Annotated in this window: 104 protein-coding genes (1 of these 104 running past the window's edge); 62 read left to right on the top strand and 42 right to left on the bottom strand. The window is 73.5% G+C overall.

Annotated elements, in window-relative coordinates; genetic code table 11:
- The 5 genes in view from LPC08_RS19780 to LPC08_RS19760 are tightly spaced (at most 24 nt apart) and all read right to left on the bottom strand, a layout consistent with a single transcriptional unit that may run on beyond the window.
- Positions 1–178, bottom strand: the 5' end (the start) of a protein-coding gene (locus LPC08_RS19780) for an SIS domain-containing protein (RefSeq protein ID WP_230449949.1). Its footprint begins 830 nt before the window's first position; 178 of the gene's 1,008 nt are visible here — the first part of the coding sequence; its start codon is at positions 176–178; its stop codon lies beyond the left edge, outside the window.
- Positions 179–202: 24 nt separating this feature from the next.
- Positions 203–1,294, bottom strand: a complete 1,092-nt coding sequence (locus LPC08_RS19775) for an ABC transporter ATP-binding protein (RefSeq protein ID WP_230449948.1) — start codon at positions 1,292–1,294, stop codon at positions 203–205.
- Positions 1,295–1,298: 4 nt separating this feature from the next.
- Positions 1,299–2,807, bottom strand: a complete 1,509-nt coding sequence (locus LPC08_RS19770) for a M81 family metallopeptidase (protein WP_230449947.1) — start codon at positions 2,805–2,807, stop codon at positions 1,299–1,301.
- 22 nt (positions 2,808–2,829) lie between these two features.
- The gene (locus LPC08_RS19765) at positions 2,830–4,068 is read right to left on the bottom strand and encodes an ROK family transcriptional regulator (RefSeq protein ID WP_230449946.1); all 1,239 of its coding nucleotides are present in this window, start codon (positions 4,066–4,068) and stop codon (positions 2,830–2,832) included.
- A 3-nt stretch (positions 4,069–4,071) separates the two neighbouring features.
- Entirely contained in the window at positions 4,072–5,601 is a 1,530-nt protein-coding gene (locus LPC08_RS19760) for a M81 family metallopeptidase (protein WP_230449945.1), read from the bottom strand.
- A 210-nt stretch (positions 5,602–5,811) separates the two neighbouring features.
- On the opposite strand from LPC08_RS19760, the gene LPC08_RS19755 reads away from it, so the two are divergent.
- Genes LPC08_RS19755 through LPC08_RS19740 form a run of 4 tightly spaced genes read left to right on the top strand, consistent with a single transcriptional unit; the run spans position 5,812 to position 10,322 of the window.
- Positions 5,812–7,101 carry an ABC transporter substrate-binding protein gene (locus LPC08_RS19755; protein ID WP_230449944.1) on the top strand — a complete coding sequence of 430 codons (1,290 nt, stop codon included), beginning with the start codon at positions 5,812–5,814 and terminating at the stop codon, positions 7,099–7,101.
- Between the two features lie 10 nt (positions 7,102–7,111).
- Positions 7,112–8,029: a carbohydrate ABC transporter permease gene (locus LPC08_RS19750; RefSeq protein ID WP_230449943.1), complete on the top strand. Its 918-nt coding sequence runs from the start codon at positions 7,112–7,114 to the stop codon at positions 8,027–8,029.
- The gene (locus LPC08_RS19745; protein ID WP_230449942.1) at positions 8,026–8,880 is read left to right on the top strand and encodes a carbohydrate ABC transporter permease; all 855 of its coding nucleotides are present in this window, start codon (positions 8,026–8,028) and stop codon (positions 8,878–8,880) included. The genes LPC08_RS19750 and LPC08_RS19745 overlap by 4 nt, the downstream gene beginning before the upstream one ends.
- Positions 8,877–10,322, top strand: a complete 1,446-nt coding sequence (locus tag LPC08_RS19740; RefSeq protein ID WP_230449941.1) for an amidohydrolase — start codon at positions 8,877–8,879, stop codon at positions 10,320–10,322. The genes LPC08_RS19745 and LPC08_RS19740 overlap by 4 nt, the downstream gene beginning before the upstream one ends.
- 338 nt (positions 10,323–10,660) lie before the next feature.
- Here LPC08_RS19740 and LPC08_RS19735 read toward each other — a convergent pair whose 3' ends face one another.
- The gene (locus LPC08_RS19735; protein WP_230449940.1) at positions 10,661–11,791 is read right to left on the bottom strand and encodes a M20/M25/M40 family metallo-hydrolase; all 1,131 of its coding nucleotides are present in this window, start codon (positions 11,789–11,791) and stop codon (positions 10,661–10,663) included.
- Positions 11,792–12,009: 218 nt separating this feature from the next.
- On the opposite strand from LPC08_RS19735, the gene LPC08_RS19730 reads away from it, so the two are divergent.
- The 16 genes from LPC08_RS19730 (at position 12,010) to LPC08_RS19655 (ending at position 30,633) form a co-directional block, all read left to right on the top strand.
- Positions 12,010–12,570: an ANTAR domain-containing response regulator gene (locus LPC08_RS19730; protein ID WP_230449939.1), complete on the top strand. Its 561-nt coding sequence runs from the start codon at positions 12,010–12,012 to the stop codon at positions 12,568–12,570.
- A gap of 227 nt (positions 12,571–12,797) precedes the next feature.
- On the top strand, positions 12,798–13,895 hold the full coding sequence (locus LPC08_RS19725; RefSeq protein ID WP_230449938.1) for a CmpA/NrtA family ABC transporter substrate-binding protein: 1,098 nt from the start codon (positions 12,798–12,800) through the stop codon (positions 13,893–13,895).
- A complete protein-coding gene (locus LPC08_RS19720; RefSeq protein ID WP_255702288.1) occupies positions 13,892–15,172 on the top strand; it encodes a CmpA/NrtA family ABC transporter substrate-binding protein in 1,281 nt (426 codons plus the stop codon). Before LPC08_RS19725 ends, LPC08_RS19720 begins: the two co-directional genes overlap by 4 nt.
- Positions 15,173–15,176: 4 nt before the next feature.
- A complete protein-coding gene (gene ntrB / locus LPC08_RS19715) occupies positions 15,177–16,046 on the top strand; it encodes a nitrate ABC transporter permease (protein WP_230449937.1) in 870 nt (289 codons plus the stop codon).
- 14 nt (positions 16,047–16,060) lie between these two features.
- Positions 16,061–16,858 (top strand): ABC transporter ATP-binding protein, encoded by a 798-nt coding sequence (locus LPC08_RS19710; RefSeq protein WP_230449936.1) that lies wholly within the window; start codon positions 16,061–16,063, stop codon positions 16,856–16,858.
- A gap of 15 nt (positions 16,859–16,873) precedes the next feature.
- On the top strand, positions 16,874–18,073 hold the full coding sequence (locus LPC08_RS19705) for an NAD(P)/FAD-dependent oxidoreductase (RefSeq protein WP_230449935.1): 1,200 nt from the start codon (positions 16,874–16,876) through the stop codon (positions 18,071–18,073).
- Positions 18,070–19,788 carry a NirA family protein gene (locus LPC08_RS19700; RefSeq protein ID WP_230449934.1) on the top strand — a complete coding sequence of 573 codons (1,719 nt, stop codon included), beginning with the start codon at positions 18,070–18,072 and terminating at the stop codon, positions 19,786–19,788. Before LPC08_RS19705 ends, LPC08_RS19700 begins: the two co-directional genes overlap by 4 nt.
- Positions 19,785–21,410 (top strand): sulfite reductase subunit alpha, encoded by a 1,626-nt coding sequence (locus LPC08_RS19695; protein WP_230449933.1) that lies wholly within the window; start codon positions 19,785–19,787, stop codon positions 21,408–21,410. Before LPC08_RS19700 ends, LPC08_RS19695 begins: the two co-directional genes overlap by 4 nt.
- A gap of 1 nt (position 21,411) precedes the next feature.
- On the top strand, positions 21,412–24,069 hold the full coding sequence (locus LPC08_RS19690) for a nitrate reductase (RefSeq protein WP_230449932.1): 2,658 nt from the start codon (positions 21,412–21,414) through the stop codon (positions 24,067–24,069).
- Positions 24,069–25,400: a siroheme synthase CysG gene (gene cysG / locus LPC08_RS19685; protein ID WP_230449931.1), complete on the top strand. Its 1,332-nt coding sequence runs from the start codon at positions 24,069–24,071 to the stop codon at positions 25,398–25,400. Before LPC08_RS19690 ends, cysG begins: the two co-directional genes overlap by 1 nt.
- A gap of 139 nt (positions 25,401–25,539) precedes the next feature.
- Entirely contained in the window at positions 25,540–26,142 is a 603-nt protein-coding gene (locus tag LPC08_RS19680; RefSeq protein WP_230449930.1) for a TetR/AcrR family transcriptional regulator, read from the top strand.
- Positions 26,143–26,156: 14 nt separating this feature from the next.
- A complete protein-coding gene (locus LPC08_RS19675) occupies positions 26,157–26,444 on the top strand; it encodes a YciI family protein (RefSeq protein WP_230449929.1) in 288 nt (95 codons plus the stop codon).
- 3 nt (positions 26,445–26,447) lie between these two features.
- Positions 26,448–27,050, top strand: coding sequence for a DNA-3-methyladenine glycosylase I (locus tag LPC08_RS19670; RefSeq protein WP_255702287.1), 603 nt, complete (start codon positions 26,448–26,450; stop codon positions 27,048–27,050).
- A gap of 570 nt (positions 27,051–27,620) precedes the next feature.
- Complete coding sequence (locus LPC08_RS19665; protein ID WP_230449928.1) at positions 27,621–28,865, top strand: mandelate racemase/muconate lactonizing enzyme family protein; 1,245 nt, start codon at positions 27,621–27,623, stop codon at positions 28,863–28,865.
- 5 nt (positions 28,866–28,870) lie between these two features.
- Entirely contained in the window at positions 28,871–29,635 is a 765-nt protein-coding gene (locus tag LPC08_RS19660) for an SDR family oxidoreductase (protein WP_230449927.1), read from the top strand.
- A 41-nt stretch (positions 29,636–29,676) separates the two neighbouring features.
- Positions 29,677–30,633 carry a tripartite tricarboxylate transporter substrate binding protein gene (locus tag LPC08_RS19655; RefSeq protein ID WP_230449926.1) on the top strand — a complete coding sequence of 319 codons (957 nt, stop codon included), beginning with the start codon at positions 29,677–29,679 and terminating at the stop codon, positions 30,631–30,633.
- A 478-nt stretch (positions 30,634–31,111) separates the two neighbouring features.
- Here LPC08_RS19655 and LPC08_RS19650 read toward each other — a convergent pair whose 3' ends face one another.
- The 4 genes from LPC08_RS19650 to LPC08_RS19635 form a co-directional block, all read right to left on the bottom strand.
- Entirely contained in the window at positions 31,112–32,116 is a 1,005-nt protein-coding gene (locus tag LPC08_RS19650) for a 2-hydroxyacid dehydrogenase (RefSeq protein ID WP_230449925.1), read from the bottom strand.
- A gap of 162 nt (positions 32,117–32,278) precedes the next feature.
- Positions 32,279–34,579: a DUF3141 domain-containing protein gene (locus LPC08_RS19645; protein WP_230449924.1), complete on the bottom strand. Its 2,301-nt coding sequence runs from the start codon at positions 34,577–34,579 to the stop codon at positions 32,279–32,281.
- 123 nt (positions 34,580–34,702) lie between these two features.
- The gene (locus tag LPC08_RS19640) at positions 34,703–35,599 is read right to left on the bottom strand and encodes a tyrosine recombinase (protein WP_230449923.1); all 897 of its coding nucleotides are present in this window, start codon (positions 35,597–35,599) and stop codon (positions 34,703–34,705) included.
- A gap of 16 nt (positions 35,600–35,615) precedes the next feature.
- Positions 35,616–35,762, bottom strand: coding sequence for a hypothetical protein (locus tag LPC08_RS19635; protein ID WP_230449922.1), 147 nt, complete (start codon positions 35,760–35,762; stop codon positions 35,616–35,618).
- A gap of 53 nt (positions 35,763–35,815) precedes the next feature.
- Between LPC08_RS19635 and aroB the strand changes: the two genes are divergently transcribed.
- Positions 35,816–37,576 (top strand): 3-dehydroquinate synthase, encoded by a 1,761-nt coding sequence (aroB, locus tag LPC08_RS19630; protein ID WP_230449921.1) that lies wholly within the window; start codon positions 35,816–35,818, stop codon positions 37,574–37,576.
- Between the two features lie 74 nt (positions 37,577–37,650).
- The gene (locus LPC08_RS19625) at positions 37,651–38,283 is read left to right on the top strand and encodes a DUF2889 domain-containing protein (protein WP_230449920.1); all 633 of its coding nucleotides are present in this window, start codon (positions 37,651–37,653) and stop codon (positions 38,281–38,283) included.
- 490 nt (positions 38,284–38,773) lie between these two features.
- On the opposite strand, the gene LPC08_RS19620 is transcribed toward LPC08_RS19625, so the two are convergent.
- Positions 38,774–39,052 (bottom strand): BolA family protein, encoded by a 279-nt coding sequence (locus tag LPC08_RS19620; RefSeq protein ID WP_230449919.1) that lies wholly within the window; start codon positions 39,050–39,052, stop codon positions 38,774–38,776.
- A gap of 90 nt (positions 39,053–39,142) precedes the next feature.
- On the opposite strand from LPC08_RS19620, the gene LPC08_RS19615 reads away from it, so the two are divergent.
- From LPC08_RS19615 to LPC08_RS19575, 9 genes are all read left to right on the top strand, one after another.
- Positions 39,143–39,736, top strand: a complete 594-nt coding sequence (locus tag LPC08_RS19615; RefSeq protein ID WP_230449918.1) for a J domain-containing protein — start codon at positions 39,143–39,145, stop codon at positions 39,734–39,736.
- 31 nt (positions 39,737–39,767) lie between these two features.
- Positions 39,768–40,760, top strand: a complete 993-nt coding sequence (cobS, locus tag LPC08_RS19610) for a cobaltochelatase subunit CobS (RefSeq protein WP_230449917.1) — start codon at positions 39,768–39,770, stop codon at positions 40,758–40,760.
- A gap of 7 nt (positions 40,761–40,767) precedes the next feature.
- Entirely contained in the window at positions 40,768–41,403 is a 636-nt protein-coding gene (locus tag LPC08_RS19605) for a glutathione S-transferase family protein (RefSeq protein ID WP_230449916.1), read from the top strand.
- Positions 41,400–43,271 carry a cobaltochelatase subunit CobT gene (gene cobT, locus LPC08_RS19600; RefSeq protein ID WP_230449915.1) on the top strand — a complete coding sequence of 624 codons (1,872 nt, stop codon included), beginning with the start codon at positions 41,400–41,402 and terminating at the stop codon, positions 43,269–43,271. The genes LPC08_RS19605 and cobT overlap by 4 nt, the downstream gene beginning before the upstream one ends.
- A 345-nt stretch (positions 43,272–43,616) precedes the next feature.
- Entirely contained in the window at positions 43,617–44,582 is a 966-nt protein-coding gene (locus LPC08_RS19595; protein ID WP_230449914.1) for an esterase-like activity of phytase family protein, read from the top strand.
- 90 nt (positions 44,583–44,672) lie between these two features.
- Positions 44,673–45,506, top strand: coding sequence for an N-formylglutamate amidohydrolase (locus LPC08_RS19590; RefSeq protein WP_370643259.1), 834 nt, complete (start codon positions 44,673–44,675; stop codon positions 45,504–45,506).
- 333 nt (positions 45,507–45,839) lie between these two features.
- On the top strand, positions 45,840–46,619 hold the full coding sequence (locus LPC08_RS19585; protein ID WP_230449912.1) for a transglycosylase SLT domain-containing protein: 780 nt from the start codon (positions 45,840–45,842) through the stop codon (positions 46,617–46,619).
- 147 nt (positions 46,620–46,766) lie between these two features.
- A complete protein-coding gene (locus LPC08_RS19580; protein WP_230453117.1) occupies positions 46,767–47,282 on the top strand; it encodes an adenine phosphoribosyltransferase in 516 nt (171 codons plus the stop codon).
- Between the two features lie 146 nt (positions 47,283–47,428).
- Entirely contained in the window at positions 47,429–48,412 is a 984-nt protein-coding gene (locus tag LPC08_RS19575) for a hypothetical protein (protein WP_230449911.1), read from the top strand.
- Positions 48,413–48,422: 10 nt separating this feature from the next.
- Here the strand turns inward: LPC08_RS19575 and LPC08_RS19570 are convergent, their stop codons facing one another.
- The 5 genes from LPC08_RS19570 to rph all read right to left on the bottom strand — a co-directional run bounded on the left by LPC08_RS19570 (position 48,423) and on the right by rph (position 51,613).
- Complete coding sequence (locus LPC08_RS19570) at positions 48,423–48,815, bottom strand: winged helix-turn-helix domain-containing protein (RefSeq protein ID WP_230449910.1); 393 nt, start codon at positions 48,813–48,815, stop codon at positions 48,423–48,425.
- Between the two features lie 103 nt (positions 48,816–48,918).
- Positions 48,919–49,686: an aspartate/glutamate racemase family protein gene (locus tag LPC08_RS19565; RefSeq protein ID WP_304622034.1), complete on the bottom strand. Its 768-nt coding sequence runs from the start codon at positions 49,684–49,686 to the stop codon at positions 48,919–48,921.
- A 41-nt stretch (positions 49,687–49,727) separates the two neighbouring features.
- Positions 49,728–49,994, bottom strand: a complete 267-nt coding sequence (locus LPC08_RS19560) for a hypothetical protein (protein WP_230449909.1) — start codon at positions 49,992–49,994, stop codon at positions 49,728–49,730.
- A gap of 276 nt (positions 49,995–50,270) precedes the next feature.
- Complete coding sequence (locus LPC08_RS19555; RefSeq protein ID WP_230449908.1) at positions 50,271–50,894, bottom strand: non-canonical purine NTP pyrophosphatase; 624 nt, start codon at positions 50,892–50,894, stop codon at positions 50,271–50,273.
- Positions 50,891–51,613, bottom strand: a complete 723-nt coding sequence (rph, locus tag LPC08_RS19550) for a ribonuclease PH (protein ID WP_230449907.1) — start codon at positions 51,611–51,613, stop codon at positions 50,891–50,893. The genes LPC08_RS19555 and rph overlap by 4 nt, the downstream gene beginning before the upstream one ends.
- 304 nt (positions 51,614–51,917) lie before the next feature.
- Here rph and hrcA point away from each other — a divergent pair, with 304 nt between their 5' ends.
- Entirely contained in the window at positions 51,918–52,976 is a 1,059-nt protein-coding gene (hrcA, locus tag LPC08_RS19545; RefSeq protein WP_370643360.1) for a heat-inducible transcriptional repressor HrcA, read from the top strand.
- A gap of 80 nt (positions 52,977–53,056) precedes the next feature.
- Here hrcA and LPC08_RS19540 read toward each other — a convergent pair whose 3' ends face one another.
- From LPC08_RS19540 to LPC08_RS19450, 19 genes are all read right to left on the bottom strand, one after another.
- On the bottom strand, positions 53,057–53,443 hold the full coding sequence (locus LPC08_RS19540) for a hypothetical protein (protein ID WP_230449906.1): 387 nt from the start codon (positions 53,441–53,443) through the stop codon (positions 53,057–53,059).
- 32 nt (positions 53,444–53,475) lie between these two features.
- Positions 53,476–53,868, bottom strand: coding sequence for a RidA family protein (locus tag LPC08_RS19535; protein ID WP_230449905.1), 393 nt, complete (start codon positions 53,866–53,868; stop codon positions 53,476–53,478).
- Positions 53,865–54,947 carry an aromatic ring-hydroxylating dioxygenase subunit alpha gene (locus tag LPC08_RS19530; RefSeq protein ID WP_230449904.1) on the bottom strand — a complete coding sequence of 361 codons (1,083 nt, stop codon included), beginning with the start codon at positions 54,945–54,947 and terminating at the stop codon, positions 53,865–53,867. Before LPC08_RS19530 ends, LPC08_RS19535 begins: the two co-directional genes overlap by 4 nt.
- A gap of 4 nt (positions 54,948–54,951) precedes the next feature.
- Positions 54,952–55,182: a recombinase-like helix-turn-helix domain-containing protein gene (locus tag LPC08_RS19525; RefSeq protein ID WP_230449903.1), complete on the bottom strand. Its 231-nt coding sequence runs from the start codon at positions 55,180–55,182 to the stop codon at positions 54,952–54,954.
- The gene (locus LPC08_RS19520; protein ID WP_230449902.1) at positions 55,179–55,511 is read right to left on the bottom strand and encodes a hypothetical protein; all 333 of its coding nucleotides are present in this window, start codon (positions 55,509–55,511) and stop codon (positions 55,179–55,181) included. The genes LPC08_RS19525 and LPC08_RS19520 overlap by 4 nt, the downstream gene beginning before the upstream one ends.
- Positions 55,508–56,491 carry a PDR/VanB family oxidoreductase gene (locus LPC08_RS19515; RefSeq protein WP_230449901.1) on the bottom strand — a complete coding sequence of 328 codons (984 nt, stop codon included), beginning with the start codon at positions 56,489–56,491 and terminating at the stop codon, positions 55,508–55,510. The genes LPC08_RS19520 and LPC08_RS19515 overlap by 4 nt, the downstream gene beginning before the upstream one ends.
- Positions 56,488–57,996, bottom strand: coding sequence for an aldehyde dehydrogenase (locus tag LPC08_RS19510; protein ID WP_230449900.1), 1,509 nt, complete (start codon positions 57,994–57,996; stop codon positions 56,488–56,490). Before LPC08_RS19510 ends, LPC08_RS19515 begins: the two co-directional genes overlap by 4 nt.
- Before the next feature lie 3 nt (positions 57,997–57,999).
- The gene (locus LPC08_RS19505) at positions 58,000–58,815 is read right to left on the bottom strand and encodes an aspartate dehydrogenase (RefSeq protein ID WP_230449899.1); all 816 of its coding nucleotides are present in this window, start codon (positions 58,813–58,815) and stop codon (positions 58,000–58,002) included.
- Complete coding sequence (locus tag LPC08_RS19500) at positions 58,815–60,500, bottom strand: thiamine pyrophosphate-binding protein (RefSeq protein ID WP_230449898.1); 1,686 nt, start codon at positions 60,498–60,500, stop codon at positions 58,815–58,817. Before LPC08_RS19500 ends, LPC08_RS19505 begins: the two co-directional genes overlap by 1 nt.
- 22 nt (positions 60,501–60,522) lie before the next feature.
- Positions 60,523–61,308: an SDR family oxidoreductase gene (locus LPC08_RS19495; protein ID WP_230449897.1), complete on the bottom strand. Its 786-nt coding sequence runs from the start codon at positions 61,306–61,308 to the stop codon at positions 60,523–60,525.
- Positions 61,309–61,312: 4 nt separating this feature from the next.
- Positions 61,313–62,242 (bottom strand): VOC family protein, encoded by a 930-nt coding sequence (locus LPC08_RS19490; RefSeq protein WP_230449896.1) that lies wholly within the window; start codon positions 62,240–62,242, stop codon positions 61,313–61,315.
- Positions 62,239–63,102: an IclR family transcriptional regulator gene (locus LPC08_RS19485; protein WP_230449895.1), complete on the bottom strand. Its 864-nt coding sequence runs from the start codon at positions 63,100–63,102 to the stop codon at positions 62,239–62,241. The genes LPC08_RS19490 and LPC08_RS19485 overlap by 4 nt, the downstream gene beginning before the upstream one ends.
- On the bottom strand, positions 63,095–63,907 hold the full coding sequence (locus LPC08_RS19480; RefSeq protein WP_230449894.1) for an alpha/beta fold hydrolase: 813 nt from the start codon (positions 63,905–63,907) through the stop codon (positions 63,095–63,097). The genes LPC08_RS19485 and LPC08_RS19480 overlap by 8 nt, the downstream gene beginning before the upstream one ends.
- Positions 63,908–63,909: 2 nt before the next feature.
- The gene (locus tag LPC08_RS19475) at positions 63,910–64,737 is read right to left on the bottom strand and encodes an ABC transporter permease (protein WP_230449893.1); all 828 of its coding nucleotides are present in this window, start codon (positions 64,735–64,737) and stop codon (positions 63,910–63,912) included.
- The gene (locus LPC08_RS19470) at positions 64,737–65,768 is read right to left on the bottom strand and encodes an ABC transporter substrate-binding protein (RefSeq protein WP_230449892.1); all 1,032 of its coding nucleotides are present in this window, start codon (positions 65,766–65,768) and stop codon (positions 64,737–64,739) included. The genes LPC08_RS19475 and LPC08_RS19470 overlap by 1 nt, the downstream gene beginning before the upstream one ends.
- A 13-nt stretch (positions 65,769–65,781) precedes the next feature.
- Positions 65,782–66,630 carry an ABC transporter ATP-binding protein gene (locus LPC08_RS19465; protein ID WP_230449891.1) on the bottom strand — a complete coding sequence of 283 codons (849 nt, stop codon included), beginning with the start codon at positions 66,628–66,630 and terminating at the stop codon, positions 65,782–65,784.
- 663 nt (positions 66,631–67,293) lie between these two features.
- Positions 67,294–68,508 (bottom strand): ABC transporter substrate-binding protein, encoded by a 1,215-nt coding sequence (locus LPC08_RS19460; RefSeq protein ID WP_230449890.1) that lies wholly within the window; start codon positions 68,506–68,508, stop codon positions 67,294–67,296.
- 166 nt (positions 68,509–68,674) lie between these two features.
- The gene (locus LPC08_RS19455) at positions 68,675–69,589 is read right to left on the bottom strand and encodes a LysR substrate-binding domain-containing protein (protein WP_230449889.1); all 915 of its coding nucleotides are present in this window, start codon (positions 69,587–69,589) and stop codon (positions 68,675–68,677) included.
- Positions 69,556–70,374 (bottom strand): RidA family protein, encoded by an 819-nt coding sequence (locus LPC08_RS19450; RefSeq protein WP_230449888.1) that lies wholly within the window; start codon positions 70,372–70,374, stop codon positions 69,556–69,558. Before LPC08_RS19450 ends, LPC08_RS19455 begins: the two co-directional genes overlap by 34 nt.
- A gap of 215 nt (positions 70,375–70,589) precedes the next feature.
- Here LPC08_RS19450 and LPC08_RS19445 point away from each other — a divergent pair, with 215 nt between their 5' ends.
- Positions 70,590–71,495: a Bug family tripartite tricarboxylate transporter substrate binding protein gene (locus LPC08_RS19445; RefSeq protein ID WP_230449887.1), complete on the top strand. Its 906-nt coding sequence runs from the start codon at positions 70,590–70,592 to the stop codon at positions 71,493–71,495.
- 105 nt (positions 71,496–71,600) lie between these two features.
- Here the strand turns inward: LPC08_RS19445 and rho are convergent, their stop codons facing one another.
- Positions 71,601–72,884 carry a transcription termination factor Rho gene (rho, locus tag LPC08_RS19440; protein ID WP_230449886.1) on the bottom strand — a complete coding sequence of 428 codons (1,284 nt, stop codon included), beginning with the start codon at positions 72,882–72,884 and terminating at the stop codon, positions 71,601–71,603.
- 354 nt (positions 72,885–73,238) lie between these two features.
- Here rho and LPC08_RS19435 point away from each other — a divergent pair, with 354 nt between their 5' ends.
- Positions 73,239–73,664, top strand: coding sequence for a helix-turn-helix domain-containing protein (locus LPC08_RS19435; RefSeq protein ID WP_230449885.1), 426 nt, complete (start codon positions 73,239–73,241; stop codon positions 73,662–73,664).
- Positions 73,665–74,062: 398 nt separating this feature from the next.
- Complete coding sequence (locus LPC08_RS19430) at positions 74,063–74,362, top strand: hypothetical protein (RefSeq protein WP_230449884.1); 300 nt, start codon at positions 74,063–74,065, stop codon at positions 74,360–74,362.
- Between the two features lie 58 nt (positions 74,363–74,420).
- Here LPC08_RS19430 and LPC08_RS19425 read toward each other — a convergent pair whose 3' ends face one another.
- The 4 genes from LPC08_RS19425 to LPC08_RS19410 form a co-directional block, all read right to left on the bottom strand.
- The gene (locus tag LPC08_RS19425; protein ID WP_230449883.1) at positions 74,421–74,789 is read right to left on the bottom strand and encodes a helix-turn-helix domain-containing protein; all 369 of its coding nucleotides are present in this window, start codon (positions 74,787–74,789) and stop codon (positions 74,421–74,423) included.
- A gap of 163 nt (positions 74,790–74,952) precedes the next feature.
- Positions 74,953–75,519, bottom strand: a complete 567-nt coding sequence (locus LPC08_RS19420) for a Smr/MutS family protein (protein WP_230449882.1) — start codon at positions 75,517–75,519, stop codon at positions 74,953–74,955.
- 152 nt (positions 75,520–75,671) lie between these two features.
- Entirely contained in the window at positions 75,672–77,213 is a 1,542-nt protein-coding gene (mltA, locus tag LPC08_RS19415) for a murein transglycosylase A (RefSeq protein ID WP_230449881.1), read from the bottom strand.
- A gap of 182 nt (positions 77,214–77,395) precedes the next feature.
- Entirely contained in the window at positions 77,396–77,737 is a 342-nt protein-coding gene (locus tag LPC08_RS19410) for a four-helix bundle copper-binding protein (protein WP_230449880.1), read from the bottom strand.
- A gap of 380 nt (positions 77,738–78,117) precedes the next feature.
- Between LPC08_RS19410 and dnaK the strand changes: the two genes are divergently transcribed.
- The 16 genes from dnaK (at position 78,118) to LPC08_RS19330 (ending at position 96,531) form a co-directional block, all read left to right on the top strand.
- Positions 78,118–80,058: a molecular chaperone DnaK gene (gene dnaK, locus LPC08_RS19405; RefSeq protein WP_230449879.1), complete on the top strand. Its 1,941-nt coding sequence runs from the start codon at positions 78,118–78,120 to the stop codon at positions 80,056–80,058.
- A gap of 167 nt (positions 80,059–80,225) precedes the next feature.
- Positions 80,226–81,377: a molecular chaperone DnaJ gene (dnaJ, locus tag LPC08_RS19400; RefSeq protein WP_441295846.1), complete on the top strand. Its 1,152-nt coding sequence runs from the start codon at positions 80,226–80,228 to the stop codon at positions 81,375–81,377.
- 234 nt (positions 81,378–81,611) lie between these two features.
- Entirely contained in the window at positions 81,612–82,445 is an 834-nt protein-coding gene (locus LPC08_RS19395) for a metallophosphoesterase family protein (RefSeq protein WP_230449877.1), read from the top strand.
- Between the two features lie 15 nt (positions 82,446–82,460).
- Positions 82,461–83,630: an ABC transporter ATP-binding protein gene (locus tag LPC08_RS19390; RefSeq protein ID WP_230449876.1), complete on the top strand. Its 1,170-nt coding sequence runs from the start codon at positions 82,461–82,463 to the stop codon at positions 83,628–83,630.
- Positions 83,627–84,529: a carbohydrate ABC transporter permease gene (locus tag LPC08_RS19385; protein ID WP_230449875.1), complete on the top strand. Its 903-nt coding sequence runs from the start codon at positions 83,627–83,629 to the stop codon at positions 84,527–84,529. The genes LPC08_RS19390 and LPC08_RS19385 overlap by 4 nt, the downstream gene beginning before the upstream one ends.
- Positions 84,529–85,362 carry a carbohydrate ABC transporter permease gene (locus LPC08_RS19380; RefSeq protein ID WP_230449874.1) on the top strand — a complete coding sequence of 278 codons (834 nt, stop codon included), beginning with the start codon at positions 84,529–84,531 and terminating at the stop codon, positions 85,360–85,362. Before LPC08_RS19385 ends, LPC08_RS19380 begins: the two co-directional genes overlap by 1 nt.
- 18 nt (positions 85,363–85,380) lie before the next feature.
- Entirely contained in the window at positions 85,381–86,676 is a 1,296-nt protein-coding gene (locus LPC08_RS19375; protein WP_230449873.1) for an ABC transporter substrate-binding protein, read from the top strand.
- The gene (locus LPC08_RS19370; RefSeq protein ID WP_230449872.1) at positions 86,673–87,473 is read left to right on the top strand and encodes an inositol monophosphatase family protein; all 801 of its coding nucleotides are present in this window, start codon (positions 86,673–86,675) and stop codon (positions 87,471–87,473) included. The genes LPC08_RS19375 and LPC08_RS19370 overlap by 4 nt, the downstream gene beginning before the upstream one ends.
- Before the next feature lie 218 nt (positions 87,474–87,691).
- Complete coding sequence (locus tag LPC08_RS19365) at positions 87,692–88,720, top strand: ketopantoate reductase family protein (RefSeq protein WP_230449871.1); 1,029 nt, start codon at positions 87,692–87,694, stop codon at positions 88,718–88,720.
- A 205-nt stretch (positions 88,721–88,925) separates the two neighbouring features.
- Positions 88,926–90,506 (top strand): ABC transporter substrate-binding protein, encoded by a 1,581-nt coding sequence (locus LPC08_RS19360; protein ID WP_230449870.1) that lies wholly within the window; start codon positions 88,926–88,928, stop codon positions 90,504–90,506.
- A 23-nt stretch (positions 90,507–90,529) separates the two neighbouring features.
- Entirely contained in the window at positions 90,530–91,495 is a 966-nt protein-coding gene (locus tag LPC08_RS19355; RefSeq protein ID WP_230449869.1) for an ABC transporter permease, read from the top strand.
- A gap of 325 nt (positions 91,496–91,820) precedes the next feature.
- Complete coding sequence (locus tag LPC08_RS19350; RefSeq protein WP_230449868.1) at positions 91,821–92,693, top strand: ABC transporter permease; 873 nt, start codon at positions 91,821–91,823, stop codon at positions 92,691–92,693.
- Between the two features lie 5 nt (positions 92,694–92,698).
- On the top strand, positions 92,699–93,691 hold the full coding sequence (locus LPC08_RS19345) for an ABC transporter ATP-binding protein (protein WP_230449867.1): 993 nt from the start codon (positions 92,699–92,701) through the stop codon (positions 93,689–93,691).
- The gene (locus LPC08_RS19340; protein WP_230449866.1) at positions 93,688–94,701 is read left to right on the top strand and encodes an ABC transporter ATP-binding protein; all 1,014 of its coding nucleotides are present in this window, start codon (positions 93,688–93,690) and stop codon (positions 94,699–94,701) included. Before LPC08_RS19345 ends, LPC08_RS19340 begins: the two co-directional genes overlap by 4 nt.
- A gap of 8 nt (positions 94,702–94,709) precedes the next feature.
- Positions 94,710–95,531 (top strand): urease accessory protein UreD, encoded by an 822-nt coding sequence (locus LPC08_RS19335; protein ID WP_230449865.1) that lies wholly within the window; start codon positions 94,710–94,712, stop codon positions 95,529–95,531.
- 46 nt (positions 95,532–95,577) lie between these two features.
- Complete coding sequence (locus LPC08_RS19330; RefSeq protein WP_230449864.1) at positions 95,578–96,531, top strand: hypothetical protein; 954 nt, start codon at positions 95,578–95,580, stop codon at positions 96,529–96,531.
- On the opposite strand, the gene rsmI is transcribed toward LPC08_RS19330, so the two are convergent.
- The gene (gene rsmI, locus LPC08_RS19325; protein ID WP_230453115.1) at positions 96,495–97,346 is read right to left on the bottom strand and encodes a 16S rRNA (cytidine(1402)-2'-O)-methyltransferase; all 852 of its coding nucleotides are present in this window, start codon (positions 97,344–97,346) and stop codon (positions 96,495–96,497) included. The two genes, LPC08_RS19330 and rsmI, sit on opposite strands and share 37 nt — an antisense overlap.
- 209 nt (positions 97,347–97,555) lie before the next feature.
- On the opposite strand from rsmI, the gene LPC08_RS19320 reads away from it, so the two are divergent.
- The 9 genes from LPC08_RS19320 to hisD all read left to right on the top strand — a co-directional run bounded on the left by LPC08_RS19320 (position 97,556) and on the right by hisD (position 110,286).
- Positions 97,556–98,683, top strand: coding sequence for a penicillin-binding protein activator (locus tag LPC08_RS19320; protein ID WP_230449863.1), 1,128 nt, complete (start codon positions 97,556–97,558; stop codon positions 98,681–98,683).
- A gap of 137 nt (positions 98,684–98,820) precedes the next feature.
- A complete protein-coding gene (locus LPC08_RS19315; RefSeq protein ID WP_230449862.1) occupies positions 98,821–100,137 on the top strand; it encodes an ATP-binding protein in 1,317 nt (438 codons plus the stop codon).
- Positions 100,138–100,731: 594 nt separating this feature from the next.
- Positions 100,732–101,889 (top strand): LPS export ABC transporter permease LptF, encoded by a 1,158-nt coding sequence (gene lptF / locus LPC08_RS19310; RefSeq protein WP_230449861.1) that lies wholly within the window; start codon positions 100,732–100,734, stop codon positions 101,887–101,889.
- Positions 101,890–101,935: 46 nt separating this feature from the next.
- Complete coding sequence (lptG, locus tag LPC08_RS19305; RefSeq protein ID WP_230449860.1) at positions 101,936–103,060, top strand: LPS export ABC transporter permease LptG; 1,125 nt, start codon at positions 101,936–101,938, stop codon at positions 103,058–103,060.
- Between the two features lie 29 nt (positions 103,061–103,089).
- Positions 103,090–105,486, top strand: a complete 2,397-nt coding sequence (locus LPC08_RS19300) for an LPS-assembly protein LptD (RefSeq protein ID WP_230449859.1) — start codon at positions 103,090–103,092, stop codon at positions 105,484–105,486.
- A gap of 62 nt (positions 105,487–105,548) precedes the next feature.
- Positions 105,549–106,889: a peptidylprolyl isomerase gene (locus LPC08_RS19295; RefSeq protein WP_230449858.1), complete on the top strand. Its 1,341-nt coding sequence runs from the start codon at positions 105,549–105,551 to the stop codon at positions 106,887–106,889.
- Positions 106,890–107,297: 408 nt separating this feature from the next.
- Complete coding sequence (gene rsmA / locus LPC08_RS19290; RefSeq protein WP_230449857.1) at positions 107,298–108,128, top strand: 16S rRNA (adenine(1518)-N(6)/adenine(1519)-N(6))-dimethyltransferase RsmA; 831 nt, start codon at positions 107,298–107,300, stop codon at positions 108,126–108,128.
- A 170-nt stretch (positions 108,129–108,298) separates the two neighbouring features.
- The gene (hisG, locus tag LPC08_RS19285) at positions 108,299–108,997 is read left to right on the top strand and encodes an ATP phosphoribosyltransferase (RefSeq protein ID WP_230449856.1); all 699 of its coding nucleotides are present in this window, start codon (positions 108,299–108,301) and stop codon (positions 108,995–108,997) included.
- Positions 108,994–110,286, top strand: coding sequence for a histidinol dehydrogenase (hisD, locus tag LPC08_RS19280; RefSeq protein ID WP_230449855.1), 1,293 nt, complete (start codon positions 108,994–108,996; stop codon positions 110,284–110,286). Before hisG ends, hisD begins: the two co-directional genes overlap by 4 nt.
- Before the next feature lie 152 nt (positions 110,287–110,438).
- Here hisD and LPC08_RS19275 read toward each other — a convergent pair whose 3' ends face one another.
- Positions 110,439–110,684 carry a hypothetical protein gene (locus tag LPC08_RS19275; protein ID WP_230449854.1) on the bottom strand — a complete coding sequence of 82 codons (246 nt, stop codon included), beginning with the start codon at positions 110,682–110,684 and terminating at the stop codon, positions 110,439–110,441.
- 285 nt (positions 110,685–110,969) lie between these two features.
- On the opposite strand from LPC08_RS19275, the gene infA reads away from it, so the two are divergent.
- A complete protein-coding gene (gene infA, locus LPC08_RS19270) occupies positions 110,970–111,188 on the top strand; it encodes a translation initiation factor IF-1 (protein ID WP_188967046.1) in 219 nt (72 codons plus the stop codon).
- On the top strand, positions 111,185–111,802 hold the full coding sequence (locus tag LPC08_RS19265) for a Maf family protein (RefSeq protein WP_230449853.1): 618 nt from the start codon (positions 111,185–111,187) through the stop codon (positions 111,800–111,802). The genes infA and LPC08_RS19265 overlap by 4 nt, the downstream gene beginning before the upstream one ends.
- Positions 111,803–112,013 lie beyond the last annotated feature (211 nt).

The following is a 112,013-nucleotide window of genomic DNA, read 5'->3' as shown; positions in this document are numbered from 1 at the left end:
CCGCGCGGTTGACGTAGTGCGAGCCGCCGATGCCGTAGAGCACCACCCGCCCGGCGGCGCGCATCGCCGCCGCCGCCGCCCGCGCCGCCGCGCCGCTGCCGTCCATCGAGGCGAGCGCGTCGCCGCACTGGCGCGCCATCTCCGCCTGCATCAGGCGCAGGCCCTCATGCTCTTCCATACGTGTCTCCATCGGGGCCGCGCCCTACACCACCCGGTCGGTGGCGGGGTCGATCAGGTGCATCCGGTCCATCTGCGCGGCGAGGTCGAGGCGCTGCCCCGGCTGCACCGGCACGTCCGGGTCGAAGCGGGCGCAGAGGCGCTGGCCGCCGGCCGTGACGTGCACCAGCGTCTCCACGCCCAGGGGCTCCGCCACCTCCACCGTCGCGGGCAGCGGCGCGGCGCCGGGGCGGCTGCGCGGCTCGGTCAGGTGCTCCGGCCGCAGCCCCAGCAGCATCTCGCGCCCGGCGAAGCGCCCGTAGCGGGCGGCACGGTCCGGCGGCACCGGCAGGGAGACGCCGTCGGCGAGCCGCAGGGCCAGCCCGTCGCCCTCGCCCTCCAGCCGCGCGGGCAGGAAGTTCATCGCGGGGCTGCCGATGAAGCCCGCGACGAAGCGGCTGGCCGGGGTGTGGTAGAGCGCCTGCGGCGGCCCGACCTGCTCGATCAGCCCCTTGTTCATCACCACCACCCGGTCGGCCAGCGTCATCGCCTCGATCTGGTCGTGGGTGACGTAGACCGTGGTGGTGGGGATGGTCTGGTGCAGCAGCTTGATCTCGGTGCGCATCTGCACGCGCAGCTTGGCGTCGAGGTTGGAGAGCGGCTCGTCGAACAGGAAGACGTCCGGCTCGCGCACGATGGCCCGGCCCATGGCGACGCGCTGGCGCTGGCCGCCGGAAAGGGCGCGCGGCCTGCGCTTCAGCAGCGGCCCGATCTCCAGCACGCGCGCCGCCTCGGCCACGCGGCGGGCGATCTCCGAACGCGGCGTGCGTCGCTGCTTCAGCCCGAAGGCGATGTTCTCGGCGACGGACATGTGCGGGTAGAGGGCGTAGTTCTGGAACACCATGGCGATGTTGCGGTCGCCCGGCGCCAGGTCGTTCACCACCTTGCCGCCGATGCGGATCTCTCCGGCGGAGATCTCCTCCAGCCCCGCGATCATGCGCAGCGTGGTGGACTTGCCGCAGCCGGAGGGGCCGACCAGCACCAGGAACTCGTGGTCGGCCAGGTCGAGGTCGATCCCGTGCACGACGGTGAGCGGCCCGTAGGATTTCGTCACGCCGCGGAGGCTGAGCTGCGCCATCCGGTCAGGTCCCCTCATCCGTGTACAGGCCCCGTTCCGGCGACCATTCCATCCCCGCGTCGAAGGGCAGGGCGGGCCGCCCGATCCGCGTATAGGGCAGCCGGGTGAGGTCGAGGTTGGAGGTGCCGTCGCTGAGCAGCAGGATGTGGCGGGCGCCGACATCCTCCAGCTCCGGATGCAGGTAGCCGACCTTGAACACGAAGACGCCCGGCGCACGCGGGTCGATCCCCATCGCCTCCAGCAAATGGGGCGTCGTGATCTGCATGCGCCGGGCGTGGAAGGTCGCGGTGACATGGCCGAAGCGCACCCGCGCCCAGGGGGAGCTGACGGCGCGCAGGTGCGGCGCGGAGGTGGGGTTCAGCGCCTCGCCCAGCGCCTCCACCACGCCGGTCGCGGGCACCGGCACGGCCGGGCGCGAGAGATGCTCCGCCCCCAGGGCGAGCGTCACCGTCGCGCCGAGGCCCGCCGCGTGGCACTGCGCCACCGTCTCCGGCGCGATGATGTTGCAGACGACAATGGGGCCGATCTCCGGCCGGGCGAGCGCCGCCTGCAACACCAGGGTCAGGTCGCCATAGGCCCCGGCGGTGACATTGTCGCCAGCATCGCTGACATAGACGGGCCCGTCCTGTGCCAGGCGGCCGGCCTCCAGCAGCCCTTCCGTCACCTCGCGCGCCGGCATCTGCAGGCGGAACTCGTCGCGCCGGGCCCAGAGCGCCGCCGCCATCTCCAGCGCCGTCGCGCGCGCCAGCGCCGGATCGCCTTCCGTGGTGACCAGGGCGGCCATGCCGATCCAGGGCCGGTCGTTCCAGGCGAAGCCCACCATGTAGTCCGCGCCCAGGATGCCGGGGCGGCGGTCGATCTCCGGCAGGGCGGCGTAGAGCGAGCGCATCGGCTCGTAAGCCGTCATCGCCATCTCGCCGGGCACGAGGAGGGGGATGTGGACGGCCGCGCGGCGCGGCGCCAGCCCCTCGCGCAGGATGCGCAGCAGCATCCGCGCCGCCCGGTATCCCGTGCCGTCGTCGTCGCGGTGCGGCGCGGTGCGGAAGACGGCGAAGGCCTGGGCGTCGCGCAGCAGCGGCGGCGGGACGTGGCCGTGCATGTCCAGCGCCATGGCGATGGGCAGGTCCGGCCCGACCTGCGCCCGGATGGCGCCGATCAGGTCGGTGTCGCCGGTGACGTCGAGGCCGTCCACCTCCATCGCGCCGTGATTGCCCGCGACCAGCCCGTCGAAGGGGCCGTTCGTCGCGATCAGGGACAGGATCTCCGCCTTGCAGGATTCGAAGAAATCGGGGGCGAAGGGGGCGCTGGCGCGGCAGCGCACCACCATCAGCGGCACGATCTCCACCGCCGGGTCCTCGCGCAGCGCGGCCACGATGCCGCGCACCACCCAGAGGTCGTTCTCCACCACCTCCCGCCCGCGCGAGACCAGCACGGTGCGCGGGTCGAGATGGCCGGGCGTGGCCAGCATCGCCTCCTGCGACATGCCGAAGACGCCGATGCGCAGCCGTTTCATCCCCGTCGCTCCCGATCAGAGGTCACCATGGCACCGTCTCGGCGGCGTCGAAGCGCGTGCAGCCTTCCAGCGCCAGCGCCACCCCGCCCCAGCAGCCGCTGCTGGCGGAGAGGGCGGCGAGGTCGATCCGGCAATCCTCGCGCGCGGCCACCAGGGACTCGCGCGCGATGGCCGTCTCCATGGCCGGGCGCATCCAGGGATACAGGCGGGACAGGCCGCCCCCCAGCACCACCAGCGGCGGGTTGAAGATGTTGATCACGTTGGCGAGCCCGGCGCCGAGGAAGTGCCCCGCCTCCGCCAGCACCTCCAGCACCGGCGCGTCGCCCATGCGGGCGCGCTCCTCCAGCGCGGCGAGGTCGGAATCCCCCCCCTGCTGGACCGGATGGCCGCGCCGGGCCAGGCGCTCGCGGATCGAATCCACCGAGACATAGGCGGAGAGGCAGCCCGAGGCGCCGCAGCGGCAGAGCCGGCCGCCCGGGACGATCTTGTGGTGCCCGATCTCGCCGCCGAAGCCGCTGGCGCCGCGGCACACCTCCCCGTCCAGGAAGATGCTGGCGCCGACCCCCGAGCCGCTTTCCAGGTAGACGAAGTCCGGGAAATCCACCGCCGAGCCGAACAGGTACTCGGCCAGGGCGGCGGCGTTGGCGTTGTTCTCCAGGAAGGTCGGGCGGGTGACGTCGCGCGCCAGGATGTCGCGCAGCGGCACGTCGCGCCAGCCCAGGTTGGGCGACTGCGCGAGATGCCCCGCGCGGCTGAGCAGGCCCGGCAGGGCGACGCCGACCGCCAGCACCTCCTCCATCCCGCGTCCCAGCTCCGCCACCACGGCCCTGGTCTCGGCCTGGATGGTCGCGCCCAGCCGCTCCGCCTCCGGCAGCGGCACCACCCGGTCCGCCAGCAGCGCGCCGTCCAGCCGCGCCGCGCCGAGATGCAGGCCGTGCGGCCGCAGGTTCACCCCCACCAGCAGCCCGCTGCGTTCGGAGAGGCGGATGCGCTCGCCCGGCCGACCGGGGCGGCCGCTGCCGCTGCCGCGCTCGCGCTCCACCAGGCCGCGCGCCTCGAACTGCTGCACGATGGTGGAGACGGTGGATTTGTCGAAGCCCGACTGCCGCACCAGCTCCCGCTGCGACAGCAGCGGGTTCAGCCGGATAACGTGGAAGATCCGCGAGGCGTGGATCTGCCGCACGATCGAGGGATGCATGCTGCGCGTGTCGCGCGTGACCCCGCGCGCGGCCGCGCCCAGCTGGTGGCGCCAACGGGGCACGGATCAGGCCGGGCCGAACAGGCCCTGGCCGGCGGACCATGCCATGTCGCCATCCATGGGGAAGGAGGGGCGCGCGATATGGGTGTAGGTCAGGCGCAGGAAGTCGAGATCGGCCACGCCGGGGCTGATCAGGCAGATGTGGCGGGCCGCCATGTCCTCCTGCTGCGGATGCAGGTAGCCGACCTTCACGACGGCGGTCTTGCGGGCCCGGGGGTCGATGCCGACCGCCTCCAGATGGCCCGGCCCGGTGAAGGAGACGCGGGCGGCGTGGAAGGTGGCCACCACGCCGTCGATCCGCACCCGCGCCCAGGCGCCATCGGAGCCGCGCAGGTTCTGGAAGCGGCGGACATCCACGCGATCGCCCAGCGCCTCCACCGTGGCGCGGACCGTGCGCGGCCACGGCTCGGCGGAGATGTGGCGGCCGATCTCCAGCGTGACATCTGCCCCCGCGCCGGCGGCCTGGCAGGCGGCGACGATCTCCGGGGCGAAGATGCCGGCGACCACGATGTCGTCCATGCCGAGGTCCAACGCCTCCTGCAGCACGAAGGTCAGGTCGCCGCCCGCCCCGGCCGTGGTGTTGTCGCCGGAATCGCTCAGCAGCACGGGACCGGTGGCGGCGTCGCGGGCGCGCAGCAGGCCGTCGCGGAGATCGGCCGTCTCCATCTCCAGCCCGAAGCGGTGGCGCTGCGCCCAGGCCTTCTCCGCGATCTCCAGGGCGAGGTCGCGGCCCAGCGCCTCGTCCGTCTCCGTCAGCACCACCGCCTTCATCCCGCACCAGGGCAGGTCGTTCCAGCCGAAGCCGACGAAGAGGTGCGCCTCCACCACGCCGGGGCGGGCGTCGTAGTCCGGCAGCATCCCGAACAGGCCGCGCGCCGGCTCGTAGGCGGTCATGGCCTTTTCGCCGGGCACGAAGATGGGGATGTTCACCGCCGCCTTGCGCGGGCGCACCCCGGTCCGCATCACGCGGAGGAGCTGGTCGGTGGCGCGGCGGCTGGTCTCGTAGTTGTCGCGATGGGGCGCGGTGCGCAGGCAGCTCATCACCGTCAGCGCCTCCAGCAGCGCCGGCGTCACCTGGCCGTGCATGTCGAAGGGGATGGCGATGGGCACCTCCGGCCCCACCGCCGCGCGGATCGCCACGACGTAGTCGGTATCGCCATGCACCCCCAGCCCGTCCACCTCGGCCGCGCCGTGGTTGAGCACCATGATGCCGTCGAAGGGGCCGTGCCGTCGCAGCAGCTCCAGCGACTCCCGCTTGATCGCCTCGTAGAAGCCGCGCTCGAAGGCGCCGCCCGGCAGGGTGCGGACCAGCAGCAGCGGCACCGCCTCCACCCCCGGCTCCTCCGCCAGCCGGTCGGTGACGCCGGTGATGGTGGTGAGGTCCTGCTCCAGGATCTCCGCGCCCCGCCAGATGTTCGAGGTGGCGGGGTCGGTGAGGAAGGGGCAGGCGATCATCGCCTCGTGCCGGAACCCCAGGATGGCGACGCGCTGCACGATGCTTCCTGCTCCTCGCGGATCGGGGACGGCGAGGGTCATTTATCCGATCCCTGGAAAAACTAGGCACCACGATCTTGGAGCGTCAAGCGCCCGGATGTCATGTTCAGCCGGCACGGCCGGTGGAAACGGCCTCTTCGGCGCCTGTCCGGCGCGCGCTTCCGCGAAAAGCGCTGCATCTCCGGAAATCCGCTTGACGGCCTGCCCGAATCCCCATCCCATTAATCCCGGCTTCGGACGAAAGAGGGTGCCATGGCGCAGGTGATGGGACGCAGGGCCGCCGGCATGCTGCTGGGCGCGATGGGCACGGCGGCCCTGGCCGCGCCCCGGGCCCAGGCCAGGCAGGTGCCGGAGTTCTGGCACTACCTCGGCGCCCCGGGCGAGATCGAGGCGGTCAAGGCACTGATGGCGGTCGCCAACGCCAAGTATCCCAACACCCCCATCACCGACCGCGTCATCCCCGGCAGCAGCGCCGGCGTGCGGCAGCAGGTGCAGGTCTCGCTGATGGGCGGGGTGCCGCCCACCTCCTTCCAGCTCAGCGCCGGCTACGAGCTGCGCAGCACCGCCGCCACCGGGCGGCTGGTCGAGGTCGCGGATGTCTGGAAGGACGTGCGCGGCGACGAGATCTTCTCCGAGGGGCTGCGCCGCGTCCTCTCCCTCAGCGGCAGCGCCTACGGCATTCCCTTCGGCGTCGGCATCATCAGCAACGTCTTCTACAACAAGGCGGTGTTCGAGCGGCTGAAGCTCTCCGTCCCCACCAGCTGGGACGAGTTCGGCGAGGTCTGCAAGGCGCTGAAGGCGGCCGACATCCATCCCCTGACCAGCGCCCAGGGCCCCTCCTGGACCACCTACCAGTTCTACGGCCCGCTGATCACCGTGCTGGGCGTGGAGGGCTGCTGGGAGTTCATCCGCGGCAACGTCGCCTTCAACGGGCCGGAGATGCTGCGCGCCTTCCGCCTGTTCAAGGAGCGCATGGCCTCGAACTTCGATCCGACCTGGACCGGCGCGAAGTGGTCGGACGGCGTGGACCAGATGATGCGCGGTCGCGTCGGCATGTACTGCGTCGGCGACTGGGCCTCGGCCTACATGAAGCAGCGCGGCTGGACCCCGGGGAAGGAGTACGACCTGTTCTACCTGCCGGGGCTGGAGAAGGTCAGCATCACCCAGACGGACGTGGCCGTGGTGCTGAAGGGCGAGATGACGGAGACGGGCAAGAACTTCCTGCGCGCCATCGCGACGCCGGAGGCGCAGGAGGCCTTCGCCAAGATCAAGGGCGGCACGGCGCCGAACAGCAAGACGTCGCCCGACATCTACGACGTCCTGGCCCGCCGCACCTTCGAGAAGCTGGGGCGCACCGGCGACGGCTACGTCACCATCCCCAATCCCTACCTGATGCTGCCGACCGGCTTCCACATCGAGTTCGGCACGGAGGTCGAGCGCTTCGCCGCGAAGCTGGACGAGCAGGCGCTGGTCGCCTCCCTGAACACGCTGGAGCAGAAGCGCCAGCAGCTGAAGCGCGAGGACAAGTTCGCCTCCTTCTGACGGAACGACGATGCCGCGCACGTCGCGCCCCGCCGGGCTCTCCCGCCGGCAGAGGGATGGCCTCACCTATGCCCTGTTCCTGGCGGGGCCGCTGCTGCTCTATGTCGGCGCCTTCGTCTGGCCGGTGCTGGAGACCATCGACCTCTCCCGCTACAGCTGGGACGGCTTCTCGCCCGAGCGGACCTATGTCGGCCTCGCCAACTACGTGAACCTGCTGGGCGAGCGGCGCTTCCTGGATGCGGCGCTCAACAACGGCAAGTGGCTGGTCTACTACCTGGTGGTGCCGACCGTGGTGGGGCTGGGCCTCGCCCTGCTGCTCGATTCCGACTTCCGCGGCGCCACGGTCTTCCGCACCGTCTTCTTCATCCCCTTCACCATCACCACCGTGGCCGTCGCCTCCACCTGGCGCTGGCTCTACGAGCCCAATGCCGGCGTCATCAACTCCGCCCTGCGTGCCATCGGCCTGGGCGGGCTGGCACAGAACTGGCTGGGCGACCCGCAGATCAACACCTATGCGATCATGCTCGCCTCGCTCTGGGCCTGGAGCGGCTTCACTTTCCTGATCTACTTCGGCGGGCTGCGGAACATCCCCACTGAGCTGGTCGAGGCGGCGCGGATCGACGGCGCCTCCGCCTGGACCATCCTGTGGCGCATCAAGCTGCCCATGCTGCTGCCCTCCACGGTGGTGGTGCTGGGCATCGCCGGGGTGGATTCCATGCGCGTCTTCGACCTGATCTGGGCGATGACCCAGGGCGGGCCGTTCCAGTCCTCCTCCGTGCTCGCGGTGGAGATGTACGAGACCTCCTTCGCGCGCTTCGAGCTGGGAACCGGCGCCGCGGTCGCCGTCTACCTGCTGGCGCTCTCCGCCTTCGTGGTGCTGCCCTACCTCTACGTCATCTCCAGCCGGACGGAGGAGCACCGGGAATGAGCCAGGCCCTGGCCCTTCCGCTGGCGCGCGCCCGGCGGAAGCCGCTGAACCCGGCGAAGGTCCTGCGGATCGCCGCGATCGTGCTGCTGGCGGCGCTCTACCTGACGCCGCTGGTGGTGGTGCTGCTCTCCTCGATCAAGAGCCCGGCCGAGCTGGCGGACGCCCTCACCCTGCCCGCCGGCATCCACACCCGGAACTATGTCCGCGCCTGGGAGCGGATCGGACCGGCCCTGTGGAACAGCGTGCTGATCACCGCGCCGTCCGTCGTGCTCTCCGTCCTGGTCGGCGCCATCGCCGCCTTCCCGCTGTCGCAGATCCGCTTCGTGGGCGGGCGGGTGATCTACTTCCTGCTGCTCGCCGGCATGCTGATCCCGCACCAGATCGTGCAGATCCCGCTCTTCCTCATCATGCGCGGCCTGGGGCTGTACAACACCATCCCCGGCATGTGGCTGGTGCACGTCGCCTACGGCATCCCCTTCTGCACCTTCTTCATGCGCAACTTCTTCACCACCATCCCGCGCTCGATGTTCGAGGCGGCGCAGATCGACGGCTGCGGCCCGGCCGGCTACTTCTTCAAGATCCTGATGCCCGCCTCGCTCTCCGGCCTCGCGACGCTGGCCATCATCCAGAGCCGCTCCGTCTGGAACGACCTGTTCTTCGCCCTGACCCTGACCAGCTCGCCCGACACCCAGCCCGTGCCGATGGCGCTCTACTCCTTCCTGGGCGGCATGGAGGTTGATGAGGGGCCGATCATGGCCGCCACCGTCCTGTCCATGCTGCCCATGCTGATCGTCTTCCTGGCCTTCCAGAAGGCCTTCACCCGCGGTCTGCTGGGAGGCAGCGGCAAATGACCCGAGACCGGAACGCCGCCGTGTGGCGGGCGGTGGAGGAGTGCGCCCCGCGCGCCCTCGCGCTCAGCGACGCGGTCTGGGGCGTGCCGGAGCTGGCCTATGGCGAGACCCGCTCCGCCGCCCTGCACCGCGCGGCGATGGCCGAGGCGGGATTCCGCCTGCACGAAAACCTCGCCGGCATCCCCACCGCGCTGATGGGCGAGGCAGGCGAGGGCGGGCCGGTGATCGCCTTCCTGGGCGAGTTCGACGCCCTGCCCGGGCTGAGCCAGGAGGCGGGCGTCTTCACCCCCAGCCCGCTGGAGCCCGGCGGCAACGGCCATGGCTGCGGCCACAACCTCCTCGGCGCCGGGTCGCTGCTCGCGGCCATGGGCCTCGCCCGCTGGCTGGAACGCGCCGGCCTGCCGGGGCGGGTGCGCACCTACGCCTGCCCCGCCGAGGAGGGCGGCGCCGGCAAGGTCTTCATGGTCCGCGCCGGGGCCTTCGCGGGCTGCGACGTCGCCCTCTCCTGGCACCCGGACGCCTTCGTGCTGGTGGACAAGGCGCGCTCCATCGCCAACCTGCGGGTGGACTACGCCTTCCACGGCCGCACCGCGCATGCCGCTGTGGCGCCGCACCTCGGGCGCAGCGCCATGGATGCGGTGGAGCTGACCAGCATCGGCGTGAACTACCTGCGCGAGCACATGCCCGTGGACGCGCGCATCCACAGCGCGCTGCAGGACAGCGGCACGCGCGCCACCAACGTCGTGCCCGCCTATGCCCGCGTGCGCTACCAGATCCGCTCCGCCACGGTGCAGGACATGCTGGCGCTGGCCGAGCGCGTCCACGACATCGCCCGCGGCGCCGCGCTGATGACCGGGACGCGGCTGGAGATCCTGCCGGAGAGCGGCACCGCCAACCTGCTCGGCAATGCCGTGCTGGAAGGCGCGATGCACGCGGTGATGCAGGCGCTGGGCCCCGTGCCCTTCGACGAGGCGGACCAGGCCATCGCCCGGCAGGTGCAGGCCAGCCTGACCGAGCAGGACATCCGCACCGACTTCGCGCGCTATGGCCTGCCCTACGAACCCGGCCTGGCGCTGTGGGACCGGGTGGCGCCGCTGGACAATCCGGGCGAGCTCTTCCCCGGTTCCACCGATCTCGGCGATGTCAGCTTCACCGTGCCCACGGTGCAGGCGCGCACCGCCACCTACGCCATCGGCACCCCCGGCCATTCCTGGCAGATGGTGGCGCAGGGCAAGTCCACGCTGGCGCACAAGGGCATGGTGCACGTGGCGCAGGTGATGGCCGCGACCGGCGCGGCGCTGATCGCCGAGCCCGCGCTGCTCCAGGCCGCCAGGGACGAGTTCGCCGCCCGGCTGGCGCGGACGCCCTACCTCTGCCCCATGCCGGACAGCGCGGTGCCGCCCGTGCGCGTGGGGCACGCCGAGGGTGGCGCGTTGGGCTGAGCGGGGCTCGCCGAGGGACGCCGCCGGGGGGAAGGCTCCGCCTTGCCCCGCGGACCCCCCATCCGCCAGGAGCAGAGCCCCTGGACCCCCGTTCGCAGACGCGTCGGCACGCCGGGGAGCGTTACCCCCCCCGGCGACTGCGGCCTTTGCTGCTGCTTCCGGCGCCCCGCCTGTCCACGTTTGCTCGGGTGCGGCCCGTCGGCTGACGCAGCCGCGCGAGCCAATCGCCAGCGGGGTCCGGGGCCAGCTTGTGGCCCCGGCGGAGGGGGTATCGGGGCGAGGCGGAGCCTCCCCCGGGGGGCCGCCGCGCAACGCGTAGGCCTCACCCACCGCAGCCGTTATTCCAGCGTGGCGAGGAGTCCCGCCATCAGCCGGGCGCGGGGCACCAGGCTGGCCACCTCGATGTTCTCCGATAGCTGGTGCGCATCGGCGCCGGCAGGGCCCAGCTCGTCGAGGGTGGGTATGCCCAGGGCCCCGGTGAAGTTCCCGTCCGAGCCGCCGAAGGCCGCGTCGTAAGTCAGGTCGAGCCCGATCGACCGCCCCAGCCGTTGTGCGTGTTCCCACAGGGCGATGTCCGCGGTGCTGCGGACCCAGAGCGGCCGCTGCGTCTTGATCCGCACCTCCAGCGCGCCGTCCGGGTCGGCATCGGCGATGGCGCGGATGCGGGCAATGGCCGCGTCCAGCACCTCCGCGGAGCGGGCGGTGCAGACCAGCTCGGCATAGCTCTCCACCGGCACGGTGGCGACGGTCAGGCCGGCGTGCAGGTAGGTGACGGTATAGGCGACGTCGCCGCCGTTCATCGCCTCGATCGCCAGGATGACCCGTGCCATGGCCGCGATGGCGGAACGCCCGGCCTCGCGCTGGATCAGCGCATGGCTCGGCCGGCCGCGTGTCCACAGCCGCAGCCGGCAGCTCGGGAAGCGGCCGGAGACCAGGCGGCCGGCGGATTGCGCGCCCTCGGGCACGAGGACGCAGCGCTGCCCGCGCGCTACGTCCTCGATCAGTGCGCGCGTGGTGGGGCTGCCGGATTCCTCATCCGAGGTGAAGAGGACGCGGACGGGCAGGCGCGTGCCCCATCCGGCGGCGCGAAGCTGGCGTAGCGCCTCCAGCGCCAGGAAGTTGCCGCTCTTCATGTCGAACAGGCCAGGGCCGTAGGCTCGCCCCTCCGCCTCTCGCCAGGGCATCGGGCCGGCCAGGCTGCCGATCGCGTGCACCGTGTCGAGATGGCCCAGGATCAGGATTCCGGGCGAGGCGTCGTCCGGCGCGAAATCCCCCAGCACGCAGTCGCCATGGCCGTCGCGGCCCGGGATGCCGCGGACCTGCGCGCCCATCTGCTGCAGCTCCGTGCCGGCCTGCGCCGTCATCCGGCTGACGGCGGCGCCATCCCAGGACGGGCTCTCGCATTCCACCCAGCGCCGCACGCCTTGCAGGATCGCCCGTTCGTCGAAGGGAAGTCGCTGGATGTCCACGATCGCTCTCCTGCGCCAGCCCCTCGCGAGGGCGACCCGTGTCGTGCGGGGCGCCCGGCCGGCGGCATGCGCATCATGGCCGGGGAGGGGACGGGCGTCAGCCATGGCAGGCCCCATGCCTTGCCCGGCCACCGGGGCGCTTCCGGCGGCACGGCGCGTGCCACAGGATACCACCGGGACGGAGACGCCGCGCCGGTCTGGGGAGAGCAAAACCGCGCGTGCGTGTGCTGCTGGTCGATGTAGAGGGGGATCGCGCCGCGGCCGTGGCTGCCGGGCTGCGGGCGGCCGGCTGCGAGGTCGTCGCCCTGGCCCCGGCGGTGGGCGACCTGACGCGCCAGGTGCGCGAGAGCGGCGCGGAGGTGATCGTCTGCGCGCTCGACGACCCCTCGCGCGACGAGCTGGAGAGCATGCGCGTCCTGCACCAGGACGAGCCGCGCCCCGTCGTGGTCTTCGCGGCACGGGCGGGCACCGACCAGATCGGCGCGGCGCTGGAGGCGGGGGTCGCCGCCTATGTGGTGGAGGGGCTGTCCCCCGACCGGGTGCGGCCGGTGATCGAGGTCGCGATCCTGCGCTTCCGGGCGCATCAGGCGCTGCGGCAGGAGCTGGCCGCGGCGCGTGCCAGCCTGGAGGAGGACCGGCTGGTCAGCGCCGCCAAGGCGCGGCTGATGGAGCGGCACCGGCTGACCGAGGCCGAGGCGCATCGCCGGTTGCGCCGCATGGCGATGGAGCGGCGCCTGCGGATGGCGGCGATGGCGGCCGAGATCATGCGCCTGGGTTAATGATCAAGAATTATGCTGTTTGGATGTTTTTTGTTCATATATATGGGTTAACGAAAATTCTGCCTTTCCGTGCAGCAAAACCCTTGCGCCCGACAGGGCGATAATGCTTTCTCCGCCCCGGGAGCGGTGCGCAACGGCGCGCACCATCCGGCCTCCCAATCCCGATCCTCGCGGTCCAACGGCGGCCCGCTGACCGCCCCTCTCCGGAGGGGCCTGGACAGCCCGTCTTGCCCGACGATCTCGCTCCGCCCCGTCCCGTCCTGCTGCGCGAACGCGGCACCGGCCTGCTGCGGATCGGCTACGTCCCGCTGACCGACGCCGCGCCGCTGGTGGTGGCGGAGGAGCTGGGCATCCTCGCCGCCGCCGGGCTGCGGGTCGCGCTCTCCGCCGAGACCTCCTGGGCCGCGCTGCGCGACAAGATCGCCTTCGGCGGGCTGGATGCGGCGCAGGTGCTGGGGCCGCTGCCGATCGCCCTGGCCTGCGGCCTGGGCGGCGTGCGGCGGCGGCTGAGCATCGGCGCCGGGATGGGGCTGAACGGCAACCGGCTGGTCCTGTCCAACGCGCTGACGGCGGCGCTCGCCCCGGCCGGCGCGCCCGTCACGCCCGCGGCCTTCGCCGCCCTGGCGCGGGCCCAGGCCGAGCCGCTGCGCCTCGCCGTCGTCTTCCCCTTCTCCTCGCACAACTACCTGCTGCGCCACTGGCTGGCGCTGGGCGGGCTCGACCCGGACCGCGACCTGCGCCTCGTTGTCGTGCCGCCCTCCCGCGCGGTGGAGGCGCTGGAGGCCGGGGCGGTGGACGGCTTCTGCGCCGGCGAGCCCTGGGGCAGCCATGCCGCGATCCGCGGCGCCGGTCGCGTGGTGCTGAGCAGCGGCGACATCTGGCCCGGCCATCCCGAGAAGATGCTGGCCTTCGCCGAGGGCTGGGCGGAGCGTGACCCCGACCGCGCCGTCGCCCTGACCGCCGCCGTCATCGCCGCCGCGCGCTGGCTGGACGAGCCCGCCAACCGCGCCGAGGCGGTGGCGATCCTGCACGAGCGCGTCCTGCCCGGCGTGCCGCGCGAGACCATCGCCCTCGCCTTCGCCGGGCTGCTGCCGGACGGCACCCCGCTGGCCGAGGGCGCGCGGCTGCGCTTCCGCCCCGCCACCCTGCCGCGCGCCGCGGCCGCCGCCTGGTGGCTCGGCCAGATGCGGCGCTGGCGCCACATGCCGGAACCCGTCCCGGCCGAGGCGCTCGCCCCCTACGACGACCGGCTGTGGCGCGCCGCCGCCGCCCGCCTCGCCGAAGCCGAACCCACCGAGACCTTCCTCACGGAGCCCCGCGCATGAGCCTCCCGACCCGACCCCTGACCCGCCGGGCCGCCCTCACCGCGACCGCCGCGCTGCTGGCCGCCGCCCGCGCCGCCGCCCCGCGCGGCGCCTTCGCCCAGGGCAGCACCGCGCCCGAGGTGAAGGGCGCGAAGCTCGGCTACATCGCCCTGACCGATGCCGCGCCGCTGATCGTGGCGAAGGAGAAGGGCTTCTTCGCCAAGCATGGCCTGCCCGATGTCGACGTCGCCAAGCAGGCCTCCTGGGGCGCCACGCGCGACAACATCGTGCTGGGCGGCGCCGCGGGCGGCATCGACGGGGCGCACATCCTCTCGCCCATGCCCTACCTGCTGCACACGGGGCGGATCACCCAGAACTCCACCCCCGTGCCGATGGCGATCCTGGCGCGGCTGAACACCAACGGCCAGGGCCTTTCCGTCGGCAACGCGCACAAGCCGCGCGGCGCGAAGCTCGACGCCTCGCCGCTCAAGGGCGTGCTGAACCAGAACAGCAAGGTCGCGATGACCTTCCGCGGCGGCACCCACGACCTGTGGATCCGCTACTGGCTAGCCGCCGCCGGCATCAACCCGGACACGGAGGTGCAGACCATCGTCGTGCCGCCGCCGCAGATGGTGGCGAACATGAAGGTCGGCACCATGGACGCCTTCTGCGTCGGCGAGCCGTGGAACGACCAGCTCGTCAACCAGACCATCGGCTACACCGCCGCCGTCACCGGCGAGCTCTGGAAGGACCATCCGGAGAAGGCGCTGGGGCTGCGTGCCGACTGGGTGGCGGCAAATCCGAAGGCGGCCGAGGCGCTGACGGCGGCGGTGATCGAGGCGCAGCGCTGGTGCGACGCGGACGCCAACAAGGCGGAGATGTGCGCCATCATCGGCAAGCGCGCCTGGTTCAACGTGCCGGTGGCCGACATCCTCAACCGCTCGCGCGGCAACATCGACTACGGCGACGGGCGCAAGGTCGAGGGCTCGCCGCTGCTGATGAAGTTCTGGCGCGACCACGCCTCCTACCCCTTCGCCAGCCACGACCTGTGGTTCCTGACCGAGGACATCCGCTGGGGCGTGCTGCCGGAGAACACCGATACCAGGGCCCTCGTCGCCCAGGTGAACCGCCAGGACATCTGGCGCGCCGCCGCCGAGCGCGCGGGCGTGCCGGCGGGTGAGACCCCGTCCGCCCCCAGCCGCGGCCGCGAGACCTTCTTCGACGGCAAGGTCTTCGATCCGGAGAACCCGGCCGCCTACCTCGCCTCCCAGGGCATCAAGAAGATCGCCGGAGCCTGATGCGATGAACCTCGCGAGCAAGCCCGTCGCGGCCCCGGCCACGGCAACCTCCGCCCCCGCCGTTCCCGCCCTGCCCGGCGCGGCCACGCTGCGGCTGCGCGCCGTCGCGCGCAACGTGGTGCCGCCGCTGGTCGTGCTGCTGGGCTTCCTGCTGGTCTGGCAGGTGCTGTGCAGCCAGCCCGGCGCCAGCCTGCCCAGCCCCACCAAGGTCTGGGCGGATGCGGGCGGGCTCATCACCGATCCGTTCTTCGACAATGGCGGGCTGGACAAGGGGCTGTTCTGGCACGTTCTGGCCAGCCTCTCGCGCGTGGCCATCGGCTTCACCCTCGCGGCCGTCGTCGGCATCGCGGTGGGGATGCTGATCGGCAGCTCGGACTTCGCGATGCGCGGGCTCGACCCGATCTTCCAGGTGCTGCGCACCGTCCCGCCGCTGGCCTGGCTGCCGCTCAGCCTCGCCGCCTTCCGCGAGGCGCAGCCTTCCGCGCTGTTCGTGATCTTCATCACCTCGATCTGGCCGATCATCATCAACACCGCCGTCGGCGTGCGCAACGTGCCGCAGGACTACCGCAACGTCGCCAAGGTGCTGCGGATGAGCCTGCCGGACTGGTTCCTGCGCATCGTCCTGCCCTCCGCCGCGCCCTACATCTTCACCGGGCTGCGCATCGGCGTCGGCCTCTCCTGGCTCGCCATCGTGGCGGCCGAGATGCTGATCGGCGGCGTGGGGATCGGCTTCTTCATCTGGGACGCTTGGAACTCCTCCAACCTCTCGGACATCATCGTGGCGCTGGTCTATGTCGGCCTGGTCGGCTTCGCGCTCGACCGACTGGTGGCCCTCCTCGGCCGCGCCGTCACCCGCGGCACCGCCGCGGCCTGAAGGAGCGCCCGACCATGACCATCACCCCCTTCCTGGAAATCACCCAGCTCTCCATCCGCTTCGGCAACGCCGTCCCCGTGCTGAACGGCGTGGACCTGCGCATCGCCAAGGGCGAGTACATCTCCGTCATCGGCCACTCCGGCTGCGGCAAGTCCACCCTGCTGAACGTGGTGGCCGGGCTGCTGCCGGCGAGCCTGGGCGGCGTGGTGCTGGAGGGCCGCGAGGTCACCCAGCCCGGCCCCGACCGCGCCGTGGTGTTCCAGAACCACAGCCTGCTGCCCTGGCTGACCTGCTACGAGAACGTCCGCCTCGCGGTGGACCGCACCGTGGGCCGGACGATGTCGCGCGCCGAGCGGCACGACTGGACGATGGAGAACATCGCCCTGGTCCGCATGACGCATGCGAAGGACCGCCGCCCGGCGGAGGTCTCGGGCGGCATGAAGCAGCGCATCGGCATCGCGCGCGCGCTGGCCATGAAGCCCTCCGTGCTGCTGCTGGACGAGCCCTTCGGCGCGCTGGACGCGCTGACCCGGGCGCACCTGCAGGACCAGGTGATGGACATCCACGCGCGGCTGGGCACCACGGTGATGATGATCACCCACGACGTGGACGAGGCGGTGCTGCTCTCCGACCGCATCGTGATGCTGACCAACGGCCCCAACGCCACGGTGGGCGAGGTGCTGGAGGTGGACCTGCCGCGCCCGCGCGACCGGCTGGCGCTCGCCTCCGACCCGACCTTCCTCGCGGCGCGCGAGGCGGTGCTGCGCTTCCTGCACGAGCGGCACTCCCTGCCGCAGCGCGACGCGGCGTAAGGGGAGCGCCGGGCCATGCGCGTCCTGGTGGTGGGGGCGGGCCCGGCGGGGGCCCGGGTGGCGGAGCGGGTGGCCGAGCGCGCCGCCGGTGCCGCCGTCACGCTGGTCGGCGAGGAGCCGGCGCTGCCCTATGACCGGGTCGCGCTGGGCCGCGCCCTCTCCGGCGAGGCCGAGGTCGAGGCGCTCATCACCCATCCCTGGGAGAAGCTGCGCGGCCTCGGCATCGCCTATCGCCCCTCCGTGCGGGTCGCGGCCATCGACCGCGCGGCGCGGCAGGCGCTGACGACCAAGGGCGAGGCGATCGGCTACGACCGCCTCGTCCTCGCCACCGGCTCGCGCGCCGTGCGCCTGCCGCTGCCGGGCGCCGACCTGCCGGGGGTGTTCCTCTACCGCACCCTGGCCGACGTGCAGGCGATGGCCCGCGCCGCCGCCGGGTCGCGCCGCGCCGTGGTGGTGGGCGGCGGGCTGCTGGGGCTGGAGGCGGCCGCCTGCCTGGCCAGGCGCGGGCTGCGCGTGACCGTGGTGCATCCGGTGGGCTGGCCCATGGAGCGGCAGCTCTGCCGGACCTCCGGCGGGCTCCTGGCGCGCTGGCTGGCGCGCGGCGGGATCGACTTCGCCATGCCCGCCGCCACCGCCGCCATCGAGGGGGAGGAGCGCGTCACCGGGCTGCGCCTCGTGGACGGGCGGGTGCTGCCGGCGGAGATCGTGGTGCTGGCGGTCGGCGTGCGTCCCGACGCCTCGCTGGCCGCCGCCGCCGGGCTGCCGGTGAACCGCGCCGCGGTGGTGGACGATGCGATGCGCACGGCGGACCCGGACATCCTGGCCGTGGGCGAATGCGCCGAGCACGCCGGCACCGTGGTCGGCCTCGTCGCCCCCGCGCTCGCCATGGCGGAGGCGGCCGCCTGGACCGTCGCGGGCGAGGCGCGCGGCTACGTGCCGAAGACCGACGCCGCGGCGCTGAAGGTCTCCGGCGTCGCCGTCTGGTCCGGCGGCGAGGTGGCGCCGAAGGATGCCGAGGAGCTGACCGCCCAGGACCCGGGCGCGGGGCATTTCCGCCGCTTCTGGCTGCGCGACGGCCGGCTGGTGGGCGCCGTGCTCTACGGCGATGCCGGGGATGCCGGCTTCTACCTCGACCTCATCGCGAGCGGGCGCGCCGTCGGCGCCGACCGCGCGGGGCTGGCACTCGGCCCCGACTACCTGGAGCAGGCGGCATGACCAATCCGTTCAGCGACGAGCAGCAGAACTACCTCAAGGGCTTCATGGCGGGCGTCGAGGCCCGGCGCGGCAGCCTGATCCCGGCGGGCGCGGGCGGCGCGGCCGGCGGCGCGCCGCCCGACGCGATGCGCGCGGCGCAGGACGCGGCCATCGCCAGGGGCGGCAAGCTGACGCCCGAGGAGAAGGCCAAGCGCGAGAAGCACCCGCTGGACCGCTGGGACGAGGTCGTGGCGCGCGCGGCGCAGGACAAGTTCCCGCACGGCGTCGACAACCTGCTGACCCGCTGGCACGGGCTGTTCTATGTCGGCCCGACGCAGGACGCCTTCATGTGCCGCCTGCGCATCCCCGGCGGCTACCTCACCACGCACCAGTCCCGCGGCATCGCGACCATCGCGGAGGAATGCGGCGGCGGCTACGCGGACGCCACCAACCGCTGCAACCTCCAGATCCGCCAGATCCCCGCCCGCAAGGGGCCGGAGGTGATCGAGCGGCTGGGCGAGATCGGCATCCTGCCCAAGGGCACGGGCGCGGACAACATCCGCAACATCTCGGCGACGCCCACGGCGGGGATCGACCCGCACGAGATCATCGACGTGCGCCCCGTGGTGCGGGCGCTGCACTTCCATATCCTGCACACGCGCGACCTGTTCGGCCTGCCGCGCAAGTTCAACATCTCCTTCGACGGCGGCGGGCGCATCCCCGTGCTGGAGGACACCGCCGACGTGGCCTTCACCGCCGTGCGGGTGGAAGGGGAGCCGATGTTCCGCCTGGCGCTCGGCGGCATCACCGGGCACCGGGACTTCGCCCGCGACACGGGCGTGGTGCTGCCGCCGGACGATGCGGTGAAGGTCTCCGACGCCATCCTGCGCGTGTTCCTGGCCCATGGCGACCGCACGGACCGCCGGAAGGCGCGGCTGAAATACGTGCTCGACGCCTGGGGCTTCGAGAAGTTCATCGCCGAGGTGGAGGCGTTGCTCGGCGCGCCCCTGCGCCGGGCGGAGAACATCGTGGACTTCTCGGCCCAGGAGAAGCACGGCCATCTGGGCGTGCACGACCAGAAGCAGGAGGGGTTGCAGTATATCGGCCTGACCCTGCCGATGGCGCGCATGACGGTGGAGCGGATGCGCGGCATCGCCGACCTCGCCGACCGCTTCGGCTCCGGCCACCTGCGCCTGACGCCCTGGCAGAACGTGCTGATCATCGACATCCCCCGCGAGCGGATGCCGGACGTGCAGGCGGGCATCGCCGCCCTCGGCCTGGGCTGGGAGGCGAGCCATGTCCGGGGCGGGCTCGTCGCCTGCACCGGCGCGGCCGGCTGCAAGTTCGCCGCCAGCCACACCAAGCAGCACGGCGCCGCGCTGACCGACTACCTGGACGAGCGCATCGTCGTCAGCCAGCCGGTGAACATCCACCTGACCGGCTGCCACAACTCCTGCGCCCAGCACTACATCGGCGATATCGGCCTGATCGGCGCCAAGGTGGAGCGCGGCGAGGAGGAGGTGGAGGGCTACGACCTCCACGTGGGCGGCGGCGCCGGGTCGCAGCAGCGCATCGGCCGGCTGATCCGCCCCAAGGTGGCCCATGACGAGCTGGGCCCGATGGTGCTGGCCCTGCTGCGCGCCTGGCAGGAGGAGGCCCCGGAGGCCTCCTTCCACGACTTCACCGCCCGCCACGACGAGGCGCATCTGCGCGCCATCGCGGAGTCCGCCGCATGAACGCCGTGATCCCCCAGGCCTTCGGCCAGCCCGCCCCCGTGCCGGTGATTCCGGAGACCGCGCCCTTCTCGGCCGAGCAGCGCGCCTGGCTGAACGGCTTCCTCGCCGGGCTCTACGGCGGCGCGGCGGGGGCGACCGACGCCATCTCCGTCGGCGCGACGCCGGTCGAGGAGGAGGAGGACTTCCCCTGGCACGACCCTGCGCTGGGGCTGGAGGAGCGGCTGACGCTCGCCGAGGGCAAGCCGCAGAAGCGGCGGCTGATGGCGGCGATGGCGCAGCTCGACTGCGGCCAGTGCGGCTATGTCTGCCAGACCTATTCCGAGGCGCTGGCGGCGGGGACGGAATCCTCGCTCTCCCTCTGCGTCCCCGGCGGCCGGGCGACGCAGAAGGCGCTGAAGGCCCTGATGGCGGAAGCCCCGGCCGCCGCCCCCAAGGCCCCGCCGAAGCCGACCGGCCCGGTGCTCACGCCGATCCGCCTGCTCGACGCGCGCCCCGTCTCCGGCGAGGGCTCGGCCAAGGACGTGCGCAACGTCGTGCTGGATCTGGGCGAGAGCGGGCTGCGCTACCTGCCCGGCGACAGCCTCGGCCTGCTGGCGCCCAACGATCCGGCGCTGGTCGCGGGTTGCCTCGCCGCGCTCGGCGCGACGGGCGAGGAGCCGGTGCCCTGCCCGGATGGCGAGGCGCGGCCGCTGCGCGAGGCCTTCCTCACCCACCTCGCCATCTCCCGCCCGCTGGACCGCACCTTCGACCTGCTGGCCGGGGCGGCGAAGGACGCGACGGAGGCCGCGGCGCTGCGCAAGCTGGCCGATGGCGACGACGATGCGGAGCCGCAGGATGCCGACCTGCTCGACCTGCTGGAGCACTTCCCCTCCGCGCGGCCGCCGCTGGTCGATCTCGCGGCCTCGCTGCCGGGCCTGAAGCCGCGGCTCTACTCCATCGCCTCCTCGCCGCTGGCGGTGCCGGGGCGGGTGGAGCTGTGCGTCTCCGTGGTGACGGCGGCGCGGCGCGGACGGGTGCGCCAGGGCGTGGCCTCCACCCATCTGGGCTTCCGCGCCCTCCCGCTGGGCGATTCCGGCACGCACACCCTGCCCGGCGACAAGGAGCGCGTGCTGCCCGACGGCGCCCTGCTCCCCGCCTACATGCAGGAGAGCCATTTCCGCCTGCCCGACGATCCCGCCACGCCCGTCATCATGTGCGGCCCGGGGACGGGCATCGCGCCCTTCCGCGCCTTCCTCCAGCACCGCGCGGCGCAGGGGATCAAGGGGCGCACCTGGCTGTTCTTCGGCGACCAGCGTTCGGCGACCGACTTCCTCTTCGCCGACGAGATCGAGGCGTGGCGTCAGGACGGCACGCTGGAGCGCCTCTCGCTCGCCTGGTCGCGCGACCAGGCGCGCAAGGTCTACGTGCAGGACCGGATGAAGGAGGAGGGCGCGGACCTGTGGCGCTGGCTGCAGGAGGGCGGGCGCTTCTACATCTGCGGCGACGCCTCGCGCATGGCGAAGGACGTGGACACGGCGCTGCGCGAGATCGCGATGCGCGAGGGCCGGATGGATGCCGACCAGGCGCGCGACTGGATCGTGGCGCTGGCCCGCCAGGGCCGCTACCAGCGCGACGTGTACTGAGATGGACGCCCTCTCCCCCGTGCCGCCCACCCGGACCACCTGTCCCTACTGCGGCGTGGGCTGCGGCGTGCTGGCGACGCCGGACGGCCGCCCCGTGGCGGGCGATGCGGCGCATCCGGCCAATGGCGGGCGGCTGTGCAGCAAGGGCGCCTCGCTCGCCGAGACGATCGGGCTGGAGGACCGGCTGCTGCACCCGGAGGTGAACGGCCGGCGCGCCTCCTGGGACGCCGCGCTGGACGCGGTGGCCGAGGGCTTTTCCCGCGCGAAGGAGACGCATGGCGCGGACGGGACGGCGCTCTACGTCTCGGGGCAGTTGCTGACCGAGGACTACTACGCCGCCAACAAGCTGGCGAAGGGCGTGCTGGGCACGGCCAACATCGACAGCAACTCGCGCCTGTGCATGGCGAGCGCGGTGGTCGCGCACACCCGCGCCTTCAGCGAGGACCTGGTCCCTGGCCTCTACGAGGATCTGGAGCTGGCCGATCTCGTCGTGCTGGTCGGCAGCAACCTCGCCTGGTGCCACCCGGTGCTGCACCAGCGGCTGCTGGCGGCGCAGGCGGCGCGCCCGGGGATGCGGGTGGCCGTGGTGGACCCCCGCCGCACCGCGAGCTGCGAGGGTGCGGCGCTGCACCTGCCGCTGCGCCCCGGCAGCGACGTCGCGCTCTTCGCCGGGCTGCTGGCGCATCTGGACGCGGCCGGCCACGCGGATGCGGGCTTCGTCGCCGGCCGCACCACGGGCGCGGCGGAGGCGTTGGCCGAGGCGCACCGCCTCGCCCCCGAGGTGCCGGCGCTGACCGGGCTCGACCCCGCGCTGCTCGAACGCTTCTACACGCTCTTCGCCGCCACCCCGCGCGTGGTCACGCTGTGGAGCCAGGGGGTCAACCAGTCCTCCGCCGGCACGGACAAGGCGAACGCGATCATCAACCTCCACCTCCTCACCGGCCGGATCGGCGCGCCGGGGACGGGGCCGTTCAGCATCACCGGCCAGCCCAACGCCATGGGCGGGCGCGAGGTCGGCGCGCTGTCCACCATGCTCGCCGCCCATCTGCGCTGGGACCGGCCGGAGGAGGTGGACCTCCTGCGCGGCTACTGGAACGCCCCCGCCCTGCCGGCGGGGCCGGGGCTCAAGGCCGTGGACCTGTTCGCGGCGCTGGGCGCGGGGCGCATCGGCGCGCTGTGGGTGATGGGCACCAACCCCGCCGTCTCCCTGCCGCGGGGCGACACCGTGCGGGCGGCGCTGCGGCACGCCCCTTTCCTCGTCGTCTCCGAGGTCTCGCGCCGGGCGGAGACGCTGGAATTCGCGCATGTCCGCCTCCCCGCCCTGGGCTGGGGCGAGAAGGACGGCACCGTCACCAACAGCGAACGCGTCATCTCCCGCCAGCGCCGCTTCCTGCCCTGGCCGGGCGAGGCGAAGCCGGACTGGTGGATCGTGGCCCAGGTCGCAAGGCGGCTCGGCCATGCCGGGGGCTTCGGCTGGTCCGGCCCGGCCGACATCTTCCGCGAGCACGCGGCGCTGTCCGGCCTGGGTCGCGGGAAGGGGGGCGATGCCGGGACGCGGCGCTTCGACATCTCCGCCCTCGCGGCGCTGGACGCGGCCGGCTACGACGCCCTGCCGCCGACCCGCTGGCCCTGCCCCGCCGCCGGTCCCGCCCCCGCCCGGCTGCTGGGCGCGGAGGACCCCGTCGCCGCCCGGCTGCGCTTCGTCCCCACCCCCTTCCGCGCCCCGGCCGAGGCGGTCTCGGACGCCTATCCGTTGCGGCTGCTGACCGGGCGGTTGCGTGACCAGTGGCACACCATGACCCGCACCGGCGGCGTGCCGCGCCTGATGGCGCAATCGCCCGAGCCGCTGCTGACGCTCCATCCCGGAGATGCCCCCGCCCCCGAGGGCGCGCTGGTGCGGGTGGAGAGCGCGCATGGCCGCGCCGTGCTGCGCCTGAAGCTGGACCCCGGAATGCAGCCCGGCTGCGCCTTCGCGCCGATGCACTGGACGGCGCATTTCGCCCCCGCCGCGCGGGTGAACGCGGCCATGGGCGGCACCCCCGACCCGCACAGCGGCCAGCCGGAGCTGAAGCACGTCCCCCTGCGCGTCGCCGCCTTCGGCACCCGGTGGCAGGGCTTCGTCATCGCCCGCGAGCGGCTGGGCGCCGACCTCGCCCCCTGGTGCGCCGTCGCGCCCGTCGAAGGCGGCTGGCGGCACGAGCTGGCGGGTGAGGACAGCCCGGCCGAGGCCTTCGCCCGCCTGCGCGCCCTGCTCCCCGGCGAGGACGAGGCGTGGCTGAGCCTGGAGGACGCGGCCGCCGGGCTGCACCGTGCCGTCCTGCTGGACGGCGACCGGCTGGTGGCGGCGCTCGCCGTGGGCACGGGCGAAGCCCTGCCGCCGCGCGACTGGCTGGCCTCGCTGCTCGGCGGCGGCGTGCCGGCGGGGCGGCGGCTGGCGGTGCTGGCCGGGCGGCCGGCGGGCGGGCCGCCGCCCTCGCCCACCATCTGCGTCTGCCACTCCGTCCGCGCCGCGACCATCGAGGCGGCCATCGCCGGGGGCTGCCGCAGCGTGGCCGCCGTGGGCGAGGCGACGAAGGCGGGCACCAATTGCGGCGCCTGCCGGCCGGAGATCGCGGCCATTCTTTCCGCCGTCCGCCCGCCCGTGCCAGAACCCGCCTGATGCGCCACTTCCCCGCCTTCCTCGACCTGTCGGGCCGGACCGTGCTGCTGCTCGGCGCGGGCGAGGCGCTGGAGGCCAAGGCGCGGCTGGTCGCCGCCGCCGGGGGCGTGGCACGGGAGGCAGGGCAGTTCTCGCCCGACCTGCTGGAAGGCTGCGCCGCCGCCTTCGCCGCCGGGGCGGAGGAGGCGGACCTCCTCGCCCTGTCGCGGGAGGCGCAGGCGCGCGGCGTGCCGGTGAACGTGGTGGACCGGCCGGAGCTGTCCTCTTTCATCACCCCCGCCATCGTGGAGCGCGGGCCGGTGACGGTCGGCATCTCCACCGGCGGCGCCGCGCCCGTGCTGGCGCGGCTGCTGCGCCAGCGGATCGAGGCGGTGCTGCCGCCCGGGATCGCCGCGCTGGGGGAGCTTGCCGAACGCTTCCGGCACGCCGTCCGCCGCGCCCTGCCGGAGACGGGCGCCCGCCGCCGCTTCCTGGAGCGGGTGCTGGCCGGGCCGGTGGCGGAACTGGCCGTCGCGGGCCGCGTGGCGGAGGCCGAAGCCGGCTTCGCCCGGGCCCTCGCCGACCACGACGGCGGGGCGGCGGGCTTCGTGCACCTGGTCGGCGCCGGGCCGGGAGCGGCCGACCTGCTGACGCTCCGCGCCCTGCGCGTGCTGGGGGAGGCGGACGTGGTGGTGCACGACCGGCTGGTGCCCCAGGAGGTGCTGGACCTGGCCCGCCGCGATGCCCGCCGCATCTTCGTCGGCAAGGCCCGGGCCAACCACTGCGTGCCGCAGGAGGGGATCAACGCGCTGCTGGTCGATCTTGGCCGGCAGGGGTTGCGCGTCGTGCGGCTGAAGGGCGGCGACCCCTTCGTCTTCGGCCGTGGCGGCGAGGAGGCGGAGGCGCTGGCCGAGGCGGGCATCCCCTTCGAGGTGATCCCCGGCGTCACCGCTGCCCTGGCCTGTGGCGCCGCCACGGGCATACCGCTGACCCACCGCGACTGCGCCCAGGCGCTGGTGCTGGCCACCGGGCACACGCGCAACGGCGAGGTCGGGCTGGACTTCGCCGCCCTCGCCCGGCCGGGCCACACGCTGGCGGTCTACATGGGCGTCTCGACGCTGGGCCGGGTGCGCGACGGGCTGGTGGAGGCGGGGCTCGACCCCGCCACCCCGGCGGCGCTGGTGGAGAATGGCGGCATGGCCAGCCAGCGCCTGCTGACCGGCACCCTGACCGAGGTTGCCGCCCGGGGGCCCGGCTGGAGCGCGGGCGGCCCCGCCCTGCTGCTGGTGGGGGAGGCGGTGGCGCGCCGGGCCGGCCGCGTCCCGGCCATGGAACTGGCCCGCACGGCCTGAGGCCAGCGCGGCGATCCGTCGCCGGATGGCCGTTGGCCCATCGGGTGGCGAACCGGGCGGGACGCGGGATTGCACTTCGAGGTCAGTTGTCCTAGAAGCTTTTTAGGACAAATGCCCCAGGAGGGGCGGACGGACGGGCATGGGCGCCGCGGCAACCCGCCAGCAGATCGTGGATGCGGCCGACCGGCTCTTCTACACGCGCGGCTTCGACGCGACCTCCTTCGCCGACATCGCGGCCGAGGTCGGTCTGTCGCGCGGCAATTTCTATTACCATTTCAGGACGAAAGACGAGATCCTGCGGGCGGTGATCGCCCAGCGCCTGTCGCGGACCCGGGAGATGCTCGAGTCCTGGGACGCCGCGGCGGAGGCACCGCAGGACAGGCTGCGCCGCTTCATCGGCATCCTGTCGATGAACCGGGCGGCGATCCTGGCCCATGGCTGCCCCATCGGGACGCTGTGCGCCGAGCTCGCCAAGCTCGACCACCTGGCCCGCCCCGACGCCGCCGCGCTGTTCGCTCTGTTCCGGGACTGGATGACGCGGCAGTTCACGGCGCTGGGGTGCGGCGAGGCGGCGGAGGCCCTCTCCCTGCACCTGCTGATGCGCAGCCAGGGCATCGCGGCCCTGGCCCTCGCCTTCGGCGACGAGGAGTTCCTCCGTCGCGAGACGCTGGCGATGGAGCGCTGGCTGGAGGCGCAAGGCCCCGGGCCGCGGACGCCATCCGAAACCCCGCATCCGCATTGAGAGAGGGCCGGCCGATGTTCGTCGTCACGCTCCGCTTCGCCGCCAACCGGGCGAAGGCACCGCCATTGCTGGAGGGGCACCAGGCCTGGCTCCGCCAGGGCTTCGAGGACGGCGTGTTCCTGCTGGCCGGCAGCCTCCCCCCCGCCGCCGGCGGCGCCATCCTGGCGCACGGCCTCTCCCGGCCAGAGCTGGAGGCAAGGCTGCGGCAGGACCCCTTCGTCGCGGAGGGCGTCGTCGGCACCGAGATTCTCGAGATCGCGCCCGGCCGCACGGATGCGCGCCTCGCCTTCCTCCAGGCCTGAGCCGTGAGCGCCACGCTCCCCGGCCCGGACGGCCGCCCGCGCTGCCGCTGGTGCGCGGCGACGGCCGACTACATCGCCTATCACGACACGGAATGGGGCTTCCCCGTCGCCGACGACCGCCGGCTCTTCGAGAAGCTCTGCCTCGAGGGATTCCAGTCCGGGCTGAGCTGGCGCACCATCCTGGCCAAGCGGGAGAACTTCCGCGCCGCCTTCCACGGCTTCGAGATCGACCGGGTCGCGCGCTTCGGCGAGGCAGATGTGGAGCGGCTGCTGCAGGATGCGGGGATCGTGCGCCACCGCGGCAAGATCGCCTCGGTGGTCAACAATGCCCGGCGGGCGCAGGAGCTGATCGCGCGGGAGGGCTCCCTCGCCGCCTATGTCTGGCGCTTCGAGCCGGAAGCGCGCCAGGCCCCCTGGGGCGCCGCGACCTCCACCGCCTCGGTGGCCATGTCGAGGGACCTCAAGAAGCGCGGCTGGAGCTTCGTCGGCCCGACCACGGTGCACGCCTTCCTCCAGGCCATGGGCCTCATCAACGACCATGCCGAGGACTGCGTCATCCGCGCGGAAGCCGCCCAGGCGCGAGCCGCCTTCCGTCCCCCGAACTGATACGGGCATCGTCCGGCTGTTCCGGCGCTGGACCGGGAGGGGAGGCCGGCCTGCGGCATCGACGCCGTGCGTCGATCCCCGTCCCAGACCCTCCCCTGCCGGGCCACAAGCGGGCCCCGGTCCCCGCTGGGAGATGGCTCTACGCGGTGGGCGTCAGCCCGCAGGCTCAACCCTGACGGGGTGCGGACAGGCGGAACTCTGAAAGAAGCATCAGAGGGCGTCCGCGAATGCTGCGGCCGGTCCCGTCGAGGAGCATGGCTCCTCGGCGCTGTGACACCGTATCCGGCTGTCCCGCGGCAGCGCTGATCGGGTCCAGGGCCCGCAGGGTCCTGGCGGAGTGGGGGGTACGGGGGCGAGGCAGCGCCTTGCCCCCGGGGAACGGGTACCACGCCGGCTCGGACCAAGGAGCATCCCGCCGCCGGGATAGCTCATATCGTTATATTCCGAATTCGCAACAAAAAAGCGTAACGCGCCCTGGCGATCACACATGCCCCTCGGAAGAGCACGGCATGGGGCAGCACTAGAGTATATTGTGATATTTCAGAACCCGCCTTAGGCTGACGGTTGATCATGAACGATGCCCTGCGGAACGGCGTGGGCGGCGGGGAGGGCATGGTGCGGATCACCAAAATCGAGACGCTGCGGACGGAGGAGTTCGCCAACGTCCTGTGGGTGCGGGTCCACACGGATGCCGGGGTGGTCGGCCTGGGCGAGACCTTCTACGGCGCGGGCGCCGTCTCCGCCCATATCCACGACACGCTGGCGGGTCGGCTGCTGGGCAAGGACCCGCTGCGGATCGAGGCGCTGCACCGCGAGATGCTGAACCTGCCGATGGCGCAGTCCAGCACGGGGGTGGAGTACCGCGCGGCCTCCGCCATCGACATCGCGCTGTGGGACCTGTTCGGCAAGGTCTGCGGCCAGCCGGTGCACCAGATGCTGGGTGGGCTCTGCCGCGACAGGCAGCGCATCTACAACACCTGCGCCGGCTATCGCTACGTCCGTTCGCAGAACATCAAGCCCGTCTCCACCTGGAACCGCGATGCCGCGGCCGGTCCCTACGAGGACCTGGACGGCTTCATGAACCGCGCCGACGCGGTGGCGGAGAGCCTGCTGGAATCCGGCATCTCAGCGATGAAGATCTGGCCCTTCGACCCGGCCGCGATCGAGAATGACGGTCTCTTCATCTCCGCCGCGCAGATGAAGGCGGCGCTGGAGCCCTTCGAGAAGATCCGCAAGGCCGTGGGCGACCGCATGGAGATCATGCTGGAGATGCACTGCCTGTGGAACCTGCCGACGGCGATGCAGATCGCGCGCGCGGTGGAGCCCTACGGGCCGACCTGGTACGAGGACCCGATCCGCATGAACTCGCCCCAGGCGCTGGCGGAGTTCGCGCGCTCCACCGATGTCTGGGTCTGCGCCAGCGAGACGCTCGGCTCGCGCTACGCCTACAAGGACTACCTCGACCGCGATGCCACGCATGTGGTGATGGCCGACCTGTGCTGGACGGGCGGCCTGACGGAGGGGCGCAAGATCGCCGCCATGGCCGAGACCTACCACCGTCCCTTCGCGCCGCACGACTGCGTCGGCCCGGTCGGCTTCGTCGCCGGCATCCACGCCTCCTTCAGCCAGCCCAACACGCTGATCCAGGAATCGGTGCGCGCCTTCTACACCGGCTGGTACAAGGAGCTCGTCACGGAGATGCCGGTCATCAGGGACGGCTACGTCTATCCGATGGAGGCGCCGGGCCTCGGGCTCGACCTGCTGCCCGCCGTCTACGAGCGGCCCGACCTGACCATGCGCGTGTCGGAGGCCTGATCGCCATGCCCGGGCTCTTCGACCTCGCCGGCCGCACCGCCCTCGTCACCGGCTCCACCCGCGGCCTCGGCCGCGCCATGGCGGAGGGGCTGGCGACGGCCGGCGCCCGCGTGATCCTGAACGGCACCGATGCCGGGCGGCTGGCCGCGGCCGCCGCGGAGATGCGTGCCGCCGGCCACGACGTGCTGGAGGCGCCCTTCGACGTGACGGACGAGGCGGCCATCGTCGCCACCTTCGCGCGGCTCGACACGCAGGGCGTGGCGGTGGACATCCTGCTCAACAACGCCGGCATCCAGTTCCGCCGCCCGATGGTGGAGCTGGAGACCGCCGACTGGCGCCGGGTGATCGAGGTGAACCTGACCGCCGCCTTCGTCATCGGGCGCGAGGCCGGCAAGCGCATGGTCGCGCGCCAGCGCGGCAAGGTCATCAACATCGGCTCGCTGACCAGCGAGCTGGCCCGCGCCACGGTCGCGCCCTACACGGTGGCCAAGGGCGGCATCAAGATGCTGACCCGCGCCATGGCGGCGGAGTGGGGCCAGCACGGCGTGCAGGCCAATGCCATCGGCCCCGGCTACATGCTGACGGACATGAACGAGGCGCTGGTCAACGATCCCGCCTTCAACGGCTGGGTGGTCGGCCGCACCCCGGCGCGCCGCTGGGGCCGGCCGGAGGAGCTGGTCGGCACGGCGGTCTACCTCGCCTCCGCGGCCTCGGACTACGTGTCCGGCCAGATCATCTACGTGGACGGGGGCATGCTCTCCGTCCTCTGAGCCCCCGCTGCTCGACACCATACCTCCCGAGGATCGTCCCGATGACCAACGAACGCCTGTCCCGCCGCGCCACCCTGATGGCAGCCGCCGCCCTCGCCACGCCGGCCGCCGCCGCCGACTACCCCTCGCGCCCCGTGGAACTGGTCGTGCCGTCCTCCGCCGGCGGCGGCACGGACATCGTCGCCCGCGCCTTCGCCGACGTGGCCCGGAAGTACTTCCCGCAGCCCGTCATCGTGCTGAACCGCCCCGGGGCCAGCGGCGCCATCGGCATGGGCGAGGTGATGAACGCCCGTCCCGACGGCTACAAGCTGGGGATGCTGATCGTGGAGCTGCAGATCCTCCAGCTCATCGGTCAGGCACGCTTCGGCACGGACGACTTCCGCCTGATCGCCAAGCTGAACGGCGACCCGGCCGCCCTGCTGGTCCCGGTGAACGCGCCCTGGGCCACGATCGAGGAGTTCATCGCCGACGCGAAGAAGCGCCCGGGCAAGATCAGCGTGGGCAATTCCGGCGTCGGCTCGATCTGGCACCTCGGCGCCGCCGCGCTGGAGGAGAAGACGGGCACCGAGTTCCTGCACGTCCCCTATGCCGGCTCCGCCCCCGGGCTGCTGGCGCTGATCGGCGGGCATGTGGACTCGATGGTTGTCAGCCCCGGCGAGGCGACGGCCCATGTCCAGGGCGGCAAGCTGAGGATCCTGGCGGTGATGGCCGACCAGCGCCAGGCGGCCTTCCCCGACGCGCCGACCCTGAAGGAGCGCGGCATCGACCTCTCGCTCAGCAACTGGCGCGCAGTCGCCCTGCCCAAGGCCACGCCGCAGCCGGTGGTCGAGGCCGTCGCGGAGCTGACCCGCAAGGTCGCCGCTGACCCGGCCTTCCGCGAGGCGATCGGCCGCAGCAACCTCGGCTTCAGCTACATGGAGCCCGCGGAGTTCCAGGCGGCCATCCTGCAGGAGCGCGAGTTCTTCCGGCAGATCACGCGGAACCTGCAGCTGAACTGATACCGCCGGTGGGATGACCTGACCCGTGGTGCTGTGGTGTTCGGGCGTCGGCACTGGAAGGGGACGCCGGCCTGCGGCATCGACGCCGTGCGTCGATCCCCGTCCCGGACCCTCCCCTGACGGTGCGCGGACAGGCGGGACCCTAAAAAAGCTTAGAAGGCGTCAGCGAGAACGGACACCGTACCCGCCGAGGAGCATGGCTCCTCGGCGCTGTGACCCCGTATCAGGCTGTCCCGCGGCAGCGCCAAATGGGTCCAGGGCCCGCAGGGTCCTGGCGGAGTGGGGGTACGGGGGCGAGGCAGAGCCTTGCCCCCGGGCCACGGACGCACCCCGCGTCGGCACGGATCGAGGCATCCCGCCGTCCGTATGACCCTGCGCACCCGGTTGGCCCCCTGGCGGCTGCGGCATCGGCGCGCCCGGCCTCGGCGGAGGTGGCTGCGGGGGAGGCATCCTCCCCGGGGGGCGCACCCGCCGGCCGTCACCCGCGCAACGGCCGGATCTCGTCGCGCAGCGGCCGGCCGTCCTCGAAGTCGGAGAGGCTGCGAAGGGTCAGCGTGGCGATGTCACGCAGGGCCTCGCGGGTGAAGAAGGCCTGGTGCGAGGTGACGACGACGTTGGGGAAGGTCATCAGCCGCGCCAGCACCTCGTCGCTGATGATTTCGTTCGACAGGTCCTCGTAGAAGAAGTCGGCTTCCTGCTCGTAGACGTCGAGGGCGGCGCCGCCGATCCGTCCGGACTTCAGGCCACGGATCAAGGCCCGCGTGTCCACCAGCGCGCCGCGGCTGGTGTTGACGACCAGCACGCCGGGCTTGGCCTGGGCGATGGTCTCGGCATTGATGATGTGCCGCGTCTCGGGCGTCAGCGGGCAGTGCAGGGAGATCACGTCGCTGCGCGCCGCCAGCTCCGCCATGTCCACGTAGTGGACCCCGATCTCCTGCAGCGCGGCCTGGGGCTGGACGTCGCGGGCCAGCACCTCGCAGCCGAAGCCCAGCCGCATGATGCGGGCGAAGAGGGAGCCGATCTTGCCGGTCCCCACCACGCCGATGGTGCGGCCATGCATGTCGAAGCCGAGCAGCCCGTCCAGCGAGAAATTGCCGTCCCGCGTGCGCGAGTAGGCGCGGGGAAGGTGGCGGTTCAGCGCCATCAGCGTCGCGACGGCGAACTCCGCGACCGAATGGGGGGAGTAGGTGGTGGCGCGCACCACCGGCATGCCCAGCGCGGCCGCGGCGGCCAGGTCCACGTTGTTGAAGCCCGTGGAGCGCAGGGCGACGATCCGGGTGCCGGCGCGGTGCAGCGCCTCCAGCACCGGCCGGTCCAGCGTGTCGTTGACGAAGGCGCAGACGGCGGGGAAGCCCTCGGCCAGCCGGGTCGTCTCCAGGGTCAGGCGTGGCTCCAGGAAGGTCAGCTCATGCCCGAAGCCGGCATTGTGCTCCGTGAAGGAGCGGCGGTCGTAGGGCTTGGTGCTGAAGAAGGCGACGCGCATCCGGAAGCTCCTGTGCCGGGATGGGCTGGTCCTGTCGCGATGCCTGCCGGACCCTGCCGGTTGACGATCGGGCCGCCGCCATGCCCGGGCACCGCCGCGCGGAGGGCGGCCGAGCCGCCGAAGGCCCGGCTCTGCGGCGCCCCGGTCATGCGGCGCCAGGCATCAGCGTGCGGCGCGGCGGCGCGGGCGGGCCGGGGCGGGGGAGTCCGTCTCCGGGTCCGGCGCGGTGGCCGCGACCTCCGCCGCCGCTTCCTGCGCGGCCCGGGCGGGGCTCCCCGCCTCCGCCCGCCGGGCCGCGGCGGCGAAGATCTCCTCCACCGCCTGCAGGCGCGCCGCCGCGGCCTCCGTCAGCGGGCCGCCGGCCACCGCGACCTGGTGCATCCGGCGGGAGGTGGCGCGGATCACCTGGGCATCGGCGCCGTCCAGCAGGTGCGGCAGCGCGGCCAGCGCCGCCTCGGGATCCAGCAGGACCATGAAGAACTGCTCGCGCAGCCGCTCCTTCAGGTCCTCCAGCGAGAGGTTTTCGCCGGCGTTGCTGCGGATGCGCTTGAGCAGGCTGAAGCTGCGCTCGTCCGCCACCCGCTCCGCCAGGCCGATGTAGATGTAGGCGCGCAGCGCCGCCTCGCGCAGCCCGCCCTCGGCCAGCCGCGTGCGCAGCTCCGTCGCGCGCCGCTCCACGAAGTGCCGGTGGCCGGGGTCCTGGCCGGGCTTGGGCCGGGGCGTGGAATCATCGGCCGACAGCCCCATCAGCGCCTGCAGCAGCGGGTTGCCGTAGGTCTGCTTGAACACGGCCTCGGCCATGCCGTCGCGCACGTCGCGGTAGTGGTCCAGCGCCTCGACGATCTGCCGGGAGATCCTGCCCTGGATCTGCAGGAAGGGATTGTCCGGCCCGACCGGCTGGCGGTTCTCCCGCACCTGCTCCGCCACCTGCGCGACCACGCGCAGGAAGGGGTTGTGGTCGGAGAACATCTCGAAGCTGATGCGCAGCGGGTGCATCCGGCGCAGCCACTCCGCCGTGGCCTCGTTGCTCCAGGCCAGGACGGCCGGCTGCAGGAAGGTGCGGTAGAGGCCCAGGTTGGCGCGCGACACCTGGGCGACGGTGGCGAAGCGGCGCTCGTCCTCCGGGTCCTCGGCGATGATGGCGCGGACGTCGTCCAGGTCGCGGGCGGCGAAGCGGGAGATGTGGTCGCCGGTCACCAGGTCGGCGCGCGGCATCTCCGGATCGGTGTTGCGGATCTCCGCCTCGTAGAGGCCGGGCGGCAGCACGTCGATCAGGTCGATGTTGGTCGCGAACTGCTCGTGCTCCTTCCGCGCCACGGCGGCGGAGACGAAGATGCCCAGGTGGCCGATGCTGTCGTGCACGGCGTAGACGATGGTCTGGCCGGTGGCGCGGATGTCGTCGACGCTGCCGTAGAGGTCGGTGATCCAGCCCAGCGCCTGCGGCGGCGGGGTGATGTTGTCGCCGCGCGAGCAGAACACGATGATCGGCGAGCGGATGTTGCGCAGGTCGATGCGCGTGCCGTCCGACATGGTGAGCTCGGCCGTCGAGAGCCGGTTGCCGACGAAGAGGTTGTCGACGATGTACTGCATCTCCGCGGCGTTGAGCAGCACGTGGCTGCCCCACCACTTCTCGAAGCCGAGGTAGCGCGGGCCTTCGGTGTCGATCCGCGAGTAGAGGTTGTACTGCTTCGTCCACCAGGTGTTGGCGGGGTCGAGGCCCTCGAAGTTCTCGACCAGGTAGGCGCCGTCGAACAGCCCGTGGCCGAGGTCCCCGGCCAGCGCGGTCATCCAGCTGCCGCCCAGCAGGCCGCCGCTGTAGCGCATGGGATTGCGCCCGGACCAGCCGGCCCAGTAGGAGAGGGGGGCGCCGGCGATCAGGATCGGGCCGAACACCTCCGGCCGGATGGCCGCGGCCATCATGATCTGCCAGCCGGCCTGGCAGTTGCCGATCACCACGGGCTTGCCGTCCGCGTCGTCGTGCTGCCGGCACACATGCTCGACGAAGCGCGTCTCGGCGACGACCACGTCCTCGACGGTCTGCCCCGGCACGGGATAGGGCAGGAAGCCGATGAAGTAGCAGGGATGGCCGGCGCGCAGGGCGACGCCGATCTCGCTGTCCGCCTTGAAGCCGCCGATGCCGGGGCCGTGCCCGGCGCGCGGGTCGACCACGATGAAGGGGCGCTTCAGCGGGTCCACCTCCACCCCCGCCGGCGGGGTGATGCGCAGCAGGCCGTAATTGACCGGGCGCTCGAACTGCCGCCCGTCCAGCACCACCTCGCTGCCGAAGCTCAGGACGTTGGGCGCCTGCTTGGCCATGTGCTCGTGGTACTGGTTGCCGCGCTGGCGCATCACGTCGAGGGTGAGGATCCCCCGCTGCCAGGCATCGAGCGCATAGGAGACGCCCTGGCTCCAGGCCACGAAGCCCGGCCAGCCGAGCAGGCCGTGCTTCAGCGGATCAGTCATCTGCAAGACTCCGGTGCCGACAGGTCATGTTGCGATGCAACATAGGCGCGCTGCGCGCCGAGTCCACCAAAGAGGGTGTGACGGTGCCATCGCACCCAGCCTAGGCCCAGGCGGAAGCGGCCGTCACGCCTCGCCCGGGGCAGGGCGGGCGAGGGGGTGGTGGGCCTCCACCACCGCGCGCAGCCGCTCCTCCATGACCTTCGTGTAGATCTGGGTCGTTGCGATGTCGGCATGGCCGAGCAGGAGTTGCAGGCTGCGCAGGTCCGCCCCCCGGGCCAGCAAGTGCGAGGCGAAGGAATGCCGCAGCACATGGGGGGAAACCCGGCCCGGCTCCAGCCCGGCGGCCAGGGCGGCATCGTGCAGCATGGCGTTCAGCGCCTGGCGCGTCAGGTGCCCCGAGGCGCCGTGGGAGGGGAAGAGCCAGCGCGAGGCGCCCGGCTTCGCCTCCGTCCGCGCCGCCCGCAGCGCCGCCCGGGCGCGCGGCCCGATGGGGACCAGCCGCTCCTTGCCGCCCTTGCCGCGCACCACCACCAGCGGCGCCTGGTCGTTCAGCGCCGAGACGGGCAGGGTGACCAACTCGCTCGCCCGCAGCCCGGAACCGTAGAGCAGCTCGCAGATGGCGGCGGCCAGCGGGCCGCGGCGGGGCAGGGTGGCCGCCGACTCGATCAGCCGGGCCACCTCCTCCTCGCGCAGCGCCCTGGGCAGGGAGCGGGGCAGGCGCGGCGTGTCCAGCCCCTCCGAGGGGTCGTCGGCCCGCCGGCCCTCCCGCGCGAGGAAGCGGTAGTACTGGCGCAGCGCGGAGAGGCGCCGGGCCGCCGTGCGCGGGGAGAGGCCGGCGGCCGTCAGCCCGCCCAGGTAGCTGCGCAGCGTGGCCTCGCCCGCACCGGCGAGGGTCTCCCCGCGCGCGCGGGCATGGGCGGCCAGGTCCTCCAGGTCGGACTGGTAGGCGGCGAGGGTGTTGCGTGCCGCCCCCCGCTCGGCGGCGAGCATCTCCAGGAAGGCTTCCAGGCCGGCCTCCATGCCAGGCCTCCCGCGCTCAGCGCGTGCCGAAGCGCTCCGCGGGGATGGTGCGCTCGACCGGCTGCGGGGTCACCGAGGGCGGGAAGGCGCCGATCGCGAGCAGGCCCAGGAGGAGGAGGCCCACGACAACGGTCAGGATCAGCATCAGCGGGTGACGGAACATGGAGTGGCGCTGGGTCCTCGCGTGCAGGCGCGGCCGTGCTAGCCTTGCGCACCGTGTCACGCAACCTTGGCCTCCTCCTCGATCCCCAGCCCGCCCCGGCGCCCCCCGGCGCCGCCCCGGCCGGCGCCAGCCTGGTGCGCCCCGTCCCGGCGCGCCCGGCCCCGGCCCACGACCCCGACCAGCCCGGCGGCAGCGTGGTGCTGGTGGGCCTGCCGGGGGTGGGGAAATCCTCGATCGGCCGGCGCCTCGCCGCCCGGATGGGCCTGCCCTTCCTCGATGCCGATGCGGAGATCGAGGCGGCGGCGGGCATGCCGATCGCGGAAATCTTCGCCCGCTACGGCGAGGCACATTTCCGTGATGGCGAGCGCCGGGTGATCGCCCGCATCCTCTCGGGGCCCCCGGTGGTCCTGGCCACGGGCGGCGGCGCCTTCGTGGAGCCGCGGACCCGGCAGGCGATCCGCACCCTGGGCGCCACCTCCGTCTGGATGCGCTGCCGCCTGCCGGTGCTGGTCAAGCGCATCTCGGGCCGGGAGCACCGCCCCCTGTTCCATGGCCGCGACGTGATGGAGGTGCTGAACGACCTGTCCCGGCGCCGCAACCCGCTCTACGCCGAGGCGGACCTCGTCATCGACTGCACGGATGACAGCCCGGACGAGATGACCTCCCGGCTGGAGGACCTGCTCGCCGCCCACCACCCGCCGGCCCGCCTGAGGGTCGGGCTGGCCGAGCGGGCCTATGACGTGGTGATCGGCGACGGGCTGCTGCACCGGGCCGGCGGGCTGATCGCCGCCTCGCTGCCCTCCCGCCGGGTGGCGGTGGTCTCGGACGCGGCGGTGGCGGCGCTGCACGGCCCCTCCCTGCGCGCCGGGCTGGAGGAGGCGGGGTTCGACATCCGGGCGGAGATCGCCGTGCCGCCGGGAGAGGGCTCCAAGAGCCTCGCCTCGCTGGGGGACGTGCTGGACGGGCTGCTGGCCGGGGGCGCCGACCGGCGCATGGCGGTGCTCGCCCTGGGCGGCGGGGTGGTGGGCGACCTGGCAGGCTTCGCGGCCGCCGTGGCGCTGCGCGGCCTGCCCTTCGTGCAGGTGCCGACGACCCTGCTGGCCCAGGTGGACAGCTCGGTCGGCGGCAAGACGGGGATCAACCTCGCGGCCGGCAAGAACCTCGCCGGCGCCTTCCACCAGCCGCGCATCGTGCTGGCCGATACCGGCACCCTGGCCAGCCTGCCGCCGCGCGAGCTGCGGGCGGGCTGGGCGGAGGTCGCCAAGCACGGCCTCCTCCAGGGGCCGCTCTGGTCCTGGTGCGTGGCGAACGGCCCCGCCGCGGTCGCCGGCGACGCGGAGGCGCTGCGCCACGCCGTGCTGGAATCCTGCCGCCTGAAGGCCGGGGTGGTCGCGGCGGACGAGCGCGAGGAGGAGGCGGAGGGCGGCCGCGCCCTGCTGAACCTGGGCCACACCTTCGGCCATGCGCTGGAGGCCGAGTGCGGCTACGACGGCGTGCTGCTGCATGGCGAGGGGGTGGCGCTGGGGCTGGTGCTGGCCGCGAAGCTCTCCGCCCGGCTGGGCCATTGCGACCCGGCGCTGGCCGGGGAGGTCGCGGCGCACCTGGCCTCCGTCGGGCTGCCGGCGCGGATCGCCGATCTGGGCAGGAGCTTCTCGGCCGCCGCCCTGCTGGGGCGGATGCGCAAGGACAAGAAGGTGCGCGACGGCGCCCTGCGCTTCATCCTGCTGCGCGCCCCGGGCGAGGCCTTCACCGACGCCACCGTGCCGCCGGAGGTGGTGGAGATCCTGCTGCGCGAGGAGGGCTGCGCGCCCTGATGCGGCGGGGCGGGCTTCCCCTGCCCCGCTGACGGCCCCATATCTGCCGCACCGCAACAGGAGGCTGCCGCCCCATGCCCCTTCCGGCGCCCGCCGAACGGAGCCTGCTGCACCGCCGGGACATCGCGCTGCGCGGCTACCAGCGGTCGGACAGGCTGTTCGACATCGAGGCCCATCTCACCGACACCAAGACCTATGCCTTCGGCAACCTCGACCGCGGCACCATCGAGCCCGGCGAGCCGCTGCATGGCATGTGGATCCGCCTGACCGTGGACGAGGACATGGTGATCGTGGCCTGCGAGGCGGCGACCGACTTCTCGCCCTATTCCATCTGCCCCCAGGCGGCACCGAACTTCGCCCGGCTAGCCGGGGTGCGCATCGGGCCCGGCTTCAACCGGGCGGTGAAGGAACGGGTCGGCGGGGTGCTGGGCTGCACCCATCTGCGCGAGGTGCTGGCGCAGATGGCCACCGTCGCCTTCCAGACCCTCTACCCCGTCCGCCGGCAGCGGGAGCGCGAAGCAGCCGAGAACGGCCGGAACCTGCGCGAGGGCAACCCGATGATCGGCACCTGCTACGCCTATGCCCCGGACAGTCCCGTGGTGCGGATGCGCTGGCCGGAGCCGCGAACATTGGGGGAATCGGAGCTGGGAACGACCACGGCGGCAGAGCAGCAGGTGGTGGCGGAGGCCGGCGGCCGGACCGGCTGAGGCGTGGCGCCGACCCCCGGTGGGACAGGCGGACCCTTCCCCTGGCCACGGGCCCGAAGCAGGGGGGCGGCGCGGCCTCATACCGACGGCTGGGTGTGGCCCGCCGCGCTGTCGTGTTCCGGCGGCGGCACCGGGAGGGGACGCCGTCCCCTCCCAGACCCTCCCCTGCCGGGGCCACAAGCGGGCCCCGGACCCCGCTGGGAGTCTGGTGCTTTCGGGGGGTGTCAGCCTGCGGGCTGAACCCTGACGGAGCGCGGACAGGCGGGACTCTGAGAAAGTGTCATAGGCGTCAGCGAGAGCGGCGGCCGGTCCCGCCGAGGAGCATGGCTCCTCGGCGCCGCGACCCCGTATCAGGCTGTCCCGCGGCAGCGCCGATCGGGTCCAGGGCCCGCAGGGTCCTGGCGGAGTGGGGGTACGGGGGCGAGGCAGCGCCTTGCCCCCGGGCCACGGGCGCCACGCCGGCGGACGTCAACGCATCACGCCGTCCGTATCAGGCTTCTTCGGGCGTCCGAGCCTCGATGGCCAGGGCGTGCATTCCGTCGGCGAATTCTCCCGCCAAGGCGGCGTTCACAGCCCGCTGCCGCGCCACGCGCGATTGTCCTGCGAAGTCCGGCCAGACCACCCGCACGGCGTAGTGGGTCTCGCCTTCCGGGCGGGCTCCCGCATGGCCCGCGTGCCGGGCGCTGTCGTCGCGCACCGCGATCGTGGCGCCGGGGAAGGCGGCGGCCAGCGCCGCATGGAGACGATCGGCGCGTCGGGAAGGGGTCATGCAAGGGTTTTTCCCATGCGTATCCGTCACCTGTGAAGCCCCGGGTTATGCCTTGCCGGCCGGAGGCTTGGCGCCCATAAGGGGCGGACCATGGCCCGCCGCGGCGCAACATCCCCCACCCCGCCTCCGCGCGGAAGCAGCAGCTTCCGTCCCTGCGAAGCTCCCGGCTGCGAGGCTGCCGGCGAGTTCCGCGCCCCTCGTGATCGCTCCCGCCTGCGCGACTACTACCATTTCTGCCTGGAGCATGTCCGCGCCTACAACCAGGCGTGGGACTTCTACAAAGGCATGACGCCCGACGAGATCGAGCAGCACCTGAAGGAAGACAACGGCTGGCAGCGGCCGACCTGGCCGCTCGGCCGGCTCGGCACCCAGGGCAAGTTCGATCCGGCCTTCCTGAAAGACCCGCTGGGCCTCTTCGCCGACGCCAAGCCGGCGCCGCGCAAGTCCGCCACCAAGGCCCCGGCCGAACTCCGCGCCGCGCTGGACGTTCTGGGCCTGGGCTGGCCGCTGGACGAGGAGGCGTTGCGCGAGCGCTGGAAGGAACTGGCGAAGCGCTACCACCCGGATGCGAACGGCGGTGACAAGTCGGCCGAGGAGCGTCTGAAGGACGTCAACCGCGCCTACAGCCTGCTGCGCAAGCGCCTGGCGACGATGGCGCAGCCGGTCGCCAGCGCCGCCGCCTGACACGCAAGAGAGAGACGGGAAGAGTCGCCCGATGAGCAGCAGGATCACCCTGGCCGAGAACCGCCCCGAGATGCCGGACCTGCGCCTGAAGGTGCGCGAGACCTTCGGCATCGACAGCGACATGGAGGTGCCGGCCTTCTCCTCCGCCACCGAGCACGTGCCGGACGTCGACAGCACCTACCGCTTCGACAAGGACACGACGCTGGCCATCCTGGCGGGCTTCGCCTTCAACCGGCGCGTGATGGTCCAGGGCTATCACGGCACGGGCAAGTCCACCCATATCGAGCAGGTGGCGGCGCGGCTGAACTGGCCCTGCCTGCGCGTCAACCTGGACAGCCACATCAGCCGCATCGACCTGATCGGCAAGGACGCCATCGTCCTGAAGGACGGCAAGCAGATCACGGAGTTCCGCGAGGGCATCCTGCCCTGGGCGCTGCAGCACCCCTGCGCCATGGTGTTCGACGAGTACGACGCGGGCCGCCCGGACGTGATGTTCGTGATCCAGCGCGTCCTCGAGGTTGAGGGCCGGCTGACCCTGCTCGACCAGAACCGCGTGATCCGGCCGCACCCGGCCTTCCGCCTCTTCGCGACCGCCAACACGGTGGGCCTGGGCGACACGACGGGCCTGTATCACGGCACGCAGCAGATCAACCAGGGCCAGATGGACCGCTGGAACATCGTGGCGACGCTCAACTACCTGCCGCACAAGCAGGAGAGCGAGATCGTCATGGCCAAGCTGGGCGTTGACTCGAAGGACGAGAAGGGCCGCAAGCAGATCGAGGCGATGGTGTCGCTCGCCGACCTCACCCGCGCGGGCTTCATCGCGGGCGACATCTCCACCGTGATGTCCCCGCGCACCGTCATCACCTGGGCCGAGAACGCGAAGATCTTCGGCGATGTCGGCTTCGCCTTCCGCCTCTCCTTCCTCAACAAGTGCGACGAGGCGGAGCGCGGCACGGTGGCCGAGTACTACCAGCGCTGCTTCAACGAGGAGATCCCGACGGGTCTCTACGTGAAGGGCTGATCGCGCCATGGCGGCGCGGTTCCTGCTGCACCACGCCCCGAAGACCCGCTCCCTCGGCAGCCTTTGGCTGCTGGAGGAGGCGGGGGCGGACTATGACCTCCACTGGCACGACACCGCCGCCGGCACGCACCGGCGCCCCGACTACCTGGCGGTGAATCCCGCCGGGAAGCTGCCGGCGCTGGTGGATCGCGGCCCCGCCGGGGACTGGGCGGGCGTGGTGGTGACGGAGGCCGCGGCCATCGCCGCCTATCTCGCCGATGCCCTGCCGGAGGCCGCGCTGGCCCCGCCGGTGGGCGACCCGGCCCGCGCCGCCTATGCCACCTGGATGGCCTATGGCCCCGGCGTGCTGGAGCCGGCGCTCGCGGACCGCGCCTGGCCGCGCGCCGGCGAGCCACCGGCCACCGCGATCGGCTGGCCCTCCTTCGAGAAGGCGGCGCAGCGGGTCGAGGCGGCGCTGGAGCGCAGCCCCTGGCTGCTGGGCGAGCGCTTCAGCGCAGCGGACGTCACCGTCGGCGGGCTGCTGGCCTGGATCACGCAATGGGGGATCTGGTCCCCCACCCCCAACGTCACGCGCTACGTCGCGGCCCTCGACGCCCGCCCGGCGCGGCAGGCGGCCTATCGCAAGGGAGCGGCCCCGGCATGAGCGGCCACAAGGACCAGACCCGGCAGGAGGAGTTCAAGCGCGCCACGGCCGGCGCCGTGCGTGCCATCGCGCGGAACCAGGAGGTGCAGGTCGCCTTCCAGCCCGGTCCCTCCGGCCTGACCGGCAAGCGCGCGCGCCTGCCCCTGCCCACCCGCGCCCTGCCGCCCGCCGAGATGGCGCGGCTGCGCGGGGCGGCGGATTCCGTGGCGCTGAAGCTGCGCCACCATGACGAGGCGACGCACGCCGCCCGCACCCCGCCCCGCCGCGATGCGCGCGAGGTGTTCGACGCGCTGGAGCAGGCGCGGGTGGAGGCGGTGGGCAGCCGGACCATGGCCGGCGTCGCCGCCAACCTGCGCGCCCGGCTGAGCGAGCAGGCGGAGGCCGAGGGCTACGACCGCATGACCCGCAAGGACCAGCTGCCGCTCTCCGCGGCGCTGTCCCTGCTGGCGCGCGAGCGGCTGACCGGCGAGGCCCCGCCGAAGGCCGCGCGCCGGGTGCTCGACCTGTGGCGCGACACGCTGGGCGAGAAGGCCGAGGCCGCGCTGGACGAGATGGCCGGCGCGTCCGAGAGCCAGGACAGCTTCGCCCGCGCCGCGCGCAAGCTGCTGACCGCGCTGGACCTGGCGGAGGCCGAGGTCGAGGCGGAGAGCAGCGAGGACAGCGAGCAGGGCGAGGAAGGCTCCCAGTCCGGCCAGCCGCAGGACAATTCCGGCGAGGGCGAGGCGCAGGCCCAGGATGCGGAGAGCATTCTCGGCGCCCAGCCGGAGCAGGCCCAGGGCGAGGCCGCCGAGGAGGAGGGCGAGGGCGAGGAGGAGGACGGCGCCGCGGCCGAGGGCGAGGACCGCCCCGGCGGGCCGCAGCAGCGCAAGGAGGTCCCGGCCTCCGACGACGCCTCCGTCTACCGCGCCTATACCCGCCGGTTCGACGAGGAGGTCGGGGCGGAGGATCTCTGCGACGCCGACGAGCTGGCGCGGCTGCGCCAGCAGCTCGACCAGCAGCTCTCCCACCTGCAGGGCGTCGTGTCGAAGCTGGCCAACCGCCTGCAGCGCCGGCTGCTGGCGCAGCAGCAGCGCGCCTGGGAGTTCGACCTGGAGGAGGGCGTGCTGGACGTGGCGCGCCTGGCCCGCATCGTCGCCAACCCGAACCACTCCCTCTCCTACAAGCACGAGCGGGAGGCGGATTTCCGCGACACCGTCGTCAGCCTGCTGATCGACAATTCCGGCTCGATGCGCGGCCGGCCGATCACGGTGGCCGCCATGTGCTGCGACATCCTGGCGCGCACGCTGGAGCGCTGCGCCGTCAAGACGGAGATCCTGGGCTTCACCACCCGCGCCTGGAAGGGCGGGCAGAGCCGCGAGCGCTGGGTGCAGGACGGCAAGCCGCGCAACCCGGGGCGCCTGAACGACCTGCGCCACGTCGTCTACAAGGCGGCCGATTCGCCCTGGCGCCGGGCGCGCAAGAACCTCGGGCTGATGCTGCGCGAGGGGCTGCTGAAGGAGAACATCGACGGCGAGGCGCTGGACTGGGCCTATCGCCGCCTGCTCGCCCGGCCGGAGCACCGCCGCATCCTGATGGTGATCTCGGACGGCGCGCCGGTGGACGACAGCACCCTGTCGGTGAACCCGGGCAACTACCTGGAGCGCCACCTGCGCAAGGTGATCGGCGAGATCGAGGGGCGCGAGGCGGTGGAGCTGATCGCCATCGGCATCGGCCACGACGTCACCCGCTACTACCGCCGCGCCGTGACCATCGTGGATGCCGAGGAGCTGGGCGGCACCATGATGAAGAAGCTCGCCGAGTTGTTCGACGAGGATGCCGCCGCCGCCTACCAGCGCGCCGCCGCCGAGCGCGCGCCGGTGCTGGTGTGACGCGGGCCGTTTAGCGCCTTCCTTGCGGCGTCGCATGCGTGGGATGCTCCGGGAGAGGCGCTGCCTCTCCCGGACCCTTTCCGCCAGGGGCACGGGCTACCTCCGGACCCCGGCGGACGGCGGCTCCGTGGGCCGACCGCCGGCCCGTAGGCCGGGCCCGGAAAAAGCCCCGACGCCAATCCAGAACCAAAGGCCGCATGCGTTGAGGCCGCAGTCGCCGGGGGACCCGGCTCCCCGGCGTGCCGACGCGTCCGTGAACGGGGGGCCAGGGACTCTGCTCCTGGCGGAGAGGGGGGTATCGGGGGGAAAGGCGGCGCCTTTCCCCCCGGGCCACCTCCCCCCTGCATGATCCGCCGCCGCTCCCTCCTCGCCCTGGCCGGACTCGCGGGCTGCGCGACCCAGCGCCCGCTCTCCCGCCCCGTGCCCCTGCCGGACGGGCCGCTGCCCGAAGGCGGCGAGCGGGTGCTGGGCGTGCTGGAGCTGGACGGGTCGGCCCTGGGCGGGGACGGGCTGTCGGGGCTGCGGGTCGAGGCGCCGCCGGACGGGCCGCCGCGTCTCTGGGCGATCGGCGACCGCGGCTCCTGGAGCACGGCGCGGCTGCGGCTGGACGCGCGCGGCGTGCCGCTGGCGCTGGAGGAGGCGCGGACCGGCCGGCTGCACGACACCCATGGGCAGGAGCTGCGGCCGATGTACCAGGCGGATGCCGAGAGCCTGGCGCGGCTGCCGGGGGGCGGGTGGCTGGTGGGCTTCGAGCGCTGGCACCGCATCTGGCGCTACCGCGACCTGGACGGCCCCGCCGAGGCGACGGGCCCGCTGCCGGGGCTGGAGGAGGCGCCGCTGAACGGCGGGCTGGAATCGCTGGCGGTGCTGGCGGACGGGCGCTGGCTGGCGCTGGCGGAATGGCTGCCGGTGGCGGGCGATCCCGGGCTGCGGGCGGGATGGCTGGGTCGGCCGGGCGACTGGCTGCGGCTGTCCTACCGGCCGCAGCCGGGCTTCGACCCCAGCGATGCCTGCGCGCTGCCCGATGGCGGGGCGCTGGTGCTGGAGCGCCGCTTCGCCTGGACCGAGGGGCTGAGCGGCCGGCTGGCCCATGTGCCGGCGGCGGCGCTGGCGGCCGCCCGCCCCGGCAGCGTGCTGGAGGGGCGGACGGTGATGCGTCTGGTCCCCCCCTTGCCGACCGACAACTGGGAGGGCGTGGGGGTGTTCCGGCATCGCGACCGGCTGCTGGCGGCCATCGTCTCGGACGACAATGCCAATCCCATCCAGCGCTCGCTGCTGATGGTGGTCTCGCTGGACGGGCTGGGCGGCTGATCGGGCGCGTGACGAGTCGGCGGCCGGCGGCTATCAAGGCCTGACATGGATCTGCCACCGACAGTGGGCGCTGCGACGCCGGATGCGACGATGCCGTTCATCGTCACGCGTCCGGCGGAACAGACCATGCCGCTGGTCTTCGCCTCGCCCCATTCCGGGCGGGACTACCCCGAGGATCTGCTCTCCCGCAGCCGGCTCGACCCGCTGACCCTGCGCCTGTCCGAGGACGGCTTCGTAGACGAGCTGTTCGGCGATGCGCCCGCCTTCGGGGCGCCGCTGCTGGCCGCGACCTTCCCGCGCGTCTACTGCGACGCGAACCGCGAGGCCTGGGAGCTGGATCCGGCCATGTTCGACGGGCCGCTGCCGGACTGGGTCAACACCGCCTCGCCGCGGGTGGGGGCGGGGCTGGGCACCATCGCGCGCGTCGTCACCACGGGGGAGCCGGTCTATGCGATCCGGCTCAGCTTCGCCGAGGCGGCGGATCGTGTGCGCCGGCTGTGGCAGCCCTATCACGAGGCCCTGGCCGGCCTGATCGCGGAGACGCGGGAGCGGTTCGGCTGCTGCCTGCTGGTGGATTGCCACTCCATGCCGTCCGGCTTGCCGGGGGCGACGAAGGTGGACTTCATCCTGGGCGATGCGCACGGCACCGCCTGCGCCCCGCGGGCGACGCGGCTGGTGGAGAGCGCGCTGAGCGACCGCGGCTACCGGGTCCGGCGCAACGATCCCTATGCCGGCGGCTATGTCACGCGCCATTACGGCCGCCCGCGCGAGGGCGTGCACGCCTTGCAGATCGAGGTGGCGCGCGGGCTCTACATGGATGAGCGGATGGTCCGGCCACTGCCGGAGATGGCGCGGCTGCACCAGGAGATCGGACTGTTCCTGGGACGGCTGACGGAGACGGACTGGAGCTTTCTGCGGCCCTGAGCCGCTGGCCCGCCGGGTTGGGCAGCGGGCAAAAAGAAAGGCGGTGCCAGAGGCACCGCCGAGTTTAGGGAGGAAACGTCCAAGAAAGGCAGACAACCCGGCAAGGCCGTGTTGCTGCGATGCACAAGATAGGTGATGGACCCTGTCCTGCCAAGCCTTTTATCGCACTGCACCATGCCGCACGGGCAGGTCTGTGCCGCGACAGGCGCGGGGTTCCTGGCTGACGCCAGCCTCGGCCGGTACATCCTTGCTAATCCTTGAAAAGAATCCGGCTCGTTGCTGGGCGGCCCCGTCCCGCCCAGCGGCTGGCACGCGCCTCGCTCCTTCCGGCCCATGGGCCGATTCCTGCTTCTCCTGCTTCTGGCGCTGCCGGTCACCGCCCGGGCGAATGGCCCGGGAGGCCTGCCCTCGCCCTCCGCGCTCTGCCGCGCCGCCATCGCTGCGGCGGAGCGGGAATACGGCCTGCCGGCCGGCCTGCTGGCGGCCATCGGGCGGGTGGAATCCGGCCGCCGCGATCCGGCGACGGGGGAGACCGGCCCCTGGCCCTGGACGATGAACGCGGAGGGGCGCGGCAAATTCTTCCCCGGCAAGGCGGAAGCGGTTGCCGAGGTGCGGCAGCTTCGGGCCGGAGGGATGCGGCTGATCGACGTGGGCTGCATGCAGATCAACCTGCACCATCACCCCAATGCCTTCGCCAGCCTGGAGGAGGCCTTCGACCCCCTGGCCAATGCCCGCTATGCCGCGCGCTTCCTGAAGGAACTGCAGTCCACCCGCAACGACTGGATGCAGGCGGCGGCCAACTACCACAGCAACACGCCCGAGCGCGCCGCCGCCTATCGCGCGGCGGTGGCGGCCGCCCTGCCGCAGGCGCAGCGCGAGGCGGGCAGCGCCCCTGCCTGGAACCCTGCCTGGCGGGCCCCGGCCGTCATGGCGGCCCCGGCCTTCGCCGGCTCCCCCTTCGGCGGCTCCCGCTCCAATGGCGGCGGGATGGTGGCGACGGTGACGCGCAGCCTGCCGGCCGGGGAGGGGGGCCGGGGGCGCGGCCTGGAGGCCTATCGCAGCCTGCCGATTCCGCTGGCGGTGCGCGCCCCGGTGCGCGGCGCCCCGGGATAGGGTGGGAAGCGCGGAGGGGGCTGTGGGAGGGAAGCCTAGCCATGGCGGCGCCGCTGCGGGTAGCTTGCGGCCCCCGCACCCCCCACCAGGACGTCGCCCGCCACCATGGACAATGCCGCCCCCGCGCGTGAGGAGACTGCCGCGGCGATCGACCTGAAGCAGCACATCCGCGCCGTGCCGGATTTCCCCAAGCCGGGGATCCTGTTCTACGACATCTCCACCCTGCTGCGGCACGGCCCTGCCTGGCGCGAGGCAGTGACCCGGCTCGGGCGGACGGTGCGCCCCTATGCCCCGACGGTGCTGGCGGGCATCGAGAGCCGCGGCTTCCTGGTCGCCGCCCCCCTGGCGCTGGAGCTGGGCCTGGGCTTCGTCATGTTGCGGAAGCGGAACAAGCTGCCGGGCCTGACCGTCGCGCTCGACTACGCGCTGGAATACGGCACGGACCGGCTGGAGATCCAGGCGGATGCGGTGAAGCCGGGCGACCGGGTGGTGGTCCTGGACGACCTGCTCGCCACCGGCGGCACCATGGCGGCCAGCGTCCGGTTGCTGCGCTCCGTCGGCGCCGAGGTGCCGGCCATCGCCACGTTGATCGAGCTGACCTTCCTCAAGGGCCGCGACCGGCTGGACGTGCCGGCCGAGACCCTGGTGGCCTACGACCGGTGAGCGCGGCGGGCGGACCGGCCGGCCGCGGCGCCCCTGGGGACGGCCCGGCGGCCGCCACGATCCTGCCCCTTCCGCGACGGACGCTGCGCCCATGAGTCTCCACGAGGCCAGGGCACCGGCGGGGCACTCCGGTAGGAAGCCGTTCCGTGCGCCCATCCTGGCCTGAGCTGCGCCGCCGCGCGCTGCTGCCGCTGCCCTTCCTGGCGGGCATCGGCCGGGCAGAGGCCGCCGGGTCGCCGGCCGTGCTGGCCCCGGGGCCCGAGGACGGGGCCACCATGCGCTGGGCCCATCGCCTCGTCCGCCGGGTCGGGCGCGTGATGCCCGGCCTGCCGCCGCCGGTCCTGCGTGCCGTCGGCGGCCCGGACGGCGTGACCGCCGCCAACCGCTTCATCGCCGGTGATGCCGAGGACGGGCACCTGCTGCTTGCCCTGGCCGGGCCGGCGCTGCTGCCCTGGCTCTCCGGCTCTCCCCGGGCGAGCTATGATCCGGCGGCCTGGCTGCCGGTCTGCCTGTCCTGGCGCGGCGCGATGGTGGCGGGCCGCGGCCCCCTGCCGGCACCCGGCCAGCCCCGCGCGCCGATTCGCGTGCCGCTCTCGGGACCGGAAACCACCGAGGCGGGCGTCCTCCTGGCCCTGGAGACGATCGGCCTGCCGGCGGAGCCCGCCGTCGCCTCCGTGGCGGCCAGCCCCTGGCCGCCGGAGGAGGCCTTCGCCCAGGGCGAGGTGGATGCGGTGCTGCTGACGGGCCCCGGCGCCGTGGCCCAGGCGCAGGCCCTGGGCGCGACGCCCTGGTTCGGCTTCGGGCAGGCGGGCGAGGCCGTCCGGCCCTATGCCGCCATTCCCGCCCTCGACCCGGCCCGCCAGAGGGCGGTTCTGGCCGTCATCGGCACCGCCCAGCTGCACGCCGCGCTGATCCTGCCGCGCCTGACCTCCAGCGACATGGTCGCGGCCTGGCGACAGGCCGGGCAGCGCTGGCGCGACGGCGAGCGCGCCGAGAGCGCCGAGGCGGAGGGCGAGCCGCTTGCCGACGTCGCCGCCGTGGCCGCCCTCGCCAGCCTGACCCCCCCGCCCGAGGCGGTGCTGGCCTGGCGGAGCTGGCTGTCGCGTCGCCTGGGGTGGCGCCCCGCCTGATCGCCGCGGATCAACCGGGCCCCGCCTCCTGCCGCCCACCGGCCAGCCGGGCCAGGCGCGTGGCGGCGGCCGCGTTCGCCTCGGCCTCGATGGCGCGATATTCCCGCACCACCGCCTCTCCCAGCGCTGTCAGCCGTGCTCCGCCGCCGCCGTTCCCGCCGGCCGTGGCTTCCAGCACCGGCCGGCCCAGGCTGCGGTTCAGGTCCTCCACCAGCTCCCAGGCCCGCCGGTAGGACATCCGCAGGGCGCGCCCGGCCGCCGCGATCGAGCCGCTGCGTCCGATCTCCTCCAGCAGCGTGACCTTGCCGGGGCCGATCCGCACGCCCCCGCCCAGATCGAGGCGGATGCTCAGATGCGGGGGCTGGCTGGCGGCTCCCGGCGCGGAGGGCTTGCGTCGCGGCATGGCGCGGCGACCCATCCCATGCGGCCCGGCCCGGGGGCAAGCGGCGGCGCGGCCGCCGCGTGCACCGGTCGGGGTGGGGCGGTGGCGGGCCCGCCACCTGCCGTCATCCCGCCAGCAGGCGCTCCAGCGCCGGCGCCAGCCCGATGGAGGGGGTTCCGCCAACCGTTGCGGGCGGCGTCCCGCGGGGTGGGCGCAGCGCCGCGTCCAGCAGGCAGTCGAGGCTGTCGAGCGCCGGCAGGCCGGTCCGCTCCGCGAGGCGCGGGGCCAGGCCGACCAGGCCGGCGCCGCCCAGGATGATGGCGCCTGCCCCTGCTGCCGCCGCGGTCCGCGCCTCGGCGGCCAGCAAGGCCAGGGCACCGTCCGGGTCGCGGGCGATCATGTCGCCGGTGGGCGTGACCGAGCGGATGTCGATACGCTCGGCGGGCAGGCCCAGGCTGAACACCAGTTCGTGCAGCATGGGCACCCAGGCCGCGCCGCCGGTCAGCAGGGCGATGCGCGGGGCCAGCGCCAGCCCCGCCTCGATGCTGGCTTCGGCCATGCCCCGGACCGGCACCCCGGCGACCTCGCGCGCCGCCAGGAGGCCGGGCTCGCCGAAGCAGGCGATGGCGACGGCATCCACCGTGCCGGCCTGCGCAGCGATGGCGTCCAGCACCGCATGGCCGGCAACGGCCACGGCGGCGCGGCTGCTGATGTAGCGGGCGCCGAAGCGGGCGGTGGCCGGGCGAAGCGCGACCGCCGCCCGGCCGGTGGCGTCGAGCCGGGCGCGGGCGTGCCGGGCCAGGCGTTCTGTCACGCCCGTGTCGGTGTTGCCGTTCAGCAGGAGCAGGCGCATCGCGGCGGCAGGGTGCAGGCTGCGGCGCGCGCCGCGCAAGGGGCCGGATCACCCGCTCGGCGCCGGCCGGCGCGCGTTCCTCAGAGTGCGATCGTCTGCGATATGCCCTGATAGCCGCGGTTCATCTGGGCGATGCTCGCGAACCGCTGCCCCCAGCTGTAGTCGGTGCCGTTCAGGTCGTAGACGTAGTGCCGCAGGCCGCCGTGGATCCCCATGGCGTTGCCGTCGTCACGGTAGAGGCCCACCAGCATCTCGTTGGGCGTGGTGCCCGGATCCACCAGCCGGGCGATGCCCCAGGCGTTGTTCAGCATCCCCATGTTGTCCATGGCTTTTTCGGAATGCGACACGACGCTCCTCCTTCAGCGACCGGGGCGGGCCCGCGTCGGCCGCAGCGGTCGGGGGGGAGGGACCTCTCCGAGCCGGCGCGGGTGTCGCTGGGGGCCGAAACGCAGCGCGGCGCCGAAATGGCTTTGCAGAAGCCGGCGCCATTTCGTTGCGAAAAGATATCGATTTGCCGTGGTGGGCGACAGCATCGGAATCGCGTTGTCGGCCCGGGACGTCAGGGCAGGTCGCTGGAGGATGGGATCGTCCGAAGGCGTCAATCCGCCCCTCGAACAAGTGCTCTAGGCTGCTGGCGGCTCCGGCAGGCAGGCGGCCGCCAGCAGGGCGAAGGCGCGGGCGCGGTGGCTGATCGCGTGCTTCCGCTCCGGTGTCATCTCGGCGAAGGTCTCTGCCTCGCCCGCGGGGACGAAGATCGGGTCGTAGCCGAAGCCCTTCTCGCCGCGCGGCGGCCAGACCCATTCGCCATGCGCCTCGCCCAGGAAGCCCTCGGTATGCCCGTCCGGCCAGGCGAGGACGAGGGCGCAGGAGAACCAGGCGGCGCGGTCGGGGAAGGGGCGGGCCTGGCGCTCCACCTCGGCCATGGCCTTGCCGTAGTCGCGGCTGCCGTCCGGCTGCACGGCCCAGTCGGCGGTCCAGACGCCGGGCATGCCGTCCAGCGAGGCGACCGAGAAGCCGGAATCATCGGACAGGGCGGGCAGGCCGGTGGCCTTCGCCGCAGCCAGCGCCTTGATGGCGGCATTGCCGAGGAAGCTGCTCTCCGTCTCCGCCGGCTCCGGCAGGCCGAGCGCGCCGGCGCCCTGCACCTGCATCCCCCAGGGGGCGAGCAGGGCCGAGACCTCCCGCACCTTGCCCGCATTGTGGGTCGCCAGCACCAGCCGGCCACCCCGTTCCAGCCGGCGGCTCATGCCAGGCCGACCGCCGCGCGCTGGGCGGCGAAGAGCTCCGCCGTGCCGGTGCGCGCCAGGGTGAGGAGCGACTGGAACTGCGCGTCGGTGAAGGGCTCGCCCTCGGCGGTGGCCTGCACCTCGACGATGCCGCCCGCACCGGTCAGGACGAAGTTGGCATCCGCCTGGGCGGCGCTGTCCTCCGCGTATTCGAGGTCGAGGATGGCCTCTCCCTCCCACAGCCCGGCCGACACGGCGGCGACCTGCCCCGCCAGCGGGTCGCGGGCCAGGATGTTCATCTTGCGGCAATGGGCGAAGGCCTGGTGCAGCGCGACCCAGGCGCCGGTGATGGCGGCGCAGCGGGTGCCGCCATCGGCCGTGAGCACGTCGCAATCCAGGGTGATGGTCATCTCGCCCATCGCCGCCCGGTCGGTCACGGCGCGCAGGCTGCGGCCGATCAGCCGCTGGATCTCCTGCGTCCGCCCGGACTGCTTGCCGCGCGCGGCCTCACGGTCGCCGCGCGTGTGGGTGGCGCGGGGCAGCATGCCGTACTCCGCCGTCACCCAGCCTTTGCCCGAGCCGCGCAGGAAGGGCGGCACCCGCCCCTCGACGCTGGCGGTGCACAGCACCTCCGTCACGCCCATGCGGATCAGGCAGGACCCCTCGGCGTGGCGGGCGACGCCGGGCAGCAGGGAGACTGGGCGCAGCGCATCGGGGGCGCGGCCGGAAGGGCGGGGCATGGGAAGGCTCCTGGCCCGGAGGGGCCTCGGGTCGGTCTGCGGCGAACAGGCGGAGGGATCGTCGCGCCGGCCCCGGGTGTCAACCGCCTGGCCCGCCCGGATGGCTGGCGCCCCCGTCGTGACGGGTCTGCATGATCCCGGCGCATCGGGGCAGGGGGCGAGGCCGGCCCTGCCACGGCCGCGACGCCCCGGGCGGGGAAGGTCGGAAGGGGGCCAGGGCCACATTGACCCTGGTGGGGGGCGACCATACCTTTGAGCCGTGCAAGACCGGCCCCACGTCCCTCGCGTCGGCCGCCCGGCCTGGCTGTCCCAGGGACCTTCCCGGCCCAGCCTGGCAACCTCCCTGGACGGGCGCTCCGCGGCCATCCTTCGCCAGATCGTCGAACTCTACGTCGAGACGGGAGAGCCGGTCGGCTCGCGCACCCTCTCGCGCCGGCTGCCGGTCGCCCTCTCCCCCGCCACCATCCGCAACGCCATGGCCGATCTGGAGGAGGCGGGGCTGCTCTACGCCCCCCATACCAGCGCCGGGCGGCTGCCGACGGAGCGCGGGCTGCGCTTCTTCATCGACGGGTTGCTGGAATTCGGCCAGCTCTCCGAGGAGGAGCGGGAGGCCATCGCCAGCCGCTGCGCCGCCTCCGGCCGCTCCCTGCAGGACACGCTGGGCGAGGCGGGGCGGATGCTCTCCGGCCTCGCCGGCGCCGCCGGGCTGGTGGTGGCGCCCAAGACCGAATCGGCGGTGCGGCATATCGAGTTCGTGGCGCTCGGCCCCGGCCGCGCCCTGGTGGTGCTGGTGGGCGAGAGCGGCCAGGTCGAGAACCGGGTGATCGAGGTCCCCGCCGGCCTGCCCACGGGGGCGCTGGCCCAGGCGACCAACTACCTGAACAACCGGCTCAACGGCCGCACGCTGGAGGAGACCCGGACCCAGGTCACCGAGGAGATCGCCGCCAACCGCAGCGCGCTCGATGCCCTCACCACGCAGGTGGTGGAGGCGGGGCTGGCCACCTGGGCCGGCGGCGGCGGCGGCTCCCTGATCCTGCGCGGGCAGTCGCGGCTGCTGGAGAACCTCGACCACGCGGCGCGGGTCGGCGAGATCCAGGGCTTGTTCGACCGGCTGGAGGCGCAGGAGACCATGCTCCAGCTCCTGGAGCTGGTGCAGCGCGGCGAGGGGGTGCAGATCTTCATCGGCGCCGAGAGCGGGCTCTTCGACGCCGCCGGGCTGTCGATGATCGTGGCCCCCTTCCGCAACGCCCAGGAGCGCATCGTGGGCGCCGTGGGCGTGGTGGGCCCCACGCGCATCAACTACGGCCGGGTCATCCCGGTGGTGGACTACACCGCCCGGGTGATCGGCCAGCTTCTGGGATAGCGCCGGCAGCCGGCCGTGGCCACGGCGAGGTGGGGCGCCGCTTTCCCCCGGCGACGCTGTCGCCAGCGCGCCCGCTCCGATCACGCCTCCGCCAGCGTCTCCGCCGAGAGCTCGCCGCCCGGGCCGGCCATGCCATAGGGGAAGAACTGCTCGCCCCGCGCGTCGTAGACGGTGACGGAGGTTCCTCCCCCGGCCCGGCCGGTGAAGCGCTCGCCCGAGACCAGGTCGCGGCCGGAGAAGCCGACATCCCCGTCCAGGCGCAGCTCCACCACCCCGCCATCCTCCAGCACGATCCGGCCCGGCTCGGACCGCACGGCGAGGCCCGAGGCCAGGTCACGGAAGCCGCCGGCATACGGCTCGATGGCGAAGACCTCGCCGGCATCGAAGGCATAGACGGTGTAGGGGCAGCGGCCGGCGCGGCGGCGGTGGACCTCCACGGCGACGATCCGGCGCAGGTCGGGGTGCATGCGGGTCTCCTGATCCGGGGTCCAGGGCGCGGTCATGCGGGCGGCAGCACGGCCAGGGCGTCCACCTCCACCAGCAGCTCCGGCGCCACCAGCGCGGCGACGCCGACCAGGGTGGAGCAGGGCATGGGGTCGGCAAAGAACTCCCGCCGCGCGGCGCTCACCTCCGCCTTGCGGGCCATGTCGGTGAGGTAGACGGTCAGCTTCACCACCCCCGCCGCGGAGCCGCCCGCCGCCTCGACCAGCGCCAGCACCTTGTGCAACGCGTGCCGCGTCTGGTCGGCCACGCTGCCGTCGCCCAGCACCCCGCCGCCCGGCGCGCCGGCATGCTGGCCCGAGACGTGGATCAGCCCACCGGCGACAAGGCAGTTGGAGAACAGTCCCGGCGGCGGCTCTGGCACCGCCGGGGTGGCGACGCGACGGATCACGCCTTGCCGGCCGCGCGCAGCTCGGTGATGTGCTTGCGCGCGAGCTGGGAGAGGTAGCGGCGCAGGCGGATCAGCCCGGCATCGTGCTGGTAGAGCATCTCGTACTTCTCCAGCCCGGGCTTGCAGCCGGCCAGCATCTCGCGGTCCTGCTCCAGCACCGCCCAGTGCCGCGGCTCCATCCTGTTGCGGTACAGGAAGCGCCAGACGTCGCGCTGCCAGCCTTCCACCTTGCGGCAGCGCCAGAAGAAGCTGGCGGTGTTGTTCTCGTCGATCGGCGTGGCGAAGCCGATGATGGCGAAGTTGCCGCCCGGGCCGCCGGAGGGCGGGTAGGGGATCTCCAGCCGCACGTAGAGCGCGCCGTCGTCCACCAGCTCCGACCAGTCGAAGTTGACGTCGCGCTGGCCCTCCTTCTCGAAGACGAAGCCGGTGGGCGTGTCGCGGGTGACGAAGTGGGCCTCCGTCTCGCCCTGGTACATCGTGTGGGAGTTGGCGTGCAGGAAGGTCCCGTGCATCGGGTCCATCGCGTTGTCCAGCGAGTAGCGCCAGAACATCTCCCAGTCGGCGTAGCAGACGAAGCGTTCCCACTCGGGTGCTGCGAGCTGCGGCGGGGGGACGAAATCCGGCGCCTCCTCGTGCAGCGCGTCGCCGAACCAGACGAAGACGACGCCCGCCACCTCGACGGAGGGCCAGGTCTTCACCGCCTTCTTGCCCTCCAGCGGGCAGCCCGGCTGGCCGGGGACGGAGAGCACGGTGCCGTCGCCGCCGACCTCCACGCCATGGTAGTTGCAGCGCAGCCGGTCGCCCTCGTTCATCCCGCGCGAGAGCGGCACGGCGCGGTGCGGGCAGCGGTCCGTCTGGACGTGGATCGCGCCCTGCGTGTCGCGCCACAGCACCAGCGGCTCGCCCAGTCGGGTGATGCCGACGGGCTTGTCGCCGGCGCGCACGAAGCGCGAGGGCAGCACCGGCCACCAGCGGTTGCGGACGCCGAGCTTGAGGTATTCGCGGATCTCCGCCTCGGTCACCGGCGGCGGGCGGTCCCCGGCGGCAGGGGCGGGACGTTGCAGCGTGGTCGCGCTCATCGGCTCAGGCTCCCAGCTCGCGCATCACGGCCTGGAAGTTCTCCGGGGTCCAGCTTCCCCCCTGGCGCGGCCGCACGCGCGAACGGTTCAGCGCGGCCACCAGCTCCTCCAGCTCCCAATGCCCCTTGGCGAAGGCATTCTCGATGGTGCCGGCCAGGTCGTCCTCCCACTCCGTCGGCTCGCGCAGCAGATGCTGGCGCGCTTCGAGGTAGGGGAACTTGTAGGTGTCGTTCACGTCGCCTTCTCCTCTCGCCGGGCCTGCCATTCCCGCGTGAGCCGCTCGCGCACCGGGACGAAATCATAGGTGGGGTAGAAATCGGTCGAGAACACGCCCCAGGCGGAGCGTTCGATCTCGATGTTCACCGTGTTGAGCAGCGCGGGCGGCAGGCGCAGGGTCACGATCTGGCCCAGCCCCATCGCCACCGTCCAGCTCACGATCTCGCAACCCTCGGGCGGGAAGCGCTCCCACCAGGCGCGCTCCGCCAGCTTGCCCTGGATCTGGTCGATGTTCTGCGACTGGTCGTGCTTCAGCACGATGGTCAGCAGGATGCTCTCCCCGCTCACAGGTCGAGCACCAGCCGCGGCGACCTGGCGCGGGAGACGCAGGTCATCATGATGGTGTTGGACGCCCGCTCGGCGGAGGAGAGGATGCTGTCGCGGTGCTCCACCTCGCCCTCCAGCACCGCCACCTCGCAGGTGCCGCAGACGCCCTGCTCGCAGGAGCAGGGGATGGCGAGGCCCAGCTCGTTCAGCGCCTCCAGCACGCTCACCCCCGGCTCGACCCGGGTGGAGAGGCCGGAATTCGCGCAGACCACCTCGAAGCTCTCGGCGCCGCCGCCGCCCGCCTGCACGCGCGGGGTGAACCATTCGAAGCGCACGCTGTCGGGCACCCAGTGGCCGGTCGCCTCCTCCACCGCGGTCATCAGCGCATCGGGGCCGCAGCAGTAGAGCAGCGTGTCCGCCGGGACGTCCCGCAGCCGCTGCGCCACGTCCAGCCGCGTGCCCTCGGCCGAGGCGTGCACCACCACCTCGCCGCCCAGGGCCCGCGCCTCGGCCAGGAAGGGGGCGTCCGCCGTGCGCTTGGCGGCGAAGAGCAGGGTCCAGGGCGCGCCCGCGGCGCTCGCCGCGCGCATCATCGGCAGCAGCGGCGTGATGCCGATGCCGCCCGCGACGAAGAGGTAGCGCCCGGCACGGTCGAAGGCGAAGTTGTTGCGCGGGTAGCCCATGGTGACCACCACGCCCGGCCGCAGGTCGCCGCGATGGACGAAGCGCGAGGCCCGGCCGCCCTTCACGTCGCGCACGGCGATGCGGTAGTGGCGCCGGTCCGCCGGGTCGCCGCAGAGCGAGTACTGCCGGATCGCCCCGTCCGGCAGGTGCAGGTCGACATGCGCGCCCGGCTCGAAGCCCGGCAGCTCGCGCCCGTCCTCCGCCTCGAAGTCGAGGGAGAGCACGCCCGGCGCCTCCCAGGTCATGCGGCGCAGGCGGGCGGGGAAGGTCTGGGCCACCGCGACGGCCTTCACGGCCTCCGGCGAGACGGCGTTCATGCCCCCAGCTCCGACAGGCGGGCCCAGGGATGCGGCCGGCCCGAGGTGTCGAGGTAGAGCGACTTCTGCTGCATCCAGGCGCGCAGCCCCTGCCGGCCCTTCTCGCGCCCCAGCCCGCTGTCCTTCACGCCGCCGAAGGGGGTGGAGATGGAGAACTGCTTGTAGGTGTTCACCCAGACCGTGCCGGCCGCGACCGACCGCCCGACCCGCCAGGCGCGGCCCTGGTCCCGCGTCCAGATCCCGCAGGCGAGGCCGTACTCGCTGTCGTTGGCGATGGCCACCGCCTCCGCCTCGTCCTCGAAGGGCTGCACCACCACGACGGGGCCGAAGATTTCCTCCTGGCACACGCGGGCGGAATTCGGCAGGCCGGCGATGATGGTGGGCAGGTAGTAGATGCCCGCCTCGTACGCCGCGCCCTCGGGGCGGCGGCCGCCGGCCAGGATCTCGCCCCCCTCCTCGCGCGCGAGGGCGACGTAGCGCTCCACGCTGTCGCGGTGCGGGTCGCGGATCATCGGCGCCACCTGCGTCGCGGGGTCGGCGGGATGGCCGACGCGCAGCGCCTTCGTGGCCGCGACCAGCCGTTCCAGGAAGCGGTCGTAGACGCCGCGCTGCACCAGCAAGCGGGAGCCGGCGATGCAGGACTGGCCGGTGGAGGAGAAGATGCCGAACAGCACCCCCGCCAGGGTCAGGTCCAGGTCCGCGTCGTCGAAGACGATGGTGGCGGACTTGCCGCCCAGCTCCAGCGAGACGGGCATCAGCTTGCGCGCCGCCTTCTCCGCCAGGGCGCGGCCGGTGGCGGTGCCGCCGGTGAAGCTGACCTTGCCCACCGCCGGATGCGTGACCAGCGTCTCGCCCACCTCGTCGCCCCGGCCCGGCAGCACGGAGAGCAGGCCGCGCGGCAGCCCCGCCTCCTCCACGATCTGCGCCAGGACCAGGGAGACCAGCGGGCTCCAGGAGGCGGGCTTCATCAGCACGGCGTTCCCGGCGGCCAGCGCCGGCGCCAGCTTCTGCGCATCCGAGGCGATGGGCGAGTTCCAGGGGGTGATCCCCGCCACCACGCCGATCGGCTCGTGCACCGAGAAGGTCAGGTAGTCGCCGCGGGCGGGCGTCATCGCCTCCTCCTCCGTCTCCAGCACGGCGGCGAAGTAGCGGAAGGTGCCGGCGGCGCTGGCGGCCAGCGCCCGGGTCTCGGCGAGCGTCTTGCCCGTGTCGCGGCTCTGCACCTGGGCGATGCGCTCGGCGTTGCGGGCGATGCCCTCGCTGATCCGGTAGAGGTAGGCCGCGCGCTCGTGCGGGCGCAGGTTGCGCCAGGCCGGGTCGGCCGCGGCCGCCTGGGCGCGGGCGATCGCCTCCTCCACATCCTCGCGCGAGGCGCCGCGGAGGACGCGGTTCACGCTGCGGTCGGCGGGGTAGAGGGAGGTGATCTCCGCCCCCCGCCCCTCGCGCCATTCGCCGCCGAGGAAGATCCGGCCGTCGGGGAGTTCGAGGTTCTGCATCTGCGCCATCGCTCAGATCTCCAGCCACGCGGCGCGGTTCAGCAGCGCGCGCGCCATGCTGTACCCCGCCGTCAGCGAGGTCTTGGGATTGTCCGGCGAGGGGCGTCCCTCCAGCCGGATGGTGAAGTCCAGCGCGGCGGAGCGCACCGCCACCTCATGGACGTTGCGGGCGATGGCGGGATCGGCCACCAGCCGCACCCGGGTCCGGTCGAAGCCCAGCCCCGCCAGGGCGACCGTCGCCGCGACATTAGCGTTCGCCGGATAGTCCCGCGCCGCCTCGCGCGCCGTGCCCTCGTAGAAGGTCGCGGCCTCGGTCAGGGCGCCGAGGTCCAGCGCCCGCTCGGCCGGGCTGCCGCGCCAGGCCTGGGGCGGCTTGCGGCCAATGTAGGTGACGGTTTCCAGCCCGGAGAGCCTTGCCGCGCCCAGCGCGTCGATCCCGCCCACGGCGCCGGCCGGCAGGCCGATCCGCCCGCCGCCGCGCTGCGCCGCCGCCAGCAGCGCGTCGCGCAGCGTGTCGTCCGCTAGCGCGCCGGAGGAGATGAGGACGAGGTCGCAGCCGGCCTCCAGCACCGCCGCGCCATGCTCGCGCACCGCGGCATGGCCCGCGCACTCCGCCACCACCTGCGGCCCGTCCGCCAGGAAGGCGTCGCGGTCGGTGCGGATCTCCACCCGCTCCGCCAGGCGCGGGGCGCGCGGGATGCGCGCCCGGCCCGCATCGCGCACCAGCACGGTCAGCACCTCCAGCGGCGCCGGCAGCCCCTCGGCCAGGGCGCCGAGCAGCGTGGCCGTCATCCCGCCCGCGCCGATCAGCCCCAGCCGCCGCAGCATCAGCGCACGCTCCCGGCCGCGCCCGCCGGCGGGCCGGCGAAGCTCTCGGCGAAGGGGCCGACCGAGACCATGTCCACCTCGACCACGCAGGGGCCGTCGAAGGCGATGCCGCGGTCGAGTGCCGCGGCGAAGTCCTCGATCCGCGACACCCGCTCGTGCCGCAGCCCGATGGAGCCGCAGAGCATCGCGAAGTCCGGCGTCAGCAGGTCGGCGTAGTGGCGCCGGCCGCCGTACTGCGCGTCCTGGATGTTGCGGATCACGCCATAGCCGCGGTCGTTCATCAGCACGAAGACCACGGGCGCGCGCATGTCCGTGGCCGTCGCCAGCTCGCCGATGTTCAGCATGGCGCCGCCGTCGCCGACCAGGGCGACGGTCTTCGCCTCGCCGGCCATGGACGCGCCGATCGCCATGGCGATGCCCTGGCCGATGCCGCCGCCCAGCGCGTGCACGCCGAGGTGCGGCGCGGCGAGCTGGACGTAGCGGTTGCCGAAGGTGCTGTTGGACAGCGTCACGTCGCGCACGAAGGGGTGCCGCCCCGGCGCCACGCGGGCCAGCAGGTCGTCCGCCACCACCTGGTAGGGGCCGAGGGTGGAGCGCAGCGCGCCCTCCGACTGCGCCCGGGCGATGGCGATGTCGTGCAGGAAGGCGGCGTCCGTCGCCAGCTTCTCCGGCAGGCGGGCGAGCAGCCCCTCCAGCACCAGCCGCGCATCGCCGGGGATGAACAGGTCCACCGGGTAGTTGCGCCCCGCCTGGGTGGCGTCCGCATCCACCTGCACCAGCGGCTGCGGCAGCGGCATGGCGTTGTTGCGCGTCTCGTTGCCGCGCAGGCGGGAGCCCACCACCACCATCAGGTCGGAGCGGGCGTAGAGCGCCGCCGCCGCGGGGGTCATGTTGAAGGCGCCCAGGCTGTGCGGATGGTCCTCCGGCACCGTGGCGCGGCCCTGGGTGCTGGTGACGATGCCGATGCCGCGATCGGCCAGCGCCGTCGCCGCCGCCGCCGCGCCGCGCGCGCCGCCGCCCAGCCACAGCATCGGGCGGCTGGCGCGCAGCAGCAGCGCCGCCATCTCGTCCAGCAGCGCCGGGTCCGGCGGGGTGGGGGCGATGTGCAGGCTGGCCGGCAGGGCGCGGCCGCGGGCCTTGGCCCGCTGCACGTCGATGGGGATCTCCAGCGAGACGGGGCCCGACGGCGCCGACAGCGCGGCGCGGGCGGCGGCCAGCAGCGTGTCGACGGCGGCCGAGGGCTCCCAGATGCGGTGGAAGGCCTTGGACACCGCCTTGAGCATGTCCGCCTGGCGCGGCACGTCGTGGATGGCGGCGCGGTCGCGGTCCATCAGGGCGCGGTCCACCGTGCTGGTGATGTGCAGCACCGGGGAACCCGCGGTCAGCGCCTCCACCTGCGCGCCGGCCGCATTGCCCGCGCCGGTGCCGGTGGAGGTGATGACCACGCCCAGCCCCTTGGAGACGCGGGCGAAGGCGTCGGCCATGTTCATGGCGCCCGCCTCGCCGCGCGCGGGGACGAAGCGGATGCGGCCCTGGCGCGCGATGGCGTCCAGGATGGGCATGTTGTGGATGGAGATGACCCCGAAGACGGTGGTCACGCCCAGATCGGCGAGTGCCCGGGCGAGCAGGTCGCCGACGGGCTCCTCCTCGGTCAGGCGGGTGGCGGTAAGCGGCGAGACGTCCATGGCGGGCGTTCCGGTCCTGTCGTCAGATGTGTCGCGAAACGCCGCCCGAAACCTCGAGGCTGGCGCCGGTGATGTAGCCCGCCGCCGGCGAGCCGAGGAACAGGATGGCGCGGGCGGGCTCCTCCGGCCGGCCGAGCCGGCCGAGCGGGATGCCCTTCTTCGCCGCCAGCGCGCCGAACCACTGCTCGCGCGTCTGGGCCCTGTCGTCGCGCGCCTCGAAGCGGCGCTGCCACTGGCCGGAATCCACCAGCCCGAGCAGGACGGAGTTCACCCGGATGCGCGGCGCGAATTCGGTGGCCAGCGACTTCAGCAGGTTCTGCACCCCCGCCCGCGCGGCGGAGGTGCAGACCATGTGCGGTTCCGGCTGGATCGCCAGCAGCGAGTTCACGCCGACGATGGCGGGGCTCTCCGCACGGTCGAGCAGCGGGCGGAAGGCGCGCAGCGGCAGCACCTGGGAGAAGAACTTCAGCCGCAGCTCCTCCGCCCAGTCGGCATCGGTGGTGTCGGCGAAGGTGGAGACGCGGCCCTGCCCGGCATTGTTCACCAGCAGGTCCACCGCGCCGCCGGACCACTCCGCCACGGCGGCGGCGAAGCCCTCGACCTCCTCGCGCACCAGCACGTCGCAGCGATGCGCCAGCAGCCGGTCGCCGCCCTCCAGCGACGCGGCGGCGGCCTGCAGCCGGCCGGCATCGCGGCCGCAGATGGCGACGCGCGCGCCCTCCGCCAGCAGCAGCCGCGCGGTGGCGAGGCCGATGCCGGAGGAACCGCCGGTGACGACCGCGGTGCGGCCGGAATAGCCGAGGTCCATCGCCTCAGCCCGCCGTCTGCCAGCCGGCATCGGGGCGGCCGGCCATGACGGTGCGCATGGCGGGCGTGGGCGGGCCCGCCGTCATCCAGGTGTCCATCTTCTCCGGCACGTCGCGCGGCCAGACCTCCGGCTGGTGCGTCGCCTCGTCGATCTGCTGCACCTCGGAGGTGAACTCGATCACGAAGCCGGAGGGCGAGACGAAATAGGCGAAGGGGTTGTTCCCCGGCCCGTGCCGCCCCGGCCCCCAGGCCGGCGACTGGCCCAGCACCCGCATCCGGCCGATGCCGCGCATGAAGCTGTCGATCGAGGGCATCTCGAAGGCGACGTGGTTGATGGAGGCGTACATCCCCCGGTTCAGCGCGATGGAGTGGTGGTCGCTGAACTCCATGTCCGTCGCGCAGCGCAGGAAGACCATGGCGTTGGCCGAGTAGTCGCTGATGCGGAAGCCCAGCTTCTCCTCGAAGAAGGCCTGGAGCGATTCCATGCCGGGGGTGTTCAGCACGACATGCGACACCTTGCGCGGCAGGGCGCGCTCGTCATCCGTGTCCGCATGCCGCGCCACGTCGGCGGCAAAGCGCAGGCGGCGCCCCTCCGGGTCGAGCGCGGTGAAGCCGTAGCCGCCGCCGGGGGTGGAGAGCTCGGCCGGCGGGCCGCTCACCGCCACGCCCTCGGCGACGAGCTGGGCGTGCAGCAGGTCCACCCGCTCGCGCGTGCGCATGCCGAAGTTGATGTAGTCGATACCGTAGGTGCTGTCCTCGCGCAGCGCGTAGATCCACTGCTCCGGACCCGTGCCGCGGAAGTAGACGGTGCCGTCATTGCCCTGGGCGACGGTGCGCATCCCCCAGTTCTTCTCGTAGAACTCGCGGGTCGGCGCCACGCCGGGGGCGCGCATCGCGATGCCGCGCATGAAGTCCACGGAAATGCGTTCGCTCATGGCACCGCCTCCAGAATCCTGCTCGTCTGCCGCTCTGCCGCGGGAGCATCCTCGCGCGTCCCGGTCGGCTTCATCCAGCCCAGGCGGCAGGAGATCTCCTCGGCCGCCGCGCGCAGCGCCGCGCCGATCTCCGCCCGCCGCGCCGGGTCGTGGAAGGTCGCGGTCGGGCCGCTGGCGTTCAGCGCGGCGACGGGCGCGCCGGTCGTGTCGAACACCGCCGCGGCGACGGAGCTGATCCCCGCCTCGAAGAAGCCGTCGCTCCAGGCCAGGCCCTCGGCACGGTCGGCCTCCAGCCGGGCGCGGAGCTGCTCCAGGGTGGTCGCCGTGTGCGCCGTCACCGCCGGCAGCTTCACGCCGGCATAGAGCGCCTCGACCTCCGCCCAGGGACGGTTCGCCAGCATGATCCGCCCCATCACCCCGGCATGGGCCGGCAGGCGGCTGCCGATGCGGATGTTGCTGACATAGGCGCCGCGCTCGGGGGTGCGGCGGACGACATAGACCACCTCCCGCCCGTCCGGCACGCCGAGATGGACGGAGAGGTGCAGCGCCTCGGCCAGGCGCGTCGCCACGGGGACGGAGACCTGCACCAGATCCTGGGAGAAGAAGGCCTGCGCCGCGAGGCCGATCAGCGCCAGCCCGACGCGGTAGCCCTGGCCCTCGCCGCGGGATTCGATGAAGCGCTCCGCCTCCAGCGTGCGCAGCAGGCGCAGCAGCGTGGTGCGGTTGATGCCCAGCTCGCGCGCGGTGCGCGCCATGTTGGTCACCGGGTCGCCCTCGGCGATGTGGCGCAGCAGGCGCGTGGCGCGCTGCACCGGGGCCGAGAGATAGGCGTCCTCGGGGCCTTCCGCGGTCTCACCCATGCTCCGTCTCCGTCAGCAGCGCCGCGACCGCCTCCGGCCGCTCCTGCGGCAGGGCATGGCCGGCGCCCGGAACCTCCAGCAGCGCGCCGGCGTGCCGCAGCGCGTCGTGCAGCCGGTGCGCGTTGGCGGGCGGCGTCACCACATCCTCCAGCCCCACGGCCACCGCCGTCGGCGCCTCGATGCGCGCGGCATCGGCCAGCAGGTCCCCGGCACCCAGGGCGCGCACGGCCTGGGCGTAGCCGTCCGGCCGCACCGCGCCCATCGCAGCGCGCACGGCGGCCAGCACCTCCGGCTTCTCTTCCGGCCGGTACACCAGCCGCGCGGCGCGGGCGGCGGCGAAGGCCACGGGGCCCATCCGCTCCAGCTCGTCGATTCGCCCCTGCACGGCGGCCGGCAGGGGCATGCCCGGCGGCACGCCATAGCCCAGCGCCGGGGAGAGCAGGGCCAGCGTCGCCACCCGGTCCGCCCGCGTCGCGGCGAAGCGGGCGGCGAAGAGGCAGCCGAGCGAATGCCCCACGAGCCGCACCCGGTCGAGGCCCAGCGCGTCCAGCAGCCGCTCCAGCGCTTCGGCGTAGTCGGCCGGGCCCGGCGCGGCGGGCGCCAGGGCGTCGGAGCCGCCATAGCCCGGCGCGTCCCAGGCGATGGCCGTGGCATGCGGGTCGAGCAGGTCCAGCAGCCGCTCCCAGCTCCGCGCGTTGCTGCCGATGCCGTGCAGCAGCACCAGCGGCAGGGCGCCGCCCCCGCCGTCGCGGCGCAGCCCGGTCAGGCCGGCGGCGCGGAGGGGGGTGATGGGCGCGCCCGGCACGGTCAGTGCGCCCGGCGGGGGATGTAGTGCAGCACCCGCGCCTCGACCGCCGCCACGGCCCAGTAGAGCGCGATGCCGATCACCGTCAGCAGCAGGATGGCGTTGAACACCATGGCGGTGTTGGCCGCGCCCTCGCCATAGGTGATGAGGTAGCCGAGGCCCACCGAGCCGCCGACCAGCTCGCCCACCGTCACGCCGATCACGGCGAGCGTGGCGCCGATGCGCAGCCCGGCCATCAGGTTGGGCATGGAGGCGGGGAAGAGCACCTTCCAGAAGACCTGCGCGCGGCTCATCGAATAGGCGCGGGCGAGGTTCACCAGGTCGCGGTCGGCGGTCTTCATCGATTGCAGCACGTTCACCAGGATCGGGAAGAAGACGACCAGCACGGTGACGATCAGCTTGGGCCAGGCGTTGTAGCCGAACCACATGATGAAGAGCGGCGCGAAGGCCACCTTCGGCGCGATCTGCAGCGCCAGGATGTAGGGGGAGAGCACCTTCTCCCACAGCGGCGAGAGCCCCAGCGCATAGCCGCAGGCGGCGCCGAGCAGCCCGCCCGCGACGAAGCCCAGCACCGCCATGGCGGCGGTGGAGGCGACGTGCATCCACAGGCTCTCCTGCGCCGCCATGCGCGCCATCTCGGTCGCCATGTCCGTCACGGTGGGGATGATGTAGCGCGGCACGCCCAGCGCCGGCGGCAGGAACTGCCACAGCGCCAGCACCACCACCGCCACGCCGGCCATCGCGACCGGCAGCAGCAGGGAGGAGAAGCCCGACAGGAGCGGCGCGCGCGGCGCCGCCCCGGCCACGGGGGAGGAGGCGGTGGCGGACATCAGCCGACAAACTCGTTGGTGTAGAGCTCGGGGACGGGGACGGCGGTCTGGATGATGCCGTTCTCCATGTAGAACTTCTGCACGGTGCGGATGCGCTCCGCGTCGAAGCGGCCGAGATCCTCGGGCCTGGGCGTCGCATAGACCTGCTCGGCGTAGCGGCGGAGGATGCGCTCGATCTCCGCCTCCTTGCCCGCATGCTGCGGCACGGCGGAGACGTAGACGCGCGTGGCGGCGGCCGGGTCGGCGATGACGTCGCGGATCGCCTTCAGCGTGCCGCGCACCACGCCGCGCACCAGGGCCGGCCGCTCGGAGATCAGCTTGTCCGAGGTGAGGATCGCCTGCGCCATGGCGGGGAAGAGCTGGTCGATCGGGTGGTAGTCCAGCGGGACGTTCGCGTCCTCGATGGTGATGCCCCATTCCGGGGTCGCCATGATGGCGTCGAGGTCGCCGCTGATCATCAGCTGCGTCATGCCCGCGGCGCCGACCGCCTGGATCTGCACGTCGTTGCGCTTCAGCCCCAGCGCGGCCAGGGTGCCGAGCAGGGCGTAGAAGCTCGTGTCCTGGAAGGCGATGACGCCGATCTTCTTGCCCTTCAGCCCCGCGATGTCGCGGATGCCGGCGGCCTTGCGGATGGCGACCTGGAAGATGGGGCGGTGGCCCAGCAGCGCCACGGCGCGCACCGGCAGGCCCTGGGCCCGCACGATCATCGAGGTGTCGCCGACGCCGCCGCCGATCTCGGCATTGCCCAGCCCCACCTGCTTGGCCACGTCGGCGCCGCCGCGCCCGGCCTGGAAGGTCAGCTCCACGCCCTCGGCGGCGTAGTAGCCCTGCTTCTGGGCGATCTGGAACGGGCTGAAGGCCGGCAGGAAGGGCGGCGCGGGGAGGAGGTAGGTCGCCTTCTCCGCCGCCCAGGCCGTGCGCGGCCCCGCGGCGAGGACGCCTGCGCCCAGGATGGCGCCGGCCAGGCTGCGTCGCGTCAGTGCCACCATGCTCGTCGGGCTCCCCGGTTCGGTCTGCTGGGTCTTGGTCATGCGCCGCCTCGCCTCAGACATCGTGGCGGTCGGTCAGGTGCAGGGACTGGAACAGGTGCGCGATCATCTCCCGCGCGGGGGCCAGGCCCTGGCGCGCGATCGGGTCCTCGCGATGCGGCAGGTCCACCACGATCTCCTCCACGATGCGCCCCGGGCGCTCGCTCATCACCAGGATGCGGTCGGACATGACCACCGCCTCGGTCAGGTCGTGGGTGATCAGCAGGGTGGTGACGCCGGAGGCCTGGATGGTCTCGGCGAAGGAGCGTTGCAGCAGCAGCTTGGTCTGGGCGTCGAGCGCGGAGAAGGGCTCGTCCAGCAGCACGATCTCCGGCTCGATGGCCAGCGTCCGGGCCAGCGCCGCGCGCTGGCGCATGCCGCCCGAGAGCTGGTGCGGGTAGCGGTCGGCGAAGTCCGTCAGGCGGCAGCGCGCCAGCTCGCGCAGCGCGCGGGCCCGGCGTTCCGCCCTGGCGATGGGGCGCGCTTCCAGCCCGAACTCCACGTTGCGCAGGATGGTGCGCCAGGGCAGCAGCAGGTCCTTCTGCAGCATGAAGCCGACATGCGCGCTGGGGCCGGTGACGGCCTCGCCGGAGAGGCGGACCTGCCCCTCGCTCGGCCGGTCGAGGCCGGCGACCATGTTCAGGATGGTGCTCTTGCCGCAGCCGGAGGGGCCGACGATGGAGACGAACTCGCCCGGGCGCACGTCGAAGGTCAGCCCCTCGACCGCGGTGAAGACCGCGCCGCGCCGGTCGCGGTTGGGGAAACGCCGGGTCACGCCGTCAAGCGACAGGACGGCCTGCGCAGGAGAGGCCGGCGGCACGACGGAGGCGGACGGACGCGGCAAGGTGATCTCCCCAAGGCTCACGGGCGTCTCCGTTCAAATAAGAACTCTGCGTTCGTCTTTTACGCTAACGACACGCCTGCCTTTGCGTCAACACAAATTGACGCCCGTTGCGATCTTGCGCACGGGCTCTCCGGGAGAAGTGCGTGCTGCGGTGGCAGATGCCTGCGGAAACGGCGCGTCCTGCCAACGGCGGGATGACCCGCTGCGCTGCTGTGTTCCAGCGGTGGACCGGGAGGGGACGCCGGCCTGCGGCATCGACGCCGTGCGTCGATCCCCGTCCCGGACCCTCCCCGGCCGAGGCCACAAGCGAGCCCCGGTCCCCGCTGGGAGTCTGGTGCTTCATGGCTGCCGTCAGCCTGCAGGCTGAACCCTGACGGCGCGCGGACAGGCGGGACTCTGAAAGCTCAGAAGGCGTCAGCGAATGCTGCTGCCATACCCGCCGAGGAGCATGGCTCCTCGGCGCCTCGACCCCGTCGCAGTCATCCGCGCGGCAGCGCCGATCGGGTCCAGGGCCCGCAGGGTCCTGGCGGAGTGGGGGTATCGGGGGCGAGGCAGAGCCTTGCCCCCGGGCCACGGACGGACCCTGTGCCAGCACGGATCAAGGCGCATTCCGTCGACCGGATGAGGCAGTATCGTTCCGGGCTGGCGGATTGGGGCCGGGCGCTGTGCCGGTCTACGGCGGTGTCAGCCGTGTGGGCGCAGGCTTCGGACCACGTCGTCCGGGGGCAGGTGGTTGGCCCCGTCGGCGTAGCGCCAGTCCACCATCAGGCCACGCCGGTCCTGGACTGCCGTGCGGCCGACGAAGGTGCCGAGCGTGGCCTGATGATCGATCGCGCGGAACTCCACCGTTCCCGTGCCGAAGGCGGTGTCGTAGCGCAGGCCGGAGAGCGCCGCGATCAGCGCCTCCGTCTCCGTGCCGCCGGCCTTCTCCAGCGTGGCGGCGATGACCGTGACGGTGTCGTGGCCGATCACCGAGCCGCAGCGGGGCGCCTCACCCCAGCGGTCGAGATAGGCGGCGCGGAAGGCGTCGTGCACGGGGTTGCGCAACTGCGGCTCCGGGTATCCGGTGACGATCCAGCCCTCCGGGGCCGCCTCGCCCAGCGGGTCCAGGTATTCCGGCTCCCCGGTCAGCAGCGAGACGACGCTGCGGCCCTCGAACAGCCCCACCGCCTGGCCGTTCCGGACCAGCGCGGCCAGGTCCTCGCCGAAGCAGGCGTTGAACACCGCCTCCGCCTCGGTCGCCGCCAGGGCCGGCACCACGGCGTCATCGAACCGCCCCAGCGCCGGGTACTGGCCGCCGACGAACTGCACCTCCGGCCGCGCGCGGCGCAGCCGCTCGCGGAAGTGGCGCACGGCGGACTGGCCGTACTCGTAATTGGGGGCGACGGTGGTCCACCGCGTGGCCGGCAGCTTGGCCGCCTCCTCCGCCAGCATCGACGCCTGCATGTAGGTGTTGGGGCGCAGCCGGAAGGTGAAGCGGTTGCCGCGCGACCAGACCAGCGCATCGGTCAGCGGCTCGCTGGCCAGGTAGACGCGCCGGCTCTGCTCGGCCGCCTCGCTCAGCGCCAGGCCGATATGGGAGAGGAAGCCACCGGCCAGCAGCGCCACCCCCTCCTCCTGCACCAGCAGCCGGGCTTGGCGCGCCGCCTCCTCCGGCCGGCCGGAATCGTCGCGGAACAGCGTCTCCATCCGCGCGCCGAGCACGCCGCCCCGGGCGTTGAGCGTGTCCTCCGCCAGCGTCCAGCCCTTGCGGTAGGCGTCGAGGAAGCCGGCATGCTGGCCGTGCGAGTTCACCTCGCCGATGCGCAGCCGGTCGCCGCGGGCCTGCAGCCGCACGGGCGCTGCCAGGGGCGCCGCCACCGCCCCGGCCAGGACCGCCCGTCGCCCGATCGCCCGCATCCTCGTCCTCCGTCTCCGGGCCCTGGCCGTGCCTTGCCGGTGCGCCAGTCCCGCATCTGATACCGGCCCGCACGGGCGTGCCGCGTGCGGGCCGGTATCAGATGCGGGGGCGCCATGGCAGGCGCAAGGCAGGGGCGGCGCGGGAGCGTGGCCGGGAGGGGCGCGCTCACCCGGCCGGCAAGGGCTCGGCCGGGGGAGGTGCCAGCCCCCGGAGCAACGCCGCCAGGGTGGCGAACTGCGGCGCGCGCGGGTCGGAGCGGCGATGCGCCAGCGCCACCTCCCGCCCCATCGCGGGGATGGCCGCCCCGAGCGGGGAATAGGCGAGCAGCCCGTCCATCGTGCCCAGGCTGGCGGCGGCCAGCGCGGGCACCAGCGCCACGCCCTCGCCGGCCGCGACCATGTGGCGCACCATCTCCAGCCCGGTGGCGTGGCGGCCGGCGCGCGGCACGGCGGGGCCGCAGAGGGCCAGGGTCTGGTCGGTCAGGCAGTGGCCCTCGCCGAGCAGGACCAACCGTGCCCCGGTCTCCTCCAGCGGCCAGCGTGGCGCCACCTCCGGCGGGTGCATCAGCAGCAGCGGCTCGCGGAACAGCGGATGCAGCGTCAGCGCCGGGTCCGGCAGGGGCAGGCAGGCCAGCGCCACGTCCAGCCCGTCCGAGCGCAGCGCCGCGACCAGCCCGGCCGAACGCTCCTCGCTGAGGATCGGGCGCAGCTCCGGGAAGGCTTCCCGCAGCGGCCGCAGCACCCGTGGCAGCAGGTAGGGGCCAAGGGTGGGGAGCGCCCCGATGCGCAGCGGGCCCGACAGCGGCCCCTCGCCGGCGCGGGCCACCGCCAGCAGGGCTCGGGCCTGGGCGATCACCTGCCGGGCCGCCTCCACCACCGCCTCGCCGCGCGGGGTGACCAGCACCCGGCCGGGGCCGCGTTCGAACACCTGGGTGCCCAGCAGGGCTTCGAGCTTGCGGAGCTGGGCGCTGAGCGCGGGCTGGGAGACGCCGCACCGGCTCGCGGCCCGCCCGAAGTGACGGAGCTCCGCGACGGCCACCAGGTATTCTAGGTCGCGCAGGGAGAGGCCCGCGAGGGACATAGGCGATAACTCACGAAACAGATAAGACGATAAGAAACGTCTATTGATCCGACAAGATCAATGTCCTGTCCCGCCGACCCGCCGGGTTGCAGAACCCTTTGGGCAGGGCCGGGCGAGGAGCGATGGCAGAGAGATCGATGCGACGGGAAGGCGGGGCGGTCCGCCCCGTGGCGCCGGCCCCGGGGCCGGCGCATCCCGGGCCTTCCCCGGTCGGGCGGGCAGCGCTGGTCCTGCTGGTGCGGCTGATGGCGCACCGACGCGAGGCTTCCCGCGGCGCGGGCAAGGGCTGATCGCGCCCGGAGGCTGAGCCGCCAGGGCAGACCCGCAGGGGACGCCGATCGGGCGACGCCGGGCCGGAGATGCCGGACGGGGCCGCCCGGGCCGGCCGTATCAGGCCTGGGCCTTCTCGCCGAGATAGGCCGTCGCGTCGATCTCCACGAGGCAGTCCGGGAGCCGAGCCCCTGGACGATGCAGGAGACGCGGTGCGGCGGGTCCTCGGCGAAGTTGGCGAAGTAGACCTCGTTCATCGGCTCCCAGTGCGCCCGGTCGGTCACGTAGACCGTGCACTTCACGACATCCTTCAGCGTGCCCCCCGCCTCCTCGATCAGGGCGCGGATGTTGTCGATCGCCTGCTGCGTCTGCGCCCGGGCGTCGCCCAGCACGAAGCGGCCCTGGAGGTCGCGCCCGGTGCAGCAGACGAACATGAAGCCCCCGGCCAGCGTCGCCTGGGCGAAAGGGCGGGCGCTCTTCGCGACCTTGGGGGAGGAGACGGCACGCTTGGGCATGGGCTGGGACTCCGGTGGTGATGGCGTCCGGATGGACGTGGCATGACGCGTGCTTAATCCGCGTCTCGTGGCCCGTAAATTCGGTGCGGGCGCCTTTCCCGGAGGGATGGATGATCGGTCGGCGTCGGTTGGTGACGGGGGCCCTCGGCCTGGGGCTCGGGGCGGCCACCGGCGCGGGGTCGGCGGGCGCGCAGATCCTCCCGGGCGGCAGGCCCATGAAGCTGGTCGTGCCCAACCCGCCCGGCGGCCAGTCCGACACCATCGCCCGCCTCTACGCCGATGCGTTGCAGGCCGCGGCCGGCCAGTCCGTGGTGGTGGAGAACCGCACCGGTGCCAACGGCCTGATCGCCATGGATGCCGTGGCGCGCGCCCCGGCGGACGGCCAGACCCTGGGCATCTTCAGTGTCACCGCCTTCAACGCCCTGCCGGCGATGATGGCGAAGATGCCGCTGGACGTGGAGCGTGACCTGTTCCCGCTGACCAGCATCGTCACCAGCACCACCCTGTGCGTCGTCACCGCCGAACGGGCCAGGGAGCGCGGCTGGACCGATTTCCGGGCCCTGGTCGACTGGGCGCGCAAGCCGGGGAACGAGTTGACCAACGGCGCCGCGGCCAGCGGCGGCGCCTCGCACCTGCTCTGCGCCACCATCGCCAAGCGATCGGGGGCGGCCATCACGGTGGTGCCCTATCGCGGCGGGGCGGCGGCGCTGAACGACCTGCTCGCCGGCTCGATCGACATGGTCTTCGACTTCATGCCCGCGCTGATGCCGCATGTCGCCGCCGGCAAGCTGGTGCCCCTGGCCGTGGGCATGCGGGAGCGCATCCCGCTGCTGCCCCAGGTGCCGGGCATGGGCGAGTTCGCCGACCTGAATCTCGCCGATATCGACCTGCAGTCGTGGAACGCCCTGACCGCCCCGGCCAACCTGCCCGCCCCTGTCGCGGCCGCCATTCTGGACGGGGTGCGCAAGGCCAATGCCCAGCCCGGGCTGGAGGAGAAGCTGCGCCAGTCCGGGTTGCTGATGATGCCGCCGCTGGACCCGGCCGGCGTGCAGGAGCGCCTGGCGCGCGAGCGGCCGCTGTGGCGCGAGATGGTCGCGGCCTCCGGCGCCCGGATCGAATAGGGCGCGGAGGCCGTCCCCGGGGGGGAGGCCCCCGGGGCAAGGCCGTGGCCGGGCCGGGGCAAGCCCCGGCCCGGCGCGTCAGGTGTTCATCGCGCCAATGGCGCGTCAGGTGTTCATCGCGTCGAAGAAGTCGTTGTTGGTCTTGCTGTACTTCAGCTTGTCCAGCAGGAACTCCATCGCGTCCTGGGTGCCCATCGGGTTCAGGATGCGGCGCAGGACCCACATCTTGGTCAGGGTCGCGCGGTCGACCAGCAGCTCCTCCTTGCGGGTGCCGGACTTGGTGATGTCGATCGCGGGGAAGGTGCGCTTGTCCGAGAGCTTGCGGTCCAGGACCAGCTCGGAATTGCCGGTGCCCTTGAACTCCTCGAAGATCACCTCGTCCATGCGGCTGCCCGTGTCGATCAGCGCGGTGGCGATGATGGTGAGGCTGCCGCCCTCCTCCACGTTGCGGGCGGCGCCGAAGAAGCGCTTGGGCCGCTGCAGCGCGTTCGCGTCCACGCCGCCCGTCAGCACCTTGCCCGAGGAGGGCACGACGGAGTTGTAGGCGCGGCCGAGGCGGGTGATGGAATCGAGCAGGATCACCACGTCCCGCTTGTGCTCGACCAGGCGCTTGGCCTTCTCCAGCACCATCTCCGTCACCTGCACGTGGCGGGTGGCCGGCTCGTCGAAGGTGGAGGCGACCACCTCGCCGCGCACGGTGCGGGCCATGTCGGTGACCTCCTCCGGCCGCTCGTCGATGAGCAGGACCATCAGGAAGACGTCGGGGTGGTTGGCGGAAATCGACTTGGCGATGTTCTGCAGCATCACCGTCTTGCCGGTGCGCGGCGGCGCCACGATCAGGGCGCGCTGCCCCATGCCGATGGGGGCGACCAGGTCGATGACCCGGTGGGTGTTGTCCTTGGTCGGGCCCTTGCTGCTGGCGGGTGCCGCCTCTAGCTCCGGGTTCTCCATCCGCAGCCGGCGGGTGGGGTAGAGGGGCGTGAGGTTGTCGAAGTTGATGCGGTGCTTCAGCGCCTCGGGCGGCTCGAAGTTGATCGCCTCGACCTTCAGCAGGGCGAAGTAGCGCTCGCCGTCCTTGGGCGCCCGGATCTGCCCCTCCACCGTGTCGCCGGTGCGCAGGCCGAAGCGTCGGACCTGGGTGGGGGAGACGTAGATGTCGTCGGGGCCGGGGAGGAAGTTGGCCTGCGGGCTGCGCAGGAAGCCGAAGCCGTCGGGAAGGATCTCCAGGGTTCCATCCCCGTGGATCGCCTGGTCGTTCTCGGCCAGCGTCTTGAGGATGGAGTACATGATGTCCTGCTTGCGCAGGGAGGAGGCGTTCTCGATCTGAAGGGACTCGGCGAAGGCAACCAGGTCGCCGGGGCTCTTGGCCTTGAGTTCGGAAAGATGCATGTCGCGGACGAATCCGTCTGGGCAGGGAGGGCGGGACCCTTCCCGGTGAGCCAGTCCTGCGCTTCGGGGTACGGGACCCCAAGGCTGGTTGGCCGTCTCGCGGGGCGCTGCGCCAGGTTCCAGGGAAGGATGGCGCCGCCCGCGAGATCCCGAGAATGCTGGGAGGAGGGAAGCGCGAGACGGGCCGGTCGGTCCGAGTGCGCCTGCGGGAAGCGCTCGGATAATAGGGGTTTCGCGCCCCTTGCGTCAACGCCGTCCGGGCATTTTCCTTGCAGGGGCGGTTTCAACCTCCGTCGCCACCGCGGCGCTCGCCCCGGGTCCCGGGCGTTCCGGGTCCCGCAGGAGCCCCTTACCATGCCCGCCCCGCCACCCGCTGCCAGCCTGCCCTCGCCCATGGTGGAACGCATCGAGACCCGGCTGGACCGGCTCGGCCTCGCGCCGGAGGAGGCCACCCGCCGCGCCGGCCTGCCGCCCGGCAGCATTGCGAGGCTGCTGGCCGGCCAGGCGCCCAGCCCGCGCGGCCAGGCGTTGCGCAAGCTGGCCGAGGTGCTGGAATGCTCCATCTCCTACCTCGTCGGGCTGGACCCGGACGTGCCGCCGCCGCCGGAGGTGCTGGAGGAGGCGCAGGCGGATTTCGGCCTGCTGTCCGGCGACCAGGAGGCTTTGCTGGCGGCCTATGCCCGGCTCGACCATGCCGGCAAGCAGGCGCTGCTGGTGGCACGCCGCATGGCGGGGCCGGAGCCCGTGCCGGAACCCACGAAGCCGAAGCGCCGGCGCTGACCGGCCGGACCTGCCTTGTCCCGGCTCGCCACGCGGGGCCGGCGTCGCCGGGGGGCGTGTGGCATTGTGGCCACAATGTTGAGGTGCGGCACCATCCCGGCGGCCGGAGACAGCGGCAGAACTTTCGGTATCGAGATTATGCCGCTTAGCTAAACATCGTCTGCCTTTCGGGAAAGGAGCGGATTCGGCTTGCAGGGACGACCAGTCGCCAGGGCATGTTCGACGGCGGAGCCGGGACCGAGGGGCCCCGGGCCTTGCGCTGCGGTCCCCGGATCCGCCGCATGCCCGCGGCCCGGCCCTGCCGGACGATGCTCCTTCCCCCTGGGCGGGACAGTGCTGCGCGGCGGTCTCGCAAGCCAGCGCCTGGCCACAGCCACGCCAACCGACAGAGGACTTCCATGAGCATCCGCACCCCTCGGACCACCGCCATCCTGACGCTGGCCCTCGCGGGCCTCGGGCTTGCCGCCTGCGCCACGCCCAGCACCCCGGCCCCGGCCGACAACCGTAGCATGACCAGCCCGCCGGCCGGCGAGCGGGTGGCCCCCGTCCCGACGACTCAGGCGACCCCCGGCGCCTCGCCCGCCTCCTCCGGCCGCACCTCGACCAGCACGGATACCAGCGTGTCGACGGTTCCGACGGCCCGCTCCACGCCGGGGGCCTCGCCCTCCTCGACCGGCCGCAGCAGCGGCCAGCGCTGAGCTGTGCCGCCCCGGGGGCGCTGGTGCCCCCGGACCCGGACCCGACGGCGGGCACGCGTCAGCGCCCCGCCGCCTCCAGCCGGTCCAGCACCGCCCGCAGCTCGGCCAGGGCCTCCGCGGACAGGCGCGGCAGGGCATCGGCCAACCGGTTGGCCAGCTCCGTCGCCTCCGGCCGCAGCCCGGCGGTGTCCAGCACCGGGCGCGGGCGGGAGAGGCGGGCCAGCCGCGCCATCTCCTCCGCATCGTCCCAGATCAGCCCGAAGAACTCGTTGACCTGATGGATCAGCCCGGCGGTGGGCGTGCCGCGCCGGCCGTGCTCGAGGGCCGAGAGGTAGGCGGGCGAGACGTGCAGCGCCACCGCCATCTCGCGCAGAGGGATGCCGCGCTCGGCCCGCAGCGCCCGCAGCCGTGCCCCGAAGGGCGTCACGGGGCGGGGCGCCCGGCCGGCTCGGCGCCCGGCTTGCGGCCGGGGGCATGCTGCCCCGGCCCGTCCCCCGGTCCCGGATGCCGCGCCGCGGGACCGGGGGGAGGCTCCGCCTCGGCCACGAGGCATCGGCGCGACGGCCGCCAAGGGTCTCCGAGGCGCCGGCTCATCCGCGCCGGCGCAGCAGCAGGTGCACGGCACCGGAGTTGGCCGCATGCGGATGCGCCGCGCCCAGCAGCAGGGGGCGCAGACCGGGATGGTTCAGCCAGTGCGGCAATTCCCGGCGCAGAACCCCGCTCTCGGCTTCCAGCCCGTCCCGCCCCGGCCGGCCGCCCTTGCCGGTGACGATGGCGACGCAGCGGATGCCGTCCGCCTGGGCGTCGTGGAGGAAGGCCACCACCGCCGCATGCGCCTCCTGCGCCCGCCGGCCGTGCAGATCCAGCGTGCGCTCCGGCCGCATCCGCCCGCGCCGCAGGTCCGTCCAGCGCCGCGTGTCCAGCCCGGCGGGCGCCAGCCCCACCTGCAGGACGGGCAGCGGCGGGCGGGCCACCGGACGGACCGCCGGTCGGGCCGGGGCGGCCTGGGCGGGTGCGGGTGGCGGGGCCGCGGGCGCCGGGGCCGGCGGATCGGGCGGCAGGGCGTGGCCGGGCAGGGCCGCGACGCCGTTGCGTGCGACCCAGGCCCGCCACAGCGTGCGTTCCGCCTCGCTCAGCCCGCGAGGGCGACGGGCCATGGCGATCCGGTGTCGGGATGGTGGGCGCCCGGCCCGCGCCGCGGGCCGGGCGGCAGGGGCCGGGACGGCATGATGCTCCTAAGGATAGGGCAGGCATGGCCTGCCATGAAGCGCGACGCGAAGGCAGGAGACCCGCCGTGCCGGCAGGGCCGTCACGGCGTGCCCTGGGTCAGGCTGGTGCGTGGCGCGACCAGTTGCACCGATCCCGCGCCGGGCGGCGGCACCACCAGCTGCATCCGGGTGGTCCAGCCCGACGCCGCGGCGGGGGCGCCGGCCGGCGGCCGGGGCGTGCCGGAGGCCGGCGCGGGTCCGGTGGAGGGACGAGGGGGGGCACGGGAGGCGTCGGCGGGGCGCGGCGGGTCGGAGGTCGCCACCAGCGGCCGCTCCGCCTCCTCCTTCGGCCGGGGCAGCAGCACCCACATGGCCACCGGCCCGCGCATGGTGCCGGCCCGCTCTCCCGCCTCCGTGCCCCAGCCGCGGAACAGGTCGCCACGGGCCGGGCCGCGGATGGCGCCGCCGGTGTCCTGGGCGATGGTCAGCCGGGGCGGCAGCACCGCCGGGGCGGCGGGCGCGGGGCGGGGGCGGCCGCGCCCACCCCGGGCGGCGGCAGGGGGCGCAGCCGGGGGCGCCGTGCCCTCGGCCTCGCCAGCCGGCAGGGGGCGGATGAAGACGGGGGCGCCGAGCGGGATGAAGGCCGGGTCCACGGCCAGGGACCGCTCCGGTGTCAGCGGCACGCCGAAGGCGCCGATCGGGCCGTCGCTGTCGCGAAGCCCCTCGACCCGGCGGAAGAAGATATAGGACGGGTTCTCCCGCCGCAGCGCGGCGGCGGCCTCGGGCCCGGCCTGCAGCATCCATTCGCGGATGTTGCGAGAGGACATGCGCTCGCGCGGGATCTCGCCGCGCTCGATCAGGGGCCGGCCGATGGCGCGGTAGGGCTGGCCGTTCTGCCCCGCATAGCCCAGGCGCAGCACCGCCCCGTTGGGCAGCACCACCCGGCCGGAGCCCTGGATGTGCAGGAAGAAGGCCTCGGCGGCATCCTCCACCCAGACCAGCTCGAGCCCCCGGCCGGCCAGGGCGCCGGTCTCGATCCCGGCACGGTCGGGCAGGGGGACCAGCTTGCCCTCCTGCCACTGCCCCCATTGCCGGCGCCCGCCACCGGGGCGCTCCACGTCCACCAGCTCCGGCGGCCGGGTGTAGAGGGGGGTGGCATAGCTCCCGCCCGGGGTGATGGCACCGCGCAGGATGGGTTCGTAATAGCCGGTCAGCAGCCCTTCGCCGGCGGCATGGGCGACGAAGCGCTCCTCCAGGAAGCTGCGCACCGCCTCGTTGCGCTGGACCAGCACCGCCGCCCGCGCCCGTTCCGCCGCCCGGCCGCGCCCCGGATTGCGCGGCATCCGCGGCAGCAGGGCCGGCAGCCGCGCGGCGGCGGCGCAGGCCTCCTGCCAGTCCTCGGGCGAGCCGCCGCGCTCGGCGACCTCGCCGCTGCCGCCCAGGCTGCGGCCGGGTGAGGAGGCGGCGAAGGCGCGGCAACTGGCCAGCAGCAGGGGCAGGATCTCGGCCGTCCGGTCGGAGTCCCAGCCGGGGATGGCGTCGAAGGGGACGGGGCGCAGCGGTCCCGGCGCCTCGGGGGCAGGTGGCGCCGGCTGGGCCCGGGCCGGTGTCTCGATCCAGGCAGGCAAGCTCAGGGAAGCCACCAGGAGGGTCGCCGCGACTCGCATGCGAGCGGCGTAGCATGGCTGGGCTGCCGCGGAGGCCCACCGTATGGATGGAGAGGCGAAAACTCTCCAACCTGTGATTGCACTATCGCATCGAATGACGGCGGGGCCCGGGCCTCGGGGGCCCGCCGTCCCCCGCTGCCCCGCCCCCCCCGTGCGGATCAGTGAGTCAGGGCGCGGCATGCCTCGGCGCAGCGGCGGCAGGTCTCGGCGCACTGCTTCATGTGGGCATCCGCGTCCGGGTGTTCGCCGCAGGACGTCGCGCAGGCGTCGCAGATCTCGGCACACTCGCCGGCCAGGTGCTTCCCGTGGCGGGAGCCTCGCGCCAGGAAGTCGGCGATGGTCACGCAGATCTGGGCGCAGTCCAGCATCGCGCGGACGTGCCCGGCCTCGGCGTGGCGGCCGCCCAGGGTCAGGCAGTGGTCCACGCAGGTCAGGCATTCCTGATGGCAGTCGAGCGCGGTGCGGATCAGGTCCTGATGCATCGGGTTGTGATGGGCCATGGCGGCAGCTCCTCGTCTGGGGTGGTTCGGTGCTTCACCGAGCGTCCTTCCCCCGGGGGAGGCTTGCGACCGTCCCACCCGGGCTCCCAATCCCCTGGGGCCTGGGGCCTGGGGCCTGGGGCCTGGGGCCTGGGGCCTGGGGCCTGGGCCTGGGCCTGGGCCTGGGGCCTGGGCCTGGGCCTGGGGGTGGGGCAGGGGTGCGGGATCGTCCCCGCGGGCCGCGGTCTTGCGAGCCGGGGTCTTGTTGCGGGGCGTCCCGCGAAATACATCCCCCTCGCGGGTCGGTCCCGACCCAGCTTCCCAATTCCCCCATCCGAACACAGGGGGCCGGCGTGGCGCCTTCGACGGGCCACCCCGGTTCGCCACAGAGGAGCCCACGGATGAGCAAAGTCATCGGCATCGACCTCGGCACCACGAATTCCTGCGTGGCCATCATGGAGGGCGGCGAGGCCAAGGTGCTGGAGAACGCCGAGGGCGCCCGCACCACCCCGTCCATGGTCGCCTTCTCCAAGACCGGCGAGCGGCTGGTCGGCCAGGCCGCCAAGCGCCAGGCGGTGACCAACCCCACCGACACGCTCTATGCCGTCAAGCGCCTGATCGGCCGTCGCTTCGACGACCCGATGGTGCAGAAGGAGAAGAGCCTCGCCCCCTTCCACATCATCCGCGCCGACAACGGCGACGCCTGGGTGGAGGCGCGGGGCGAAAAGATGGCGCCGCAGCAGATCAGCGCCTATGTCCTGGGCAAGATGAAGGAGACGGCCGAGGCCTACCTCGGCGACAAGGTGACGCAGGCCGTCATCACCGTCCCCGCCTACTTCAACGACGCCCAGCGCCAGGCGACCAAGGAGGCCGGCCGCATCGCGGGCCTCGACGTGTTGCGCATCATCAACGAGCCGACGGCGGCCGCGCTGGCCTACGGCCTCGACAAGAAGCATTCCGGCACGATCGCGGTCTACGACCTCGGCGGCGGCACCTTCGACGTCTCGATCCTGGAGATCGGCGACGGCGTCTTCGAGGTGAAGTCCACCAACGGCGACACCTTCCTGGGCGGCGAGGATTTCGACCAGCGGGTGATCGACTACCTCGCGGACGAGTTCAAGAAGGAGAACGGCATCGACCTGCGCGGCGACAAGCTCGCCCTGCAGCGGCTGAAGGAGGCCGGCGAGAAGGCCAAGATCGAGCTGTCGAGCGCCAAGCAGACCGAGATCAACCTGCCCTTCATCACCGCCGACGCCTCCGGGCCGAAGCACCTCGTCATGCAGCTCACCCGCGCCAAGCTGGAGGCGCTGGTCGACGACCTGGTGCAGCGGACGCTGGAGCCCTGCAAGGCGGCGCTGAAGGATGCCGGCCTCGCCGCCAACGAGGTGGACGAGGTGATCCTGGTCGGCGGCATGACCCGCATGCCCAAGATCATCGAGACGGTGAAGCAGTTCTTCGGCAAGGAGCCCGCCCGCAACGTCAACCCGGACGAGGTCGTCGCCATCGGCGCCGCCATCCAGGGCGCGGTGCTGAAGGGCGAGGTGAAGGACGTCCTGCTGCTCGACGTGACCCCGCTGTCGCTGGGCATCGAGACGCTGGGCGGCGTGTTCACCCGGCTGATCGACCGCAACACCACCATCCCGACGAAGAAGTCCCAGACCTTCTCCACCGCCGACGACAACCAGACGGCGGTGACCATCAAGGTCTACCAGGGCGAGCGCGAGATGGCGGCGGACAACAAGCTGCTGGGCAACTTCGACCTGCAGGGCATCCCGCCCGCGCCGCGCGGCGTGCCGCAGGTGGAGGTGACCTTCGACATTGACGCGAACGGCATCGTCTCCGTCAGCGCCAAGGACAAGGCCACCGGCAAGGAGCAGAACATCAAGATCCAGGCCCGCTCCGGCCTGAGCGAGTCCGACATCGAGCGCATGGTCAAGGACGCGGAGGCGAATGCCGAGGCGGATAAGAAGCGGCGCGAGGGGGTCGAGGCCCGCAACACCCTGGAGGCGCTGATCCACCAGACCGAGAAGTCGCTGGCCGAGGCCGGGGACAAGCTGGGCGAGGCGGAGAAGGGCGAGGTCCAGGGCGCGCTGGAGGCGGCGAAGTCCGCCCGCGAGGGCGCCGATGCCGAGGGGCTGAAGCAGGCCACCGAGCGCCTGTCCGCCGCGTCGATGAAGATCGGCGAGGCGCTGTACAAGGCGCAGCAGGAGGCCGCGGCGGCCCAGGGGGCCTCGGGCCCCTCTTCGCAGGGTGGCCCCGGTGGCGGCTCGGGCGCCGGCCCGGACGGCAAGGTGGTGGACGCCGAGTTCGAGGACGTCGACCAGAAGAAGAAGCAGGGCTGACGGGCCGGGAGGCCTCCCCGCGCAGAACGGCTGGCGCCCGGCCCTGGGGTTGAATCCCCTGGGCCGGGCGCTTCCATGTCGGGGCCTGGGCCTCGGCGAGGCCGCCGCAACGGGGAGCGCCGCCCATACGGCTGGCAGGGCGCCAGCGTGTCGAGCCGACGGAACGGATCATGGCGAAGCGAGATTACTACGAGGTCCTGGGCTGCGGCCGGGACGCGGGCGACGAGGAGCTGAAGAAGTCCTTCCGCAAGCTCGCGATGAAGTACCACCCGGACCGCAACCACGGCGACAAGGAGGCCGAGGTCCGGTTCAAGGAGCTGAACGAGGCCTATGACGTCCTGAAGGACCCCGAGAAGCGGGCGGCCTATGACCGCTTCGGCCATGCCGCCTTCGAGGGCGGCGGCGGCGGTGGCGCGGGCGGCTTCGGCGGCGGCTTCGCCGGCTCGCCCTTCGAGGACATCTTCGAGCAGATGTTCGGCGCCAATTTCGGCGGCCGGGGCGGGCGCGGCGGCGGTGCCGCGGGGCGCGGCGCCGACCTGCGGATGGGCGTGGAGATCGGGCTGGAGGAGGCCTTCGCGGGCGTGAAGCGCACGCTCCGCGTGCCCAGCTCCGTCGCCTGCGAGGCCTGCGACGGATCGGGCGCCGAGGGCGGCAAGGCGAACGTGCAGACCTGCGCCACCTGCAAGGGCGCGGGCAAGGTGCGGGCGCAGCAGGGCTTCTTCCTGGTGGAGCGCACCTGCCCCACCTGCGGCGGCCAGGGCCAGACGGTGAAGAACCCGTGCAAGGTCTGCCAGGGCAGCGGCCGGGTGCAGCGCGACCGCAACCTCTCCGTCACCATCCCGCCCGGCGTCGAGGACGGCACCCGCATCCGCCTCTCCGGCGAGGGCGAGGCGGGGCTGCGCGGTGCGCCGGCGGGCGACCTCTACGTGGATGTGGGCGTGAAGCCGCACCCGCTCTTCGTGCGCGACGGCAACAACATCTTCGTCCGCGTGCCGCTGCGCATGACCCAGGCGGCCCTGGGCAGCAGCGTCGAGGTGCCGACCATCGACGGCGGCCGCACCCGAGTCTCCATCCCCCAGGGCACGCAGACGGGCGACCAGTTCCGCCTGCGCGGCAAGGGCTTCTCCGTCCTGCGTTCCGCCGCGCGCGGCGACATGTACGTGCAGGTCAGCGTGGAGACGCCGCAGAACCTGACCGCCCGCCAGCGCGAGCTGCTGGAGCAGTTCGAGGCGGAGGCGCAGGAGGGCGACCGCTCCAGCCCCGAGAGCGAGGGCTTCTTCGCCAAGGTGAAGGAGTTCTGGGACGGGCTGGGGCGCTAGCCGCCCATGGAACGGTCCCGGGGCACGGGGTGCCCCGGGGCCGGACGCGCGGCAGTGCCGTCCCGGCCCATCCCGGCGGCAGGTGACGACCGTTCCGGCAACGGGTTCAATACAATTGTCATCCAAGAGAACCATCTGATACGCTAACCCCAAGGGCCGGGAATGGCCCCTTGAGGGAGGTGCGTGTGCGTCTTGGTCCGACGGGTTTCGCGCATCCGGTGGCCGGGTGAGGCCATGACGCGCGTCGTGCAGATCTCCGACACCCATCTCAGCCCGCACAAGGCGCATTTCGAGGCGAACTGGGCGCCGCTGGCCGCCTGGCTGGAGGCGCAGCGCCCCGACCTCATCATCCACACCGGCGACGTGACGGTGGATGGCGCGGACGAGGAGGAGGACTTCCGCTTCTGCGCCGCGCGGCTGGCCACGCTGCCCGCCCCGGTGCTGGCCGTGCCCGGCAACCACGATGTCGGCGAGGCCGGGCACCCGTACCAGCCGGTCGACGCGGCACGCATCGCGCGCTGGCGCCGGCACCTCGGCCCCGACTGGTGGTCGCGGGACCTGGAAGGCTGGCGGCTGGTCGGGCTGGACACGATGCTGCTGGGCTCCGGCCTGGAGGAGGAGGCGGCGCAGTGGCGCTGGCTGGACGGGACCCTCGAGGCAGCGCAGGGCCGGCGGATCGCCGTCTTCACCCACCGCCCGCTGATGATCGAGCACGCGCTGGAGCCCGACACGGGCTACTGGTCGGTCAAGCCCGACCCGCGCCGCCGGCTGCTGGAGGCCTTCGACCGTCACGGCGTCGCGCTGGTGGCCACCGGCCACCTGCACCGCGCGCATGATTCGGAGCGGGACGGCCGGCGCTACGTCTGGGGCGCCTCCTCGGGCTTCGTGGTCGGGCCGGCGAACCAGCCGCCCATGCCGGGCGAGGCGCGGCTGGGTGCCGTCACCTACGATTTCGCCGGCGATCAGGTGCGCGTGACGCCGGCGGAGGTCCCGGGGCTCACCACCCTCTGGATCGACGACGTGCTGCACGAGGTCTACCCGCCCCGCGCCCCGCTGGGCGCGGCCTGACCGGGGCCGCCCTGCATGGCGCGCGTCGAGCTGGACGCCATCGGCAAGTCTTTCGGCGACACCCGCGTGCTGTCCGACATCACCCTGGACATCGCCGACGGCGAGTTCCTCACCCTCGTCGGTCCCTCCGGCTGCGGCAAGTCCACGCTGATCCGCATCATCGCCGGGCTGGAGCCGCAGAGCCACGGCAGCGTGCGCATCGACGGGCGCCCGGTGGACCCGCTGCGCCCGCACGAGCGGCGCGTCGCGATGGTGTTCCAGAACTACGCGCTCTACCCGCACATGTCCGTCTTCGCGCACATGGCGGTGCCGCTCACGATGCAACGCCTGTCGCTGTGGGAGCGGGTGCCGCTGCTGCGCCTGCTCTCCGCGCGTCGGCGGCGCGTCATGCCGGGGATCGCGGCGGAGGTCCGCTCGGTCGCGGCCCAGCTGCAGATCGAGCCGCTGCTGGGCCGCCGCCCGGCGCAGCTCTCCGGCGGGCAGCGGCAGCGCGTGGCGCTGGGCCGCGCCATGGTGCGCCACCCCGACGTCTTCCTGATGGACGAGCCGCTGTCCAACCTCGACGCCAAGCTGCGCGTGCACATGCGCACGGAGCTGGCGGAGCTGCACCGGCGGCTGGGCAGCACCTTCGTCTACGTCACCCACGACCAGGTCGAGGCGATGACCATGTCCGACCGGGTCGCGATGATGGAGGCGGGGCGCGTCCTGCAGCTCGGCACGCCGCTGGAGCTCTACGAGCGCCCGGCGAGCCTGTCGGTGGCGCAGTTCATCGGCAGCCCCGCCATCAACCTGCTGCCCGTCCGCATCGGCGAGGGCGGCCTGGCCCTGCTGCCCACCGGCGAGGCGCTGCTGCGCACCGGCCTGCCGCCGGGCGGCGAGGCGACCATCGGCCTGCGCCCGGAGGCGCTGCACCTGCGCGGCCCCGGCGGGGGCCCCGCCCTGCCGGCGCGGCTGCGGCGGGTCGAGAACCTGGGGGCGGAGTCCCTGCTGCACCTCGACCTGCCGGGGCTGCCGGGGCGCGGGCTGATCCTGCGCGCCACCGGGCCGGCCGGGGCCGCGCCCGGCGAGGCGGTGACGGTGGGCTTCGATCCCGGCGCGGCGCATGTCTTCGATGGCGCGGGGCAGCGCGTGGCGCCGCTGCCCGCCGCGGCCGCGCGCGCCACGGCCGCGGCGGAGGCGTCGTGAGCGCCCGCCCCCGCCCCCGTCCGCGCCAGGAGCGGATCGAGCGCTGGACGGGGATCGGCTTCGTCACGCCGGCGATGATCGTCTTCGCCGTGACCAGCCTGCTCCCGCTGGCCGTGCTGCTCGGGCTCAGCGTCACCGACTATGAGCTGGGGGCGGTGGATGTCCGCCACCTCGGCACGGCGAACTTCGCCAAGGCGCTGGGCGATCCGGTCTTTCGCCGCTCCGTCTGGAACACGCTGCTCTACGTCGCCATCGTGCTGCCCGGGGCGGTGGGGCTGGGGCTGCTGGTCGCCGTCCTGGTGCATGGCCGCCGGCGCAGCCGTTCCTTCTACGAGGTGGTCTACTTCCTCCCCGTCACCTCCACCCTGATCGCCATGGCGACGGTCTGGCAGTTCCTGCTGCACCCGCGCCTGGGGCCGGTGAACGCCTTCCTGCGCCTGCTGGGCGTGGGCGAGATCGCCTTCCTCAGCGACCCGGCCCTGGCGCTGCCCACGCTCGCCGTCGTCGGCATCTGGCAGCTGCTGGGATTCAACATGGTGCTGTTCCTGGCCGGGCTCTCCGCCATCCCGCGCGATCTCTACGAGGCGGCGGAGATCGATGGCTGCGTCTCGCCGCTGGACCGCTTCCTGACCATCACCTGGCCGCTGCTGACGCCGACCACCATGTTCGTCGTCGTCACCACCTCCATCACCGCCTTCAAGATCTTCGACACGGTGGCGGTGATGACGCGGGGCGGGCCGATGGGCTCCTCCGAGGTGCTGCTCTATACGATCTACCTGGAAGGCTTCCAGTACTTCCACATGGGCTACGCCGCGGCGCTGACCGTGGTCTTCCTGGCCTTCATCCTGGTCTTCTCGGCGGTCCAGAGTCTCGTCATCGAGAAGCGGGTGCACTACTGATGCACGCCCCGCGCCGCGCCCTGTCGCTGCTGCTGGCCCATGGCGTGCTGCTGCTGGGCGCGGTCTTCATGCTGCTGCCCTTCGTCTGGATGCTGGCCACCTCCATCAAGCCCCCGGAGGAGGTGTTCAGCGCCACGCTGCGCCTGCTGCCGCAGCGCTTCTTCGGCGCGGAGAACTACGGCTTCGCCCTGACCCAGGCGCCGCTGCTGCGCTTCGCGCTGAACGGGGTGATCGTCTGCCTCGGCATCCTCGCGGCGCAGCTGCTCCTCGCCATCCCCTGCGCCTATGCGCTGGCCAAGCTGCGCTTCCCCGGCCGCGGGCTGGCCTTCCTGCTGGTGCTGCTGGCGCTGGCCATCCCGGTGCAGGTGCCGGCGCTGCCGCTCTATATCGGCCTGGCGGAGCTGGAGCTGCTCAACACCTACTTCGCCCTGATGGTGCCGTTCCTCTTCTCGGCCTTCGCGATCTTCCTGCTGCGGCAGTTCTTCCGCTCCTACCCGGACGACATCATCCAGGCGGCGCGGCTGGACGGCATGGGCGAGATGGAGATCGTCTGGCGCATCGTCGCGCCCAGCGCCTGGCCGGCCATCGCCGCCTTCGCGGTCTTCTCCGTGGTCGCGCACTGGAACGACCTCTACTGGCCCCTGATCGTCATCACCGAAGGGCGGCTCGCCACGCCGCCGCTCGGCATGATGCTCTTCGCCGATGCGGAGACCGGGTCCAACTACGGCGCGCTGATGGCCGCCGCCGCCATCCTGACGGCCCCGCTGGTGGTCGTCTTCCTCCTGGCGCGCCGGCGCTTCATCGCCGGCGTGACGATGACGGGCATCAAGTAGCACGCAAGGAGAGGTACCATGACCTTCACGAGGCGCAGCGTCGGTTCCCTCGCTCTCGGCTCCCTCGCCCTGGCGGGGGCCCCCGGCGGGCGGGCGGTGGCCCAGCAGCCGGTGACCATCGACGTGCTGTACTGCTTCCCCGCCTTCGCCCGCTTCCACGAGGGCGTGGCGGCGGAGTTCATGAAGCGGCAGCCGGGCATCAAGGTGAACTTCCGCGCCCCCGCCCCGACCTATGACGACGGGCACCAGGCGATGCTGCGGGCGGCGGTCACCAACCAGCTTCCGGACCTCTACTACTCCGGCTTCCACTTGCTGGCGGAGCTGGTCCGCACCCTGCAGCGGCGCCGGCAGGTCACGGATCTGGGGCCGCTCCTCGCCGCCGAGCCGAAGGAGTGGGTCGAGGCCAACTACGCCCCGCGCATCCTCGACCTCGGCAAGGTGGACGGCACGCAGTACGGCATGGCCGTCAACGCCTCCACGCCGCTGATGTACTTCAACACCGAGCTGGTGCGGAAGGCCGGCGGCGATCCGGCGAGGATGCCGGACAACTGGACGGACACGCTGGCCCTGGCGCAGAAGATCCACGCCGGCGGCCCCGAGGTCGCGGGCATGGCCTACAACATCCACGACTGGCCGGACGACTGGCTGTTCCGCGGCCTGATCCACCAGGGCGGCGGCAACATGCTGAACCCGGCCGGGGATGCCGTGGCCTTCGGCGACGCGGTCGGGTTGCGCGCCATGCAGTACGTGCGCCGCTTCGTCACCGAGGGGGCGATGCCGCTGATCGACTGGGACCAGTCGCGCCAGCAGTTCATCGCCGGGCAGATCGGCATCTTCTTCGACACCCCGGCGCGCCTGCGCCAGGTCACCGACCTCATCGGGCAGCGCTTCACCCTGGGCACCTCCACCTTCCCGGTGGACGACAAGCAGAAGGGCGGGCTGCCGACCGGCGGCAATGCCGGCATCATCATGAGCCGCGACGACGCGCGGCGCCGCGCGACCTGGGAGTTCCTGAAGTTCATGACCGGGCCCGAGGCCCAGAAGATGGTGGTGGAGACCAGCGGCTACCTGCCCACCAACCTGCGTGCCCTGGGTCCCGACTTCCTCGGGCCCTTCTACGAGGCCAACCCGAACTTCCGCACCATCACCCGGCAGATGGACCGCTCCGTGCCCTGGCAGGGCTATCCGGGCGGCAACTCCGTGCGCATCTGGCGGACGCAACGCGAGATCATCAACCGCGTCATGCGCGGGGAGGTGACGGCCGAGGTGGGGCTGGAGCGGCTGGTGGCGGAAACCAAGGCCCTGATGTCGTGACCGGCCCCGCGGCGGCGCTGCCGGCCGGGCTGCTGTCCGGCATGCGGGCCATCGCCGCCGAGGCGGCCGGGACGCTGGTCCGCATGCAGGGCAGCCTGCGCGCGGTGCGGCGCAAGGAGCTGAACGACGTGGTCACGGAGGCCGACCTGGCCTCCGAGGCGCTGGTGCTGCGGGGGCTGGGCGCCCTGACGCCGGACGCCGCGATCCTGTCGGAGGAGGCCGGGGCCAGCGGCGACCTCTCCGGCGCGTCCTGGATCGTCGATCCGCTCGACGGGACGGTGAACTACGCGGCCGGCCTGCCCTGGTTCTCCGTCACCATGGCCTATCGCCAGGACGGCCGCCTCCGTGCCGGCATCGTCCATGCGCCGCTCGTGCCGCTGGTCGCCAGCTGGTCCGAGGCGGAAGGCGCCCTGGTCGACGGGCGGGCGGCAGCCGTCTCCCCCGTGCGGGAGCTGGCCGATGCGGTCGTGTCCGTCTGCCTCACCTCCCACTTCTCCGCCGGGGAGGTGGAGCGGACCGCCGCCGCCATCCGCCTGCTGGGCGAGCGGGCGCGGGGCGTGCGGGTCATCGTCTCGGGCGGGCTGGAGATGTCGCTGGTCGCCGCCGGCCGGCTGGAGGCCTTCGTCTCCTTCAAGGCGGACGCCGTCTCCCACGCCGCCGGCATGGCCCTGGTCCGCGCCGCCGGAGGGCGCGTCACCCGCCTGGACGGGTCGGAGGCGGACGACGAATCCCTGGAGCGGGTCGCCTCCAACGGTGCGGTGCACGAGGAGCTGCTGGAACTGCTGTCCCGGGTCTGACGGCGCCGCCGGACGCTCGTCGTCACGGGGCCGGAATCGACGCGCAGGTTGGCGCTGTTGATGAGGCTGCGCATTCGGAGCAGAGGAAGACGATGGCGGCCGCCACCTCCGCGGGGCGGCCCGGGATGCGGAACGACATGGTTCTTTCGTCCCGCCCCCTTCTGCCCGGCTCGCTCCGGACGCAAGCTGGGCACCGCGAGCAGAGGAGAAGGCAGCGCATGGCAGGGGACGGGGACCGGCGGATCCTGATCTGGGGCGCGGGGGCCATTGGCGGCGCGATCGGCGCGGCGCTGGTGCGGGACGGCTTCGACGTGACCTTCGTGGACATCGTGCCGGAGCATGTCGCGGCGATCCGCGATCCGGCGCGCGGCCTGCGCATCTCCGGGCCGGTGGCGGAATATTCCGTGACCGCCCCGGCCTTCCTGCCGGAGGAGGTGCAGGGCGTCTGGGACCGCGTCTTCCTGGCGGTGAAGGCGCACCACACCGAGGCAGCCTGCCGCGCCCTGCTGCCGCACCTTTCCGCGGACGGCTACGTGCTCTCGCTGCAGAACGGTCTCTGCGAGCCGATCATCGCGAGCGTCGTCGGGCCGGAGCGGACCATGGGCGCCTTCGTCAACTTCGGCGCCGACTGGATCGAGCCCGGGCACGTGATGCTGGGCAACCGCGGCGCCGTGGTGCTGGGCGAGATCGACGGGCGCATGACGCCGCGGCTGGAGGCGCTGCATGCCGTGCTGCAGCATTTCGAGCCCGATGCGATCACCACGCCGGAGATCAACGCCTTCCTCTGGGGCAAGCTGGGCTACGGCGCCCTGCTCTTCGCCACGGCGCTGGGAGAGAAGGGCATCGCCGACGGGCTGGCGCGGCCGGAGCTGGCCGCCGCCTATCGCCGCATCGGCGAGGAGGCGGTGTCCGTCGCCCTGGCCGAGGGCATCAAGCCGCGCGGATTCAACGGCTTCGACCCGGAGGCCTTCCGCCCCGGCGCGCCGATGGAGCAGACGCGCCAGAGCATCGACGCGATGGTCGCCTTCAACAGCACCAGCGCCAAGACGCATTCCGGCATCTGGCGCGACCTGGCCGTGCGCAAGCGCCGCACGGAGGTGGACGTCCAGGTGGGGACGGCGATCGAGGCCGGCCGCAGGCACGGGATCGCCTGCCCCGCGCTGACCCGGCTGGCGGAGATGATCCATGAGATCGAGGACGGCCGGCGCCCGCTCTCGGACGACAACCTCCTGGAGTTGCCGCGCTGAACTGCCGTTTCGTTGGGCCGCCTGGCCCCGGGGGTGCCGGCGCAGGCGGCATTCGCCCGGGCCGGGCCGGGATTGCCGGGGCGGGGCGCATTGACGCCTGCCGGATGCCCTTCCTAGGGTGCCGCAGCATACCATCTCCGCCCGGCTGCCGAACCGGCGCCAGGGCCATCGCGGGGGTCGCCGGATCATGAAGCGCCGTCAGTTGATGTCCGCCGTTGCGGCGGCCGCCCTGTTTCCCGTGGCGTCTCCCTGGGGTTCGCTGCGCGCGCAGACCGCGCCGACGAATCGCACCCTGACCGTCGGCGTCCGCACGGGGCCGGAGAGCATCGACCCGCACTGGTCCACCCTGGGCGGGCATATCGAGGCGCTGCGCCACATCTTCGACAGCCTGGTCGGCCAGGACGAGAACCTGAACCTGAAGCCGAACCTCGCCCTGTCCTGGACGGCGGTGGATCCCACCACCTGGGAGTTCAAGCTGCGCCCGGGGGTGAAGTTCCACGACGGGTCCGACTTCACGGCCGAGGACGTGAAGTTCTCCTTCGATCGTATTCCCGTCGTCACCGGCCCGATGTCGATGACGCTCTACACCAAGCAGGCGGTGTCGGCCGAGGTGGTGGACCCGCTGACCGTCCGCTTCAAGACTCGCGGCCCGGCGCCGGCCCTGCCGAACGACTTCGCGCGGCTGATGATCGTCAGCCACAGGATCGGCATGGAGCCGCGCAACGAGGAGTTCAACAGCGGCAAGGCCGCGATCGGCACCGGGGCCTTCCGCTTCGTGAAGTGGGAGCCGCGCGGCGACCTGGTGATGGAGCGCTTCGACGGCTGGTGGGGCGGCACCCAGCCCTGGGCCCGCGTGATCCGGCGCGAGATCCCGAACGACGCGGCCCGCATCGCGGCGCTGAAGAGCGGGCAGGTGGACCTCTTCAACTACGTCCCCGCCACGGACGTGAACGCGCTGAAGCGCGATGCCACCATGGACGTGGTGGTGGGCGACAGCGTCTACGTCTTCAACGTCTACTTCTCGCTCGCCGAGAAGCTGCCGAAGCCGGCGAAGGTGGACGGCAGGGAGATCGAGGCCAACCCGTTCCGCGACCCGCGCGTGCGGGAGGCCTTCGACCTCGCCACCGACCGCCGCGCCCTGGCGCGCGTGGTGTTCGAGGGGCTGGCCAAGCCGATGAGCCAGCTGATGCCGGACAACTTCTTCGGCGCCAGCCCGAACCTGCCGGAGCGCCGTCCCGATCTCGCCAGGGCCCGCGCTCTGCTGGCCGAGGCGGGCTACCCGAAGGGCTTCGAGATCGACTTCTTCTCCACCAGCAACCGCCTGCCCGGCGACGGCGCGCTGTGCGAGGCGCTGGCGCAGCAATGGTCGCGCGTGGGCATCAAGGCCAACCCGAACGCGGTGACGGGCACCGTCTTCTTCCCCGCCAGCACGCGCGGCGAGTACAGCCTGCAGATGTCCGGCTGGGGCACGCTGACGGGCGAGGCCGCCTATACCTACGGCGCGATGATCCACGGTCCCGACCCCTCCGTCGGGCTGGGGAACTTCAATCGCTCCGGCTACAACAACCCCGAGGTGAACAGGCTGCTGCTGGAAGGCAGCCGCACCCTGGACGACGCCAAGCGGAAGGAGATGTTCATCCGCGCCACCGACATCAGCATGAACGACCGGCCGATGCTGCCGATCGTCATGCCGCAGACGGTCTGGGCGATGGGCAAGGGCAAGCTCTCCTTCACGCCGCGGGTGGACCAGGAGACGCTGGCCCACCTGATCACGCCGAAGGGCTGACGCTGGCCGGTGCCTGAATCTCCGTGATCGGCTTTCTCCTGGGGCGGCTGGTCCAGGCCGCCCTCGTCGTGCTCGTCATGTCGATGCTGGTGTTCCTGGGGGTCTTCGCCATCGGGAACCCCATCGACGTGCTGATCGATCCGGCCGCGACGCAGGCGATGCGCGCGGCCATCATCCGGCAGTACGGGCTCGACCTGCCGCTGTGGCAGCAATACCTGCACTTCCTCTCCAACGTCGCGCATGGCGATTTCGGCCAGAGCTTCGTCTTCCGCCTGCCCGTGCTGGGGCTGATCCTCTCGCGCCTGCCGGCGACGCTGGAGCTGGCGGTGACGGCGATGCTGATCGCGACGCTGATCGGCGTGCCGCTGGGCATCTGGGCCGGCTACCGGCCACAGGCGGCGTCGAGCAAGGCGATCATGGCCTTCTCCACCCTCGGCTTCTCCGTGCCCACCTTCTGGGTCGGGCTGCTGCTGATCCTGTTCTTCGCGGTGGAGTGGCGCGTCCTGCCCTCCGGCGGGCGCGGACCGGCCGGGTGGCTGGGGCTGTCCGTCTTCGGGCCGGAGGGGTGGAAGTACCTCCTCCTCCCCGCGCTGAACCTCTCCCTGTTCAAGCTCGGCCTGCTGATCCGTCTGGTCCGTGCCGGGACGGAGGAGGTGATGGGCAGCGAGCACGTCCGCTTCGCCCGCGCCCAGGGCCTGCCGGAGCGGCAGGTGGTGGGGCTGCATGTCCTCAAGAACATCGGCATCCCCATCGTGACCGTCTTCGGGCTGGAGTTCGGCTCCACCCTCGCCTTCGCCGTGGTGACGGAGACGGTGTTCAACTGGCCCGGCATGGGCAAGCTGATCATCGAGAGCATCACCTCCCTCGACCGCCCGGTGATGGTCGCCTACCTCATCCTGGTCGTGCTGCTCTTCGTGACGATCAATCTGCTGGTGGAACTGACCTACGGCTTCCTCGACCCGCGCGTGCGGGCAAAGGGCGGGCATTGATGGCGGCGTTGCGCGCGGTCCCCGGGGGAGGCCTCGACGCAATGCGTCGAGCCCCCGATGCCCCCTCCGCCGGGGGCGGGCCGGCCCCCGGACCCCGGCGGGAGTCTGGCTCCGCCTGGGAAAGGGACTGGGAGAGAGTGGAAGAAGCCGGCGGCGCGCGAGGCGTCCGGGCCCGCCGGAGGCCAGGGGCCTCCGGCGCCGTGACCCCGTGTCAGTCTGTCCCGCGGCAGCACCCCCTGGGTCCAGGGCCCGCAGGCTCCTGGCGGATGGGGGGCATGGGGGGGCAAGGCGGAGTCTTCCCCCCGGGTTCACAGGGACCAAGCGCATGAACGCCGAGGCGCTGCGCGACGGCTGGGCGGAGTACCGCGCCTCGCCGGTGGCGGTGATCGCGCTTGCGGTCGTCGTGCTCATCGTGCTGCTGGCGGTCTTCGCGCCCTGGATCGCGCCGCAGAACCCCTATGACCAGTCGGGGCTGGACCTGTCGGATGCGCGGCTGGAGCCGGGGGAGATCGGTTCCGGCGGCTATCCGCACCTGCTGGGCACGGACAATGCGGGGCGCGACCTGCTCTCGGCCATCCTCTACGGGTTGCGGCTGAGCCTGATGATCTCCGTCACCGCCGGGCTGATCGCGCTGGCGGTCGGTACGGCGGTCGGGCTGGTCGCGGCCTATTACGGCGGCTGGCTCGGCGCGCTGCTGATGCGGATCGTGGATCTGCAGCTGTCCCTGCCGGCGATCCTGCTGGCGCTGGTGATGGTGGCGATGCTGGGGCAGGGGGTGCCGCAGCTGATGGCGGCGCTGGTGGCGGCGCAATACGCCTATTTCGCCCGCACCGCCTTCGGCGCGGCCAGCGCGGAGCGGCGCAAGGACTATATCGAGGCCGCGCTCTCCACCCCGCTCTCGGGCCAGCGGGTGCTGCTGCGGCACCTGCTGCCCAACACGCTGCCGCCGCTGATCGTGGTGGTGACGGTGCAGATCGCCACCGCCATCTCGCTGGAGGCGACGCTCTCCTTCCTCGGGCTGGGGTTGCCGGTGACGCAGCCCTCGCTGGGGCTGCTGATCGCCAACGGCTTCCAGTTCCTGCTCTCCGGCCGCTACTGGATCTCCGTCTATCCGGGCATCGCGCTGATGGTGACGGTGCTGGCCATCAACCTGGTGGGCGACCAGCTCCGCCAGGTCATCAACCCGAGGCGGCGTTGAGCGCGGTGGCGACGGCGCCCCCCCCGGCCCTGGAGGTGCGCGGGCTGTGCACCGAATTCGCCGGGCGCAAGGGCGTGCTGCGGGCGGTGAACGGCGTGTCCTTCGCCATCGGGCGCGGTCGCATCCTGGGGCTGGTGGGGGAGAGCGGCTCGGGCAAGTCCGTCACCGGCTTCTCCATCATGCGCCTGGTGGAACCCCCGGGGCGCGTCACCGCGGGCGAGGTGCGGCTGGACGGGCAGGACATCACGCGCCTGACCGGCGAGGCGATGCGGCGGCTGCGCGGCGCGCGGGTGGCGATGGTCTTCCAGGACCCGCTGATGACGCTCAACCCCGTGCTGCGCGTGGGCACCCAGATGGCCGCCGCCGTGCGCGCGCACGACAAGGTCTCGCGCAAGGCCGCCTGGGACCGGGCGCGCGACGCCCTGGCCATCGTCGGCATCCCCAGCCCGGCCGAGCGGCTGGAGGCCTATCCGCACCAGCTCTCGGGCGGCATGCGCCAGCGGGTGGCCATCGCCACCGCGCTGCTGCATCGCCCGGCGGCGATCATCGCGGACGAGCCGACCACGGCGCTCGACGTCTCCATCCAGGGGCAGATCCTGGCGGAGGTGCGGCGCCTCGCCGACCAGACGGGCACCGCCTTCCTCTGGATCACCCACGACCTGGCCGTGGTCTCCTCGCTCGCGGACGATGTCTGCGTGATGTATGCGGGCCGCGTGGTCGAGCGCGGCCCGGCCGAGCGCGTCATCGCCTCGCCGCGCCACCCCTACACCGCCGCGCTGATCGGCTCCGTCCCGTCGGAGCACGCGCCGGGCGCGCGGCTGCCGCAGATCCCCGCCGGCGCCCCGCCCGGGCTGGTGGGCGCGGTGCCCGATCCCGGCTGCGCCTTCCGCAACCGCTGCCCGCGCGCGCAGCCCGACTGCGCCGAGCCGCCGCCGGAGCCGGAGTTCGGCGGCGGCCATTCCGCGCTCTGCCGCTATCCGCTGGAGGCCGCGGCATGAGCGGCGCGCTGCTGCGGATCGACCACGTCAGCAAGCGTTTCGCCCGGCCGCCCGGGCTGGGCGAGCGGCTGGCGCGGCTGCTGGGCGCGGGGGCGCCGCCGCGCGTGGTGCGGGCGGTGAACGACATCAGCCTGGACCTGCCGAAGCGCGAGGTGCTGGGGCTGGTGGGCGAGAGCGGCTGCGGCAAGTCCACGCTGGGCCGCATCGTCGCCGGCATCTACGAGCCCAGCGAGGGCACCGTCGCCTTCGAGGGTGCGCCGGTGATGCAGGGCGGGCGCAAGCGCACCGCGCGGGTGCAGATGATCCACCAGGACCCCTTCGCCAGCCTCGACCCGCGCATGCGCGTGGGCGACACGGTGGCGGAGGGGCCGGTGGCGCACGGGATCGTCCGGGGCGGCGAGGCGGACGGCTATGTCGCCGGCATGCTCGGCCGCGTCGGGCTCGACCCCGCGCTGCGCCGGCGCTACCCGCACCAGTTTTCCGGCGGGCAGCGCCAGCGCGTGGCCATCGCGCGCGCTCTGGCGCTGAAGCCGGAGCTGCTGGTGCTGGACGAGCCGGTCGCCTCGCTCGACGTGTCGATCCAGGCGCAGGTGCTGAACCTGTTCCTCGACCTGCGCGCGGAGATGGGGCTGACGGCGATCTTCATCTCGCACGACCTGGGCGTGGTACGGCACGTCTCCGACCGCGTGGCGATCATGTACCTGGGCCGCATCGTGGAGCTGGCGCCGACCGCGACGCTCTACGCCGCGCCCGCGCATCCCTACACCCGCGCGCTGTTCGACAGCGTGCCGCGGCTGGGGCGGGGCAGGGGGAACTTCCACCCGATCGCGGGCGAGATCCCCTCGCCGCTGCACCCGCCGCCCGGCTGCCACTTCCACCCCCGCTGCCCGCAGGCCGGGCCGCGCTGCCGGGTGGAGGCCCCGGCGCTGCTGCCGGTGGCGCCGGGGCAGGTCGCCGCCTGCCACCTGCATCACGGTGGTGTCGGGGGCGGCCCCGGCGCCACGGCCTGAGCCGAGCCGTGTCCGCCGCCCTCGCCCACCAGCGTTCGCACGGGACGGTGGTGCTCCGCTTCGGGCTGGTCGGGCCGCGCACGGCACTGCGCCACCTGGACCAGGCCGCGCCCGCCCGCGCGCTCTTCCCCGATCCGGAGCCGGGGGAGCTGCCCGTCGCCGCCCTGGTCAACACCGCCGGCGGGCTGGCCGGGGGCGACAGCCTTCGCCTTTCCGTCGCGGTGGAGGCCGGCGCGGCGGCCACCGCCACCAGCCCCGCCGCCGAGAAGATCTACCGCAGCCTCGGGGACACGACGGAGGTCGCCAACCGCCTCTCCCTGGGCGAGGGGGCGCTGCTGGAATGGTTGCCGCAGGAGACCATCCTCTTCGACGGGGCCCGGCTGCGCCGCCGGACGGAAGCGGACCTCGCCCCCGGCGCGCGCCTGCTCGCCGCGGAGATGCTGGTCTTCGGCCGCGCCGCCCGCGGCGAGCGATTCGCCCGCGGGCGGCTCCTCGACTCCTGGCGCCTGCGCCGCGGCGGCCGCCTGCTCTGGGCCGATGCGCTGCGGCTGGATGATCCCGCCGCCGCCCTCGCCGCGCCCTTCGGGCTCCATGGCGGCGGCGCGCTGGCCACCCTCCTGCTCGCCGCTCCGGACGCCGCCGCGCACCTGCCGCTGCTGCGGGAGGCGGCGGGCCCGCTCGGCGCCGCCACCCTGCCGCGCGACGGCCTCCTCCTCGCCCGCTGGCTCGGCCCCGCGACGGCCCTGCGCGCGGCGGTGGGGCAGGCGATCATCGCCCTGCGCGCCGCCGAGGGCCGCGCGCCGCGCCTGCCGCGGCTGTGGCTGAGCTGACCGGCCCGGGGCTCCTGGCCGCCGGGACGGGGGGCGCAACGCCGCCGTGACCACGCTCATCCTCGGGGGGTTCGGGTGCGGTGACCTGGCGGCGGAGGCGGCATTGTCCGCCTGTGTCACGCTACCCGGGCCGCGCTGGGTCGAGACGGCGGATGCCGCGGCCGCCCGGCGGGTGCTGCCGGGGTGCCGGCCGCTGCCGCCGGGCGGGCCGCTGCCGGAGGGTGTGCGGCTCGCCGTGCTGACCGGGCCGCTGCATCCGCCGGCGGAGCGCACCGCGGCGCTGATCGGGCGGCTGGGGGAGCTGGCGGCGCGCGGGGCGGCGATCCGGCTGCACGCCGTGTCCTTCCAGGCCTGGGGGCCGCTGCACCGGCCGGCGCCGGCGCTGCGGGCGGTGCTGGAGCGGCTGGAATCGGTCTCCGCGCGCGACCACCGCACGCTGGACAGCCTGCTGGAATGGCGCTGCCCCTGGATGCCGACGCTCGATCCCTTTCCGGGCGCCTGGTCGGTGCCGGAGCTGCCGGCGGACCGGCCGGCCGGGAAGCTGCTGGGTCTGGCGATCCGCGACGGCGGCCCGGTGCGTCAGGCGGCGGAAGTGCACGGGGCTCGCATCGCCGCGCTGGTCGAACGCTACGCCGGCTGGACCGTGCTGCCCCTGCCCGTGGTGCGGCGGGAGGGGGAGCCGGACGACCTCCGCGCCGCCCGCGACTTCGCCGCGCGCTTCCTGCCGGATTCGCCGGTCCTCGACCCCTGGCCCGAGCATCCCGATGCCTGGCGGGCGGAGGCGACGCCGGCGCGGCTGGCGGGCTGGCTCGGCGCCTGCGACGCGGTGGTGGCGGGGCGGGACCTGGCCATCGCGCTCGCGGCGTCGCGGGGGGTGCCCTGCCTGGCGCTGGCGCCGCATGCCGAGGACGAGGCGGGCCGCGCCGCCGGAACCCTGGCCGACCGGCTGGTGCCCGGCAGCCGCTACGTCGTGCTGCCCGCCACGGGCCCGGCGAGCTGAAGCGCCCGGGCATAGACCTGCCGACGCGGCAGGGCGAGCGCGGCCGCCACCACCGCCGCCGCGTCGCGCAGCGAGGCGCCGCTGGCCAGCGCCTGGCGGAGGCGCGCGTCCAGCTCGTCCTCGCCGGCCACCGTCTCCTCCGCCGGGCCGACCACCAGCACGATCTCGCCGCGCGGCGCATGGGCGGCGTAGTGCGCGGCCAGCTCGCCGAGGGGGCCGCGCCGCACCTCCTCGAAGCGCTTGGTCAGCTCCCGCGCCACGGCGGCGGGGCGGCCGGCGCCCAGCCCCTCGGCCAGGGCGGCCAGCGTCTCCGCCAGCCGGTGCGGCGCCTCGTAGAGGATCAGCGTGGCGCGCAGCCCGGCGCGCTCCAGCCCGGCCAGCCGCGCCACCTCCGCCGCGCGGGGGCCGGGCTTCGGCGGCAGGAAGCCATGGAACAGGAAGGGGTGCGGCGGCAGGCCGGAGAGGGTCAGCGCCACCAGCGCTGCGTTGGGGCCGGGGATGGCGGTGACCGGCAGCCCCGCCTCGATCGCGGCCCGCACCAGGCGGTAGCCGGGGTCGCTGACCAGCGGCGTGCCGGCATCCGAGACGAGGGCGAGAGCCTGCCCCCCTTGCAGCCGCTCCAGCAGGCGGGGCGTGGCGCTCGCCTCGTTGTGGTCGTGCAGCGGCACCAGCGGCGTGCCGACCCCCTGGCGCGCGAGCATCGGGCCGGTCACCCTGGTATCCTCGCAGAGCACGGCGTCCGCGTCGCGCAGTGCGGCCACCGCCCGGGGGGACAGATCCCCCAGGTTGCCGATCGGCGTCGCGACCAGTACCAGACCACCCGGCCTGCCCCCGGCCTCGGCCCCGGGCGCGCCAGCGACAGGGAGTTCGTCCGGTGAAGCCTCTCCTGCCCCCGCGGTCTCCCGCCTTTCCTCGCCCAAGCTGGCGTCTCCCGATCCTCGCCGCCGTCCTCGCACTCGCGGCCTGCGCTCCGCAAGCCCGGGGGCCGATCGGCTACGTCCCGCCCAGCCCGCCCGGCGGCACGATGCCGGTGGAGGCGCCGCGCGCCCGCGTCGCCCTGCTGCTGCCGCTGACCGGCAGCCAGGCGCCGCTGGGCCGCTCCATGCTCAACGCCGCGACCCTGGCCCTGTTCGAGCAGTCCGGCCCGGCCGTGGAGTTCCTGCCGCGCGACACGGGCGGTTCGCCCGCCGGCGCGGCGGAGGCGGCGCGCAGCGCCATCGCCGAGGGGGCGCGGGTGATCGTCGGCCCCCTGACCTCGGCCGAGACGGGCAGCGTCGCGGCGGTCGCGCGGGCCAGCAACGTGCCGGTGCTGGCCTTCACCAACGACGCCAACCTCGCCGGGCGCGGCGCCTGGGTGCTGGGCATCACCCCGGCGCAGCAGGTCCGCCGGCTGGTGCAGTCGGCACAGGGGCAGGGCGTCCGCCGGATCGCCCTCGCCGCCCCGAGCGGCCCCTTCGCCACCCAGCTCGCCGCCGCGTTGCGCACCGCGGCGCAGGATGCCGGGCTGCCGCCGCCCCTGGTCGTCACCTATCCGCAGGGCGCGGCGATGAGCATGGCGGCGCGCGAGTTGGCCAGCCGCGTCCTGCCGCCCGGCGCCGCGCCCGCCACCCCGGATGCGGCCGTGCCGGGCTCCGCGGCCCCCGGCGCCGGCCTGCCGCCGGAGGGCGGCCCGGAGCCGGTCGGGCTGCTGATCCTGGGCGAGAGCGGGGCCCGCGCCCGGCAGTTCGCCGCCGCCCTGCCCGAGGCGGGGCTGGCCGTCCCGCCGCTGCGGCTCGCCGGCCACGCGCTCTGGGCGCAGGAGGCCGTCTCCCTGGCGCAGGAGCCGGCGCTGGCCGGGGCCTGGTTCCCCGCCCCGGACAGCTACGCCCATGCCCAGTTCGAGGACCGCTACCAGCAGGCCTTCGGCGACCGCCCGCCGCGCCTCGCCGCCACCGCCTACGACGCCGCGACGGTGGCCGTGCGCGCCGCCCGCAACGGCCCCGAGGCGCCCCTGGCCCTGCCGCTGGACGAGATCGTGCTGGGCGGCGACGGCGCGCTGCGCCTGCTGCCCGACGGCCAGACCCAGCGCGCCCTGGCCGTCTTCGCGCTGGAGCCCGGGGCCGAGCCGCGGGTGGTCGAGCCGGCGACCCTGCCGGGCGCTGCCGGGTCGTGACCGGTCCCCTGGCTGGCCCCCTGGCCGGGGCTGCCCCGCCACCCTTCGCCTGATGCGGCAGCCCGGGATGCCGGCGACGGCCTCCCCGGGGGGGCTGGCGGGGCCGGCCCCGTCCGCCCCCTGACCCGACGGGACCGATGCGCAGCCTGCTTTTCCTGACCCTGGCGCTGGGCGGCGTGCCGGCGCTGTGCCTGCTGGCCATGGGCGCGCAGGGCGCTGCCCGCTGGGACGCGGTGCTGGCGGCGCTGCTGGCCACCCTGGCCGCCGCCTGGCTGCTGGCGCGCATCGGGCTGGGGGCGCTGGCCCGGCTGGCCGCGGCACTGCGCGGGGAGAGGCCGCCGCCCGCCCTGCCGCTGCTGGGCGAGGTCTCCGACGCGGCGGCCCGGCTGGTGCGCGACCTGACCGAGCGGGGCGCGCTGGTCGGCCGGCTGCGCGCGGCCGATGCCGCGATCGTGGAGGCCCTGCCCGACCCGCTGCTGGTGCTGGGCGCCGACCGCGTGCCGCTGCGCGCCAATGCCGCCGCCCGGGTCCTGTTCGGCACGGCCGGCGATGCGCCGGGTTCGGGCGACGTGGGCGCGCTGCTGCGCCATCCCGTCCTGGCGGGGGCGGTGGAGCGGGCCATGGCGGAGGGCGTGCCGCAGGTGGCGGACCTGACCCTGCCGGTGCCGATGACGCGCGACCTGGTGGTGCGGGTCAGCCCGCTGGAGCCTCCGCTTTCCGATGGCGGCCGGCTGCTGGTGGTGCTGTCGGACCGCACGCGGGAGCGGGCGGTGGAGCGGATGCGGGCGGATTTCGTGGCCAATGCCAGCCACGAGCTGCGCACCCCCCTGGCCAGCCTGATCGGCTTCATCGAGACCCTGCGCGGCCCGGCCGACGACGATGCCGCCGCGCGGCGCCGCTTCCTGGGCATCATGGCGGAGCAGGCGGAGCGGATGCGCCGGCTGATCGAGGACCTGCTGGGGCTGACGCGGATCGAGGTCTCGGAGCACCAGCCGCCCTCCGGCGAGGTGGACCTGGCCGTCCTGGCCCAGGCGGAGCTGGAGGCGATGGTGCCCATCCTGGAGGCGCGCCGGGTGACGCTGCGGACGGAGCTGGCCCCGGCGCCGGCGCATCCGGCCGAGGCCGGGCAACTGGCCCAGGTGCTGCGCAACCTGCTGGAGAACGCGGTGCGCCACGGCCGCGAGGGCGGCACGGTGCGTGTCGGCACCGGCCAGGCGGAGGGCGGGGTCTTCCTCGCCGTCGCCGATGACGGTCCCGGCATCGCACGGGAACACATCCCCCGGCTGACCGAGCGCTTCTACCGGGTGGACAAGGGCCGGTCCCGCGCGGTCGGGGGCACCGGACTCGGACTGGCCATCGTCAAGCACGTGGTCAACCGCCACCGCGGCCGGCTGACGATCGAGAGCACCCCGGGCGAGGGGGCGTTGTTCCGGGTCTGGCTGCCGGGAGGCTGATGCCGGCGGCAGGATGACCTGGCCCGTCAGGCTGTGGTGTTGCGGCGGCGGACCGGGAGGGGACGCCGTCCCCTCCACGGACCCTCCCCTGCCGGGGCCACAAGCGGGCCCCGGACCCCGCTGGGAGTCTGGTTCTCCGCGGCTGCCGTCAGCCTGCGGGCTCAACCCTGACGGCGCGCGGACAGGCGGGACTCTGGAAAAGCTTCAGAGGGCGTCAGTGAGGGCGGAGGCCGTACCCGCCGAGGAGCCAAGCTCCTCGGCGCCTCGACCCCGTATCCGGCTGTCCCGCGGCAGCGCCCACCGGGTCCAGGGCCTGCAGGGTCCTGGCGGAGTGGGGGTACGGGGGCGAGGCGGAGCCTTGCCCCCGGGCCACGGGCGCCCCCGCGCCGGCACGGATCAAGGCGCATCCTGCCGGCCGGATGGCACGGCCGACGCGCCGGCCTCCGGGGTGGGGCTCTGTCCTGTTCCCGGGCACGGGCAGGTCCCTAGGGCCGAGGCGTGTGCCGCCCGCGGGGGGAGGGGGCGCGGGCGTTCCGGGGGCCGTCACGTCTGGTTATTTGCCGCCGTCCCGCCGGGTGGATAGGTTGCCGCCGCATGACCCGGCTGGACCGCTACGTCTTCCGGCAGCTCGCCGTCGCGCTGGTCGCGGTGACGGTGGGGCTGGCCGCCCTGATCTGGCTGACGCAGAGCTTGCGCTTCATCGAGCTGGTGCTCGACCGGGGCCTGTCCTTTGCCGTCTTCCTGGAGCTGACCGGGCTGCTGCTGCCTTCCTTCTTCGCGGTGATCCTGCCCATCACCACCTTCGTGGTGACGCTCTTCACCTATGTCCGCCTCGCCTCGGACCGGGAGCTGGTGGTGATGCGCGCCGCCGGGCTGTCGCAATGGCAGCTGGCCCGGCCGGCGGTGGGGCTGGCGCTGATCGCCACCGGGATCTGCTTCGTCCTGCAGCTCTGGCTGGTGCCGATGAGCCACACCGCCTTCCGCACCTGGCAGTTCGAGATCCGCAACCAGATGGCCGCGATCCTGCTGCAGGAGGGGGTGTTCAGTGCCATCGGCAACGACCTGACGGTCTATGCCCGGCTGCGCGAGCGCGACGGGACGCTGCGCGGCATCCTGGTCCATGATGCGCGTGAGACTGGCGCCCCGGTGACCATCCTGGCCGAGGAGGGCCGCCTGTCCCTGACGCCGGAGGGGCCGCGGGTGACGCTGATCAACGGCCAGCGGCAGCAGGTGGAGCGGGTGAACCCGCCCGCGGGAAGCCCGCCCGGCACGCCCCCTACCCTGCGCCTCTCCGTGCTGACCTTCGGCGAGAACAGCGTGGACCTGGCCCGCACCGGCCGGAACGTGGACGATGCCCGCAACCGGGATTCGCGGGAGCGGTCGGTGAGCGAGCTGATGAACCCCGACCCGGCGGAGAACCTGCCGGAGCGCGATATCCGGAAGTTCTACGCCGAGGGGCACCAGCGCCTGACCTCGCCGCTGACCGCCCTCTCCTTCGCCATGGTCGGCATGGCCGCGGCGCTCGCCAGCGGCTTCCGCCGGCACGGCGGCGGCTTCGCCATCGCGGCCGGCGTCGGCGCGGTGGTCGTGCTGCTGGCGCTGGGGCTGGCCGTGGGCAACCTCGCCGCGCGGGACAACCGCTTCGTGCCGCTGATCTGGCTGCATGCGGTCGGGCCGGCGGTGGTGGCCGCCTGGGTGCTGGCGGGCCGGCCCGGCTGGCCAAAATCGGCGCCGCGGGCCGCCGCGGCATGAGGGCGCGGCACCAGGCCGGGGCCCGCCGTCCGGAGACGGCGGACGCATGATCCTCGCCTTCACCCTGGGCAGCTACGTCGCCCGGCGCTTCGCCGGGATGGTGCTGCTGCTGCTTGCCGCCCTGACCGGGCTGGTGGCGCTGTTCGACTTCATCGAGCTGCTGCGCCGCGCCGCCACGCGCCCCGAGGCCACCTTCCCGATCGTGGCCACCATCGCGGGGCTGCGCCTGCCCTTCATGGCGCTGCAGGTGCTGCCCTTCGCCATCCTGCTGGGCGGCATCGTCGCCTTCTGGCGCCTCTCGCGCTCCTCGGAACTGGTGGTGGCGCGCGCGGCCGGGATCTCGGCCTGGGGCTTCCTCACCGGGCCGGTGCTGGTGGCGCTGGGCTTCGGCGTGATCGCGACCGCGGCCATCACTCCGCTCTCCTCGGCCATGCTGTCGCGGGCGGAGCGGCTGGACAGCATCTACCTGCGCAACACCGGCGGCATCACCGCGCTCGCCGGCGGCAAGCTGTGGCTGCGCCAGGCGGACCGCGACCTCGACCCGCAGGGGGTGGCGATCCTGGCCGGACGTCCGGCCGAGCCGGGCCGCCGGCTGGAGCGCGCCGTGCTGCGGCTGGAGGAGGCGAGCGTCTGGCGCCTCTCCGCCGCCGACCGCCCGCTGGCGCGGGTGGAGGCGCCGGCGGCCGTGCTGCAATCGGGCCGCTGGGTGCTGGAGAACGCCGTCTCCTTCGGCGCCGACCGCCAGGCCAGCCCGCCGCACCGGATCGAGCTGCCGACGGAGCTGACGCCGGACCGGGTGGAGGACAGCTTCGCCAGCCCCGACACGCTGTCCTTCTGGGTATTGCCGGACTTCATCGAGCTGCTGGAGCATTCGGGCTTCTCGGCGGTGCGCCACCGCCTGCACTATCAGTCCCTGCTCTCGCTGCCCGTGCTGGCCGTCGCCATGGCGCTGCTGGCCGCGGGCTTCTCCATGCGGCAGGCGCGCCGGGGCGGGGTGGCGCAGATGCTGGGGCTGGGGGTGGCCGCCGGCTTCGCGCTCTTCGTGCTGGACCGGGTGGCGGGCGAGTTCGGGGAGACGGGGACGCTGCCGGTCCTGCTGGCGGCCTGGGCACCGGCCGTGGCAGGACTCCTGCTGGCGCTGTCGCTGCTGCTGCATCTGGAAGACGGGTGAGGGGGAAGGACGCTATGGGGGGAGGAGACATGCGCCATCCCGGGCCGCGGGCCGGAACCCGCGCCGGGGACGCCCGGCCGCGTGGGACCGATCCGGAGCGCGCCCGGTCCGCACGGCTTCACCGGGCGGGTGCCGGCGGCCGCCGTCCGGGCCTCCCCGCGCGGCCGGCCCTGGCGGCGCCGGGCCTGGCGCTGGCCCTGGCGGCGCTGGCCCTGGCGGCGCTGGGCCCGGCGCGGGAGGCCGTGGCGCAGCGCACCGATGGCAGCATCCTGGGCGCGCCGCGCGGCCGGCAGCCCGCCGGCCCGCCGGCCGACCGCAACGCCCCGGTCACCTTCACCGCCGACTCGGTCGAATACGACGAGAACCGCGCCCTGGTCACCGCCAGCGGCAACGTCGAGGCGTGGCAGAACGAGCGCATCCTGCGCGCCGACCGCATGACCTACGACCGCAACACCGGGGTCGCGGTGGCGGAAGGCAACGTCCAGCTCCTCCAGCCCGACGGGCAGGTGCTCTTCGCCGACCGGGCGGAGCTGGCCGGGGGCATGCGGGAGGGGGTGATCGAGGGGGTGAGCGCGCTGCTGGCCCAGAACGGCCGGCTGATCGCCAACGGCGCCCGGCGCACCGACGCGCCGGGCGGGCCGATCCTGGACCTGTCCCGGCCGGTCTATTCCTCCTGCGACCTCTGCGCCGACGACCCGACGGAGCCGCCGCTGTGGCAGGTGCAATCGCGCCTCGCCACGCGCGACGAGGGCGCGCAGCGCATCCGCTTCCGCGACGCCACGGTGCGGCTGGCGGGGGTGCCGGTGCTCTACACCCCCTACATGTCGATGCCCGACCCCTCGACGCCGCGCTCCTCGGGCTTCCTCTCGCCCTCCTTCGGGCAGACCCGCTACCTCGGGGTCTTCACCGAGATCCCCTACTACTGGGCGATCGACGGGGCCTCGGACCTCACCGTGACCCCCACCATCTCCACCGACGTGCCGCCGTCGCTGGCCGCCGCCTACCGGCGCCGCTTCAACTTCGGCGAGCTGCACGCGGAGGGGTCGGTCGGCTACCTGAACGGCGACGAGACCAACAACGAGAAGGGCTGGGGCGGGCACATCTTCAGCCGCGGCACCTTCAACATCGACGAGACCTGGCGCACCGGCTTCAACCTGAACCGCGCCACCTCCGAGACCTACCTGCGGGCCTTCCGCTTCCCCAGCCCGCGGGTGCTGAGCAGCGACGTCTATGCCGAGGGCTTCTGGGGGGCGGAGGGCTACGCCCGCATCGACGCCCGCGCCTATCAGGGCCTGCGCAGCACGGACGACATCGCGCAGATCCCCTTCGTCCTGCCCAATGCCTACTACGACCACGTCTTCGCCCGGGACGGGCTGGGCGGCACGGCGGGCTTCGACGCCTCCGCCTTCGCCATCACCCGCGACAAGGGCACCAGCACCCGCCGCCTCTCCAGCCGCGTCACCTACAGCCTGCCGCGCATGGGCGCCTATGGCGATCTCTGGACCTTCCGCGCGCAGGGCGACCTGATGGGCTACTGGGCGGACGACCTGAACCAGGCGCCGAACTACTCGACGACGGATTCCATCACCACCGCCCGCGCCAACATCCGCGCCGCCATCGACTGGCGCATGCCCTTCGTCCGCTCGGCGGGTGAGTACGGGCGGCAGGTCGTCGAGCCGCGCCTGCAGCTCGTCACCGGCCCCGCCACCGGCCGGCAGATGGACATCCCGAACGAGGACAGCCTCGACTTCGAGTTCACCGACGCCAACCTCTTCGCCCTGAACCGCTTCACCGGCCGCGACCGGCAGGAGGGCGGGACCCGGCTGGACGCCGCCATGCGCGGCGCCTGGCTCTTCCCCAATGGCGGGCAGCTGGAGGGGATCGTCGGCCAGTCCTACCGCACCTCCACCGAGGAGGTCTTCGCGCTGCGCTCCGGCCTGCGCGACCGCGTCTCGGACGTGGTCAGCCGGGTGACGCTCTCCCCCGTGCCCTGGCTGGACCTGACCGCGCGGACCCGGCTGGACAAGGACAGCTTCGACCGGCAACTGGTCGACGGCTCCGCCCGGGTGGGGCTGGCCGGGCTGGGCGGCCCGAACGTGACCCTGACCGCGGGCTATCTCTACACCGTCCCCAACCCGGCCCTGACCCCGTCCAACTACCGGCGCGAGGTCTACGGCGCGGCCTCGGCCAAGGTCTCGCGCTTCTGGTCGGCGGGCGGCTTCGGCCGCTACGACATCGAGATCGACCGCCCCGTCTCGATCGGCGCCAACATCACCTATGAGGACGAGTGCCTCATCTTCGACACCCGCTTCTACAAATCCTACGCCGAACAGGCCTCGACCGGCAGCACCTATCCCTCCTCCACCACGGTGCTGTTCCGGATCGGCCTGAAGACGCTGGGTGACTTCGGCTTCCGGGCGCTGTAGCCCGGGGCCGACGATCCGCGACTCCCCCCGATGCGCCTCTGACGGCCCAGCCCGGACTCCCCATGCGACGCCTGTTCCCCCTGCCTTCCCGCTGCCTCCCCTCCGCGCTCCTCCCGCTGGCCCTGCTGCCGGCCCTGCTGCTGGCCCCCGCCGCCGAGGCGCAGCCGGGGCCCCGCCCGGCCCGTCCGGCGGCCTCCGCCCCCGCCCGGCCCGACCCCGGCGCCAACCGGATCGTGGCGATCGTGAACGGCGAGGTGATCACCCGCTCCGAGGTGCAGAGCCGCGCCCGGCTCTTCGCCATCAGCACCGGCATGGCGGCGGCGCCCGACGTGCTGCAGCGGATCGAGCCGCAGGTGCTGCGCCTGCTGATCGACGACCGGCTGCGGCTGCAGGACATCCAGCGGCGCCGCATCCCCGTCACCGATGACGAGGTGGCCCGCGCGGTGGCCGACATCGAGGCGCGCAACGGCCTGCCGCAGGGCGGGCTGCGCGCCCAGCTTCGCCAGGCGGGGGTGGAGCTGCGTGTGCTCTACGACCAGATCCGGGTGCAGATCGGCTGGTCCCGCATGATCCGCGCCCTGCTCGGCCCGCAGGCGGAGCCGGGCGAGGCCGAGGTCAAGGAGCAGATGGAGGCGCACGCCGCGCGGCTGGGCCAGCCGGAATACCTCGTCTCCGAGATCTTCATCCCGCTGGACGACCCGGCGCGCGAGGGCGAGGTGCAGCGCTTCGTGGGCGACGTCGTCTCCCGCCTGCGCGCCGGCCTGCCCTTCCCCGTCGCCGCCACTCAGTTCAGCCAGAGCCAGACGGCCCTGCAGGGCGGCGACCTGGGCTGGGTGCAGGCGGATACGCTGGAGCCGGAGGTGGCGCGCCTCGTGTCCCAGATGCCGCCCGGGGCCATCAGCAACCCGGTCAAGGTGCCCGGCGGCTTCCGCATCGTCGCCCTGCGCCAGCGGCGGGAGACGGGGCGCGAGATCGCGACGCTGGTGCGGGTGCGCCAGGCCTTCTTCCCCTTCAGCACCGCGCTCGACCCGCAGAACCCGACCGAGCAGCAGCGCCAGCAGCTGGAGAAGGCCCAGGCCCTGCGCGGCGGCTGCGAGGCGGTGGAGGCGGCGGCCCGCAACAGCCCGCGCCCCGCCGATCCGGGCGAGATCCGGCTGGAGACGCTGCAGCCGCCGCCGCTGCGCCAGCTGATCGCCGGCCTGCCGATCGGCCGCGCCAGCCAGCCGATCGTCACGCCGGACGGCATCATGGTGATCGCCGTCTGCTCCCGCGAGACGCGCAACCTGGCCCAGTACACGGAGGAGCAGGCCAAGGCCGAGCTGCTGCGCCAGCGCGCCGAGCTGATCTCCCAGCAGCAACTGCGCAACCTGCGCCGGCAGGCGCAGATCGAGATGCGCGACTGACCGGCGCGGTGACCCTCCTTGGCCCGTCCGGCCGGTTGGCGCGCGTGTCCGGGCGGCGGGCCGGGGGGAGGCGTCGCCGCCTCCCCAGGCCTCCCTCCGCCGGGGCCACGAGCGGGCCCCGGACCCCGCTGGGAGTCTGGCGCCGCGTGGTCGGTGTCAGCCTGCGGACTGCACCCGGGCAGAGCGCAGACAGGCGGGGCACCGAGGAAAAATCAAAGGCCGCACGTGCTGCGGCCGCCGTCGCCGGGGAGCATGGCTCCCCGGCGTGCGACGCGCCCGTGAACGGGGGTCCAGGGGCTCTGCTCCTGGCGGATGGGGGGTCCGGGGGGCAAGGCGGAGCCTTCCCCCTGGCCGCGGCCGGCCACGCCACCCACCACCCCGGGCCTGCCGCGGCGCGAGGGGGCCCGCATGGCTGACCCGGCCGACCTTCCCGGCCTGCGCGAGACGGTCGCGCGGCATGGGTTGGATGCGCGCAAGTCGCTGGGGCAGCACTTCCTGCTGGACCCGGCGGTCTGTGCCCGCGTCGCGCAGCAGGCGGGCGACCTGGCCGGGCGGCAGGTGGTGGAGGTCGGGCCCGGCCCGGGCGGGCTGACGCGCGCGCTGCTGGCCGGGGGGGCGGAGCATGTCACCGCCATCGAGCTGGACCGACGGGCGGTGGCGGCGCTGGCCGAGCTGTCCGGGGCCTTTCCCGGGCGGCTGACGGTGCTGGAGGCGGATGCGCTGCGGGTGGATGCGGCCGCCCTGGTCGGGGCTCCGCGCAAGGTGGTGGCGAACCTGCCCTACAATGTCGGCACGCCGCTGCTGGTCGGCTGGCTGCGCCAGGCCGGGGCCTGGGAGAGCCTGACGCTGATGTTCCAGCAGGAGGTGGCGGCGCGGATCACCGCCGCCCCGGACAGCGAGGATTACGGGCGCCTTGCGGTGCTGGCGCAGTGGCGCTGCATGGCGCGGATGGTGATGCGCCTGCCGCCCGGCGCCTTCTCCCCCCCGCCCAAGGTCTGGTCCGCCGTGGTGCATCTGGTTCCGCATGCGGAGCAGCCGGCCCCCGAGCTGGCCGCGGCGATGGAGCGGCTGACCGCGGCCGCCTTCGGGCAGCGGCGCAAGATGCTGCGCGGGTCGCTGAAGCCGCTGGGGCAGCCCGAGGCGCTGCTGGAGGCGGCCGGGATCGAGCCGACGCGGCGCGCGGAGACGCTGGACGTGGCGGAGTTCGAGCGGCTGGCGCGGGCGGTGCTGGCCCGCTGAGCCCGGGGGAGGGGGCCGGCCAGCCCCTCATCCCCCGCATGACGCCGTCCTTTTCCGCGCCCTTGCCCCCGGCCGCGCCCGGTGCCATCGCCCCGTCGTCACCGTCCGGGCGCATGCGCGACCCGGAAAGGTCACGCGCCTCCCCGTCCCGGACTGTGCTAGGCTCCGCCATGGACCAACCGATTCCAGAACAGGCTGCCGCCGCCCTCGCCAGCTACGACGCCCCGCTGGTCTTCGCCCTGCCCAAGGGCCGCATCCTGAAGGAGCTGAAGCCGCTCCTCACCCGGGCCGGCATCGTCCCGGACGCGGATTTCGAGGACGAGGACAGCCGCTCCCTCCGCTTCGCCACCAACCACGCCGGGCTGGACGTGGTGCGGGTGCGCCCCTTCGACGTCGCCACCTTCGTCGCCCATGGCGGCGCCCAGATCGGCGTCTGCGGCGGCGACGTGCTGATGGAGTTCGACTACCCCGAGCTCTACGCGCCGCTCGACCTGCGCCTCGGCGCCTGCCGCGTCTCGGTGGCCGAGCCGCGCGAACTGGCCGGGCGGGACGACCCCTCCACCTGGTCGGCGGTGACGGTGGCGACCAAGTACCCCGGCATCGCCACCCGCCACTTCGCCGCGCGCGGCATCCAGGCCCAGGTGGTGCACCTGAACGGCGCGATGGAGCTGGCGCCCTCGCTGGGCCTGTCCCGGCTGATCGTGGACCTGGTGCAGACCGGCTCGACCCTGAAGGCCAACGGGCTGGTGGAGACGGAGGTGATCGCCCCGGTCACCTCCCGCCTCGTAGTCAACCGCACCGCGCTGAAGACCCGACCCGAGGAGATCGGCGCCTGGATCGCCCGCTTCCGCGAGGCGCTGGAGGCATGAGGCGGCTGGACACGCGCGACCCCGGCTTCGCGGCCGGGTTCGACGCGCTGCTGGACACGGCGCGCGAGACCACGGCGAAGGTGGACGGTGCCGTCGCCGCGATCATCGCCCGCATCCGGGCGGAGGGCGACGCGGCGCTGCTCGACCTGACCGCGCGCTTCGACCGCTGGACGCCGGGGAGCGCCGCCGCGCTGCGCGTGACGCCGGAGGAGGTCGCGGCCGCGAAGGCGCGCTGCTCGCCCGAGCGCCTTGCCGCGCTGGACCTCGCCGCGCGCCGGATCGAACGCTTCCACGCCGCCCAGATGCCGCGGGACCTGGTGCTGCCCGAGGAGGGGCTGACCCTGGGGATGCGCTGGGGGGCGGTGGACGCGGCCGGGCTCTACGTGCCGGGCGGCAAGGCGGCCTATCCGTCCTCGGTGCTGATGAACGCCATCCCGGCGCGCGTCGCCGGGGTCGGGCGGGTGGCGATGTGCGTCCCCACGCCGGAGGGGGAGATCAACCCGCTGGTCCTGGCCGCCGCCGACCGCGCCGGGGTGACGGAGATCTGGCGCATCGGCGGGGCGCAGGCCGTGGCGGCCCTGGCCTGGGGGACGGACTCCGTCGCCCCGGTGGACAAGATCGTGGGCCCCGGCAACGCCTATGTGGCCGAGGCCAAGCGGCAGGTCTTCGGGCGGGTGGGCATCGATTCCATCGCCGGCCCGTCGGAGGTCGTCGTCCTGGCCGATGGCGGGCAGGACCCGGCCCGCGTCGCCATGGACCTGATGGCCCAGGCCGAGCACGACGAGGCGGCGCAGGCGATCCTCATCACCGACAGCCCTGGCCTGGCCGGTGCCGTGGCGGAGGCGGTGGAGGCGGCGCTGCGCACCCTCCCGCGCGGCGCGATCGCCCGCGCCTCCTGGGAGGCGCATGGTGCCGTCATCCTGGTCCGCGACTGGGACGAGGCGGCGCGGCTGACCGACCGCCTCGCGCCCGAGCACCTGCAGGTCATGGTGCCCGACGCCCCGGCGCTCTTCGCCCGCATCCGCCATGCCGGCGCCGCCTTCCTCGGTCCCTGGTGCCCGGAGGCGCTGGGCGACTACGTGGCCGGGCCGAACCATGTGCTGCCGACCGGCCGGACCAGCCGCTTCGCCTCGGGGCTCTCGGTCTACGACTTCCTCAAGCGCACCACCTGGGTGGAGGCGACGGAGGCCGGGCTGCACGCCATCGGCCCGGCGGCGGTGGAACTGGCCGAGGCGGAGGGGCTGGGCGCGCACGCCCGCAGCATCGCGATGCGGCTGGGCCAGAGCTGAAGGGCCAGAGCTGAAGGGGCGGGGCTGAAGGGGCGGGGCTGAAGGGCCGGGTCCGATGGGCCGGGGCTGATCGGAGGGTGCGACCCGCCCCGGCCGCATCCCGGGGCGCAGCCCGCGGCAGGCCGGGCCAGGGGGATACCGCGGGGACGCGCTCACCGCCCGACGCCCAGTGCCTGCATTGCCGCGAGCCCGCCGCGGAAGAGGCCCGCCGCGAGCATGGCCAGGAGGAGGACCACGGCCAGCTTGGCGACGGTCATCCTCAGCCAGGGCCAGGGCTCCGCCGCCAGCCGATCCAGGCGCAGCCGGGACAGCGCGTCGTCGCCGGGCTCCATCCCCCTGGCGCGCCGCTCCAGGAGGCGGAGCAGGTGGAGCGCGCGTCGCGGCGTGAGGCGCGTCATGCGGGGCCGCTACGGCGCCCCAGGGGCCTGGGCCCTGGCGCCCCATCCGGGCGGCCCGGATCGTGGGCGGCGTCGAGCGGGGCGACGGCGCGCCGGACCAGGCCGGCACCGCCCCGCGGCCCGGTCGGGTCTGCCACCCTGGCCGCCAAGACCCTGAAACGGTTTCCGTTGTTGACCCGGACAGGCCAGGGCACCATGTTCCGGCCTGCCCAACGCCACCTCGGCGCGCTTTGGCACGTCCGGACTGGCCCGGTGCGCGCCGGCCTGCCCAACCCCAGAGGATGCATGTCGAAAGAAGACATGATCGAGTTCAGCGGCCATGTGGTCGAGCTGCTGCCCAATGCCATGTTCCGTGTGAAGCTGGACAACGAGCACATGGTCCTGGCCCATACCAGCGGGAAGATGCGCAAGAACCGCATCCGCGTGCTGGCCGGCGACCGCGTGAACGTCGAGATGACGCCCTATGACCTGACCAAGGGCCGGATCACCTTCCGCTTCAAGTGAGCGCCGACGCGTCGGCGGAGCGCCCCGTCGCGGCCGCCCGTCCGCCCCTTCTCCTGGCGAGCGCGAGTCCCCGCCGCCTGGACCTGCTGGCCCGCCTCGGGATCGTGCCCGACCGGGTCGCCCCCGCCGAGATCGACGAGACCCCCCGCAAGGCCGAGCTGCCGCGCCTGCTCGCCGCACGCCTCGCGCGCGAAAAGGCCGCCGCCGCCGCGGAACGCGCGCCGGGGAGCCTCGTGCTCGCCGCCGACACGGTGGTGGGGGTGGGCCGCCGCATCCTGGGCAAGCCGGCCGATGAGGCGGAGGCCCGGCGCTTCCTCGACCTGCTGTCCGGCCGCCGGCACCGCGTCACCACCGGGGTGTGCCTGGTCACGCCCGACGGGGTGCGGCGGGAACGGCTGGTGACCTCCATCCTGACCTTCCAGCGCCTGACCGGCGCCCAGATCGCCGACTACCTGGCCAGCGGCGAATGGCGCGGCGTGGCGGGCGGCTATTCCATCCAAGGGCGCGCCGAGGGCTTCGTGCGCTTCCTCTCCGGCTCGCACTCCAACGTGGTGGGTCTGCCGATGTTCGAGACGGCGCAGCTGCTGCGGGGGGTCGGCTGGCTGCGGCCGTGAGGCGCCTTCCGTCCCGGGGCGCCCGGGGGGAAGACCCCCGCCTTTCGCCCCCGTACCCCCCGCTCCGGCAGGAGCGGGGCCCCCGCGCCCCCGTTCGCGGAGTCCGGGGTGCGGCGGGGCGCCAGGGTCCCCGGCGAGGGCGGCCTCCGTGCGCCGGGCATGGGACTGGCGATCCTGCCGTCTTCGTGGCCCGGGCGCTGCCAGCGGCCGG

This window comes from Roseomonas sp. OT10 (assembly GCF_020991085.1).
Taxonomy (GTDB): Bacteria; Pseudomonadota; Alphaproteobacteria; order Acetobacterales; family Acetobacteraceae; genus Roseomonas; species Roseomonas cutis.
This window is presented reverse-complemented; position numbering and strand designations above follow the sequence as displayed.

What these genes read in the sequence shown, in the direction of transcription:
- LPC08_RS19340 (WP_230449866.1), top strand. Translation starts at nt 93,688, where the DNA reads ATGAGCGGCGCGCTGCTGCGGATCGACCACGTCAGCAAGCGTTTCGCC.
- LPC08_RS19460 (WP_230449890.1), bottom strand. Translation starts at nt 68,508, where the DNA reads ATGCGGGCGATCGGGCGACGGGCGGTCCTGGCCGGGGCGGTGGCGGCG.
- LPC08_RS19360 (WP_230449870.1), top strand. Translation starts at nt 88,926, where the DNA reads ATGTCCGCCGTTGCGGCGGCCGCCCTGTTTCCCGTGGCGTCTCCCTGG.
- hisD (WP_230449855.1), top strand. Translation starts at nt 108,994, where the DNA reads ATGAGGCGGCTGGACACGCGCGACCCCGGCTTCGCGGCCGGGTTCGAC.
- LPC08_RS19555 (WP_230449908.1), bottom strand. Translation starts at nt 50,894, where the DNA reads ATGAGCCGCCGGCTGGAACGGGGTGGCCGGCTGGTGCTGGCGACCCAC.
- LPC08_RS19675 (WP_230449929.1), top strand. Translation starts at nt 26,157, where the DNA reads ATGTTCGTCGTCACGCTCCGCTTCGCCGCCAACCGGGCGAAGGCACCG.
- LPC08_RS19315 (WP_230449862.1), top strand. Translation starts at nt 98,821, where the DNA reads ATGCGCAGCCTGCTTTTCCTGACCCTGGCGCTGGGCGGCGTGCCGGCG.
- LPC08_RS19420 (WP_230449882.1), bottom strand. Translation starts at nt 75,519, where the DNA reads ATGGCCCGTCGCCCTCGCGGGCTGAGCGAGGCGGAACGCACGCTGTGG.
- LPC08_RS19690 (WP_230449932.1), top strand. Translation starts at nt 21,412, where the DNA reads ATGGACGCCCTCTCCCCCGTGCCGCCCACCCGGACCACCTGTCCCTAC.
- LPC08_RS19585 (WP_230449912.1), top strand. Translation starts at nt 45,840, where the DNA reads ATGGGCCGATTCCTGCTTCTCCTGCTTCTGGCGCTGCCGGTCACCGCC.
- LPC08_RS19515 (WP_230449901.1), bottom strand. Translation starts at nt 56,491, where the DNA reads ATGAACGCCGTCTCGCCGGAGGCCGTGAAGGCCGTCGCGGTGGCCCAG.
- hisG (WP_230449856.1), top strand. Translation starts at nt 108,299, where the DNA reads ATGGACCAACCGATTCCAGAACAGGCTGCCGCCGCCCTCGCCAGCTAC.
- LPC08_RS19640 (WP_230449923.1), bottom strand. Translation starts at nt 35,599, where the DNA reads ATGGAGGCCGGCCTGGAAGCCTTCCTGGAGATGCTCGCCGCCGAGCGG.
- LPC08_RS19470 (WP_230449892.1), bottom strand. Translation starts at nt 65,768, where the DNA reads ATGACCAAGACCCAGCAGACCGAACCGGGGAGCCCGACGAGCATGGTG.
- rsmA (WP_230449857.1), top strand. Translation starts at nt 107,298, where the DNA reads ATGGCTGACCCGGCCGACCTTCCCGGCCTGCGCGAGACGGTCGCGCGG.
- LPC08_RS19660 (WP_230449927.1), top strand. Translation starts at nt 28,871, where the DNA reads ATGCCCGGGCTCTTCGACCTCGCCGGCCGCACCGCCCTCGTCACCGGC.
- cobS (WP_230449917.1), top strand. Translation starts at nt 39,768, where the DNA reads ATGAGCAGCAGGATCACCCTGGCCGAGAACCGCCCCGAGATGCCGGAC.
- LPC08_RS19720 (WP_255702288.1), top strand. Translation starts at nt 13,892, where the DNA reads ATGAGCCTCCCGACCCGACCCCTGACCCGCCGGGCCGCCCTCACCGCG.
- LPC08_RS19380 (WP_230449874.1), top strand. Translation starts at nt 84,529, where the DNA reads ATGCACGCCCCGCGCCGCGCCCTGTCGCTGCTGCTGGCCCATGGCGTG.
- LPC08_RS19490 (WP_230449896.1), bottom strand. Translation starts at nt 62,242, where the DNA reads ATGAGCGAACGCATTTCCGTGGACTTCATGCGCGGCATCGCGATGCGC.
- LPC08_RS19495 (WP_230449897.1), bottom strand. Translation starts at nt 61,308, where the DNA reads ATGGACCTCGGCTATTCCGGCCGCACCGCGGTCGTCACCGGCGGTTCC.
- LPC08_RS19395 (WP_230449877.1), top strand. Translation starts at nt 81,612, where the DNA reads ATGACGCGCGTCGTGCAGATCTCCGACACCCATCTCAGCCCGCACAAG.
- LPC08_RS19530 (WP_230449904.1), bottom strand. Translation starts at nt 54,947, where the DNA reads ATGAGCGCGACCACGCTGCAACGTCCCGCCCCTGCCGCCGGGGACCGC.
- LPC08_RS19435 (WP_230449885.1), top strand. Translation starts at nt 73,239, where the DNA reads ATGCCCGCCCCGCCACCCGCTGCCAGCCTGCCCTCGCCCATGGTGGAA.
- LPC08_RS19295 (WP_230449858.1), top strand. Translation starts at nt 105,549, where the DNA reads ATGCGACGCCTGTTCCCCCTGCCTTCCCGCTGCCTCCCCTCCGCGCTC.
- LPC08_RS19320 (WP_230449863.1), top strand. Translation starts at nt 97,556, where the DNA reads ATGCCGGTGGAGGCGCCGCGCGCCCGCGTCGCCCTGCTGCTGCCGCTG.
- LPC08_RS19510 (WP_230449900.1), bottom strand. Translation starts at nt 57,996, where the DNA reads ATGGCGCAGATGCAGAACCTCGAACTCCCCGACGGCCGGATCTTCCTC.
- LPC08_RS19410 (WP_230449880.1), bottom strand. Translation starts at nt 77,737, where the DNA reads ATGGCCCATCACAACCCGATGCATCAGGACCTGATCCGCACCGCGCTC.
- LPC08_RS19655 (WP_230449926.1), top strand. Translation starts at nt 29,677, where the DNA reads ATGACCAACGAACGCCTGTCCCGCCGCGCCACCCTGATGGCAGCCGCC.
- LPC08_RS19745 (WP_230449942.1), top strand. Translation starts at nt 8,026, where the DNA reads ATGAGCCAGGCCCTGGCCCTTCCGCTGGCGCGCGCCCGGCGGAAGCCG.
- cobT (WP_230449915.1), top strand. Translation starts at nt 41,400, where the DNA reads ATGAGCGGCCACAAGGACCAGACCCGGCAGGAGGAGTTCAAGCGCGCC.
- LPC08_RS19665 (WP_230449928.1), top strand. Translation starts at nt 27,621, where the DNA reads ATGAACGATGCCCTGCGGAACGGCGTGGGCGGCGGGGAGGGCATGGTG.
- cysG (WP_230449931.1), top strand. Translation starts at nt 24,069, where the DNA reads ATGCGCCACTTCCCCGCCTTCCTCGACCTGTCGGGCCGGACCGTGCTG.
- LPC08_RS19570 (WP_230449910.1), bottom strand. Translation starts at nt 48,815, where the DNA reads ATGCCGCGACGCAAGCCCTCCGCGCCGGGAGCCGCCAGCCAGCCCCCG.
- lptF (WP_230449861.1), top strand. Translation starts at nt 100,732, where the DNA reads ATGACCCGGCTGGACCGCTACGTCTTCCGGCAGCTCGCCGTCGCGCTG.
- LPC08_RS19455 (WP_230449889.1), bottom strand. Translation starts at nt 69,589, where the DNA reads ATGTCCCTCGCGGGCCTCTCCCTGCGCGACCTAGAATACCTGGTGGCC.
- LPC08_RS19605 (WP_230449916.1), top strand. Translation starts at nt 40,768, where the DNA reads ATGGCGGCGCGGTTCCTGCTGCACCACGCCCCGAAGACCCGCTCCCTC.
- LPC08_RS19450 (WP_230449888.1), bottom strand. Translation starts at nt 70,374, where the DNA reads ATGCCCAAGCGTGCCGTCTCCTCCCCCAAGGTCGCGAAGAGCGCCCGC.
- infA (WP_188967046.1), top strand. Translation starts at nt 110,970, where the DNA reads ATGTCGAAAGAAGACATGATCGAGTTCAGCGGCCATGTGGTCGAGCTG.
- rph (WP_230449907.1), bottom strand. Translation starts at nt 51,613, where the DNA reads ATGCCCCGCCCTTCCGGCCGCGCCCCCGATGCGCTGCGCCCAGTCTCC.
- LPC08_RS19705 (WP_230449935.1), top strand. Translation starts at nt 16,874, where the DNA reads ATGCGCGTCCTGGTGGTGGGGGCGGGCCCGGCGGGGGCCCGGGTGGCG.
- LPC08_RS19635 (WP_230449922.1), bottom strand. Translation starts at nt 35,762, where the DNA reads ATGTTCCGTCACCCGCTGATGCTGATCCTGACCGTTGTCGTGGGCCTC.
- LPC08_RS19505 (WP_230449899.1), bottom strand. Translation starts at nt 58,815, where the DNA reads ATGCTGCGGCGGCTGGGGCTGATCGGCGCGGGCGGGATGACGGCCACG.
- LPC08_RS19590 (WP_370643259.1), top strand. Translation starts at nt 44,673, where the DNA reads ATGCCGTTCATCGTCACGCGTCCGGCGGAACAGACCATGCCGCTGGTC.
- rho (WP_230449886.1), bottom strand. Translation starts at nt 72,884, where the DNA reads ATGCATCTTTCCGAACTCAAGGCCAAGAGCCCCGGCGACCTGGTTGCC.
- LPC08_RS19645 (WP_230449924.1), bottom strand. Translation starts at nt 34,579, where the DNA reads ATGACTGATCCGCTGAAGCACGGCCTGCTCGGCTGGCCGGGCTTCGTG.
- LPC08_RS19775 (WP_230449948.1), bottom strand. Translation starts at nt 1,294, where the DNA reads ATGGCGCAGCTCAGCCTCCGCGGCGTGACGAAATCCTACGGGCCGCTC.
- ntrB (WP_230449937.1), top strand. Translation starts at nt 15,177, where the DNA reads ATGAACCTCGCGAGCAAGCCCGTCGCGGCCCCGGCCACGGCAACCTCC.
- LPC08_RS19710 (WP_230449936.1), top strand. Translation starts at nt 16,061, where the DNA reads ATGACCATCACCCCCTTCCTGGAAATCACCCAGCTCTCCATCCGCTTC.
- LPC08_RS19740 (WP_230449941.1), top strand. Translation starts at nt 8,877, where the DNA reads ATGACCCGAGACCGGAACGCCGCCGTGTGGCGGGCGGTGGAGGAGTGC.
- LPC08_RS19540 (WP_230449906.1), bottom strand. Translation starts at nt 53,443, where the DNA reads ATGCACCCCGACCTGCGCCGGATCGTCGCCGTGGAGGTCCACCGCCGC.
- LPC08_RS19390 (WP_230449876.1), top strand. Translation starts at nt 82,461, where the DNA reads ATGGCGCGCGTCGAGCTGGACGCCATCGGCAAGTCTTTCGGCGACACC.
- dnaK (WP_230449879.1), top strand. Translation starts at nt 78,118, where the DNA reads ATGAGCAAAGTCATCGGCATCGACCTCGGCACCACGAATTCCTGCGTG.
- LPC08_RS19620 (WP_230449919.1), bottom strand. Translation starts at nt 39,052, where the DNA reads ATGACCCCTTCCCGACGCGCCGATCGTCTCCATGCGGCGCTGGCCGCC.
- LPC08_RS19695 (WP_230449933.1), top strand. Translation starts at nt 19,785, where the DNA reads ATGAACGCCGTGATCCCCCAGGCCTTCGGCCAGCCCGCCCCCGTGCCG.
- LPC08_RS19485 (WP_230449895.1), bottom strand. Translation starts at nt 63,102, where the DNA reads ATGGGTGAGACCGCGGAAGGCCCCGAGGACGCCTATCTCTCGGCCCCG.
- lptG (WP_230449860.1), top strand. Translation starts at nt 101,936, where the DNA reads ATGATCCTCGCCTTCACCCTGGGCAGCTACGTCGCCCGGCGCTTCGCC.
- LPC08_RS19650 (WP_230449925.1), bottom strand. Translation starts at nt 32,116, where the DNA reads ATGCGCGTCGCCTTCTTCAGCACCAAGCCCTACGACCGCCGCTCCTTC.
- LPC08_RS19375 (WP_230449873.1), top strand. Translation starts at nt 85,381, where the DNA reads ATGACCTTCACGAGGCGCAGCGTCGGTTCCCTCGCTCTCGGCTCCCTC.
- LPC08_RS19300 (WP_230449859.1), top strand. Translation starts at nt 103,090, where the DNA reads ATGCGCCATCCCGGGCCGCGGGCCGGAACCCGCGCCGGGGACGCCCGG.
- LPC08_RS19700 (WP_230449934.1), top strand. Translation starts at nt 18,070, where the DNA reads ATGACCAATCCGTTCAGCGACGAGCAGCAGAACTACCTCAAGGGCTTC.
- LPC08_RS19475 (WP_230449893.1), bottom strand. Translation starts at nt 64,737, where the DNA reads ATGTCCGCCACCGCCTCCTCCCCCGTGGCCGGGGCGGCGCCGCGCGCG.
- LPC08_RS19680 (WP_230449930.1), top strand. Translation starts at nt 25,540, where the DNA reads ATGGGCGCCGCGGCAACCCGCCAGCAGATCGTGGATGCGGCCGACCGG.
- LPC08_RS19500 (WP_230449898.1), bottom strand. Translation starts at nt 60,500, where the DNA reads ATGGACGTCTCGCCGCTTACCGCCACCCGCCTGACCGAGGAGGAGCCC.
- LPC08_RS19595 (WP_230449914.1), top strand. Translation starts at nt 43,617, where the DNA reads ATGATCCGCCGCCGCTCCCTCCTCGCCCTGGCCGGACTCGCGGGCTGC.
- LPC08_RS19350 (WP_230449868.1), top strand. Translation starts at nt 91,821, where the DNA reads ATGAACGCCGAGGCGCTGCGCGACGGCTGGGCGGAGTACCGCGCCTCG.
- LPC08_RS19755 (WP_230449944.1), top strand. Translation starts at nt 5,812, where the DNA reads ATGGCGCAGGTGATGGGACGCAGGGCCGCCGGCATGCTGCTGGGCGCG.
- LPC08_RS19275 (WP_230449854.1), bottom strand. Translation starts at nt 110,684, where the DNA reads ATGACGCGCCTCACGCCGCGACGCGCGCTCCACCTGCTCCGCCTCCTG.
- LPC08_RS19625 (WP_230449920.1), top strand. Translation starts at nt 37,651, where the DNA reads ATGCCCCTTCCGGCGCCCGCCGAACGGAGCCTGCTGCACCGCCGGGAC.
- LPC08_RS19365 (WP_230449871.1), top strand. Translation starts at nt 87,692, where the DNA reads ATGGCAGGGGACGGGGACCGGCGGATCCTGATCTGGGGCGCGGGGGCC.
- LPC08_RS19760 (WP_230449945.1), bottom strand. Translation starts at nt 5,601, where the DNA reads ATGACCCTCGCCGTCCCCGATCCGCGAGGAGCAGGAAGCATCGTGCAG.
- LPC08_RS19750 (WP_230449943.1), top strand. Translation starts at nt 7,112, where the DNA reads ATGCCGCGCACGTCGCGCCCCGCCGGGCTCTCCCGCCGGCAGAGGGAT.
- LPC08_RS19615 (WP_230449918.1), top strand. Translation starts at nt 39,143, where the DNA reads ATGGCCCGCCGCGGCGCAACATCCCCCACCCCGCCTCCGCGCGGAAGC.
- LPC08_RS19770 (WP_230449947.1), bottom strand. Translation starts at nt 2,807, where the DNA reads ATGAAACGGCTGCGCATCGGCGTCTTCGGCATGTCGCAGGAGGCGATG.
- LPC08_RS19445 (WP_230449887.1), top strand. Translation starts at nt 70,590, where the DNA reads ATGAAGCTGGTCGTGCCCAACCCGCCCGGCGGCCAGTCCGACACCATC.
- LPC08_RS19430 (WP_230449884.1), top strand. Translation starts at nt 74,063, where the DNA reads ATGAGCATCCGCACCCCTCGGACCACCGCCATCCTGACGCTGGCCCTC.